Source organism: Priestia iocasae, assembly GCF_016909075.1.
Classification (GTDB): Bacteria; Bacillota; Bacilli; order Bacillales; family Bacillaceae_H; genus Priestia; species Priestia iocasae.
Map to the genome: position 1 here is coordinate 748355 of NZ_JAFBFC010000001.1, position 115343 is coordinate 863697.

Below are 115343 nucleotides of genomic sequence, written 5' to 3' on the forward strand. Positions count from 1 at the left end.
GCAATGGAAGAGCGTGGGGTTGTTGGACCTTATGAAGGTAGTAAACCACGTGCTGTACTTGTTTCACAGCATAATGAAGATGTAGGATCTTAGTATCTTTTGATAACTCTTTAAATAAAAAGGATGACACATTTAAATGTGTCATCCTTTTTATTTAAATGTTCGTTTGTATAGTCATAAAAAGAAATGAATATTCTTTAATTGCGAAATTTAAGTTTAAAATCCGAACAATAAAAAGATATAAATTTTAAATGTTTGTTATAAAAAATGTATCCAACACTTTATAATACTACAAAAATAGACAGAAAAGGATGAATCTATTAAAAAAATAATATTTTCATTAAAATATTAAACTTTTGTAAATAAAATTAATATAACCTATTTATTTATTTGTCGAAAAGTGATATATTATTTTCGGAAAACGTAGTCAAACATCAGAGGTCTGATGACCAAGAACGATTGTGGGGGAAGCTGTATGTCTATCAAGACAGATAGTCGACACTTGTACTTGCAAGTAATTGACGAAATCAAACAAAACATTAATCAAGGAATATACAAAGAAAAAGAAAAGCTTCCATCAGAATTCGACTTATCTAAGCAGTTAGGTGTCAGTCGAGCGACATTGCGTGAAGCATTACGTATTTTAGAGGAAGAAAGCATCGTCATACGTCGTCACGGAGTAGGTACATTTGTAAATAGCAAGCCAACTTTTATGTCTGGAATTGAGCAATTAAGCAGTATAACAGATATGATTAAACGTGGTGGTATGAAACCTGGAACGATATTCCTTTCATCTCAAATTCAAGGCGCTACAGATGAAGATGCAAGACGATTTCACTGTGAAGTAAATGAAGACATTTTACTCGTTGAGCGTGTTCGTACTGCAAATAGTAATCCTGTTGTGTACTGTGTAGATAAAGTGCCTCAAAAATATTTACCAAAGAATTTTGAATACAAGCAAGAATCACTTTTTGAAATTTTAGAATCACAAGCAGGAAAGCATATTTCCTATGCCGTGACACATATTGAACCTGTTGGTTATCACGAAAAAGTTTCACCTATTCTGCAATGTGAACCAGAAACGGCACTTCTTGTATTAAAACAAATGCATTATGACTTAGATGATGAACCCATTCTTTATTCTTTAAATTATTTTAAGGCAGATCAATTTAGCTTTCACGTATTAAGAAAGAGAGTCTAATTTTTTTATAAATAAATATCTGAATATTTATAATTGGATTTGTAAGCACTTTTAAGGAGGTGTATGCCAAAACAAAGAGTTAATAGATTCACAAAATACTTATATACTTTAACCAATTCTAGGGGGTCATACTAATGAAAAAGGGTAAAGCAGGATTAGCATTATCACTTGTATTAGCAGCAGGAACTTTATTAAGCGCATGTGGTTCTAGCGAATCAACAACATCAGATGGTGGAAACAGCGAAGGTAAAAAGGTTGATTTCAAAGTAGGGATGGTTACAGATACAGGTGGTGTAGACGATAAATCGTTCAATCAATCTGCTTGGGAAGGTTTAACAAAGTTTGGTCAGGAGAACGGCTTAGAAGAGGGAAAAGGTTTTAAATACTTACAATCAGGTGAAGCATCTGAATATCAAAGTAACTTATCTACATTTGCAGAGTCAGGTTTTAATGTGACATATGGTATCGGATTTTTACTAAAAGAAGATGTAAAAGTTGTAGCGGGTCAAAATCCAGATATAAACTTTGGTCTAGTGGATGATTCATTGAAAGCTGAAGGATTAGATAACGTAGCAAGTATCTTATTTAAAGAAGAGCAGGGCTCATTCTTAGTAGGTGTTATTGCTGCGAAACATACAAAATCTAACAAAGTTGGATTTATCGGTGGAGTGGAATCTCCATTAATTAAAAAGTTTGAAAATGGTTTTAAAGCAGGTGTGAAATCTGTAAATCCGGATGCAGAAGTAGTCGTTCAATACGCGGAAGATTTCAACAACTCTGCAAAAGGAACAACGATTGCATCAGCAATGTATAGCCAAGGCGCGGATATTATTTATCACGCTGCTGGTGGTACAGGTGTAGGTGTATTCACAGAAGCGAAAAACCGTAAGAAAAAAGGCGAGGATGTATGGGTTATTGGGGTAGACCGTGACCAACATGAAGAAGGTTTACCAGAAAACGTAACGCTTACTTCAATGGTTAAGCGTGTAGACGTTGCGGTGTATGAAGTATCAAAACGTGCAATGGAAGGTGATTTCCCAGGAGGAGAAGAAGTAGTATTCGGTCTTGAGGAAGATGGCGTTAGCATTGCACCAACAACTGAAAATGTAAGTGAAGAAGCATTAAAAGTAGTAGAAGAATATGAACAAAAAATTCTAGGTGGCGACATTGAAGTTCCAGCTACTGATGAAGCATTTGAAACATTTCTTACAACATTAAAATAAGCAAAACCATTTATATGAAAAAGGCTAGTCTTAGGCTAGCCTTTTTCGTAACAAAGTAACAAATAGCATAGGTATAAAGTCATGATGCAAATAGGGAGTGAGCGTAGTGAGTTATGTAATTGAAATGCTTGGAATTCGCAAAGAATTTCCTGGTATTGTGGCAAATGATAATATTACACTCCAAGTAAAAAAGGGAGAAATTCATGCATTATTAGGGGAAAATGGTGCAGGAAAGTCAACACTAATGAACGTGTTGTTTGGACTTTATCAGCCTGAAAAAGGACAAATCAAAGTGCATGGTAAAGAAGTGAAGATTACAGATCCAAACGTGGCGAACAACCTTGGAATTGGAATGGTTCATCAGCACTTCATGCTTGTTCAAAACTTTACAGTAACGGAAAACATTATTTTAGGTAACGAGCCGACTAAAGCAGGAAAAATTAATATTAAAGAAGCAGCAAAAGCAATTGAAGATTTATCATTAAAGTATGGCTTAGCCGTAGATCCTTATGCCAAGATTGAAGATATTTCGGTTGGGATGCAACAGCGTGTTGAGATTTTAAAAACACTATATCGTGGAGCTGAAATTCTCATCTTTGATGAACCAACCGCTGCTTTAACACCACAAGAAATCACAGAATTAATAGAAATAATGAAGCGATTGATTCATGAGGGAAAATCGATTATTTTAATTACACATAAATTAAAAGAGATTATGGCTGTATGTGACCGCTGTACGATCATTAGAAAAGGTGTTGGGATTGGTACGGTTGAAGTATCGGAAACAAATCCAGATGAATTGGCTTCTTTAATGGTAGGTCGTGAAGTACATTTTAAAACAGATAAACAAGAGGCAAAGCCAACCGAAGAGGTATTGCAAATTAGCCATCTAGTTGTAGAGGATAGTCGAGGAGTTGCGGCTGTTAATGACTTAAACTTATCTGTTCGTGCAGGTGAAATTGTCGGTATTGCCGGTGTTGATGGAAATGGTCAAACAGAACTAATTGAAGCAATTACAGGTTTACGGAAAGTGAAATCTGGATCAATTCAATTGAATGAAAAAGAACTGATAGGTATGAAGACTCGTAGAATTACAGAGTCAGGAGTAGGACATATTCCTCAAGATCGTCATAAACATGGACTTGTTCTTGATTATACCATTGGTGAAAACATTGCGTTACAAACGTATCATCAACAACCATTGTCTAGAAAAGGCATTCTGAATTATAAAAACATTTATGAAAAAGCAAAATCACTAATAAAAGAATATGATGTTCGAACGCCAAGCGAGTACACACCTGCCCGTGCACTGTCAGGTGGAAATCAACAAAAAGCGATTATTGCGAGGGAAGTCGATCGTAGTCCGAATCTTTTAATTGCAGCGCAACCAACTCGTGGTCTGGATGTTGGAGCGATTGAATTTATTCATCGTAAATTAGTAGAAGAACGAGATAAAGGAAAAGCCGTATTACTTGTTTCTTTAGAGCTAGATGAGGTGATGAATTTAAGCGACCGAATTGCAGTTATTTACGAAGGGGAAATCGTGGATATCGTGGACCCAACACAAACAAGTGAACAAGAGCTAGGGCTATTAATGGCTGGTGGACAGAGAAAGAAAGTCGGTGAAACTTCATGAATAAATTCCTAAAAAGTGATCGTACTATCAATATGATCATTCCTGTATTTGCAGCCATATTAGGGTTGGTGGCAGGTGCAATCATTATGTTGTTAGGGGGCTATGACCCTGCTTATGGATACGAAGCGTTGTTTAATGGGATGATTGGTAGTCCTAAAGCAATTGGTGAAACAATCCGTGCGATGACACCGCTTATTTTAGCAGGAATTGCCGTAGCGTTTGCCTTTAAAACAGGTCTTTTTAACATTGGAGTAGAAGGTCAATTATTAGTTGGGTGGTTATCAGCGGTGTGGGTAGGCTACGCGTTTGAGTTACCAACAATGATTCACATTCCACTTGCGATACTAGCCGCTGCTGTAGCTGGTGGAATTTGGGGCTTTATTCCTGGATTATTAAAGGCACGTTTTAAAGTTCACGAAGTAATTGTGACAATTATGATGAATTATATCGCTCTTTATACGACAAGTGCAATTATTCGTGAATTTTTATATGCAGGAAACGAGAAGTCACATAACATTCATGAATCTGCATCGTTAGCTTCACCGATGTTAGCGTCATTAACAAACAATTCACGTCTACATTATGGAATTATTTTTGCTTTTATTGCGGCGATTGTGATGTGGTTCCTGTTAAATAAAACAACAAAAGGATTTGAATTAAAAGCAGTAGGATTTAATCAGCATGCTTCTCATTACGCAGGGATGAACGTTGAACGAAATATTATTTTATCAATGGCTATCTCTGGAGCCTTCGCAGGCGTGGCAGGTGCAATGGAAGGACTAGGAACATTTGGTTACATGAACACACTGTCAGCCTTTACTGGAACAGGATTTGATGGCATCGCTGTAGCATTGTTAGGGGCAAATAGTGCCTTTGGAATTATATTGGCTGCCTTTTTATTTGGGGGCTTAAAGACGGCTGCACCACAAATGAATTTTATGGCAGATGTACCTTCCGAGCTTGTTGAAATCGTCATTGCCTTAATCATTCTATTTGTTGCATCAAGTTATATTATTCGTTGGTTTGTGATGAGATTAAGCAAGGAGGGGAAATAAATGAGCTTTTTTGACATCCTAGTACTCATTATTCCAGCAGCTCTTTATACAGCAGCTCCTCTTATTTTTACAGCACTAGGTGGAGTGTTTAGTGAACGTTCTGGTGTTGTAAACATCGGATTAGAAGGATTAATGCTATTTGGAGCATTTACAGGAATCTTTACCACGTTAATGCTACAAGACTCATTCGGAGCGGCTTCTCCGTGGATTGGAATTGGAGTAGCAGCGATTGTATGTGCAATTTTCTCACTTATTCACGCAGTAGCAAGTATTACATTAAAAGCAGATCAAGTAGTAAGTGGTGTTGCATTAAATTTTCTAGCCGCTGGGTTATCCATCTTTTTAATTAAGAAAATTTTTGGAAAAGGTCAAACAGACTTCATTCAATTCCGTATTGATAAAATTGATGTACCGATTTTATCAGATATTCCATTCATAGGAGAATTATTATTTTCACGTGTGCCGGCTACATCTTACATTGCCATCTTATTAGCATTTGTTATTTGGTATGTTATTTATAAAACGCCATTTGGCCTTCGTCTCCGTTCTGTTGGAGAGCATCCGATGGCTGCAGATACGATGGGAATCAATGTAACAAGAATGCGCTATATAGGTGTTATGCTTTCTGGTGTATTTGCGGGTATTGGTGGGGCAGTCTACGCAACATCAATTGCTACAAATTTTGCAGGAGGCACAATTTCTGGACAAGGATTCTTAGCATTAGCAGCGATGATTTTTGGAAAGTGGCATCCAGTTGGTGCAATGGGGGCAGCGCTCTTTTTTGGATTAGCACAGTCGTTAAGTATTACCGGAGCTCAAATTCCTGTTATTCAAGATATACCAACCGTCATTTTGACAATTGCTCCATACGTGTTAACAATTTTAGCATTGGCTGGATTTGTGGGTCGTGCTGAAGCACCAAAAGCACTTGGAACTCCGTACGAAAAAGGAAAGCGTTAAAACAAAAGCTACTAGCACAACTACTCATTTAGTAGTTGTGCTAGTAGCTTTTTTGTTTTTTCATTCCATATACCCAATTGATTTAAACGAGTGAAACAGGATGGCAAGGCAATAGAGCAGTTTAACAAAGTCTTGATTTAATACGTATGCATGATAAAAATGAATTGCTTGAAAATTTTGGTTGTAATTGGATATAGTGAAGGTAAGACTAAAATTAAATAGATAGATGAAAAATAGGAACATCATTTATGTATGAGTAACATTTAGATTAACTGAGTCAAAAGGCATCTTTGGGTAGTAGAGAATGGTCTTTGTTTATCTAATATCTAATATAAATGAAGAAAACAAACACACTACTGATAGCTGTTTACGTAAAAAAGGAGGTTCATTCATGAAACTATTAACAGAGGAAAAACATGAATTGCAAGGCTTAACCGTTCATACGGTTCAAACGACTAAATACAAAACAAATACACTCATTTTAAAGTTAAATGCACCGTTGAATGAAGAAACTGTCACGAAAAGAGCGTTGCTTCCATATGTGTTGCAAAGTGCGACTGAAAAATTTCCAACTACGACAAAACTAAGAAGCTATTTAGATGATTTATATGGAGCTACATTACAAGTGGATTTAACGAAAAAAGGTGACAACCATGATATTACCATTCGAGTAGACATTGCTAATGAAAAATATTTAAAAGATCATACGCCGTTACTAAAGAAGGCTCTCGCACTAATAGGTGACATTTTATTGAATCCGGCTTTAGAAGAGACTGCTTTTTTAAGTGACATTGTTACGAAAGAAAAGCGAGCGTTACGTCAAAGAATTCAAGCTGTTTTCGACGATAAAATGCGCTATGCAAACCTTCGTCTTGTTGAAGAAATGTGTAAAGAAGAACCATACTCGTTACATGTGAATGGGCGTATTGATGATATTGAGCAAATTACACCAGAAAGCTTATACGATTATTACAAGCAGGTACTAAAAGAAGATGCTATTCACTTATATATCATTGGTGACATTCAAGCTGAAGAAGTGCTTCAAACAGTTAAGGAAACCATTACGCTACCTACGCGACAACTTAAAAAGCCGAGTCATACAGCGGCAACACATCAAGTGGAAAAGGTAAATGAAGTAGTCGAAAAGCAAAACATTAAACAAGGCAAGTTAAACATTGGCTATCGCACAAATATTGTATATGGAGATCGTCAATATTTTGCGTTACAAGTGTTTAATGGCATATTTGGCGCTTTTTCACATTCTAAGCTGTTTATGAATGTTCGAGAAAAAGCGAGCTTAGCGTACTACGTCGGATCAAGAGTTGAAAGTCATAAAGGCTTGTTAATGGTCATGTCTGGTATCGATGCAAAGAATTTTGATCAAGCGGTGACCATTATCAAGGATCAAATGGATGAAATGAGAAATGGCACATTTTCAGAGGAAGAAATTGCTCAAACAAAAGCGGTTATTCATAATCAACTATTAGAAACAATTGATACGCCAAGAGGGCTTGTTGAAGTGCTATATCATAACGAGTTAACAGGCGCAGAGATTACAATTGACGGATATTTAAAAGGTATTGATGCAGTTTCTACACAAGATATTGTAAAAGTAGCCGAGAATATTCAAATGGATACGATTTACTTTTTAACAGGGACGGACGGTGAATAAAATGGAGAAAATTGAATTTAGTCAGTTACGAGAAGAACTATATCATGAAAAAATGGATAATGGTTTAGAAGTATACATTTTACCAAAGAGCGAGTTTAATAAATCATTTGCCACATTTACGACAAAGTACGGATCGATTGACAATCAATTTGTGCCTTTAGATCAAGGTGAAATGATTCAAGTTCCAGATGGGATTGCTCACTTTTTAGAGCATAAATTATTTGAAAAAGAAGATGGAGACGTGTTTCAACAGTTTAGCAAACAAGGAGCATCTGCCAATGCCTTTACGTCTTTTACAAGAACGGCGTATTTGTTTAGTTGTACATCCAACTTTGAACAAAACCTTGAAACCTTGATGGATTTTGTTCAGGAACCGTATTTCTCAGAGAAAACGGTAGAGAAAGAAAAAGGAATTATTGGACAGGAAATTACGATGTATGATGATAATCCAGATTGGCGTTTATATTTTGGTGCCATCCAAAATATGTATCACCATCACCCTGTAAAAATTGATATTGCAGGTACGATTGACTCTATTTCTAAAATTACAAAGGACCTTTTATATACATGTTATGAAACGTTTTATCACCCGAGTAATATGCTTTTATTTGTTGTAGGACCAGTTGATGCAGATAAAGTGATGAATCAAATTCGTGAAAATCAGGGGAAGAAAGATTATAAAGAAGCCCCTGAAATTAAACGTCACTTTGAAGAAGAGCCAGAGCAAGTAGCTGAGAAAAAACAAGTACTTCCTATGACTGTACAATCATCTAAATGTCTAGTTGGAATTAAAGCAAAGCACCCTATGCGTTCAGGGGAAGACATGCTTAAGCATGAATTATCCATTAATGTCATGCTTGATTATCTATTTGGTAAAAGTTCAGCTTATTATGAAGAGCTATACAGCGAAGGATTAATTGATGAGACGTTTTCATATGATTACACTGAGGAACAAGGGTTTGGATTTGCAATTGTCGGTGGAGATACAGAAAAGCCTGATCAATTAGCAGAACGTTTGCAAAAAATGTTGCTTGAAATGAAAGAGGTGTCTCTGTCTGAAGAGGATTTAGACAGAGTACGCAAAAAGAAAATTGGTGCCTTTTTACGCTCCTTAAACTCACCAGAATTTATTGCAAATCAATTTACAAGATATGCATTTAATAATATGGATTTATTTAAAGTAGTTGAGACGCTTGAAGAACTAAAAATAGAAGACATTAAGAAAGTAGTAAGCGAGTTAGTAAGCGAAGAGAACTTTACAGTATGTCAAGTTGTTCCCAATCATAAAGAGTAATGATAGGATAAGAAAAGCGGACTGTTGAGGGAGAAGCCTTAAAGTCCGCTTTATTATGTTAGTAGGTTATAAAAGGAGAATCGATAAATGGAGAAGTTCGCACTCATTACAGGAGCTAGTGGAGGGATTGGTACAGCAATAGCTAGGCAACTTGCGAAAGATGGCTACTCATTGCTTTTACACTATAATCAAAACGAAGAAACAGTCATAGCGCTCAAAGAAGAGCTTAAAGGAACCGTTCAAACCATTTTACTTATTCGTGCAGATTTATCACAACAAAAAGGGATAGAGAGCTTCTTGAATCAAGTAAGCGTACCAATTGATGTGTTGATACATAATAGCGGAAATACATTGCCAGGCCTCATAACAGACCATCATAACGAAGACATCGATGACATGATTCATCTTCATGTGACAGCTCCTTATAAGATTACAAAAGCTTTATTACCAAGCATGATTCGTAAAAAAGAGGGGAATATTGTTGTGATTTCTTCCATATGGGGATTAACAGGAGCTTCTTACGAAGTATTATATTCAATGGTAAAAGGAGCACAAAACACATTTGTTAAAGCTTTAGCTAAAGAAGTAGCTTTGAGTGGTATTCGGGTAAATGCTGTTGCTCCTGGAGCTATTCAAACAAAGATGTTAAGCAATTACACGGAAGAAGATCTTGTTATGTTAACAGAAGAAATTCCAATGGGACGTCTTGGTTACCCAGAAGAAGTGGCGCAAGCTGTATCATTTTTAATATCAAATCGTTCGTCGTATGTGATTGGAGAAGTGCTTTCAGTAAATGGTGGATGGTATACGTAAAATGAGCGTATAAAAAAAAGCGCAGCGTACAAACTATGATATGAATAAACCTTAAGGAGGATCATTCATGTCAGTTTTAGATAATTGGGATTCGTGGAAAAATTTTTTAGGTGATCGCTTACATCACGCGCAAAACGAAGGAATGAATAACGAAGTCATTCAAGGCCTGGCTTACCAAATTGGTGGATATTTAGCAAACCAAGTAGATGCAAAAAATGAGCAAGAAAGAGTATTAGCAGACCTATGGAGTGTTGCTTCACCAGAAGAGCAACATGCAATTGCTAACATGATGGTTAAGCTTGTACAGAATAACGGTACATCAAACTGAGAGAGGGATTAACCTCTCTTTTTATTTTGATTAACATAAGATGGTCTAATTTTAAATAAAATAAGTATTTTATCATTTAAAACAGCTTATTTGGAAGTGTTTTCATAAAAACATTTAAGCTGTCTCTTCGTTTTAGGGTTTATAAATCAAAAGAAATCATTTATATTTAATATATAAATTTATGCCATTAGATGGGGAGAGGGTTTTGTGGCGAATATTGAGTGGTATTTAGAATATCAGATACAAAAAAATCGTCCAGGCTTATTAGGTGATATTTCTTCATTACTTGGAATGCTTTCAATTAATATCGTTACAATAAATGGTGTGGATGATCAAAGACGTGGGTTACTTGTTCGTTGCGATTCTCATGAGCAGATAGAGAGACTAGAGTCAATCTTAAAAACGATGGATAACATTGCAATTACAAAGTTTAGGCCTCCTAAATTACGTGATCGTTTAGCTGTCCGACATGGCCGGTATATTCAACGTGATGCAGATGACCGAAAGACATTTCGCTTCGCTCGAGATGAGCTAGGTCTTCTTGTTGATTTTATGGCTGAATTGTTTAAACAAGATGGACATAAGCTTATTGGTATTAGAGGAATGCCACGAGTAGGCAAAACAGAATCGATTGTGGCAGCAAGTGTATGTGCAAATAAGCGATGGTTATTTGTATCTTCAACGTTGTTAAAGCAAACCATTCGCAGTCAGCTAATTGAGGAAGAGTACAATACGGATAATATTTTTATTATTGATGGCATTGTTTCAACGCGTAGAGCGAATGAAAAGCATTGGCAATTAGTAAGAGAGATTATGCGAGTGCCAGCAACAAAAATTGTTGAACATCCAGATATATTTGTGCAAAATACAGAATACACGTTAGACGATTTTGAGTACATCATTGAATTGCGTAATGAACCTGATGAAGAAATTACATATGATAAAGTAGAAGGCTCGCAAATGTTCCCAGATGGCGGTTTTTCAATGTTTGATTTTTAGCATAATTGGTAGGTGTTATGATTGACGGAATTAGGAAATAGATTGAAAGTGGCTAGAGAAGAAAAAAACATATCTCTGGAAGACTTACAAAAGTTAACCAAAATTCAAAAGCGTTACTTAGTTGGAATTGAAGAAGGTAATTATGATTTAATGCCAGGTAAATTTTACGTTCGTGCGTTTATTAAGCAATATTGTGAAGCTGTAGGATTAAGTCCTGATGAAATATTTGAGCAATATAAATCGGATATCCCAGTCACTCAAACAGAAGATTTACCACAGCAATTATCAAGAGTACGTACTCGAAAAGAGATGCCAGAACAAGCTTCAAAGGCTCTTGATGCTCTTCCAATTATTTTAGTGGTTGCAGTTATTATCGGAATTGCTGTTGTTGTTTGGGTATTCGCGCAAAGTAAAGCAACAGATAATGCAGATGAAAATGTAAGCCCTCAAACAGAACAAAGTGAAATTGAAGAAGCAACAGATTCTCCATTATCAGAAGAAGTAGTAGAGGAAGAGGAAGCTCAAAAAGAAGAAGAACCAGTAGCTGAAGAAGAGCCAACAGAGGAAGAAGAACAACCAACTGCTACTCAACAGTATAAAGAAGTTCAAAAGAGTGGTCGAAATGCAACTTATGAGCTAACAGGAGCAAAAGAATTTAAACTTGAAATTTCAGCGAAAGATGCAGATACATGGTTAGATGTGAAAAATGGAAAGGGTGGCGTTTTTTATAACGCTGGCTTAAAAAGTGGCGAAACAAAAGAATTTGATTTGACACAAGAGTCTGAAGTACGCGTAAATATCGGATTTTCACCAGCGGTTCAGATGAAAATAAACGGACAAGACGTTCAATTACCGTTTAATCCAAGTGAGCGAGTGCGCCAAGTTATTACGATTCAATATAAAGGTGAAAACGCTCAATAATGAGATGTGTCAATAAAGTGTATAATAAGTAGAAAGACGTGCAAACACCATGTTTGCACGCTTTCAATTTGTTTTAGTCATTGGAGGAATACATAATGAATTTACCAAATAAAATTACGATTTCCAGGATTTTAATGATTCCTATTTTTTTAGTGTTAATGTTAGTTGAATTACCTTGGGGAGAACTAGTGGTAGGAGAAGTAACGGTCCCGGTTTCTCACCTAATTGGAGCTGCGGTGTTTATTATTGCATCTACAACAGATTGGGTAGATGGATATTATGCTCGGAAGTATAATTTAGTTACAAATTTAGGCAAGTTCTTAGATCCACTAGCTGATAAATTATTAGTTTCTGCAGCACTTATTGCATTAGTTGAATTAGGATCAGCATCTGCTTGGGCGGCCGTTATTATTATTAGTCGTGAATTTGCTGTTACAGGTTTAAGATTGGTTCTTGCGGGGGAAGGGGAAGTAGTAGCTGCAAATATGTTAGGGAAAATTAAAACATGGACCCAAATCATTGCTATTTCAGCTTTGCTATTATACAACCTCCCATTTGTATTTATTTCAATCCCATTTGCTGATATCGCTTTATGGATAGCCGTTATTTTTACAGTAATTTCAGGATGGGATTATTTTGCAAAGAACAAGCAAGCTTTTGTGAATTCAAAATAACTTGGGGATGATTACATGAACGCAGAAATTATAGGAGTTGGCTCTGAACTACTTCTAGGACAAATTGCTAACACAAACGCACAATATTTATCCAAACAACTTGCTGAGATAGGGATCAATGTCTACTATCACACGGTAGTAGGAGATAATGCCAACCGATTAAAAGACGCGATTCATACAGCTCAAAAACGTGCGAATTTAATTATCTTCACTGGTGGGCTTGGTCCAACAAAAGATGACTTAACAAAAGAAGCCATTTCTCAATTGTTAGGTAAACCACTTGTAACGGACGAAGAAGCTCTACAAAGTATCGAGTTATATTTTAAAAAAGTAAAAAGAGTTATGACACCTAACAATAAGAAACAAGCATTAGTGATGGAAGGCTCTACAATTTTACGCAATGATTATGGAATGGCACCCGGTATGGCTATAAAAGTAGAGGAAATTGAGTACATGTTATTTCCAGGGCCTCCAAAAGAGCTTTATCCAATGTATGAGAATTATGCTAAAGAGTATCTGTTAAACAAGCTTGAGGTGAAAGAGCGAATTGAATCTCGAGTGCTTCGTTTTTTTGGTATTGGTGAATCGCAATTAGAGACAGAGATTGAAGACCTATTAGAAAACCAAACCAATCCTACGATTGCACCGCTTGCTGGAGATGGAGAAGTCACATTAAGATTAACGGCAAAGCATGCTGATTCCAACATTGCTCAACAAATGATTGATGAAGTAGAGCAAGTAATACGGCAAAGGGTAGGACCTTACTTTTATGGATATAATCAAACATCTCTTCAAGAAGAGTTAATGTCCGCTTTAATTAGTAAGGGAAAAACCATTGCATCAGCTGAAAGCTTAACCGGTGGACTATTTAGTGAGCGACTAACCTCACTATCAGGAGCAGGAGCCGTCCTAAAAGGAAGTATTGTTTGTTATCATAATGAAATAAAACAACATACGCTAGGCGTCTCATCAGATACATTGCACAATTATGGAGCGGTCAGTACACAGTGTGCAAAAGAAATGGCTGAACAAATAAGAGTGAAATGTTCTTCAGACGTTGGAATAAGTTTTACGGGTGTGGCGGGACCTAAAGTGCAAGAAGGCAAAGAAGTCGGAACCGTCTTTGTTGGTATTTCTGTAGCAGGGAGAGAGACTACCGTTCATCATTTACAATTAACAGGTAGCCGCCAAGCAATCAGACAACGAACCGTTCGTTATGGCTGTCATTACTTGTTAAAAGCATTAAACGAAGAGAATTAAAAAATAGACCTCGTCATCTTAGTCCAGCAAAGGAGAGATAGACGAGGTTTTTTCATACTAGCAAAAACCTTTAAGTATCGACTCACGAGATTTTCAAGAAGTTAGAAGTAAAAAAATCGAACATTTATTCGTTTTTTGCTTGGCAAACGATCAAAAAACTAGTATAGTATTAGATAGAAAGTTGCTAATGAAATTTAATTTTTTGTCTTTAAATTTATATACATTTTTCTTTAATATAGAGGAGGAAATTAAGTGAACGATCGTCAAGCAGCCCTTGATATGGCTCTAAAACAAATCGAAAAACAATTTGGTAAAGGCTCTATTATGAAGCTTGGAGAGCAAACAGAACGAAAAATCTCAACAGTGCCTAGTGGGTCATTAGCTCTTGATATTGCATTAGGAGTAGGTGGGTATCCTCGTGGACGTATAATTGAAACATACGGACCAGAAAGCTCAGGTAAAACAACTGTTGCTCTTCATGCAATTGCAGAGGTACAAGCACAAGGTGGTCAAGCTGCATTTATTGATGCTGAACATGCATTAGATCCTGTTTATGCTCAAAAGCTAGGAGTAAACATTGATGAGTTACTTCTTTCTCAACCGGATACTGGAGAGCAAGCATTAGAGATTGCAGAAGCATTAGTTCGTAGTGGAGCAGTTGATATTTTAGTTATTGACTCTGTAGCAGCATTAGTTCCGAAAGCGGAAATTGAAGGTGAGATGGGTGACTCTCACGTAGGTTTACAAGCTCGTCTTATGTCACAAGCACTTCGTAAACTGTCAGGTGCAATTAATAAATCAAAAACAATCGCCATCTTTATTAACCAAATTCGTGAAAAAGTTGGAGTTATGTTTGGGAACCCTGAAACGACTCCTGGTGGGCGTGCATTAAAGTTCTATTCTTCTGTTCGTTTAGAAGTACGTCGTGCGGAACAGTTAAAGCAAGGCAATGATATCGTAGGTAATAAAACAAAAATTAAAGTAGTAAAAAACAAAGTAGCACCTCCATTCCGCGCTGCTGAAGTAGATATTATGTACGGAGAAGGTATCTCAAAAGAAGGAGAAATTCTAGACATTGCTTCTGAATTAGATATCGTTCAAAAAAGTGGTGCTTGGTATTCTTATAACGAAGAACGCCTAGGTCAAGGTCGTGAAAATGCAAAGCAATTTTTAAAAGAAAACACTGAAATTCGTCAAGAAATTGCAGAGCAAATTCGTCAGCATTATGGGTTAGATGACTTGGCAGCTGTAACAGAAGACCAAGACGAACTTTAATAAGTTTAACAAAAAACTTTGATGAAAAGTTCCTACTATTTACGTAGGAACTTTTTTTGTAAGACTCAAGTCATAGCAATTGTCAATTTAGTAAGCTGATAACAGGGAGATAGTCTAAAAAGAGGGTTCTACGTAAAGGTATAAAACGTCGACAAACACGTTGAATTTATTTGTGTAAGGGTGTACCATCAACAGAAATGGGCAAGACTGCTTAACAGAATGTTTGGCTAAAAAAGCTATAAAAAATGAAGATGTTAAAAAGATGAGGCTGCTTTTTTTATAGACAAGTGGATGAAACTAACATTTTTCATGCTTTGGCGTGTAGACAGGCTTGACAATAAAAAATACCACCTTTACAATTAGAATGTATATTTTCCCTTTTTCAAACATTTTTAACGCCTTTAAAAGCCTTTGTATGTATATTGAACTATTTAACACAATGTACATGCCGACATGAAAATTGATTACTTACAAACTTATAGCAAGGGGAGGTGAAATGATGAACACGATCTCAATCATCTCCGCTTTGCTTGGCCTAATCGTCGGTGCAGTTGTTGGCTTTTTTGTTCGTAAATCGATAGCAGAAGCTAAAATAGCAGGAGCTAAAACGGTTGCGGATCAGATTGTTGATGAAGCGAATCGTGAAGCGGATGCATTGAAAAAAGAAGCCTTATTAGAAGCGAAGGATGAAATTCATAAACTTCGTACAGAGGCTGAACAAGAAATTCGTGATCGTCGAGTGGAGTTACAAAAACAAGAAAACCGATTAATGCAAAAAGAAGAGAATCTTGATCGAAAAGACGAATCGTTAGATAAACGTGAATCGTTATTGGAGAAGAAAGAAGATTCGCTTACTTCTAGACAACAGCATATTGAAGAGATGGAAAGCAAAGTGGAAGAAATGGTACGAACTCAGCAAACAGAGCTAGAGCGTATTTCAGGTTTAACACGTGAAGATGCAAAAGCAATCATTCTTGACAAAATGGACAATGAACTTTCTCATGATGTCGCAGTAATGATTAAAGAGGCTGAATATCGTGCGAAAGAAGAGGCAGATAAAAAAGCGAAAGAAATCCTTTCACTTGCCATTCAACGTTGTGCTGCAGATCACGTAGCAGAAACTACAGTTTCTGTAGTGAATTTGCCAAATGACGAAATGAAAGGTCGTATTATCGGTCGTGAAGGTCGAAACATCCGTACATTAGAAACGTTAACAGGTATTGATTTAATTATTGATGATACTCCAGAAGCAGTAATCTTATCAGGCTTCGACCCTATCCGACGCGAAACGGCAAGAATTGCACTTGATAAGCTTGTGCAAGATGGACGTATTCATCCAGCTCGTATTGAAGAAATGGTTGAAAAGTCTCGTCGTGAAGTAGATGAGTATATTAGAGAAGTTGGTGAACAAACTACATTCGAAGTTGGTGTTCATGGTTTACATCCAGATCTTATGAAGATTTTAGGACGTTTAAAATTTAGAACAAGTTACGGACAGAATGTGTTGAAACACTCAATGGAAGTTGCTCATTTAGCAGGTTTAATGGCGGCTGAGTTAGGTGAAGATGAAACGTTAGCGAAACGTGCAGGGTTATTGCATGATATTGGTAAAGCAATCGATCATGAAGTAGAAGGAAGTCACGTTGAAATTGGAGTTGAATTAGCAACAAAATATAAAGAACATCCAGTTGTCATCAACGCAATTGCTTCTCACCATGGTGATACAGAACCAACATCCATTATTGCTGTTCTTGTTGCAGCTGCTGATGCATTATCAGCTGCAAGACCAGGCGCACGCAGTGAAACATTAGAAAACTATATTCGTCGTCTTGAAAAGCTTGAAGAGATTTCTGAGTCTTATGAAGGCGTAGAAAAATCATTTGCAATTCAAGCAGGTCGTGAGGTTCGTATAATGGTTAAACCAGATACGATTGACGATTTAGAAGCACATCGATTAGCTCGTGATATTCGAAAACGTATTGAAGAAGAACTGGATTATCCAGGGCATATTAAAGTAACGGTTATTCGTGAAACACGAGCAGTCGAGTACGCAAAATAAAGTGGTATAATACCACTTTATTTTTTTTATGGTAAGATAAGAGAGTTGTCATGATTTTTTTGAGTTATTACGGCAAATGATAATTATAAGAGGAATATACATAGAAGGGATTTTAGATTTTAATATGAGAATTTTATTTGTAGGAGATGTAGTAGGTGCTCCAGGACGAGATATGATTCACTCATACTTGCCACGTTTAAAACGAAAATACTCTCCAGCAATTACAATTGTAAATGGTGAGAATGCAGCATCAGGAAAAGGAATTAATGAAAAGATATACCGAAGTTTTTTAGAGTCAGGAGCCAATGTGGTCACTTTAGGAAACCACGCTTGGGATAAAAAAGATATTTTTGACTTTATTGATGATGCGAAGAATATGATTCGACCAGCCAACTTTCCGGAAGGGACACCTGGTAAAGGACTAACATTCTTTTCTTATAATGGGCAAGAGATTGCGGTTATTAACTTACAAGGTCGAACATTTTTACCTCCTATTGATTGTCCATTTAAAAAAGCCGATGAGTTAATTGAACTAGCAAAAAAGCGAACATCGGTAATCTTTGTAGATTTTCACGCAGAAGCAACAAGTGAGAAGCAAGCAATGGGTTGGTACTTAGATGGACGAGTATCTGCAGTTGTTGGAACTCACACTCACGTTCAAACTGCTGATAATCGCATTTTCCCAAAAGGTACAGCGTACATTTCCGATGTAGGAATGACAGGACCATACGATGGAATTTTAGGTGTTGAACGCGAGGTTGTTATTAAACGATTTTTAACATCGTTGCCTGTTCGATTTGATATTCCAACAGGTGGACGTACACAATTAAGCTCAGTCATCATTGATGTTGATGTCAAAACAGGGAAGGCTTCAAAGATTGAGCGACTGTTAATTAATGATGATCATCCTTTTTTTGAATAAAAAGCAAGAGCCTAACGTCACCAATAGTTGTGATGTTAGGTTTTTTTATTTGAAATTTTTTAAAACAGGGTATACGCTAAAAAGACTAATTTATTTAAATTTTTTGAAAAATTAGGTAAAACAAGCAGGAATACGTTTTAAGTATCGTGAATATAGTAACATTGAAATCATTTAAGTCATTGGTCTAATGATCTCTCAACATACATTGTAAAGAATAAGGAGGAGCTAGATATGGAAATATTAAAAGTTTCAGCAAAATCCAATCCAAATTCAGTTGCTGGTGCCCTTGCCGGAGTATTACGAGAAAGAGGAGCTGCCGAGATTCAAGCAATTGGAGCAGGTGCACTAAATCAAGCAGTGAAAGCAGTAGCGATCGCAAGGGGATTCGTTGCTCCAAGTGGTGTTGATTTAATCTGTATTCCAGCCTTTACTGACATTCAAATAGATGGAGAAGAACGTACAGCCATTAAGTTGATAGTAGAACCAAGATAAATAAATTGACCTGTTGTCACAAGGCAGCAGGTCATTTTTATATTCCAACATGAAGAGAGGAGCATCGACTGTTGATGATCTTTGATGCACATTGTGATGTATTGATGAAAATATGGTTAAATAAATACATTTCCTTTCAACAAGACCCTTCATTGCATGTTACATATAAAGAAATGGAGAGGGTAGGTGCAAAGATTCAGTTATTTGCGATCTATATTCCAGAAGGCGTTCCTGTTGAACAGCGATTTGATGTTGCTTTAGAAATGATTCAATTGTTTCATTTGTCTATCTTATCAATGCCAAACATGAAGTTTATACAATCAAGAAAAGATGTAAATCAGTTAAAAGAAAATGAAATAGGAGCCGTTTTAACACTAGAAGGGTGCGATGCAATCGGTCAAAGTATCGTACGTCTGCAAACGCTTATTCGTCTAGGTGTTCGATCTGTTGGTTTAACGTGGAACTATGCTAATAACGTGGCCGATGGAATATTAGAAGAAAGAGGAGCGGGTTTGTCTACATTCGGTAAAGAAGTAGTAAGTGAGAATAATAAAGCTAATATATGGACGGATGTTTCTCATGTGTCGGTTCGAGGCTTTTGGGATGTGATGGAGCGAGCTGAGTACGTGATTGCCTCTCATTCAAATGCTTACAATCTTTGTGCACACCCTCGTAATTTACAGGACGATCAAATTAGCGCATTAATTAAGAAAAATGGCGTCATAGGTATCACGTTTGTGCCAGAATTTTTGAGTTCTACCGCAGATGCAACAATTCAAGATGTATTAAATCATCTTGAATATGTGTGTTCTCTCGGTGGAGAACATCATGTTGGATTTGGATCAGACTTTGATGGAATTGATAAGACGGTAAAAGGATTACATTCTTATCGTAATTATGAACAACTAATCAATGAATTATATAAGCACTATTCATCTACTCAAGTACAAAACTTTCTCTACTATAATTTCGTGAAAAGACTTTGCTAACATACGAGAAAATGTTGCATTTTCAATATGATAAGACTAGAATGAAAGGCGAATTGTATGAATAGAAGTTGTGGCAGAGGAAAGTGTAAATAAGTGATGAGAAGGGATAATTCCATTTCAGTGAATAAAGATAAGTAAATTTTATTTCCGTTTTTCCGCGTTAAAAAGAATTCCTATACTTTTTATTGGATATATGTCTCTCATTCTAGTTATTTCGTTGAAAAAGTGCTACAATTTATAGTTATAAATATTATTTCAATACGATGTATTGTAAATTAAAGGGGTGTAATACATGACAAAACAACTTTCATGGAAAGTTGGTGGACAGCAAGGAGAAGGTATTGAAAGTACAGGTGAAATTTTCTCAACAGCTTTAAACCGTCTAGGCTATTATTTATATGGCTATCGCCACTTTTCATCTCGAATTAAAGGTGGACATACGAATAATAAAATTCGTGTAAGTACAACAGAAGTTCGTGCCGTTTCTGATGACTTGGATATTTTAGTAGCATTTGATCAAGAAACCATTGATCTTAATTTTCATGAGTTACGAGATGGTGGAGTTGTTATTGCGGATGCAAAATTCAATCCAACAATTCCAGAAAGTGATACAGTTACACTTTATTCTGTACCATTTACAGAAATTGCGACCGAGCTAGGTACATCATTAATGAAAAACATGGTAGCTGTAGGAGCATCAAGTGCAGTATTACATATGGATATTAGTGCTTTTCAAGAAGTGGTTCAAGAAATCTTTGGGCGAAAAGGACAGCAAGTTGTAGATAAAAACGTGGAAGCAATGAAGAAAGGCGCAGAGTATATTGCTGAACAGTTAGGTGAAGGGTTAGAAACGATGCACCTGGAACCAGCAGATGGAAAAAAACGTATGTTTATGATTGGAAATGATGCAATTGCGTTAGGAGCTCTTGCCGGAGGAGCGCGCTTTATGCCTGCTTATCCAATTACCCCTGCGTCTGAAATTATGGAATACTTAATTAAAAAACTCCCTGAATTTGGAGGGACCGTTATCCAAACAGAAGATGAAATTGCAGCTTGTACAATGGCAATTGGTGCCAACTATGCAGGTGTACGTTCATTAACGGCTTCTGCAGGGCCTGGTTTATCACTCATGATGGAGTCAATTGGGTTAGCAGGTATTACTGAGCAGCCAGTTGTAATTGTGGATACACAACGTGGTGGTCCAAGTACGGGATTACCAACGAAACAAGAACAATCAGACTTAATGGCAATGATTTATGGGACACATGGTGAGATTCCTAAAATTGTCATGGCACCAAGTACAGTAGAAGAAGCATTCTATGACACAATTGAGGCTTTTAATTTAGCAGAAGAGTATCAATGTCCAGTTATTTTACTAACAGATTTACAGCTATCACTTGGAAAACAAACGGTTGAACCACTAGATTATCATAAAGTCGATATTCGTCGCGGGAAGCTACAGGTAAATCCAGATTTACCAGAGTTAGAAAACAAAGCTTATTATAAGCGCTACGAAGTAACAGCTGATGGAGTGTCACCACGTGTGATTCCAGGTACTAAAAATGGTATTCATCATGTTACAGGAGTCGAGCATGATGAAACTGGTAAGCCATCAGAAGGTGCACAAAACCGTAATGACCAAATGGATAAGCGTCTACGTAAAATTGAAAACATTCAATTCCCTACACCAGTTTATAAAAATGCGAAACATGATGAGGCTGATCTTTTACTTGTTGGGTTTAATTCAACTCGAGGTGTGATTGATGAAGCGATGGCGCGCCTTGAAAAGGATGGATTAAAAGTAAACCATGCACATATTCGCCTGTTGCATCCGTTCCCAACAAATGAGTTATTGCCACTAGTAAAAGCAGCTAAAAAAGTAGTTGTTGTTGAAAATAATGCAACAGGGCAACTCGCAAATATTATGAAAATGAACGTAGGACATGCTGAAAAAATGACAAATGTACTTAAATATGATGGAAATCCATTCCTACCACATGAAGTTTATTCAAGAAGCAAGGAGTTGTTTTAAATGGCGACGTTCAAGGACTTTCGTAATAATGTAAAACCTAACTGGTGCCCAGGTTGTGGAGATTTCTCTGTTCAAGCGGCAATCCAGCGTGCAGCAGCTAACATTGGTTTAGAGCCACATAATTTAGCTGTTGTATCAGGAATTGGTTGTTCAGGTCGTATTTCAGGCTATATTAACTCTTACGGATTTCATGGTATTCATGGTCGAGCTCTTCCGATTGCTCAAGGTGTAAAAATGGCTAACCGCGATTTGACCGTTATTGCTTCTGGTGGAGATGGAGACGGATTCGCAATTGGAATGGGTCATACAGTTCATGCTATTCGTCGAAACATTGATGTGACGTATATTGTAATGGATAATCAAATTTACGGTTTAACAAAAGGGCAAACATCACCTCGAAGTGATGTAGGTTTTAAAACGAAAAGTACACCACAAGGTTCGATTGAGTCTGCTTTGTCTGTTATGGAACTAGCGTTGACAGCAGGAGCAACGTTTGTGGCACAAAGCTTCTCAACAGACTTAAAAGAACTAACTAGCTTAATTGAACAAGGGATTAATCATAAAGGTTTTTCATTAATTAATGTGTTTAGTCCTTGTGTCACATATAATAAAGTAAATACGTATGATTGGTTTAAAGAGAATTTAACGAAACTCAGCACGATTGAAGACTATGATCCACATAATCGTGTTCAAGCCATGCAAACACTAATGGAACATAAAGGTCTTGTATCAGGTTTAATTTATCAAAATAAAGATCAAAAATCTTATCAAGAGCTTGTTCATGGCTACGGAGAAGATTCATTAGCGCATGCGGATCTTAATATAGATGAAGAGAAATTTAAAAAACTCGTATCAGAATTTATGTAATGCTGAAATGAAAGCTTATGAGCTTTGTCAGAAGATGGGTAAAACCACTTTTGACAAAGCTTTTTTTATGGGATTTTATTGAAAATATCTCGTTGTTATCAGCATAAAATTAAAAATAAAATAAAAATTTGCATTTTTTTATGAACTGTAAACGTTTGTTCTTTTTGGGTGGACAGAGCTATTTACGATAAAGTAGTTAAATGCTAGTATAGTTTTATGTAAAGCGGTTTCAAAAAAAGGGGAGTGTTCGTTGTGGGTGGAATGATGAAGGCGATAGTTAAACATCACAGGGGATTTGGTGCGAAACTTGAAGAAGTTCCTATTCCAACAATTAAAGAAGATGAAGTTTTGATAAAAGTAAAAGCAACATCGATATGTGGAACGGATGTTCATATTTATACGTGGGATGACTGGGCGTCATCGCGTGTAAAACCTCCATATGTATTTGGACATGAATTTGCAGGAGAAGTGGTAGAAGTAGGAGAGAAAGTAACAAACCTTCAGCTTGGAGACTCTGTATCGGCAGAAACGCACCTAGTATGTGAAACTTGTCCTCAATGCTTAACGGGACAGTATCACATTTGCAAAAAAACACAAATTATAGGAGTAGATACACAAGGGTGTTTTGCTGAATATGTTGCGATGCCTGCTAAAAATGTATGGAAAAATCCAGCAACTATGCCATTCCACGTTGCTTCTATTCAAGAGCCGATGGGAAATGCTGTTCATACAGTATTATCAGGAGACATAGCAGGTAAATCTGTTGCCGTGATTGGTTGCGGTCCTATCGGCTTGATGGCAGTAGGGGTGGCCAAGGCAGTAGGTGCATCCACTGTTGTTGCAATTGATTTAAACGATTACCGTTTGAATATTGCTAAAAAAATGGGAGCTACTCATGTAATTCATGCAGGAAACGGTAATCCTGTAGAAGAGGTAATTTCACTGACAAAAGGTCATGGAATTGATGTAGTTTGTGAAATGTCCGGACATCCTGTAGCGATGAATCAAGGATTTAAAATGGTAACTAATGGAGGGAGAGTATCTATTCTTAGTTTACCTGTAAAGCCAGTGCAGCTAGATGTTACAAACGACATTGTATTTAAAGGAATTACCGTTCAAGGAATTACAGGTAGAAAAATGTTTCAAACATGGCAACAAGTATCGAATCTGTTAAACTCTCACCAAATTGATGTAACGCCACTTATCACACATCGCTTACCATTAGATGAATTTGAAGTAGGATTTGAGCTAATGTTGCAAGGGAAATGTGGGAAAGTTGTGCTACATCCATAAAGATTTCAAAATAGAGGAGGAGATGAACATATGAAAGGGTTTGAATATTTACAAGAAGAATTAGATCAGATGAAAGAAGAAGGCACATTTCGTACACTCGTATCAATTGAATCAGAACAAGGATCGAAAGTAGTAATTAATGGAAAAGAAGTGATTCAGTTATCATCCAACAACTATTTAGGACTTACAACACATCCAAGGCTGAAACAAGCAGCGTTACAAGCAGTAAACGAATATGGTGCAGGTACAGGCTCTGTTCGTACAATTGCTGGTACATTCTCAATGCATGATGAATTAGAAAAGAAGCTTGCGAAGTTTAAGCATACCGAAGCAGCACTTGTGTTTCAGTCCGGATTTACAACCAACCAAGGTGTTCTTTCTTCAATTTTAACGAATCAAGATGTTGTTATCTCAGATGCATTAAACCATGCTTCCATAATTGACGGAATTCGTTTAACTAAAGCAGCTCGTAAAGTATACAAACATGTTGATATGAATGATTTAGAAAAAGCTTTACAAGAAACGCAGCAATATCGAAAACGTATCATTGTAACAGATGGCGTGTTTTCAATGGATGGAAATATTGCTCCTTTGCCACAAATTGTAGAGCTTGCTGAGAAATATGATGCGCTTGTGATGGTTGATGATGCGCATGCTTCGGGTGTATTAGGAGAAAATGGACGTGGTACGGTTAATCATTTTAATTTAGATGGACGTGTTCATATTCAAGTAGGTACACTAAGCAAAGCCGTTGGTGTGTTAGGTGGCTATATTGCTAGTACACAAACGTTAATTGATTACTTAATTCATAAAGGTCGTCCATTTTTGTTTAGTACCTCACACCCACCAGCGGTAACAGCTGCTTGTATTGAAGCTGTTGACGTATTGCTTGAAGAGCCAGAATTAATTGAGAAGCTATGGGATAATACGGAGTTTTTTAAAGAAGGCTTGCAAAAACTCGGCTTTCAGACAGGAACAAGTGAAACGCCGATTACCCCGATTTTCGTAGGTGGAGAATCACTAGCACATCAATTCTCTGATAAACTTTTAGAATATGGTGTGTTTGCGCAAGGAATTGCCTTTCCAACCGTTGAAAGAGGCAAAGCGCGCGTACGAACAATTGTGACAGCTCAACATTCAAGAGACGAATTAGAAAAGGCGCTTGAAATCTTTGAAAAAGCGGGTAAGGAACTAGGGATTTTAAGGTAAGAGTAAAAAACAAGTTTTTTCATCTCTGTACCTTCTCTAGACAGGAAATTTACGTTCTTTTCTTACATGCTGAAGCAGCATAAATCGATATGAATCCTTTCACAGATGTTTCACTCTCTGAAGGATTCATATATTGTGTTCAATCATGTAAAGTTATATACTTAGATAATGTGATTGTTTTTATTCTGTAGCATGTGAAAGGAGATTCATAATGAACGAAAATCAACGTCTAGAGAGTACACAAGTAACTCCTTCGGACAAAAAATCCGAAAAGGATTACAGTAAATACTTCCAAACAGTTTATATGCCGCCTTCATTAAAGGATGCAAAAAAACGTGGAAAAGAAGACGTTAAATATCATAATGACTTTAAAATTGATGAAAAATTCAGAGGTATGGGCGATGGTCGTAAATTTTATATTCGCACGTATGGCTGTCAGATGAATGAGCACGATACAGAAGTAATGGCTGGAATTTTCTTAAGCCTTGGATATGAAATTACGGATACAGTGGATGATGCACATGTGATTCTATTAAATACATGTGCAATTCGTGAAAATGCTGAAAACAAAGTATTTGGTGAGCTTGGTCACTTAAAAGCGTTAAAACGTGAAAGACCAGACTTACTAATTGGTGTTTGTGGCTGTATGTCGCAAGAAGAATCAGTTGTTAATAAGATTCTTCAAAAGCATCAACATGTTGACATGATTTTTGGTACACATAATATTCATCGTCTTCCACACATTTTAAGTGAAGCTTACCTTTCGAAGGAAATGGTCATTGAAGTGTGGTCAAAAGAAGGAGACGTTATTGAAAACCTGCCAAAAGTACGTAAAGGTAATATTAAAGCATGGGTTAACATCATGTATGGCTGTGATAAATTCTGTACGTACTGCATTGTTCCTTACACACGTGGTAAAGAGCGTAGCCGTCGTCCAGAAGATATCATTCAAGAAGTACGTCATCTTGCAGCACAAGGTTACAAAGAGATTACATTATTAGGCCAAAACGTAAATGCATACGGAAAAGACTTCGAAGACATGAAGTACGGTTTAGGCGACTTGATGGATGAAATTCGTAAAATTGATGTAGCACGTATTCGATTCACAACGAGTCATCCTCGTGATTTCGATGATTACTTAATCGAAGTGCTTGCAAAAGGTGGAAACCTTGTCGATCATATTCACTTACCAGTACAGTCAGGAAGCTCTGAAGTATTGAAGATTATGGCTCGTAAGTATGATCGTGAGCGTTACATGGACTTAGTTCGAAAAATTAAAGAAGCCATTCCAAATGCATCTTTAACAACAGATATTATTGTTGGTTTCCCAAATGAGACAGAAGAGCAATTTGAAGAAACGATGTCATTATACCGTGAAGTAGAGTTTGATAGTGCATACACATTCATTTACTCTCCTCGTGAAGGAACACCAGCAGCGAAAATGCAAGATAACGTACCAATGGAAGTGAAAAAGGATCGTCTACAGCGCTTAAATGCACTTGTAAATGAAATTTCTGCAAAGAAATTAAAAGAGTATGAAGGAAAAGTTGTTGAAGTGCTAGTGGAAGGCGAAAGTAAAAACAACCCAGATGTTCTTGCTGGTTATACTCGTAAGAACAAGCTAGTTAACTTTAAAGCGTCAAAGTCTGTTATTGGACAGTTAGTAAAAGTGAAAGTTTTAGAAGCAAAAACATGGACATTAAATGGGGAAATGGTAGAAGAAGCGGCAGAGGTGAGATAAAAATGGAAAACTATACAAAAGAGCAAATTATTGCACAAGCAAGACAATTAGCGAAAATGATTGCAGAAACGGAAGAGGTAGATTTCTTTAAGCGTGCAGAAGCACAATTAAACGAAAACCAAAAAGTACGCGAGAAAATTGCGAGCATCAAAAGCTTACAAAAGCAGGCAGTAAACTTTCAACATTATGGAAAAGTTGAAGCATTAAAACAAGTAGAAGCGAAAATTGATGCGCTATCAGAAGAACTCGATGAACTGCCAATCATTCAACAGTTTAAAGAATCTCAAGCTGACGTGAATGGCTTACTTCAATTAGTGTCAACAACGATTTCAACGCATGTAACAGATGAAATCGTTACAGCTACTGATGGAGATCTTCTTCGTGGTGAGACGGGATCTTATGTGAAAAATAGTCCAGGATCAAGCTGTAACTAATAGGATATATACAAAACGCTATCGATGAATTCATTTAATTTATGAGATAGTTTGTGTGATGAGGTGTTTCAATTGGAGTGTAATGGCTCCTTTTGAACTGCCTCATTTTTTTATTTTTCTCTCAAAACTGTCACGTTTATGGGCATGTGTGCATACAATGAAACATAGCGCTTTTATGATTTTTTTTTCATCAAGTTTTTTAAATAATGTGCAAACAAGCGATACAACCTGCATAGGATTAAATGAAGATAGTTTGAGGAGGGTATGCTCACATGTCACAACAGTATAGAGAAATTATTACAAAAGCAATAGTAGGAAAAGGGCGTAAATTCACACAGTCATCTCACACAATTGCTCCGCCTAATAATCCTACAAGTATTTTAGGGTGCTGGGTTATTAATCACCAATATGATGCACAAAAGCAAGGCAATACAGTAGAAGTTGATGGCACTTATGACATTAACGTTTGGTATTCGCATAAAGATAATACAAAAACAGAAGTTTGCACTGAGACGGTGTCATACAAAGATGTGATTAAACTTCGCTATAAAGATGAAGATGCCATTGGTGATGATTTTGAAGTCATTGTACGTGTCCTTCAACAACCAAATTGCTTAGAAGCAACCATCTCACCTAATGGTAATAAGACCATTATTCAAGTAGAGAGAGAATTGTTAGCGGAAATCGTTGGAGAAACAAAGGTGTGTGTAGCCGTTAATCCAAACGGATGTGAAGAAGAAGATGAGTTTGATTTAGATGTGGATGATGATGAGTTTGAAGATCTAAACCCAGACTTCATTTTAGGAGATGACGAGTAAGAAACTAGGAAGCCTGTCTTCCTAGTTTTTTTGTGCTGTCATTTTCTGTGCATGAAGTTTAAAAACAACCTATGCTATAATAAATAAACAGTAGATAAAGAGTATGGAGGAGTAGTATGGCTACATATACACCAATGATACAGCAATATTTAACGATTAAGGCAGAGTATGAAGATGCCTTTTTATTTTTTCGTCTTGGGGACTTTTATGAGATGTTCTTTGAGGATGCAACGCGAGCATCTCAAGAATTAGAAATTACATTAACGAGTCGAGATGGTGGAGGAGCAGATCGTATCCCAATGTGCGGGGTTCCCTATCATTCGGCTCCAACATACATTGAACGTTTAGTTGAGAAAGGGTACAAAGTAGCTATTTGTGAGCAAGTTGAAGACCCTAAGCAAGCAAAAGGTGTCGTGAAACGAGAAGTTGTACAAGTGATTTCACCTGGTACGTTAATGGATGAAAAGGGCTTGCAGGAAAAAGAAAATAATTTTATCAGTTCTGTCACACAATTTGAAGATGACACGTATAGCCTTGCGTTTTCAGACTTATCAACAGGTGAAAATAGTGTCACGATGCTATCATCTTCTTGGGAAGACGTTGTAGCAGAAATCTATAGTCGTGAAGCAAAAGAAATTGTCGTTGATCCCGACTTTTCACCTGAGCGTTTACAGCAGTTAAAAGAACGTAAAGCAATTACGGTTTCGTATGAAAAGAATGCTACGCTAGATTTTGAATTTACACATTTAGTAGAGGGTATGCAACAGCAAAAGCTGATCACAGCATTTGCTCGTTTAATCAATTACTTAATTCGCACACAAAAGCGCTCATTAGAACACTTACAGCCTGTCCAATTTTATCAAATCAACCAATATATGAAGATTGATTTGTTTTCAAAGAGAAACCTTGAACTAACGGAAACCATTCGTTCTAAAGGCAAAAAAGGTTCTCTTTTATGGCTGTTAGATAAGACGGTGACAGCAATGGGAGGAAGATTATTAAAAACGTGGATTGATCGTCCGTTACTTCAACAGCAACAGATTGAAAATCGTTTGAACATGGTTGAAACGTTTATGAATCAATTCTTTGAACGAGAAGAGCTGCGAGAGTTATTAACAGAAGTATACGACCTAGAAAGGTTAGCAGGAAGAGTGGCCTTTGGAAATGTAAATGCTCGTGATCTCGTGCAACTAAAGAAGTCGTTGCAAAAAATTCCATTCATTCAACAAGTTGTTAAACGATTAAACCATTCCTATGCCACTGAATTAGTAGAGGGAATGGACCCGTGTGAGCGATTGGAAAGCTTGTTAGAACGAGGATTAAAAGATCATCCACCTTTATCAATAAAAGAGGGTGACATCATTAAGGATGGCTATCATGATCAACTTGACCAATATCGTGATGCTAGCCGAAATGGAAAGTCGTGGATTGCGGCTCTAGAGCAAAGAGAACGTGAAAAAACAGGCATTAAGTCGTTGAAAATCGGCTATAATCGTGTTTTTGGTTACTACATTGAAGTGACGAAAGCGAACCTTCATCTTCTTCCTGAAGGAATGTATGAACGAAAACAAACCTTAACGAATGCAGAGCGTTACATTACACCAGAGTTAAAAGAGAAAGAAACGTTAATTCTAGAAGCAGAAGACAAAATTGTTCAGTTAGAATATGAATTGTTTTTACAAATTCGTGATGAAGTAAAAACATATATTCCACGCTTGCAGGCTTTAGCAAAGGTAGTAAGCGAGTTGGATGTTCTACAATGCTTCGCAAAAATTAGTGAAGAGAGACACTATACAAAACCAGTGTTTTCACCTAGTGGAGATATTCGTATTGAAAATGGTCGACACCCTGTGGTAGAAAAAGTAATGAACGCTCAAGAATATGTGCCGAATGATTGCTTCATGTCTGAGGATAGCCAAGTACTATTAATTACAGGCCCGAATATGTCAGGGAAAAGTACGTATATGAGGCAAGTAGCGTTAACGGCTATTTTAGGACAAGTTGGTTGCTTTGTTCCTGCTGACCAAGCAGTGTTACCGATTTTTGATCAAGTGTTTACGCGTATTGGAGCAGCCGATGACTTAATCTCAGGTCAAAGTACATTTATGGTAGAGATGTTAGAGACGAAAAATGCTGTAGTGAACGCAACGCAATCAAGCCTCATTTTACTTGATGAAATTGGACGTGGTACGTCAACTTATGATGGAATGGCCCTTGCACAAGCAATTATTGAGCATATTCATGAACATATTGGTTGTAAAACACTCTTTTCCACGCACTATCATGAATTAACAGTACTTGAACAAGATCTGTCCATGTTAAAGAATGTCCATGTTAGCGCAATAGAAAAGAATGGAAAAGTGGTCTTTTTACACAAAATTAAAGACGGTGCAGCTGATAAAAGTTATGGTATTCATGTAGCGGAGCTAGCCGAACTTCCAGATCCTTTAATTGAGCGTGCGCGAGTGATTTTGCAGGACCTTGAGCAACCAAAAGAAGAAATCACGATTAATCAAGTAGTTAATAAGAAAGAAGAACATACAGTCAAAGAAGATAAAGTTGAAATAGATAGTTTAAAAGCAGATACAGATAGTCAGTTATCATTTTTTGAAGCAAGTCAAAAAGAAACCAAAAAAGCTTCATCGCTATCAAAATATGAAAAAGCTGTACTTGAAAAGCTTAAAGAATTAGACGTATTAGAGATGACGCCACTTCATGCAATGAATGCTTTGTATGAATTGCAAAAGTCATTAAAGAAAAAGTAACAAGGTGGTGAGGTCATGGGCAAAATTGTTCAATTGTCTGATGAACTTTCAAATAAAATTGCGGCAGGTGAAGTAGTAGAAAGGCCTGCTTCAGTTGTAAAAGAATTAGTTGAGAACGCAATTGATGCAAACAGTACGGTGATTGAAATTGACCTTGAGGAAGCTGGGTTATCAAAAATTCGTATTTTAGATAATGGAGATGGCATTGAGCAGGAAGATTGTTTAACGGCATTTAGACGACATGCAACAAGTAAAATTAAAACAGAAACAGATTTATTTCGCATTCGCACACTTGGTTTTAGAGGAGAAGCTCTTCCGAGTATCGCTTCTGTTTCTGAATTAGAGCTAAAAACAAGTACAGGTGACGAGGCGGGTACTCATTTAGTTTTACGTGGTGGAGAAATCATTAAGCATGAATTAACATCAAGTCGCAAAGGTACAGATATCATCGTGCAAGGGCTCTTCTTTAATACGCCTGCTCGCCTAAAGTACATGAAAACTGTTAACACAGAGTTAGGAAATGTCACGGATGTGGTCAATCGTTTAGCAATGGCCCATCCAAATGTATCATTTCGGTTAATGCATCAAGGAAGACAATTGCTGTATACAAATGGAAATGGTGATGTTCGCCAAGTGTTGGCTGCGATTTATGGAATTGGCGTAGCGAAAAAGATGGTTCCTATTTCTGTGCAATCTCTAGACTATGAAGTGGATGGGTATGTTGCCTTACCTGAAGTAACGAGAGCATCTCGCAACTATATGTCTACGATTATCAATGGTCGGTTTGTCAAAAATTATGGATTAGCTAAAGCAATTCAACAAGGTTATCATACACTGTTACCAATTGGCCGCTATCCCATTGTATTTTTAAACATTAAAATGGATCCATTATTAATTGATGTCAATGTGCATCCAGCAAAATTAGAAGTAAGATTGAGTAAAGAAGCAGAGCTATATGAGTTAATGGAACAAGCGGTGAAGGGAGCGTTTAAAAAGCAGAGGCTCATTCCAGATGCAGTTGTATCGAAACCTCATCGTCCTGTCAAACCTGAAGAGGAGCAGCAAACCTTTACGTTTACTCATCGTGTACCATCAGAAGAGGTGATGTCTACCGATCACACTTTAGCTGAGGATAAAGTAGATGGTTTGTCTTTCTTTAAATATGAAAAAGACAAGCCAACAGATGAAAAAGATGCACGTATTTTTGAAGAGAATACGTTCAAACAATTTCCTGACAAAAAGATTGAAGAACCAGTCGTTACGGATGATGAAGAAGTGCAACTGTTAGAGACGGCTGAGCAAAATCAAGAAGCAAAAGAATCGCGAGTGCCTACTATGTATCCAATCGGTCAAATGCATGGTACGTATATCCTCGCTCAAAATGAAAATGGTTTATATATTATTGATCAACATGCTGCGCAAGAGCGAATTAAATACGAATATTATCGTCAAAAATTAAGTGAAGTTGATATGGAAGTACAAGAGCTATTAATGCCGATTACTCTTGAATATTCAGCTAATGAAGCTCTTGTATTAGAAGAGCATAAAAATGAATTGGCGAATGTAGGAATTTTCCTTGAATACTTTGGACAAAATACGTACCTTGTGCGTGCGCATCCGCAATGGTTTCCAAAGGGTGAAGAAAAAGAAATCATTGAAGAGATGATTGAACAAGCATTAACGATGAGAAAAGTAAATATTGGTAAATTAAGAGAAGAAGCGGCCATTATGATGAGTTGCAAGGCATCCATTAAGGCTAATCATCACTTGAGAAACGATGAGATTTTCACGCTACTAGAAACATTGCGTCATACAACCGATCCCTTTACATGCCCTCATGGACGACCTATTATTATTCATCACTCTACGTATGAAATGGAAAAGATGTTTAAAAGGGTTATGTAAAAATGAGAGGGAGCATTAGCCCTCTCTCATTTTTTACCATTAAAATCTAATTAAAATATGTTCTAAATAATCATAATGAAGATATAGATGTAGTCTAAAGCAAGTCCATCGTTCAAAGATGAACCTTTGAATGATAAGGTTATATCCTATTTCATGCTTTTTAAAATGTATAGCGGCTGAATCGTTTGGTTGACTCTTCTTGATAGATTTTAGTGTATGACTAGATATGAAGTGAATCATCTATTATAATAAACTTACTCCATCTTCTTATGAATAATTTTCTTAAACATGGAAAAGATAAGATGATGTGGAACAGTAATGTACATAAATGAAAGTAGTGTTGTAATGTTGGGAGAGAAACAAAAAGTTATTGTACTTATCGGCCCTACCGCTGTTGGAAAAACAAAGCTAAGCATTGAAATTGCAAAGAAATGTAATGCTGAAGTTATTTCAGGTGATTCAATGCAGATTTATAGAGGAATGGACATTGGGACAGCTAAAATAACAGAAGAAGAGATGGAAGGGATTCCTCATCACTTAATTGATATTAAGAATCCTGACGAATCTTTTTCAGTTGCTGAGTTTCAAACACTTGTAAGAGAAAAAATCTCACAAATTCATGCTAGAGGGAAAGTGCCGATGATTGTTGGTGGGACAGGCTTATACATTCAGTCCGTCATTTATGATTATCAATTTGCTGAGGATAAAAAGGATTCTGCTGTGAAATGGGAGCTCGAGCAGCTAGCAAATATAAAAGGTATCGAATTTTTATATGAGAAACTTCAGAAGGTAGATCCTGAAAGTGCGAAAACTATTCATAAAAACAACGAGCGGCGTGTTATTCGTGCTTTAGAAGTTTATGAGGAAACGGGTAAGAAGTTTAGCGATTATATAAAAGAACAGTCAAATGAACTTATGTATGATGTGATTTTAATTGGTCTCACAATGGATAGAGAGCAGTTGTATAGTCGAATTAACTCACGAGTTGATTTGATGGTGAATGAAGGATTAATAGAAGAAGTTCAATCATTGTACAACCAAGGAATACGTGATGTACAATCAATTCAAGCGATTGGCTATAAGGAATTATATGCTTATTTAGAAGGAGAAGTTTCTCTTGAAGAAGCCATTGAACAGCTCAAGATAAATTCTAGACGTTATGCAAAAAGGCAGTTAACGTGGTTTCGAAATAAGATGCCTGTTCATTGGTTTGACGTGACAGGTGACAAATTTCACGAAACGTTCACTGAAATTTTTACATATATTGCAGGAAAGCTTAGATAAAAATCGAATAACTAAGAGTAGAGAAAAAGAGGAGGCCGAATAATGAAACAGACAATCAATATCCAAGATCAATTCCTAAATCAACTTCGTAAAGAAAACGTTTTTGTAACGGTATTTTTATTAAATGGTTTTCAATTAAGAGGACTAATCAAAGGCTTTGATAACTTTACGGTTTTACTAGAATCAGAAGGTAAACAACAATTGATTTATAAACACGCGATTTCTACTTTTGTTCCAAGTAAAAACATTACAGTAGAATTAGAATAGAGAGAATCCTGCACAAACGTGCAGGATTTTTCATTTGTTTTCTAACATTGTTTTCTAGGTTGAAACATACATCTATAGTAATGAGTAAAACAGTGAACGCTGCCATTTTTCGGGCAAGCGCAAAATGTGACAAAGAATGAAAGATAAAAAGTCGATCTATGCAAACATGTATGAAAAATGGGCGATTGTCACACATATTCACCTATGACGTATACTAGTATGAAATGAGAGGTGAACGCTCTTGGATCAGCCTATCACATTAAAAAATAACGGACAGATTAACATTATATTAAATAATGAAACAAAAAAAGGTAATATGTATTCAACCTCCATTCCACAACCTGTAAAGAAGAAAAAAATCATTGTGAACCATGAACCCTTAAAGGATATTGAAAAGGAAATGGAAAGCTTAATTGGAATGGAAGAGCTTAAAAAAATTGTAAAAGAAATTTATGCATGGCTATATATTAATAAGAAGCGTGAAGAAGCAGGGTTAAAAGCTGGAAAACAAGCCCTTCACATGATGTTTAAAGGAAATCCAGGTACTGGGAAAACAACAGTAGCAAGGTTGTTAGGGAAGTTATTTCTAAATATGAATGTCCTGACAAAAGGACATCTAATTGAAGCGGAAAGAGCTGACCTTGTAGGAGAGTATATCGGACACACGGCTCAGAAAACACGTGATTTAATTAAGAAAGCCATGGGTGGAATTTTATTTATTGACGAAGCTTATTCACTAGCTAGAGGTGGAGAAAAAGATTTCGGTAAAGAAGCAATTGATACACTTGTCAATCATATGGAAGCGCAGCGAGAAAACTTTATTTTGATTTTAGCTGGTTATCCGAAAGAAATGGATAACTTTTTATCGCTAAATCCCGGATTACGGTCAAGGTTTCCATTTGTTCTACATTTCCCTGACTATGAAGTGAAAGAGTTAATGGATATAGGTATGAATATGCTTGATGAAAGACAATATACATTAAGTACAGATGCATACAATCGACTAAAGGATCATTTTATGGATATTAAGTATGGTGGAAGTATGAAAGATTTTAGCAATGGAAGATATGTGCGAAATGTAATTGAACTCTCTATTCGTAAACAAGCGATGCGCTTATTAGAAGAAGATAGCTATACAAAAGATGATTTATTAACACTGAAAGCTGCAGATATTCAATTTAAATAGGAAAGGACGTCTCGCAAGGGGAAAAATCAATCCTTGTGAGGCATCCTTTCCTATTTTGATAGTCCAAGTGATTTTGTTGGTAAGTGCCATCGATACATATAAGAGCATACACGAAGTGCTACAAGCATAATAAATAAGGTATAAAGTTCTAATGGTGTTTTTGTAACGCCTAATCCAATTGCTACCCCCGCTATTATTGCCCACACAGCATAAATTTCTTCGCGAAGTACTGTTGGTTTTCTTCCTGCTAAAAGATCTCTAATAATTCCACCACCGCTTCCTGTTAAAACGGCAGCCACAATAATGGCACTCATAGGATGATTCATTTGAGATGCGTATAAAGCACCTTGAATGGCGAATGCGGCTAATCCGATTGCATCAAAAAAATTACCCCACTTACGCCAGTGTTTTAATAGATTAGTTGGAAATAAGAAGACCGCTGTAATGGATAATAAAGCAATATTGAAAAATAATTGTTGTTCCCATAAAGCTGAAACGGGTACTCCAATTAATAAATTTCGGATAGCTCCACCACCAAATGCTGTAACAATGCCAAGTATGTATACACCTAAAATGTCATACTCTTCCTCCATCGCAATAATGGCACCGCTGACTGCAAATGCAACTGTACCAATGATGCTCAATACATCCCATGTCATAAATGTAATCTCCTCTTCTAAGTTGTAAGCCATTTCAAATTTTATACAGGAATGAATAGAATAGCAATCTTTTTTTATAGACAAAAATCGTGCTACTTTTACTGCAAGGATAGGAGAGTGAAAAGAGTGGTGATATAGAGAAAAAGCTCTTTTTTTGATATGATAGGAGTAGGTTGTCATACTAGCTTAAAATGTTTAATGATCAACTATAACTGATAAGTGAAAGAAGGAGCGCTCAATTGGCAGTAGAGATTAAGAATGAAAAAGAAAAAGTCATCTTAGTAGGTTGTCAGTTACATGATGACGACGAGCGATTTGAATATTCACTGGATGAATTAGCGTCTTTAACAGAGACGGCAAACGGAATGGTCGTTATGCAAATGACGCAAAAACGTGAGCGTGTTCATCCAGCTACATATATCGGAAAAGGAAAAGTCGAAGAGCTTCTTCGTTTAGAAGAAGAGCTAGAGCCGGACATCATTATCTTTAATGACGAATTATCACCAAGTCAGATTCGTAACTTATCTAATCAATTGTCTGCGCGTATCATTGACCGTACTCAATTGATTTTAGATATTTTCGCACAGCGTGCTCAAACGCGAGAGGGAAAATTACAGGTAGAACTAGCTCAGCTTGACTACTTATTACCACGCCTTGTTGGGCAAGGGACTTCGCTATCTCGACTTGGTGGTGGAATTGGGACGAGAGGACCTGGTGAAACAAAGCTTGAAAGTGATCGCCGACATATTCGTCGACGAATTGATGAAATTAAAAAACAATTAAAGACGGTGGTTAGTCATCGTGAACGTTACCGTGAACGACGTAAGCGTAACAAAATCTTTCAAGTGGCGATCGTCGGCTATACGAATGCTGGAAAATCAACATTGTTCAATCGGCTAACAGAAGCGGGGATTCTTGAGGAAAACCAATTATTTGCGACGCTTGATCCGACAACGAGACAATATGTGATGCCTTCGGGATTTACAGTTCTTCTAACAGACACGGTCGGCTTTATACAAGACTTACCGACTACATTAGTCGCTGCGTTTCGATCGACTTTGGAAGAAGTGACAGAAGCGGATTTTATTTTGCACGTTGTGGATTCAGGGAATGCGGACTATGATAACCATGAAAAGACCGTGTATCAATTATTAGATGATTTAGATGTAACGAACATCCCCATTTTAACGGTTTACAATAAAAAAGATGTGAAGCATGAAAAGTTTGTACCGAGTACACCGAAATCTGTACTAATCAGCGCGTTTGATTCATCTGATCTACAGCAACTAGGAACTGTTTTACAAAATGATTTAAAAAAGGAAATGGAATCCTTCCATACACTTCTCTCTCCAACTGAAGGGAAAATGTTAGCTTCACTCAAAAGAGAAGCTATTCTTGAACAAGTAGAGTTTCGAGAAGACGTAGAAGCATATGAATGTAGTGGGTATATTCCAAGGGAGCATCCTTTTTATCAGCAACTATGTAATGACAAAGAAAATTGAGGAGTTTAACCTATGTTTGAGCAATTGAAAAATGAAACAATTATTCGTGAATTGGCTAGCGAAGTTGAAAAACAAATACAACCTGTTCATCAAGAAATTGATAAAACGATTGAAGTGAACCAATTCCGCGTGTTACAAAGCTTTAGAGAAAATAAAGTAAGTGATGTACATTTTATCCCTTCTACTGGATATGGATATGACGATATGGGAAGAGATACGTTAGAAAAAATATATGCAGATGTATTTGGAGCAGAAGCGTGTCTTGTGAGACCTCAAATTATTTCTGGAACTCATGCGATTGGAATTTCTTTATTTGGTGTATTACGTCCGGGTGATGAGCTTTTATATATAACTGGAAAGCCGTATGATACGTTAGAAGAGATTGTTGGAATTCGTGGGGACGGGCGAGGTTCATTAAAAGAGTTTAACATTAGCTACAAGGCAGTTGACTTACAAAATGGACAAGTTGACTATGAGGCTGTTAAAAACTCTATTCATGAACATACGAAAATGATTGGAATTCAGCGCTCTAAAGGGTATGGAACACGCCCTTCGTTCACTGTGACGGAAATCAAAGAGATGATTGATTTTGTCAAAAGTATAAAATCAGACGTCATTGTTTTTGTAGATAATTGTTATGGAGAGTTTGTAGAAACAATTGAGCCAACGCATATCGGTGCAGACTTAATGGCGGGTTCTCTCATTAAAAACCCTGGTGGTGGCTTAGCTAAAATTGGTGGCTACATTGCTGGGCGTAAAGAATTAGTAGAAGCTTGTTCCTACCGTATGACAACACCTGGAATTGGTTCAGAAGCGGGTGCGACTCTATATAGTCTTCACGAAATGTATCAAGGCTTCTTTCTAGCTCCTCACGTTGTTGGGCAAGCATTAAAAGGAGCTGTATTTTCATCAGCTATGTTAGAAGAGGTAGGGTTAAATACAAATCCAAAGTGGAATAGTAAACGTACAGACCTGATTCAGTCTGTTCAGTTTGAGGACCGAGATATGATGGTAGCTTTTTGCCAAGCTATACAGTACGCTTCACCTGTGAATTCTCACGTTACGCCTTATCCAGCTTATATGCCAGGATATGAAAATGATGTCATTATGGCAGCTGGCACATTCATTCAAGGAGCTAGTCTAGAACTGACAGCAGATGGTCCGATACGACCGCCTTATGTTGCTTATGTACAAGGTGGATTAACGTATGCGCATGTAAAAGTGGCAATCTGTATGGCTCTTGATCAATTGATAGAAAAAGAATTATTACATGTCAAATAAGGAGAGGTAATCCTCTCCTTATTTTCTTATATCCTTTCTAGTAAGAAAGATCATTTCAATCGGCTATTATTCTTTTGTAGTTGTTAAATGTTATATAATTGAAAAAAGTTTTTTATATCAAAATTTTTATGTTAGATTTCCTAACATTATATTGACAGATAAACTAACATGGCATACAATGTAATTAATCAATCAAAGGAGGAACTGAGATGAGTGACAACATTAGACGAAACACGCCACTTTTTCCAATAGGGATTGTGATGCAATTAACAGAGTTGTCTGCTCGCCAAATTCGTTATTACGAAGAACATGGATTAGTAACACCGGCAAGATCAGAAGGTAAAAGACGATTATTTTCGTTTAATGATGTTGATAAGTTGCTTGAAATAAGAGCGCTTATTGAACAGGGTGTAAACTTAGCAGGTGTAAAGCAACTATTCCATGTGAAAGAGACAGAAGGTACACATGCTCCAAATGAACAAGTAGCAGAAGTGAAAAAGCCTGAATTAACAGATGAACAGCTTCGAAAGTTACTTCGTACAGAGCTTATGCAAGCGGGGCGTTTTAGTCGAGCTGCATTAAATCAAGGAGATATGTCTCGGTTCTTTCATTAATACTTAACATAAGCATATTTGTATGTTTCATTAAACATACTCATATAAAACTTTTTACGAATTTTAGGGGAGGATTATAAAATGGCAAAGTACACGAAAGAAGATATTTTCCGCAAAGTTCAAGAAGAAAACGTGAAGTACATTCGTTTACAATTCACAGATATTTTAGGAACAATTAAAAACGTTGAGATTCCGGTAAGTCAATTAGAAAAAGCGTTAGACAACAAAATGATGTTTGATGGTTCTTCAATTGAAGGATTTGTACGCATTGAAGAGTCTGATATGTATCTGTATCCAGATATTGATACATTTGTTGTGTTCCCATGGACATCTGAGAAAGGTAAAGTAGCACGTTTCATTTGTGACATTTACAATCCAGATGGTACGCCATTTGATGGAGATCCGCGTAATAACCTAAAACGTATCTTAAAGGAAATGGAAGACCTTGGATTCTCTGATTTCAACCTTGGACCTGAGCCTGAGTTTTTCTTATTCAAATTAGACGAAAAAGGCGAGCCTACATTAGAGTTAAACGATAAAGGTGGTTATTTCGACTTAGCACCAACAGATCTTGGTGAAAACTGCCGTCGTGATATCGTATTAGAGCTTGAGGAAATGGGCTTTGAAATTGAAGCATCTCACCATGAGGTAGCTCCTGGACAGCATGAAATTGACTTTAAATATGCGGGTGCATTAAAAGCTTGTGATGACATCCAAACATTTAAGTTAGTTGTAAAAACGATTGCGCGTAAGCATGGTCTTCATGCAACATTCATGCCAAAACCATTATTTGGTGTGAACGGTTCTGGTATGCACTGTAACGTTTCTTTATTCAAAGATGGAGAGAATGCATTCTATGATACAAAAGGTCATTTAGAATTAAGTGAAACAGCACATCAATTTATTGCTGGTATCATCAAGCATGCTCCTAACTTTACAGCTGTAACAAACCCAACTGTAAACTCTTATAAGCGTTTAGTACCTGGTTACGAAGCTCCTTGTTACGTAGCGTGGTCTGCTCGTAACCGTAGTCCATTAATTCGTATTCCAGCTTCTCGTGGTATCGGTACACGTGTTGAAGTACGTAGTGTAGATCCAGCTGCTAACCCTTATTTAGCAATGGCTGTATTATTAAAAGCTGGTTTAGACGGAATCAAGAACAAGCTTGAAGCTCCAAAACCAGTAGATCGTAACATCTATGTAATGACAAAAGAAGAGCGCATCAAAGAAGGTATTGTTGACTTACCAGCAACATTAGCTCAAGCGCTAGACAACTTCAAATCAGACGAAGTTATCGTATCTGCACTAGGTGAACATTTAGCTGAACACTTTGTAGAAGCTAAAGAAATTGAGTGGGATATGTTCCGCACACAAGTTCACCCATGGGAACGCGATCAATATATGAGTATGTATTAATAAAAAAAACCCTTAACATACATGTTAAGGGTTTTTTTGAGTTTAAAAGATAGATAACTTGTTATTAAAAGTTCTTTAAAATATTTCTTACTTTTTAATAGGGCGTTCAAGAGTTAATATTTCATCTTCAAGGGAAGCAAATTGCTGTTCTACTACATGCCTGGCATCTGAGATTGCAGCATTATAAAAATGTGGAGCAAGTGACTCTTTGAAAAAGTCTAATACTCTTTCTGCGGCAAATTCTGATAGTTCTTCTTCTCTTTCTTGGGAAAAGAACAGTTGAATGTCAGTAATCATGGTTTGTTGTTGCTCTTTTGTCATTTTAATAAACATATTGAACATCCTCCATTAAAATAAGTTTGCTGTAACTATACAACGCAACTAGCTGAAATTGTAGTCTTTCATTTTATGAGATAATATGTACAAACTAAAAAAGAGTGTTTGGTGTTTTCGCTTTAAGTATAAAAGGTCTTATGTATTCTAAATAAAATATGTGCTAAATAATCAAACAAGAGAAATACAAAGCATTTAAGAGATTCATATCTATTCAATCATCTCGTGTATTTGTTAACAGTTACTTAATTAAAAAGTGAAAGTAAAACCCCTTTGAATAAAGAGGAAGGATCGTTATTTATTCAAAGGGGTTTGCTTTTTAATAATAACAACAAGATGATGTATCCTTATAACTTTGTAACAGTGAGTCTAATGTTTTTGCTAACTGAATGTATTCGCAACTTGCAGGTCCACTGCTAAAGAAGATCTCATTTAGCTTAATCCGCAAATTAAATAACTCCATCAGTCTAGTTGTTTGCTCTGTTAGTGTGTTTGTATGTAAAGGCTATCTTGCCATTTATGGTAGAAGTATATAATGATAGAAATTCCGTAAAGAACGAAAAAATATTGAAGTGGAGTAATGTTCTTGTATTCTGCAATTTTTAAACTGCCGAGCAACAATGGAAGAGCAATGAAGCACATAAAAGTATCCATTAAAATATTGACAATTGTATACAAAAGAAAGCGGTGCGACGTTAATCGAAAGATCCAAAATGTGCCGACAGCGAAAATACCATATGCGAAGCTAATATCAATCATATAGCCCCAAGGAATAATATATGTATGGATAATCCACCATTTATAATGATAAGCAATTTGAAAAACAATGGTCATTAGTAAACAAGTGAAAATAGTCACGGGCATATAACGCTTAATTGTCGTTTTTGAAGCAAAAAACAATGTGAGCCAAGGAAGAAAGAAAGTGATGAAAAGAGCAACTTTAGCAACCATAAAAGTAATTCTCCTATCCTTAAAATACTCATTACAGTTACTTAGTATTGCTCTCTTCATTTATGTTTATTCATTAAAAAACGAGCTGCTTTGAAGCAGCTCGTTTTTTAATGAATGTTTCGATATACACCAATTACTTTTCCAAGAATGGCTACATTGTGTAGAATAATCGGTTCCATTGTTGAGTTTTCAGGTTGTAAGCGAATGAAAGTCGATTCTTTAAAGAAACGTTTTACAGTTGCTTCATCTTCTTCCGTCATTGCCACAACGATGTCTCCATTGTTCGCTGTTTGTTGTTGGCGAACAATAACCATGTCACCGTCTAATATTCCAGCTTCAATCATACTATCACCCATGATTTCAAGCATAAATACTTGGTCATCTGGTGCTACGTACTTATCAGGAAGAGGAAAGTACTCTTCTACATTTTCAATAGCTGTAATCGGTAAGCCAGCCGTAACTTTACCAATCACTGGAACGTTTACGACACTACTTCTTGGAACAGTTGCACTTTCATCTAAATCCAAAATTTCAATTGCTCTTGGTTTTGTTGGATCGCGACGAATAAGACCTTTGCTTTCAAGTCTTGCAAGGTGACCATGTACAGTAGAACTAGAAGCAAGACCAACTGCTTCTCCAATTTCTCGTACAGAAGGAGGATAACCCTTACCTTTTACTTCTTGCTTTATGAAATTTAATATATCTTGTTGTCGTTTTGATAGCTTCATAATATAACACCCCATATTAGCTATTCGGTAATTTGATTATAACATGCTTATTTTAAAAACACAAACATAAGTTCGAAAAAGTCTTGACACAAAACAAACGTTCGCAATAAAATAAGAACATATATTCTTTCAGGGGGTTATGAATATGAAAAATTATCTAGAATCTATTAAACATTATGTTGGGTTTTTTATTATAATAGGGGCATTGACATTTGTGATGACACTCTTGTTGAGTGATAAACATGTTGACTTGAACCAATATACAATGGTAACAATTGCACAAGGTGATACGTTATGGGGGCTAGCGTTAGAATATGAGCAACATCACCAATTATCATCAAATGAGTTTATACAATGGGTAGAAAAAATGAATGAGTTAAATAAAGTGAAAATTGAAACACTCTCTCCAGGAGAGCAATTATATATACCTGTGTTAAAAGAGGAAATCAATTATGAGACAATATATGCAATAAAGGAAAAATAAAAGGTTGTGGTAAAATGAAGGCTCTTATTTATTGCCGAGTAAGCACGGAAAAAGAGGCGCAAGAGACATCGCTTGTGCGTCAAAAAGAAGAGTTAATGCAGTTAGCGGAAAAGTATTCTTTTACCGTTGAGAAGGTGATTGAAGAAAAAGCAAGCGGATATGAAGTAGATCGAGATGGAATGCTAGAAGTTCTGCAGCTTTTAAAAGAGGAAGATATAAATATTTTACTTGTACAAGATGAAACGAGATTAGGAAGAGGACATGCACGGATTGCTATACTACACTGTCTACAAAAAGAACAGGCTGCAATTTTTACAATTAGTCATCAAGGAGAGTTACAATTATCTGAATCAGATTCTATGGTACTTGAAATTATTAGTATTGTAGAGGAGTATCAACGTAAATTACATAATGCTAAAATTAAACGAGGCATGAAGCGAGCTGTTCAAAAAGGGTATCGACCTGAGAAAAATTTAAAAAACCAACATATCAATTCAGGGCGTGACCGAAAAGAGGCTCCTATCGAAGAGATTGTTCGATTAAGACATAATAAATTAACGTTTGCTGAAATTGCTGTAACGCTTAAAGGCTTTGGTTATAACGTGTCAAAAGCTACTGTTCATAGACGCTACCAAGAATATATGGAGATGAACGATAGTGAATAACTTGCCAAACAATTGTTCATTTAGTAAGATGGCTACATATTAAAATGGATATACCATCTATAAGTAAGGAGTTATGGCATCATGCTTTCACAAGATAAAATTGCACGAATTAATGCCCTTTCTAAAAAATCAAAGGCGGAAGGGTTAACAAAAGAAGAGAAAATCGAACAGCAAGAGCTTCGACAAGAATATTTAAAAACTTTCCGACAGTCTATGACTAACCATCTTCATACAATTAAAGTTGTGGACGAAAAAGGAAATGATGTAACACCGAAAAAATTAAAAGATAGTAAAAAGAATCGCTTGCATTAAAGTTTTTATTTTAAAAGCTATGGGGAAGATACAAAGAACCCATAGTTTTTTTGTATATTTTTGTTTTGTATCACGAAAAATGTAAAAGTGTTGAGAAATTTAAATCAACTATTGTACAAATGAATCAATCATTAGTATGATTACATATATACATAGTTTTGAAAGGAATGAAGAAAGATGACACAACGTATTGAAGACCTTTCAATTGCAACAATCCGTACATTATCAATTGATGCAATTGAGAAAGCGAATTCAGGACATCCAGGGATGCCTATGGGTGCTGCACCAATGACTTATTCTTTATGGACACAATTTATGAACCATAATCCAAAAAATCCAGAGTGGTTTAACAGAGATCGCTTTGTATTATCAGCAGGACACGGTTCCGCGTTATTATATAGCATGTTACATCTAGCTGGTTATGATGTCACAATGGATGATTTAAAAGGATTCCGTCAATGGGGAAGCAAAACACCTGGACATCCTGAATACGGTCATACACCGGGTGTTGAAGCAACAACAGGACCGCTAGGACAAGGTATTGCTATGGCAGTAGGAATGGCAATGGCAGAACGTCATTTGGCGGGAACCTATAACAAAGAGAATTTTGAAATTGTAGACCACTTTACGTATAGCATTTGTGGAGATGGTGACTTAATGGAAGGTGTATCAGCTGAAGCAGCATCATTAGCCGCTCACCTAAAATTAGGACGTTTAGTTGTGCTGTATGATTCAAATGATATCTCGTTAGATGGTGATTTGGATCGCTCTTTCTCTGAAAGTGTCGAAGACCGTTTTAAAGCATACGGTTGGCAAGTGATTCGAGTTGAAAACGGAAATGATTTAGAGGAAATTGGAAAAGCGCTTGAAGAAGCAAAGTCAGACGTAAGTCGTCCGACTTTAATTGAAGTGAAAACAGTTATTGGTTATGGTTCACCAAACCGTGCTGGTACATCTGATGTTCATGGTGCGCCACTTGGATCTGAAGAATTAAAACTAACAAAAGAAGCGTATGCATGGACATTTGAAGAAGACTTCCATGTGCCAGCAGAAGTATACGATCACTTTAACAAACTAATTGTAGAAGATGGCCAGAAGAAGGAAAAAGAATGGAACGAATTATTTGCACAGTATCAAGAAAAATACCCAGAGTTAGCGGCACAATTTGAATTAGCAACGGCTAACAAACTTCCAGAAGGATGGGAAGCATCATTACCAGCATATGAAGTAGGTAAGAGTCTAGCAAGCCGTGCATCTTCAGGTGAAGCACTTAATGCAGTAGCTCAAGCTGTTCCACAATTTTTTGGTGGATCTGCTGATTTAGCTGGATCAAACAAAACAATGATTAAAGGTTCTGGTGACTTTACAGCAGAAGATTACAGCGGCCGTAACATTTGGTTTGGTGTACGTGAATTCGCAATGGGTGCGGCATTAAATGGAATGGCTGTTCATGGTGGATTAAAGGTCTTTGGTGGTACGTTCTTCGTATTCTCGGATTACCTTCGTCCAGCTATTCGTTTAGCAGCATTAATGAAGCTACCTGTTACGTATGTATTCACACACGATAGTATTGCCGTAGGAGAAGATGGCCCAACGCATGAACCGATTGAGCAATTGCCATCTTTACGTGCGATGCCTGGCCTTTCTGTTATGCGTCCAGCCGATGCGAACGAAACAGCAGCAGCATGGCGTTTAGCAATTGAGTCAACAGATACACCAACCGCTCTTGTGCTTACAAGACAAAACTTGCCAACACTTGAAGGTACGAAAGAACATGCATACGAAGGTGTGTCTAAAGGTGCATATGTTGTATCAAAAGCCGATAAAGAAGAAGCGGATGCTTTAATTTTAGCAACAGGCTCTGAAGTAAGCCTAGCAGTTGAAGCGCAAAAAGCTCTTGCAACAGAAGGCATTCACGTATCAGTTGTAAGTATGCCAGCATGGGATCGTTTTGAAAAGCAATCAGCTGAGTATAAAAACAGTGTTATTCCGAAATCTGTGAAAAAGCGCTTAGCAATTGAAATGGCAAATCCATTAGGTTGGGAGCGTTACGTTGGAGATGAGGGTGCAATTTTAGCTATCGACGGTTTCGGTGCATCTGCTCCTGGTGAAGTAATCATGAAAGAATATGGATTTACAGTTGAAAATGTAGTAGCGAAAGTAAAAGCATTAATGAACTAATAAAAAAGGTCAAGCAGGGAAAAACACTCTGTTTGACACCTTCTATAAAATCCCTTGCCCGTAATATCCGTTAAAATGAATGGATTAATAGGTAAGGGATTTTACTTTTACTATTTGAAAATCTTTTTAGCTAGTATGAGCAAGGTGTAAGTTTTTCACAATCGGTTGAAGAACGAAGCAGCTGCAGTGGAGTTAGTTGAAAAACTTCGCGCGATGATTAGATGAAAAAGAGGTAGAGCGTATAAAAAACGGCTGTTTTAAAAAGAATTCGACAAAAAAAGTGAATGATTTTTACGTAAATAGACAAGGATTTTGATGTAAACAAGCTATAATGAACGTAGGAAGATATATAAAGCGGAAGTGGATTGGGAAAGGAGAGAGTATGTGAGAACATTTTATGTGTTTCTAATGCAAGAAGAAGTTGCAATGCATTATTTCAGAAGAGAATCGTTTCTTTATGATTTGTTTCGCGCTTATAAAACAAATCAGTCGAATGAGCATGAATATATACAGAAACAGGTAAAATATATCACAAGACCGATTCCTTTTAAGGCCATTAAAACAGCTCTTGAACAGACATTTTCAGAAAAAGTTCATTTTCATAGTAGCCATAATAAGTATAGTTTACTGTTACCTAACAAAAAAAGTCGTGCAACACTGCTTGCAAAAGAACAAGCGATTATCATAAAAGCAGACGGATCAATTGATGCTGATACCGCATTTTTTGAGGTATTAAGAAAGTTTGATAAGTATTTTTTAGCAATTGATTTTAATGCTGAACAATATGGATGGTTGAGACCAATTAAAAAAAGGAATTTTGTATAAATATTTAAAGAAATTGAAAAGGAAATATTGTATAATAACGATTGGTTTAGTACACTGTAATGTAGACAACATGAAGGAGGAAGTAGTAATATGTGGCAGCTTATTCTAGTCGGTGTTCTAGCATTGCTTGCTGGAGTCGCACTAGGATTTTTCATTGCTCGTAGATATATGATGAGCTATCTAAAGAAAAATCCACCTATCAATGAACAAATGTTAAAAATGATGATGATGCAAATGGGTATGAAACCATCGCAGAAGAAAATCAATCAAATGATGAAAGCGATGAACAGTCAAATTAAATAACCGTTCATTGGACAGGCACTCTTACTAGTAGGGTGTCTTTCGTTATATTTTGAGATGTCAGAAAAAACAAAAAACGGAGGGCGTATGAGTGTATTTAACGATTTGTGGTGGTTTTTTAAACAAGAAAAACGATCCTATATAATAGGTGTTCTATTGCTAGCATTGGTTGCGTTGTTAGGATTGATTCCTCCTAAAGTCATAGGTTATGTAGTAGACAACATACAAAATGATACGATGACGTCTGAATTTTTATTGAAAATTTCGGTGCTATTGGTTGTTGTCGTTGCGACGACTTATATTGCACGATATATATGGCGAATAATGATTTTTGGCACATCGGTGAAATTGGCGAGACAATTGCGAAATACACTGTATGAGCATTTTACCAAAATGCCTCAATCATTTTATCAGAGAAAGCGTACAGGGGATTTAATGGCTCATGCTACAAATGACTTGCAAGCGATTCAACAAACAGCAGGAGTAGGTGTACTAACGTTAGTAGATTCCGTGATGACAGGTAGCTTTGTTCTTCTTACAATGGCTTTTACAATTAGTTGGAAGCTAACGCTTATTAGTTTACTACCAATGCCTTTTATGGCGTTATCAACCAGCTACTATGGAAGGCTGTTACATAAACGATTTCATAAAGCACAAGAAGCATTCTCTTCCCTCAATGACAAGGTGCAAGAAAGTGTGAGTGGAATAAAAGTTATCAAAACATTCGGAGAAGAAGAACAAGAGATTGCAGAATTCGAAAGGCAATCAAAAGATGTTGTGAAGAAGAATATTGCTGTGGCGAAAGTGGATTCATTATTTGATCCTACAATTTCATTAATTGTTAGCTTTTCCTTCTTGTTAGCAATTGGATTTGGCTCACAAATGGTCATTCAAAATAATTTATCATTAGGAGAATTAGTAACATTCACCACTTATCTAGGGTTATTAATTTGGCCGATGCTTGCATTTGGGTGGCTATTTAATATTGTTGAAAGAGGTCGCGCATCTTATGATCGTGTAATTGCTTTGTTGAATGAAAAAGAAGAGATTATCGACCAAGAAAATGCCATACATACACCACCTATTGGAAACCTTGATGTTCACATTCATTCTTTCTCTTATCCAGGGAACAAAGATTTTGCACTGACAAATGTATCGTTTACATTAGAAAAAGGCCAAACACTCGGCATAGTAGGGAGAACGGGTGCTGGTAAAACCACATTGCTAAAGCTTCTTATTCGTGAATTTGATTTACAGGACGGCTATATCCAATTTGGATTGCATTACATTAATCACTATTCCTTAGAAGCATTGCGATTAAGTGTTGGATATGTGCCACAAGATCATTTTTTATTTTCCACGACTGTAGCAGATAATATCGCATTTGCAAAGCCAGGTGCAAAGTTGAGTGATATTTATGATGCTGCTAAAGTTGCGAACGTGCACCAAGATATTGTTGAATTTTCAGATGGATATGAAACAATTGTGGGGGAAAAAGGGGTATCTTTGTCAGGAGGACAAAAGCAACGTATTTCGATTGCGCGTGCTGTGTTACTAAATCCAGAGCTACTTATACTAGATGATTCATTATCTGCTGTTGATGCAAAAACAGAAGAGCTTATTTTGCAATCATTAAAGGATAATCGAGAAAATCGTACGACTATTATTACATCACATCGTTTAAGCTCCATTCAACACGCAGATTTAATTGTGGTGCTAGATAATGGCCAAATCATACAGCAAGGTACCCATAGTCATTTAATTGAACAAGATGGTTGGTATAAAGAGATGTATATCCGACAGCAGCTTGAAACAATGGTAGAGCACGGGGGTTAAAAGAATGAATGAACATTTATCCAATCAAGAACAAAATCGAGTACTAAAGCGACTTTTGAGTTATATGAAACCTCATAAAAAAGCGTTTGTTGTAGCATTTTCATTGCTTATTTTAACAACTATAGCTGATATTGTTGGTCCTATTTTAATTAAGATTTTTATTGATGATTATTTAACTCCAAGAAATTTAGATGTTCAACCATTGACAATACTAGTCAGTATTTATTTGCTCGTAAATGTTTCAAAGGTCATGATTCAGTATCTTCAATCTTTAAAATTTCAAGAGATTGCACTGACAATTATTCAAGAGATGCGAGTGGATTTATTTTCAAAAGTTCAGCACCTAGGAATGAAATACTTCGATCAAACACCAACGGGCAGTATCATTTCTAGAGTAACAAATGACACAGAGGCAATTAAAGACATGTTTGTTGAAGTTGTTTCAACTTTTCTGCAAAATGGTGTACTTCTAATTGGTATTTTTGTAGCCATGTTTATTTTAGATGTGAAATTAGCGTTGTTTTGCCTCATTTTGTTGCCATGTTTGTTTGCTTTAATGAAAACGTATCGTCATTTTAGTTCAATTTATTATAAAAGAATGAGAGAAAGATTAAGTCAACTAAATGCGAAGCTAAACGAATCACTTCAAGGTATGGCCATTATTCAAGTTTTTCGTCAAGAAAGAAGGCTACGTAAAGAATTTCAAGAAATTAATGATCAACACTATGAAGCTGGTATTAAAAACATTAAATTAGATGGCTTATTACTTCGTCCTGCCGTGGATGTTTTATATGTATTGTCTATCATTATGGTGTTAAACTATTTTGGGATTTCTGCAATGGATAGCCCAATTGAGATTGGTGTTCTATATGCGTTTGTTAGTTATTTAGATCGTTTCTTTGAGCCTGTTAATCAAATGATGATGCGCTTGTCTATTTATCAACAAGCAATTATTGCTGCATCTCGTGTTTTTCAAGTATTAGATGAAAGAGAAATGGCCCCAGCTGGGAAAGTAGATAGCGAAGATAAGATCAATGTGGGAGAAGTGGAATTTCAAAATGTTACATTTTCATATGATGGAGAAAGAGATGTTTTGAAAAACATTACCTTTAAGGTAAAGAAAGGAGAAACGGTCGCGTTAGTTGGCCATACAGGTAGTGGAAAAAGTTCTATTATTAATTTGCTGCTACGTTTTTATGATACGAAAAAAGGTAGAATACTGATTGATGGTAAATCTATTGAAACATATTCTAATCATGAATTAAGAAAGCACATTGGACTTGTTTTACAAGATCCATTTCTATTTGCAAATTCTGTACATCGTAATATTGCATTACATGATGAACAAATGAGTCGAGCAGAAGTAGAGAGAGCAGCTCAGTTTGTTCAAGCGAACTCATTTATCAAAACGCTCCCTGATCAATATGATGAGGTGTTAGTTGAAAGAGGCTCAACCTTATCAAGTGGACAACGACAATTGGTTGCATTTGCACGGACGATTGCGAGAGACCCTAAAATTCTTGTTTTAGATGAAGCGACTGCCCATATTGATACTGAAACAGAAGAATCCATTCAAGAAGCGCTCGATAAAATGAGGAAAGGAAGAACAACGATTGCAATTGCTCATCGATTATCAACGATTCAAAATGCTGATAACATTCTCGTTTTATATAAAGGAGAAATTGTGGAGCAAGGAAATCATCACATGCTTATTAAACAAAAAGGGTTATATTATAAGATGTATTTGCTTCAAAATGGGCTAGACAAAGAGCTTGGAGAAATTGCGGAAAGTTAAGTGATAAACGTACGGCATTCGAAAAAGTATGTTAAAATAGAAAAAACAACCTCTATCAGTTAGAGGTTGTTTGCCTTGTGTGAAGGAGCTTGATTGTAGATATTTAGCAAGTGGTCTAGCTCTTGGCTATGCTTAATAGCTGGAGGAGAATTTAAGCCTTTTCGGCTAACAATATAGATAAGTTCTTCGCGTTTTTTTTCAATTTGTAATAGCAAATCTTGTTTCAACACAGCTTGTATCCCTTCTTCGCCTATCTTTTTCCTAATTATACAAGATAATGGAACTTTTTGAAAGCGTATTAGCAGAAAATAAGGTTATATGACAATTAAATAAAGGAGATGAATTTTTATGGGGGACATTAACTTATTTTTAGCATTTGGCGCAGGATTTTTATCATTCATTTCACCTTGCTGTTTACCGCTCTATCCAGCGTTTTTGTCCTATATTACGGGTGTATCAGTCAGTGATTTAAAAGAAGAAAATGGCATGCTTGAACGAAAAAGTTTATTACATACAACGTTTTTTTTACTTGGATTTTCAAGTATTTTTATTGCAATTGGCTTTGGTACTTCGCTGATTGGGAGTTGGTTCATTGATTACCAAGATCTTATTCGACAAGTAGGCGCCATCCTCATCATTTTCTTTGGTCTTGTGGTCATTGGAATCTTTAAACCTCGCTTTTTAATGACAGATCGTAAGCTTACTTTTTCAAACAAGCCATCTGGTTTAATTGGATCATCTTTAATTGGGATGGCTTTTGCTGCTGGATGGACACCTTGTACAGGTCCTATTCTCGTATCTGTTATTGCGTTGGCTGCGACAAACCCTGGCTCTGGTATGTTATATATGATTGCGTACTCACTAGGGTTCTCAATTCCATTTTTCATCATGTCATTCTTTATTGGAAAAATGAAGTGGATTAAAAAGCATAATCTGAAAATCGTAAAGATTGGTGGATATGCGATGATTGCAATGGGAATTGTTTTATACTTTGACTGGATGACAAAGATTATAATCTATACTAGTAATCTCTTTGGTGGTTTTACAGGCTTTTAATAGACTCACTCGATTCTTGTCGGAATGTTTTTCTTGAAAAACATTTTAATCATTGATAAAGTAAAAAATAGAAAAATAAGAAAAAAGTCCTATTTTATCGTTGTGTTCAGGATTAAATATAGGCGGAGGGCTAAAAGGTGGCAAGAATACTAATTGTAGATGATGCAAAATTTATGAGAATGACATTAACAAGTATTTTACAAAATGCTAATCATGTAGTCATTGGTGAAGCTGAAAACGGTAACGAAGCCATTGAATTATATCAGTCTTTAAAACCGGACCTCGTAACAATGGATATAACGATGCCAGAAATGAGTGGGATTGAGGCGGTTAAGCACATTAAAAAAGAGGATCCGTCTGCAAAAATTGTTATGTGTTCTGCCATGGGCCAACAAAAAATGGTGGTAGAAGCAATTGAAGCAGGTGCAAAGGACTTTATTATCAAGCCATTTGATGAAATTCGAGTACTTGATGCAATAAATCGAGTTTTAAGGTAAACCATTTAAGAAAATCATCTTAGATGGTTTTTTGTTTGTAAAAAATCACTATTTCTTTGGAAGATTGGGAGTGATACAATGTAACCGTTATGCTTTAAATTTTATAAAAGAGGTGTCATCCTTGAAAGAAATTCTACTCATTTTAATTTTACAACTTATTTACGTACCTATCTTAACGTTAAGAACCATTTTTCTCGTCAAAGGAATGAGCATGTATGCATCTGTTTTTGGTTTTGTTGAAGCGTTAATATATGTATTTGGTTTATCTTTAGTTTTCTCAGGTGATCAAAGTACATGGGCCATGATTGTGTATGCAGTTGGATTTGGTATCGGTATTATTTTAGGTAGCTACATTGAATCTAGACTTGCTATTGGTTACACAACATTTTTAGTGAACTTGATGACGAAAAATGAAGAGTTGATTAATCGTTTGCGACAAGAAGGGTTTGGAGTCACCGTTTATTATGGTGAAGGTCGAGATAGTGCGCGCTATCGATTGGATATTTTAACAAAAAGAAGTCGAGAAGAAGAGTTATTATCATTTATTGAAGAATATGAGCCGAGAGCATTTATTATTTCTTATGAACCGCGTAAATTTAAGGGTGGCTTCTTGTTAAAATCGCTGAAAAAACAAAAGCCGAAAAAACAAATAAAAGAACAAGGACCAAGTTCAAAGTAAGAAACATTTTCTTTTTGTTGCCTTTAAACTATAATAAAAATAGGTTCCTTTTATGAAGTGTCAGCTTATAAAAGGCTCCTATTTTTATTAGTACATAAAGCGGCTTCATTTATTACTACGATGAAAAGGAAGGATTTCATTGGCTATTGCATCAACTATTATGGCAATTTTTATGGCTTCACTGATGCTCTTCATTCGCATGAAAGCTGCAAAGAAGCCTGTTAACGCTAAAAAGATTATTTTACCACCTATTTTTATGAGTACGGGAGCGCTCATGTTTATTCACCCACTGTTTCGATTAACAGCTGCCGAATTTTTGGAAGCGCTTCTTGTTGGAATGATATTTTCGTTATTTTTAATTAAAACATCGAAGTTCGAAGTAAGGGAAAACGACATATACTTAAAACGCTCCAAAGCATTTGTATTTATTTTAATTGGGCTATTAGTGATAAGAATTGTAGCGAAATTATACTTAAGCGCAACGATTGATGTGGGACAGCTTGGCGGGATGTTCTGGGTGTTAGCATTTGGGATGATTGTACCATGGCGAGTTTCTATGTATTATTCTTATAGAAAGCTTGAGCGTGACATTCACTCAAAGCCAGTGGATCAACTTATTTAAAAAAGGAACCATCAACATGACTCTTTGTAAGTAAAGAATCGTGTTGATGGTTCCTTTTTAGTTGTAAATATTAGAATAAATGATGGTAAGGCGTTACATCAATTTGTTTTTCATTTAACGTTTTTAACAAAAATTTATGATCACGCTTAGGTGTAGCCAAAATGTATCCACGCACAACTAAGTCTTGTGTGATTTTTTTTGCTTTTTCATCTATTGCTAGTTGTCCAATTCTTCCTGCGATTTTCTGACGTGCTACATCTCGAAATAGCTCAGGTACAGGCTGAACTAACTCTTCTAAAAGTTGTTTTTGATCTTTTGGCCACAAGTGTCTTGTTTTTTTAAGATAGTAATCTTGCCAGTCTAATTCAGACATTCCATCTTCTTTTGGTAAGCGTTTTAAAAATTTGCGAAACATAAAGAACCCACCGATTGCAAACATCCCAACTAAAAATACAACCCAGAATAAAATAAACCATAAAAACCAACCGCTTAACATATGTTCACCTCTATGTACTTGTCAATCTCTAAAACTATTCTATCTTATCGTTTTATGGAATGAAAGAACAATTGACATAAATTCTTATGATTTCATTGAGATAAGTCTCTTTTGATTTAAGCTCTTTTCTGAAAGATTGTCGTTATTAGATTAGTTTCTTGGAATTTAGCTACACCGCACTACTTGTTAAATCGCAACAACTGTACAAAAATAGCCCTAACTTAAAGGGTCATGACGAATGAAGAGGAAGTAGAAAGAATCAAAAAGAATTTCTAAAGCTGGTTACCTACTTTCTAGGTAGAAGAGTACGTAAACGTCATGTATATTTTACTAGGATGATAATAAAAATGGACTTACCGATGAAACGGTAAGTCCATTTGGTTTTTAACTAGCTAGAGAATCTGATTTTTTATATAAGCCTGGTTCATCATAATCTACTTGTAAGCCTTCTGTTATATTGCTTCTTGCTTTTTTGAAGAAAAGAAGAAGGAATACAATTGTAACGAAAGTTGCAACGGCATATGAGATTTGTAATGAGAGGCCAAATCCAATTGGCGCATTTATAATATAGGTTGTTGTAGCCATTGTCATAAACATAGCTGGAATCGTTGAAATCCAATGATTTTTTCCTTTCACAATTAAATACATGGATGCAATCCAAAGTGCAATAACCGCAGTCGATTGATTTGCCCAAGAGAAGTATCTCCATAATAGTGTGAAGTCAATCTTTGTAAGTGCAAATGCAATAACAAACAATGGTGCAGCAATCATCATACGGTTTACAAATTTCTTCTGAGAGAAATGAATATAATCTGCAATAATCATACGTGCTGATCGGAACGCTGTGTCACCTGACGTAATTGGTAATACGATAACACCGATAATTGCAAGTGTACCACCAATGGCACCCAACATCGTAGTAGATACTTCAGTAACAACAGCAGCTGGTCCTCCAGAATTAATCATAGCACTTAGATCTTGTCCATTAAATAAGCTCATAGCTGCGGCAGCCCAAATCATGGCAATCATTGCTTCAGCAATCATCATGCCATAGAACACTTTACGACCAGAACGCTCATCTTGTAATGTACGTGAAATAATAGGAGATTGTGTAGCATGAAATCCCGAAAGCGCCCCACAAGAAATAGTTAAGAATAGAAGTGGGAAAATCGGTACGTTATCAGGGTGCATATTAGTAAAAGATAGTTCAGGGATAGGTGCTCCTTTAATAATGAGCATACTACCAATTCCAACCGCACTAATGATAAGGAATGCACCTAAGATTGGGTAAACACGACCAATGATTTTATCAATTGGTAAAATAGTTGATAAAATATAATAAACAAAAATAGCTAAAATAATGATAGACATTGGAATTGCTTCATTCGTTAAGCCGTTAATTAAAGCGGCTGGAGAAGTAATAAATACAGTTCCTACTAATACTAGTAATAAAATAGAAAAACCGTTTACGACATGTTTTAATGTATTACCTAAAAATTTTCCAGCTAGCTCTGGGATGTGAGCACCACGATTACGAATGGAAATCATACCTGTTAAATAATCGTGAACAGCCCCTGCAAAGATTGCTCCGATTACAATCCATACGAAGGCAACAGGACCATAAAGTGCACCCATAATTGGACCGAATATTGGCCCCACACCTGCGATGTTTAATAACTGAATTAATGAATTCTTTTTATTATTCATTGGTACATAATCAATACCGTCTTTCATTGAATAAGCAGGTGTTTGTCTTGCTTGTTTAATCCCAAACGTTCGTTCAACAACCTTTCCATATACAATATAGCCGATAATTAATAGAACGAAAGATGATAAAAATGTAATCAATGTTCTATCCCTCCAATTTAGTGAAAACGTTTTCTATTCACCTACTATTATACTAATTGGAGAATAAAAGAAAAGATTATTCTGACAAAATTTGATAAAACGATAGAAAATTGTCGAAGTGATTTAGAAAAACACATGTTTATCCTTTTTAACTTTAGGGCTAACCAAATGGAGTAAAATATATAGGAAGATGAGGAAGAAGGAGAATGTTTTATAAGTAACTATTTTGCTCCTTAAATTCTCCTTCAAAGGTCATCCGTTTAGGTTTACGATTTTTAGGAATAGATGAGACGGTTAGTTGCTGTAGTGATGAGCAAAAGGTAATTGAGCATAGATGTGTTTAAAGGATAAGAATAAAAAGTGAAATTCCTGAAACGTTAACGCTTCAATGGTATAGGTATCTAAAAAGTCTTCTAACAGTTCTGTTGAGATAGAATCAAATAAACCAAACACTTCAAATCGATAACGAAACTGGTTATAAATAGGACTTAGTCCATAAAAATCAAAGATATCTTCAACTTGTTGGGCGTTCATTATCATCCCTCCTTACCTTTAGTATTGAAGATAAATCTTATTTTTAAACATTTTGCGATGCTTCAATTAAGTCAATATGATAAAGTGTAAGGAATGAATAAAGTTGGAGGTTAAAGATGTTTACGTATGTTACATTGTTAGGTTTTTTGGCATTTTTAGTATATGCCAGCACGTTTAGTTACTCTGTTTTTAAACGAGACGGGAAAGTAAAGAAAAATGGGATTCGTGTATTCGTTAGTTTTTTAATTATGATTATTGGCTTTATAGGATTGGCTCTTCAATAAAGTAAAAAAGTTCTGTGTTGTGATAAAGAAACGAATATGCTTTTGACAATTTTGCTATTGTATTTTATAGTGTAATTCTGAACGAACATATGTGTGTATTTATTAGAAAGAAGGTGGCATGTGTGAAGTATCGTACGCATATTGTTACATCAGTTGCTGCTGGCGCAGGGGTTGTAACAACAACCGATATTTCATTTACATTCCCATATGTAATTGGAATTGCATTAGGAGCTCTTATCCCTGATATCGATGAGCCAAATTCATTTATAGGAAGACGCTCTTTTGGACTAGCGAGGTTAATTAAAACAGCCTTTGGTCACCGCGGGATTACGCATTCTTTATTAGCGTGTTTTTTATTTGTTCTTCTTTATCAGAAATATCCTAGTGATTTTACTTTAGGAATTGCAATAGGGTATGCGTTTCATATTGTTGGAGATTTCTTTTCTAAGAGAGGGGTACCGCTATTTTCACCTTTATTTAAAAAGAAAATGAAATCACCATTAACCTATGAAACAGGGGGATCACAAGAAACAGTCCTTTTTTACATAGCTTTATTTACGCTTATCTATTTTTTATATGAGCACAAGTTGTACTTACAGCTATTATCGTAAAATTGAATAGTCTTTACATTCATTAGTAAATGTCTAAGACAATGTAACACACTCATCGTATCATGAAATGTGTTACATCCATCACAGTGAACCATTTCTATAAAAAGAAATGGTTCATATATTTTATAAACTCGCTCACACTAATGATGAACGAGGTGAAGAAATTGGAAATAGTCTTAGATTCATTAAAGGTAATAGGAAGGATTGTGACAATCTTGCCTTTGCTTTTATTTGTGACATTATTAATGGGAAAGCGATCTGTTGGAGAACTCCCTGTGTTTGACTTTTTAGTAGTGATGACAATTGGAGCAGTAGTAGGAGCAGATATTGCTGATCCTAATATTGAGCATATTCATACAGGTGTAGCTATTATAGCAATTGCATTGTTACAAACAAGTGTAGCAAAATTGAAAATTAAAAATCGAACAATCGGAAATAAAATAACATTTGAACCGACTGTTATCATTTATAAAGGACAATTTATTGTGGAACAGATGAATAAAATTGAATATTCAGTCGATAATCTACTGCAAATGTTGCGCTCACATGAAGTATACTTTTTAGAAGAGGTAGAACTAGCAATCATTGAAGGCAATGGGGAGATGTCAATTAAAAAGAAACCTGTATTAAACCCTGATACATTACGTTTAAAAGGAAGCTTTGAATTACCGGCTATCATTGATGGAAAAGTAAATAAAGATGTTCTCAATTACTTTCATGTAACAGAAGGTTGGCTATTGAGAGAGTTAGAACGTTTACATATTCAACAAGTAGAAGCTGTTTTTTATTGTGGAATGGATGAGACCAAACATCTTCATATTAGTTTAAAGCAGGTAAAAGCAATGATGATCCCTCCATTCAATCATTAAACCATACATATAAAAGAAAGGTTACGTTTTTTGACTGGCTTTTAGTTCATGGTATCGTTCGAGTGCTCTTGCTCTTGCTGCTTTATGTTCAACAATGGGAAATGGATAAGTCTCTCCTAACTGAATTCCTGCTTCATTTAAAACGTTTTGAGGAGTTTCCCATGGTTTGTGAATGTAAGTATTGGGTAGATTTCGTAATTCTGGTACCCACATTTTAATGTATTCAGCATCATGATCAAATTTCTCAGATTGAGTGATTGGATTAAAGATGCGAAAGTAAGGGGCTGCATCTGCTCCAGATCCAGCAATCCATTGCCAGCCAAGTGTATTATTCGCTAAATCTGCATCAACGAGTGTATCCCAAAACCATTGAGCACCTTCTTTCCAATGAATAAGCAAGTGCTTTACAAGGAACGAGCTTGTCACCATTCGAACTCGGTTGTGCATAAAGCCTGTTTGCCATAGCTGCCTCATTCCTGCGTCCACAAGAGGATAACCCGTCTGTCCTTTTTTCCATGCGTTAAAATGTTTTTCATGCTTTTCCCATTTAAAATTTGTAAACAGCGGATTTAATGAACTCACTGTGGTGTCTGGGAAATGATAAAGCAAGTGATAAGCAAAGTCCCGCCATACAAGCTGCCGAAGAAATTGTTCAGATTGACGTTGAAAAGAAGCTGAATGCATGGTTTGTGCCTTTTTTAAAAGATAATGGTAAAGTACACGTGGTGACAATTGTCCAAATGCAAAATAGGGTGAAAGAGATGAATGAATGGACTTTGCAGGAAAATCTCGTCCTGATTCATAGCTCATCATCTTTTGTTTTAAAAATTGCTTGAAGAGCGAAATTCCCCCATTTTCAGTGGCGTTCCATGTTTTTTCTATTGTATGGGTCCAATTAATGGTAGGAAGCAATTTTAAGTCCGAAACAGATTCTGTATACACGTCTCGTTCAATCTTAGAAAATTGGGTGATTTTTGGAACAGGATTAGAAACGAGCTGTTTTTGAGTTGCTTTGTAATATGCAGTGAACACCTTATAAGGATTTCCATTTTTTTGTGCGATCTCCCATGGTTCATGTAAAAGGTGAGCATTAAAGGTTTTTACATCTAGCTTTTTAGAGGAGGTCATCCGTTCAATTTGTTGATCTTTTTCTACTATATGAGGCTCGTATCGCCTGTTCCAATAAATAGCTTTTGGCTTGATTTCATGAATGAGCTCATGAAGTTGTGACCATGTATCTCCGTAGCGAATAATAAGCTTCCCACCTAACTTGTGAATGGAGCTTTCGAAATCAGATAAAGCTTGATGAAGCCACCACTTGCTAGCGCCGCCTAGTGACCATTCTCTCTCGTAGTCCTCGTCATAAATATAAACAGGAACCGCAATTCCGTCTTTTAAAGCATGAAATAATGCTGGGTTATCAACAAGGCGTAGGTCTTTTCTTATCCATACAAGAATAGGCTCCCCCATTATCTAATTCTCCTTTCTGTGACACGTTTTATCATATTGCCTGATTATAAAAAAGACTTCTCTTTTAAACAACTTTTAATAGGTTCATACGCTTATATAGCCTATTTTATCTCGGACGAATTCCTAATCAAAAGCCCAATGAATATCGTAAATTGTATGAATAAATGGGAGGAGCTCTAAAATGAATAGACATGTTCAACAAATGAATCAATCGGAACAACGATGTCCGAGTTGTGGAGGTCAAATGCCAATGATGGGCGGACCAGGGATGATGCCAGGTCAAATGCCAATGATGGGTGGACCAGGGATGATGCCAGGTCAAATACCAATGATGGGTGGACCAGGGATGATGCCAGGTCAAATGACGATGATGGGTGGACCAGGGATGATGCCAGGTCAAATGCCAATGATGGGTGGACCAGGAATGATGCCAGGTCAAATGCCGATGATGAACGGTCAAGAGATGATGCAGGGTCAAATGCCAATGATGAACGGTCAAGAGATGATGCAGAATCAAATGCCAATGATGAACGGTCAAGAGATGATGCAGAATCAAATGCCGATGATGAACGGTCAAGAAATGATGCAGAATCAAATGCCGATGATGAACGGTCAAGAAATGATGCAGAATCAAATGCCAATGATGAACGGTCAAGAGATGATGCAGAATCAAATGCCGATGATGACGCCAAATGAATGGATGAATAGTCAAATGCAAGCAACAAACGGCAAAAAAAATCGAAAATCGCGTCTATTTAAATAATATACATTAAGAATCATCTTATTTTAGGAAGGATTTCTCATGGTTTTCTAGTTTCTAGAGGATGAGAAGTCCTTTTTGGCTTGGTAAATATGCGCATGGAATTTTGGCGTTTTATCGCTATAATGATGAAAAAAGAAATCAGTAACTATGCGTATAAAAGATGAAAGGATGTTTTTATGATAGTAGAAATCATGGCCACTACATTAGAAGATGCCCAAATTGCGAAAGAAAGCGGAGCAGATCGTATTCGACTTGTAGTAGGAATTGAATCAGGTGGCTTAACACCAAGTTATGGATTAATTGAACAAGTAAAAAAGAAGGTAAATATTCCGCTACATGTTATGATTCGACCTCATAATCAATCGTTTCAATATAATGAATGCGATGTCCAAACTATGATAAGAGATATAGAAGTTGTAAAAGATATAGGGGTAGATGGCATTGTGATAGGGTGCTTAAACAAAGATAAAGAGATTGATGAACGTGTTCTACAGCTGTTGTTACATAAAGCTAAAGGATTAGACATTACGTTTAATGAAGCATTTGATCAATTGAAAGATCAAGAAAAAGGGCTTGAGACATTAGTGAAATATAATCAAATTACAAGGGTGTGTACGTCTGGTGCTGATAAAAGCGCATTAAATGGGATTCCACAAATTAAAAAAATGAAGAGGAGATTGAAAGGGACCACTCTTCAAATTTTAGGGATAAAAGGGCTAAAGCCAGAAAATTTACACGCCTTCTTATCTGTGACAAATGTAAATGAAGTGAGCATTGGCGCAGGTGTGCGTGTAAACTGCCAATATACACAACCTTTAAATTCAAAAAGTGTGGAGGAAGCTAAAAAGATAGTAAGTAAATTTAAGTAAAATGAAGTGGACCTTGTCAAAAGTGAGCTTTATTTTCTCTTCGTGTTTATGGAGATTGAGGGGTGGAATTTCCTTTTTTCGGACAACCTTATATAAAAGAAAAGTTCGTGATATGTTGGAAGAAAGGGTGGTGTAGTTAGTATGTCATATATGATTGGTGTGGATATTGGAACAACCAGTACGAAGGCAGTACTATTTACATTTGATGGGAAAGTAAAGGCTATGCATCACGTAGAATATCCGCTGTATACACCAGACGCATTCACAGCAGAGCAAAATCCAGATGAAATCTTCGCAGCTGTATTATCTACAATTAAGCAAGTAGTGGAAACGAGCAAATTAAAAAAAGAAGAAGTAAGATTTATATCGTTCAGTTCAGCTATGCATAGTTTACTTGTAGTTGATAAGCATGGTAAACCGCTTACAAATTGTATGACGTGGGCTGATAAACGAGCAGCCCGGTATGCTGAGGTCTTAAACGAAAAGGGACTTGCAACTCCTATCTATCGCCGCACTGGAACACCTGTGCATGCGATGTCACCTCTCATAAAATTAATGTGGCTGAACGAAGAGAAAAAACAGCTAGTAAATCGTGCTCATAAGTTTATTTCCATTAAGGAGTATGTGTTCTATAAGCTATTTGGTCAATACATTGTTGACTACTCAATCGCTTCAGCAACAGGAATGTTGAATATAAAAACATTAAATTGGGACGAAGAGGCTTTGGAGGTTGCAGGAGTTCAAATTCATCAATTATCCACAATCGTTCCTACGACGCATTATGTAACAGGAATTGATGAATCCATTGCTAAGATGTTAGGCGTGTTACAAGATATCCCTTTTATAATAGGCGCAAGTGATGGTGTTCTTTCTAACCTTGGATTGGATGCCATTAAAAAAGGTGTTGTGGCAGTTACAATTGGAACAAGTGGTGCCATTCGAACAGTGACTGACCAACCAGTGATTGATGAAAAGGGGCGAACCTTTTGTTATGTATTAACGGATCAATACTGGGTGGTGGGCGGATCTGTTAATAATGGTGGAATGATCTTACAATGGGTGAAAGAAGAATTTGGGCATAGTGAAAAAGAGGTGGCTAAAAGGTTAGGTGTTAGTGTGTATGATTTCATGACACAAATAGCAAACACCGTAAAACCAGGGTCAGAAGGGTTGTTTTTTCATCCTTATTTGTCAGGTGAACGTGCCCCTTTATGGAACGCAGATGCAAGAGGCTCATTTATCGGATTATCACTACATCATAAAAAAGAACATATGATTCGAGCGGTATTAGAAGGAATCATGTACAATCTTTATACGGTTTTACAACCGATAGAAGAGATTATTGGAACACCGATAGAAGTAAAAGCTTCTGGAGGATTTGCTCGCTCAGACATTTGGCGGCAAATGATGGCGGACATTTTTAATGTAAAAGTAACCATCCCAGAAAGTGTTGAAAGTTCTTGTCTTGGAGCAGCGGTTCTAGGTTTGTATGGATTAAAGATGGTTGATTCATTAGAAGCTGTAAGTGAAATGGTTGGGAACATAAATGAACATACTCCCATATCGGAACATGTAGAGGTCTATGAAAAGATGTTACCTGTATATATGAATTTAATGGAAGCTTTGCAACCTCATTATCGACAAATTGCTTCTTTAACCCTGAGCAAATAAAGGGCATAAATAAGAAAAGTTAATTATAATGGATACAATCATATAAATGGAGGGTTATCACATGAAACAAATTACATCAGAAGAACAGTTTTATGAGCAAATTAAATCAGATGAAGTGAGCATCGGGATTTTTACGACAACATGGTGTCCAGATTGCAAACGTCTAGATATGTTTATTAATGAAATTATTGAAGAAAACAATGATAAAAAATGGTTCAAAGTAGATCGTGACGAGCTAGAAAAAATCTCAGACGAAAACAATGTCATGGGTATCCCCTCATTGCTTGTTTATAAAAATGGAGAAAAACTAGCACATCTTCATAGCGCAAATGCAAAAACACCAGAAGCCGTGCGCGAGTTTTTAAATGATTTTCAAAAGTAAAAACTAAAAGTCAAACATCTCTTGCCTTTCAATCGTCATTATAAATAGATAGGCAGGAGATGTTTGATGAAACCATCTTCTTTTCATTGTCTGTTACCTTGCTTTTTTACGACAAAAAAAGCTCGGTATCATACCAAGCCCTCTATACATTCACCCCTACTTGTATCATATGCTGACTTACAGCTATATGATGCTGTTACTATACCACTGAAATGTTGTAAAAAACACCTCTTTGTTAGAACACCTCTCATTGAATATTGTTTTTAAGACATTATCAGCTTTGTTTGTCTAAAAAAGGTCATGTAGATTTATTTTGAGCAGTCATGTATACTTATTACGATTATAACTAAATAGTAATGCAATAAGGTCCCAAAGAGCATTATTGGGTGAAAAGGGAAGTTTGGTGAAAGTCCAACACGGTCCCGCCACTGTAAAGCGTGAGATTAGCTACAAAACCACTGTCATATAGATGGGAAGGGATAGCTTAATCGTTTGAAGCGTAAGTCAGGAGACCTGCCTTATTGTTGGTTGTTCCACCTTCGCGGAGAGGTGAAGCATATAGCGAGAAGTCGTTTCATTGTTGTTAAATGAAGACTTAATACAATGGTTGTACTATACATAAGAGGTAACGACTTAATCTATAGAGGTTGTCTACTTTGTAACAGACCATCACTTTGTAAACATCGCATGCTTCCCGTTTTCATTCGGATGTAAGATGTTTACGACTAAAAGGATGCCTGTTATAACGTGAGACAGCCTCTTTTTGTATATCACCCCCGCTGACCGTGGAATAGCCATCTCATTACTCACTTATGAAGGGGGAACAGAACATGAAAAAATGGCTACTGTCTTTGATTGCTGCGTTATTACTCTTTTCGCTAGCCGCTTGTGGTAATCAAGATCAGACAAATGAAAGTAACAAAAAGGAAGAAGGACAGGAAGAATTAGTACAAGATGGTTTTCCGTTAACATTAAAAGATGCAAGAGACAAAGAAGTTACTCTTGAAAAAGAACCAAAACAAATTATTTCACTCATGCCGAGTAATACGGAAATTTTGTTTGAATTAGGATTGAATGAAGAGATAGCGGGCGTTACAAACTTTGATAATTATCCAGAAGAAGCAACAAAGAAAGAAAAAGTGGGCGACATGAATGTTAACACAGAAAAGGTTATTTCGTTAAATCCAGATTTAGTGTTAGCACATGCGTCGAGCATGGGAGCATCGCCAGAAGCCTTCCAACAAATTGAAAATGCAGGCATTCCTTTGTTTGTCGTAAAAGATGCGACTAATTTTGAAAGTGTCTATGAGACTATTTCCAATATCGGTACGTTAACAGGTCAAATAGAGGAAGCTGATCAATTAATTAAAGCAATGAAAGACGAAGTGGAAGCGATTTCAGTGAAAGGTCAAGCGATTGCGAAAGAAGATCAAAAGTCTGTATGGGTTGAAGTATCGCCAGCACCTGACATTTATACAACAGGTAAAGGAACTTTCATGGATGAAATGCTCTCGCTTATTGGTGCGAAAAATGTAGCTGATAGTGAAGATGGATGGGTACAAATTTCAGAAGAAAAAGCGGTACAATTTAATCCAGATGTGATTATTACAACCTATGGCTATTATACAGAAAATGCAACTGAACAAGTGATGAATCGACCAGCGTGGAAAGACGTAACAGCCGTTAAAGAAAAGGCAGTTGTTGACGTTAACTCAGATACAGTGACACGATCAGGTCCACGCTTAGTAGAAGGTTTACAAGAATTAGCAAAAGCTGTTTATCCGGAGGTGTACAAATAAGAAGATGAAGGACCATATTCCGGTAAAGATTAAAAAAGGAATAGGTCCTTTTTTAAATCTTTTATTAGTTGAACAAGATCATTTGCTCATGATGAAAACGAGTGAGCCGTTTGCTTGCTATAGTTCAGGTCTTCTTGGCGCAGGTGTTTGTAGAACAAATACGTTTTATAATCGGTTTGTTCACAAAGATTACGCTTGCAATCATCCCATTGAGGAGTATCGTCATTACTTGAAAAGTCGTGAGTTAGTATTTGAAGGTGTCGTTGGTTTAATGACCGCGGTGCCGTTAAAAAATCGCATTTTGTATACATATGAATATGACAATCTAACTATCATTTCTGTGATCACGGCAGGAGTAGGAAATGCGGTTGATATTACATCAGATGAGCTTACGCCATTCTCCGTAAATCCAGGAACCATTAATATGTTTTTCTTTATCGATGGCTGGCTAAGCGAAGCTGCTTTTTTGCAAGTGTTTATTGCCGCTACGGAAGCTAAAACGAAAACGCTAGGAGCTCTCAACGTACGAGACCCAAATACCAATAGTATCGCAACAGGCACATCAACGGATAGTATTTGTGTAGCAGCTCGTCAAAAAGGGCACAGGTATGAATATGCAGGCTCTATGACGGCTTTAGGTCAAGGGATTGCTAAGTTAGTGAAAATAAGCTTAGACGATGCACTACGTGAAAGGGTGAAAAAATAATGGAAATCACAATGTTTATCACCGTCCATCTCATTGCAGTGATTTTAGCACTCATACTTGATTTCTTTATTGGGGACCCTGAAAATTGGCCGCATCCTGTTCGTTGGTTTGGGTCATGGATTGCGTTTTTAGACAAGCATGTGAATAAAGGGAAATTAAAAAAAGAAAAAGGATTGATCGTTGTCTTATCAATGGGCGTGTGGACACTTATTTTCGTCGGTTTACTAGTGTACGTTTGTTATCAGTTTCATATTTTAATTGGTATAGTAGTAGAAGCAATCATCATTTCTACAACAATTGCTTCCAATTCATTGGCACAGGCAGCGGTTAAAGTAGGAAGTCCTTTAAAAGAAAGAGACATAGAAGCAGCTCGTTATGAAGTGAGTATGATTGTTGGAAGAGACACGGAACGACTGCCTGAAAGTGAAATTGTACGAGCCACTGTCGAAACAGTAGCAGAGAATACAAGCGATGGCATTACAGCTCCTTTATTTTACGCGTTTATTGGAGGAGCTCCGTTTGCTTTATTTTATCGAGCCATTAATACATGTGATTCAATGGTAGGTTATAAAAATGAACGTTATGAAAAGTTCGGTTACTTCAGTGCCAAAGTAGATGATGTGTTAAATTATATTCCAAGTCGAATTACAGCTGTCATGATGATTTTGGCCAATCTTCAAAACAGTCATTATACGTACTCACATATTTGGCATATTGTGAAGCGAGATGCGAGAAAACATCCTAGCCCAAACAGTGGGTTTGGTGAAAGTGCAGTAGCAGCATTGTTAGGTGTTCAGCTTGGCGGACTTAATACGTATAAAGGTGTTGTATCAAACCGTGCTAAGATGGGTGATCCGTTACGAGAGTTAACGGTTTTGGATATAGAAGAAGTAGTGCTCATTATGAGAAGAACGATTTTTGCATTTACCATGCTATTTATGATGATTGGAGGTATGTGTATTGCGTTTACCATCACATGGGGCTAATCCTCAAAAACTATTGCGGGCGCTACATACACCACAACAAGCGAACCTGCTAGATTTTAGTGTCAATACGAATCCACTAGGTATGCCAAGTTCTTTTGAGTATTGGTGGAAGGATGTAAAAAAGGATGCGTTTATGTATCCAGATCCAGAAGTAACAGAGCTAACCGAAAAGATTGCGTTCCATTTAAATGTTCCTTTACAAGAAGTTCTCGTTACAAATGGGGCAGCCGAAGCATTTTTTCTTATTGCATCTTTATTTTCTCACAAGAAGGTAGGAATCATCGAACCAACATTTGTTGAATATGAGCAAGCTTCTTATGCCTATGAATGCGAAGTAACAAAAATTCAGTTAGATGAGACGAACGGTTGGCAATGGAGCATTCAACAAGTATTACCCTTCATTGAAAACGTTGATTTACTTTGGATCTGCCACCCTAATAATCCAACGGGAGTCATGTACAGTCAATCTGAATGGGAACAAGTCTTAAAGAAAGCTAAAGACCACAACACAGTTATTGTGATAGACGAAGCGTTTATTGATTTTGTTGAGCAAGCCGTTTCATTTGTACCGTTTATTAAAAAAGGATATCCAGTTATCATCGTTCGTTCAATGACAAAAATGTATAGCATTGCAGGTATTCGATTAGGCTATACTCTTGCTTCAAAGACACTTATTCAGAAATTAAAAGAAAAGCAGCCACATTGGAGTGTTAATGGTATTGCTCAACAAATTGGCATAGCTTGCTTAGATGAGGAAGCTTTTGTGAAAGAAACAATTTCTGTGGTTTCAAAGGAGCGTAATTGGGTGTTCGCTCAACTAGATACGTTACACCTTACATACTCACCATCAGTTACAAATTATTACTTATGTAAAATTCCTGATGGATGGAAAGGGCGAGAGTGGTTAATGTATTTAGCATCAGAAGGTATTGTAGCACGACATACAGAGAACTTTAATGGGCTAGATGGTCGGTACATACGTTTAGCAATTAAAACTCGTTCGGAGAATGAAAAGTTAATAGACGTGATAAAGAAAGGACTTCAGATAAAATGTTAATTTTTATTAGTGGAGGGGTAAGGAGTGGTAAATCTAGCGTAGCGGAGCAGTTGACGGTAGCGGGGAATGTTCAGGCTGATCGTTGTCTTTATATTGCGACAAGTCGAATTACGGATAATGAGATGAAAGAACGAATAAGGAATCATCAAGTAGCAAGGGAGACAGCGGCACTTAGCTGGATTACCTATGAGCGACCAACCGATGTCGGTAGTCTCATACATAAATGCGAACGAGATGATGTTGTTTTACTAGATTGTTTAACTAATTGGTTAGCGAATGAATTATTTTCTGAAGGAATGAACTGGGAAAGTAAGCGAGAGCAGAATCAATTAGTAGAAGAGATGATAGATAGTGTCCTACGGCTACGTGATCATGTAACGAAACTTGTGATTGTTTCAAATGATTTGTTTGAAGCAGGTGTGACAGATGGTGCAACGTATATTTATATGAAACTACTTGGTACGCTTCATCAACGGATTGTAGCGAAGTCAGACATTGCTTTATCTGTAGAAGCAGGTGTTGTTTCTTATAAAAAAGGAAAGGGCCTTTTCACATGAAAGAAGTATTTATGATTACAAGAATGGCCATTCAATTTTTTACAGTTCTTCCTGTTGCTAAAACGATTGAGTGGACAGAGAGACGAACGGCTAAAACAATTTTTTACCTACCGTTACTAGGAATAGTTATTGCATGTATGTTCTTTTACACAATGAATGTGTTCGCAAATTTGCAAATGAGCACTAGTGTCGTTAGTTTACTACTAATTTTAGTTCCTATCGTATTTACGGGTGGATTGCATGTAGATGGGTATATGGATGTGAGTGATGCTTACTTTTCGAGGCAATCAAAAGAAGCGAAATTACATATATTAAGTGACCCTCATGTGGGATCTTTTGCAATTCTATCACTCCTTTTTTTACTAGGGCTACGTTGGATGAGTATCCATGAGCTTCTTACTTATTCGGAAATCACGATGTGGAACGTGATTCTTATTTTTTCACTACCTAGGTTAGTTGGCGGCTGGCTATTAATCATAGAAAAGCCTGCCAAAGAAACTGGATTAGCAGCTTATTTTCAACGTGGTGTAACAAAGCACATCATTCGCTTATATGTATGTATGAGCATATTATTACTTGCAGCTCTTTTCTTTATGATTGACAATAAACTTGTTTTCCTTGCGTATGGTTTATTCACTGTCGGATTTATTCGTTTTATTCGAGTGAACTTTGGAGGCATAACCGGTGATGTAATTGGAACCTCTATTGAAGGGGGTGAGACTTTTTTATGGATCACTCTTTGGTTATTACATGTATTCGTCATGGGTTAACAGCAGCAAACCGAGAAAAGCGATACATTGGGTGGACCGATGTCTCATTGTGTCAAGATGGAATGGATTCACTTAAAAGCTCGCAATTGTTAATTGATAGACCTGACATCATTATAAGTAGTGATTTAATAAGGTGTGTTGAAACAACAAAGCTATTATTTCCTGGGATATCCTATAGCCCCTCATCTAGTTGGCGAGAAATAAATTTTGGTGCCTGGGAGCTTCGAACATATGAAGATTTAAAGGAAAAGCCTCATTATCAAAACTGGTTAAATGATCCATTTAATGTTTCTCCAATACAAGGAGAGTCATTTTATGAATTTTCCATTCGTATTTGGCAGGCTTGGGATGAATTGATTCATTTATTGATGAGTAGAAAGTATCGCCATGCTGTAATCGTTACACATGGAGGGCCTCTTCGTTTATTAGCTTCAACATTTGTACCAGATCGACCGCATTTTTGGGAGTGGTCGTTTCATTTTGGTGAAGGATGTACATTTTTTCATACAGAACAAACAGCAAGGGAGAGACGGTCATGCATTTCATATTCGGAGGTGCGTTTAACGGAAAAAGAAAATGGGTGAAAGAGCGTTATCATGATGCATTTTGGTGCTCGGCTTATCGTGGTGACAAGTTAGTTATGAATTCTCGCCATAATGTGATGGTGATAGAAGGAATTGAGCAATATATTAAGGAATCTATAGAAGAGGGAATGACGATTGAAGAAGTTCGTCGTGCATTTCAAACGATTGTAACAGATTGGTTGTTGTTAGAAGCTTCAGGGCATCAAGTTGTGATTATAGGTACCGAAATCGGGAAAGGAATTGTACCTATGAATCCACAAGACCGTGCTTGGCGAGATTCTTGTGGTTATGTGTATCAACATATCGTTAAAAACGCTCATATCGTTGATCATATTTGGTATGGAGTATCGAATCGATTAAAGGGGGAACAAGAATGAATATCTATACTAAAACAGGTGATAAAGGAAAAACGAGTTTAATTGGAGGGCGTGTACATAAAGATGATAGTCGTGTGGAAGCGTATGGTACGATTGATGAGTTAAATAGCTTTGTTGGTCAAGCTATTCATCAATTAGACAATCAGTTGTTCCAAGACTTGAAGCAAGAGCTTGTTACGATTCAGCATGAATTATTTGATTGTGGAAGTGACCTAGCGTTTGCACGTGAAGATCATCCTTACAAAGTAAATGGTGAGATGATTCAAGTGTTAGAAAATCGCGTTGATATTTATATGAAGGAAGCTCCACCAATTGAGCGCTTTATTTTACCTGGAGGAACACCAGCAGCGTCGACACTTCACATTTGCCGCACAATCACAAGGAGAGCGGAAAGATTAGTTGTAACGGTGATGCAACAGCATAAAATTAATGAATCGGTTCTTCAATATTTAAATCGATTATCAGACTATTTTTTTGCGGCAGCTCGTGTGGCGAATGCGCGTGAACAAATAAGTGATGTCGAATACATCCGTAGTGCCAAAGTTTTTCGTTCTGCTCAAAAGAAAAATGATGAGCAAGCGTGATGTACTGTTTACACCACTCACCGAGTGTGAGGAACTCGTTTTTGCCGTAGACAATGTTGGGGCAATTGGAGAGAAAGAGCAAGATGCTGTTTTGGTATCTTATGAAACAGTTGCTTATTACAGTTTACGAGTAGCGATGATGGAGGTTCTCAGTGTTGGAGCAATGCCAACATGTGTTGTTGTAGCCAACTTTAACGACACAAATGCATGGGAACAATATGAGAAAGCATTACACCGTATTTGCGGTGAACTTCATTTGACGACGATTCAGCTAGTAGGAAGTAGTGAGACAAATTTTAGTCTTCTTCAATCAGCAGCTAGTTTTACAGTCGTTGGGGTGGTAAAAAAGCGAAGCAAACGAATAGGCAAAACGCCGATGGGGGCAAAACTAGCAGTAGTCGGTTACCCATTAGTTGGAGAAGATGTACTATTGCGTCAAGAAGAGATGATTTCATTACAGCAATTTTATACGCTATTACACCATGAAAATGTGTATGAGATTGTTCCAGTTGGATCAAAAGGAATTCAGCATGAAATTGATTTACTGCACACATTAAATGGGTGGGAGCAGCAGTTGTATTCAGCCTCGCTCTCGCTTGAGCAATCAGCTGGACCTGCTACTTGTGTTCTTATTTCTTATGAGGAACCTTATGAGCAACAATTAAAGAGCTTATTTCATCACATCTTTTATCCATTGAAACAAGAAAAGGCATAGCAATAGCTATGCCTTTTGAAGTGTGTGAAACATAGAAATTTCGGCTTCTGAAATAAAAGGATTGTAAATACAAGGATAATCATCATATAATGAGAGTTGTTCAAATGAGATAGAGAGAAAAGAGGTCGGGTGTATGAAACAAGAATCAATGAATCAAGCGCAGCAAGCAGGAATTGTCTATACAGCCAGTGCCTATATGATGTGGGGCGTTTTTCCTTTATATTGGAAGCTATTAGATCAAGTACCTGCAGATGAGATCTTAGCCCACCGTGTCATTTGGTCATTTGCTTTTATGATGATCTTGCTATATACGAGTCGACAGTTGCATAATTTCAAAGAAACATTTAAAGAGCTGATGAAAAAACCAAAGCAAATCATGGCGTTGCTAGCGGCGTCTGTTTTAATTAGTCTTAACTGGTTTATTTATATTTGGGCTGTCAATAATGATCATATTATTGAAGCGAGTCTAGGGTATTATATTAATCCGCTTGTGAGTATCTTGCTTGGAATTGTTGTATTAAAAGAAAAATTAAATTTCTGGCAAGGGATCTCGGTGTTATTAGCTGCAGTTGGCGTGTTGTTTTTAACGATGCAGTACGGCCAATTTCCTTGGATATCTATTTTACTAGCGTTGAGCTTTGGGATTTATGGATTAGTGAAAAAATTAATGAATATGGATGCAAAAATTGGTTTAACATTTGAGACATTGATGGTTACACCAGTTGCGCTTATTTACTTCCTTTTATTAATGGCTAAAGGAACATCGAGTTTTGGAACGGCTTCAATACTTGATACATTGCTATTAATTGGTGGAGGAGTAGCTACAGCTATGCCGCTTTTATACTTTGCAAAGGGTGCAAAACTCATTCCGTTATCAATGGTTGGTTTTTTACAATATATTGCACCAACGATTACGTTATTTTTAGGAGTTTTTGTTTTTCATGAACATTTTACAAAGGTACATATGGTGGCGTTTTTGTTCATTTGGGGAGGTTCAATTGTTTTTGCGCTTTCTAAAACACGCTTCATGGTATCTCATCAACCTAAGTTACGAAAAAGTCGATCGGTTGGAATGTAAAAGATAAGCCTTCTCGTTATTCGAGAGGGCTTTTTTGATTTTTAAATTTTGCAACTTTTTGTTTGATTTCATGATCTAACTGCTTCAAGCTCTGTTTTCCAGATGTCATAGCATATAGAACAAATAAAAGAATGATAAATTGAAATAAATTGAACGAACCTGCTTCAATATAGTCGTAGATTCCTAGTCCTACTAAGAAAACCTCACCTGCTAAAAATAGAATAACCGGTACTATGCTTAGTTGATAAAGTTGAAACCAATAGCGTAATAGTAAAAATACAGCTGTACAAATAAAAAAGAAAAGTTCGCTTCCGATAAAAAAGAACCATTTATACTCTAAAATCATCTTCATTTGTATCCCCGCTTTCTTCACTTCTTCTATGTTACATGATTTTTATTCATTTACATAGAGAGTTTAGTAAGCAAATAGGAGGGATATTAATATTTCTTTTGGAAGTGTGCGTTTAACTGTCCTTTTAACATTTTGTTGCGGATATCTTTTGTTTTCTGAAGTTCATCTCTCTTCGCAAGTTCAGATCGAATTTCATGTGTTTGAACCCCTTCCTCAATTTGATCGGCAATATCCATTAAGCGTTCAACGTCTGAAAACGAATATTTGCGAATTCCTGTGTCTGTACGATCAGGAAAAAGAAGCTGGCGCTTTTCATAATAGCGAATTTGTCTTTCGGATAGGCCAGTTAGTTCTTTTACAATTCCAATGGACATTACTTTTTTGTCACGATATGAAGATTCATTCGTTGTCAAAATTCCTCACCCCTTGAGAAAAGTCATGTTCTATCTTTTATTATAAATGATAATTCTGAAAAATAATTACGTATGTAAAGTATTCTAACATATAATGTTAGAAAAGATAATATTTATGTGAGATTATATGACATAAAACATGAAAGAAAAGTGATGACTCTTTATAATAAAAGAAAAAGGTGAGTTGAAAGGAAGAATAAAGATGGGAATATCAAAAGTGGAACAACAGCAAGTAATTGAATTAGCCAAGCAAATCATTGAATTAGATTTAAAAAGAGATGAGAAATGGGAAGCATTAAGCCATATGGCTGGTAGGAATGCTCATGAAATCTTACGAAAAGTTCAAAATGGAATGTAAGTGATATACGAAAGCCCCTTTTCTACTAACATCCAGTACATGGATTCAGTCAGTAGAAAAGGGGCTTTGTTGACTATGGTTATAAATTTCGGCGCTGCTCGCTGTTTATAAAGTATGTGCTTACTCAGTAGAAACTGGTGTAAAACAAGCGCCTTTTAGAAAAGAGGGGTTGACTTAAAGATATATAAGGCAACCTTCTTAAGTTATGACTGCTCTTCTAATTGCTGTAGCTGTTTTTTCATTTCATCGTGCTGTAAGTTTTCTCCTATAAATACGAGCACACTTGGGAACTTCATGAGTTCTTTCATATAAAGAGGCATGCCGTATGAATATTGAAACAGGTATGTTTCTTTCGAGTGCGTGAAGCGCATATAGCCTTTAATGCGGTAAATCGTATCAGGCATGTTCCTAAGCCAATTTTCAAATTGATCAACATCGACTGGATTTTTAAACTCATGAACAAACGTTTTTAAATGCAAGTGATCATGAACATGAGTTTGTTCATGTTGTCCTTTTTTTCTTAATTGTGCATTTCTCAATAATTCCATGTTCACGCTAGCGTGAGTCGTTAATAAGCTAGTGGCCTCGTTATTAATAGATTGAACATCGAATAATAATGAAGCTTTTTCACTTTCTGATAGCTCATCTGTTTTGTTGAGTAAAATGATATCTGCATGACGAACTTGTTCTTGTAAAAGCTTTTGTAATTGAAGACTTAATGAATGACGGTCTTTCCATCTTTTTGCATCGATAAGGGTTACAATGGCTTTTACGCTAATTTCATTTGCAAAAAGAGGAGACATGCATGCATCTAATACTTCAATTGGGTGAGCGACACCTGTTGTTTCAATATAAATAGAATCTAATTCATGCTCTTGTAAAAGAGAGTGAAGGTGTGTTTCAAATTGGCCTTGAATTGTACAACATACACATCCATTTAATAACTCTTTTAAAGGAGTATCTTCTTGTACGGCATTCGAATCGACGGACACCTCTCCTAATTCGTTCATAATGACAGCAACTTTACGCTGTTCATCTCTTTCTTGCTGTAAAATATTTTTAAGTAATGTTGTTTTTCCACTACCTAAAAACCCGGATAAAATATATACTTCCGTCTTTTTCATATGTACACTCCGTTCAGTTTTCATCTAATAAGAATTGTTACGGCTTATCATACCATCACATGTTTTTTCAATCAACATATGTATTATAACAAGTTCAGTTGCCTGTTCCATAGAAACGAGCAATTATTGAAAAGATTGATATTGTATGTGGTAAAATAAAGAGAAATGATTTGTTAGGGGGAGAGGGCGTGCGTATTTTAGTATTAGGAGCGGGTGGTGTTGGTGGCTACTTCGGTGGACGCTTATTAGAAAAAGGGGAAGATGTAACATTTCTAGTAAGAAAAAAACGCCAGCAGCAACTTGCTGAGAATGGTTTAGTCATTAAAAGTATTCATGGAGATGTGAAACTAACACCAAAAACGATTACAACAGAGGATAAGGTAGAAACATTTGACCTTGTCATCTTCTCAACAAAAGCTTATCATCTAGAAGCTTCTATGAAAGATGTAAAAGCATTTGTTGGAGAAGATACAATTATTTTACCGTTGTTAAACGGGATGAATCACGTAAAAAAGATACAAGATTATTTTGGTGAAGAACGTGTTCTTGGTGGTCTATGCTTCATTGAAACAACACTAGGAGATAAGGGAGAAGTCGTTCAAACGAGTCCAATTCATGAAGTTGTGTTTGGTGAGTTTTCAAACGAGCATACAAATCGAATTCGACGAGTAAACGAAGTGCTTCAAGGAACAAAAGCATCTTTTCGCCTAAGTGACTTTATTTTAAGAGATATGTGGCATAAATATTTATTTATTACAGTCTTATCGGGCGTGACTACGTTAATGAGGTCACCGATTGGTCCTATTCGAGAAGTGGAAAATGGAGAAAGTATAATTAGACAAGTATTTAACGAAGTAGCTGAAGTTATGCATGCAGTGGGTGCACCGCTTTCAGAAGATATTGTCGATAAACATATGAACACGGTTAAGAAAATGACGTATACAATGAAATCATCCATGCAACGTGATATGGAAAAAGGTTTTTTCATTGAAGGTGAACATTTGCAAGGTTACTTAGTTCAAAAAGCGAAGAAACACGATATACATACGCCATTATTAAACTTAATTTATCAAAACTTAAAGGTATATGAAGAGAGACATAGTAAGAAGGAGCTTTCGTAAAAAAATCTAACAGTAGGGAAATGACGAATCGCCATAATTGATAGCTAGAGGATGTTGTGGGTGTGTCAAATCAAGCGTCTTTTGCTCATTTTGACACACTCCTTTTTATTGTAACTCATTAATGATTCGTGGAAGAATAATAATCGAAAGAGCGCATAATGAACTGACAATATGATGCATCTCAAAAATACCAATGATAAATAACATGATGGACATGTATAATTGCAGGCCTTTTAAAATCCATGTTTTTTTTTCGAAGAAGAAGTCGCTTAATACAAACAAAAGAAAGATTGTTGCGCTACTAACAATAATCGCTTTATTAGAGAGTACGTGGCTCTGCATCACGGTAAAAAGAAGAATGAAAAAAAGTACAATGGCAAAACATTTCATAACAATACATATAGTTTGTTTCTTCACTTTAACACCTGCGCTATTTAAAAGTCTTAGTTTTATTGCGTTATTGATAATAAGTTTATTTTATAGTATTATTTCGTATTCTTAAAGAAAAATGGGAGAGTGCTAACAAGAATTTAACATGTTTATAATAAGTTTACAAACTATATGGACATAAGTTTTAGGGGAAGGAGTTTCTTCTCCTATACAATAAGTCTGTATGTTCTGAAGTAGACGAGTTAGAACGAAATAGAAAGGATTTGAACGCTTGAAAGAAACATTACTGTTAATAGATGGTTTTAACTTACTAAGTAGGTGTTATTTTGCTACTTCTTATGGGAGAGAGGAAGTAGACCTTCCGAGGAATAGTCAAGGTTTGTATATTAATGCTTTAAAAGTAACGCTTCAAAAAATTTTACAATTAAGTCGACAGTATGCAACGACACATATAGTCGTAGCTTGGGATGTAAAACGAAATGAAACGAAGCGCAGAGACATTTATAGTGATTATAAAGGAACAAGAGGTGAGTTGCCTGATCCGCTTATTCAACAATATGAAACGTTGCGTGAATTTTTTGATTGTGTTGGTGTATCGCAAGTGTCGGTTGATTTTTACGAAGCAGATGATGTAATCGGCGTTTTTTCTGCAAGGTGGAGCGAGGAAAAAGAACAAGATTGTTTTATCTACAGTAATGATCGTGACTTATTACAATTATTAAATCAACATGTTTCTCAAATAATAGCGATGAAGCGTATTGGAGAAATCGTGTATACGGCTGATGATTTTCAACATGAATATGATATATCGCCAAAGCAGTGGATTGATGTAAAAGCCCTATTAGGTGATAAAAGCGATAATATTCCTGGTGTACCTGGTGTAGGAGAAAAAGCGGCTTTACCACTTATTCAACAATATGAATCCATTGAAAATCTTTACAAAAACCTCGTTCATTTAGACTCTACATTCAAACGGTATAAAAAGAAGTTGGAAGAAGGCGAAGAATTAGCTTATTTAAGTAAACAGCTCGTGGAGATTGAAACAAACCTGGATATACTAAATAAGATGAGTTGGGAAGAATTGCGTTTTGTTTATGACAGGCAGAGATGGATAGACGAAATTGAACGCTTAGAACTAAATATTATGCTTCCGGCATAATTTCTTGTAAAATAGTTAGCAATAAGAGTGGAAAGGGGCAAGACCTTTGCAACCGATTGAAAAAGAATCAGTTCAACGACAGTTACAAACATTTTTTAATAAAGAAGTATACGTTCATCTGGAGACAACAAATGGTGCCTATGCTTCTCATTTCAATGAGAAGGTAATGACAGTGGGCGCATTTATTCGTAATGCTAAAGTACATATTAAGCAAGGAAAGATTACGGGTGATCATCCATATCGAGTGGGCCTTGAAATGGAGATAGGTTGGGTATATGCAGAAGGATTAACGGATTGGGAATTGAATAATCAAGGTCAGTTATTATTAGCAGGCCATGACTTTGAAGGACGTCTAGCTGTTGCTTTGCAACTTAGCGAAACACCATTCGCATAATTGGAGGAGATTTTACAATGGAAGGACATGTGTTAGTAGTATTTCCGCATCCGGACGATGAAGCGTTCGGTGCCGCTGGTACGATTGCGTTAGCGCGAAAAAAAGGAACGAGTGTCACCTATGCTTGTGGTACATTAGGTGAGATGGGACGCAACATGGGCAGACCGTTATTTGCTAATCGTGAAACGTTACCTCAAATTCGTAAAAAAGAGTTACAAGATGTTTGTCAAGTGTTGGACATTGAAGATCTTCGCATGCTTGGATTACGAGACAAAACGTTAGAATTTCTTAATGTTGAAGAATTTGCAGATCAGATTGGTGCCATTATTGATGAAGTAAAACCAACATACATCATTACACACTACCCTGGCTTTGCTGTACACCCCGATCATAATGCAACAGGAGCAGCAACATTACGAGCAGTTGAGCGTATGCCTGTTGACAAACGACCTGTCGTTCTTTGTCATGCTTTTTCAAATGATCGACTTGAACATATTGGTGAGCCCGATGTAGTCATTGATATTCGTGAAGTAAGGGATATAAAGATTCAAGCCCTTAAAGCTCACCGTTCGCAAACGGAAGGAATGTTAGGCACAGTTGATTTAACAAAAATTGAAGGTAATCCATTTATGACGCGCCTTTTAGAGAAAGAAGAATTTTGGACATATAAGTGGGACGGACAATGATGAAGAAACAACGTGTATTATTGATCGGAGCCGGCCGCATGGCTCAAGCTGTGATTGCTGGCTTGGTTAAGATGAATTCTACGAGTCTAGAACAAATTATTGTTACAAACAACGGAAACAAACAACGTTTGCAATCAGTGACAGACAACTATCATGTAGTTGCTGCTAATAATTGGCGTGATGAAATAAAACAAGTAGATGTGATTGTATTAGCCATGCCTCCTCAAGCACACGATGAGCTATTGAGAGAGCTATCAAGCTATGTGAACGGACAGCTTATTATCACTGTAGCTGCTGGAATTGGTCCATCTTATATGGAGGAGCGGCTACCAGAAGGTACGCCTGTTGCTTGGATTATGCCAAATACAGCGGCAATGATTGGAGAATCGATGTCTCTTTACACAGTGGGAAAATGGGTTAACAGTCAACATCAACTAGTATTAGAACTAGTGTTAAAGGGAATTGGCCAATCACAATTGTGCACAGAAGAGGAAGTTCATCATTTAACAGCTATTACAGGAAGTGCCCCAGCTTTTTTATATTATTTTTCAGAGTCATTAATTGACAGCGCAAAGAAATATGGGGTGGAAGAAGATGTAGCCAAGCAGCTTGTTATTCAGATGATACATGGTTCATCTTTAATGTTAAAAAAAGAAGGAAATCCAACAAGCTTGCGAGAACAAGTAACAACTCCAGGTGGAGCTACAGCAGAAGGATTAAACGTAATGAACAACTATCATTTTTTAAAAATGATGGAAGAAGCAATTGACGCAACCAACAAAAAAGCGATGGGGAAATAGTCTCCATCTCATAAATGAAAATGCGATGTAAGCATTACAAATAGTGTTACCCCCTTGTCTAGTTTATTTAATCATTCTACTGAATGTAAAAAGGCAAGGGGGTTTAGTGTATTAGAAATCAATGTTTACTTTTGCTTCCATTGCACGCACGAGAAACACAGCAAATTGTGAGCGGGTTGTATGGTTATTTGGTCGATATGTTTTGTCAGCATAACCAGTTGTCACTTTTACGGAAGCTAGGGTATCAATATAATCTTTTGCCCAGAAAGTAGTTGGTACATCTGTGAATGATTGTGATTGTGTTGATTGTAGCTTAAACATTAGTGTCAAAATTTTTGCCATTTGAGCGCGTGTTAAAGATTGATCAGGATGAAAATACTCTCCTTTGTTAAATACGCCTAACTCTGTTAATTTTGCGATGGCATCATAAGCATCATGAGAAGGGGAAACATCTTTAAACCCAGGGTTTTGTGGGATTGCTTGTTTCAGTGTTGTTGCATGCAATAACGCTTTTGCTGCATCCGCACGTGTAATAGGAGTATCAGGATTAAAACGCTGAGAATCAGTTTCTGTCAAAATCTCTGTAGAAGTTAACATTTGAATTTCTTTATAGGCCCAATGAGAAGGTGGAACATCTATATAAGACACGGTTGAAGATTGTTCTAATTCGGCAATAATGGCTTTCGCAATAAGTGCATATCCATCATTATTAGGATGAGGGTCTTTAGGGTTTGGGAAATATTGTTTAGGGTTTTCCTTAAATACTTGATCAAGTGAAACAAACATTGATCCGTGCTCTGAAGCAATTTGTTGAAGAGTGCCATTTAGTAAGCTTAACGCTGTTCGAAGAATTGTTTCTTGCGTAGGAACATCGATATGAACATACGGGTAGTAATAGCCTAGAACAACAATTTTTGCGCTAGAATTTAATGTGCGGATTTCTTTTAGAATCTCTGAAACATTCGTTTTTACCTGAGTCATAATAGCGGATGTTTTTGTGTGGTCAAATTCAATGGTCTGGCTTTCAGCATTTACTTTCATTTCGGATAAAAAATCATTCGCACCAATATGTATGGTAATTAAGCTTGCTTGCTTAACGGTATCATGTAAAGAAGCGTTGTTTTTCACCTTGTTAGATTGTAAGTCTTTCAATAAATTACGGCTTTTATATCCTGACACGGCAAACTCTTTTGAAAAGCTCTGTAGCTTTTTTTGTTGTAATAAGTGTTCACTGATTATCTCAGCGTAGCTTTTACCAAACGATTTATCGTACAGAAGACCTTCAGCAAGAGAGTCTCCTAAAGCAACATAGTTTACTTTTTGATTCGTAGCAAAGGATGGTGAAGCAACGGAAAGCAATAAGAACATGGTAATCATACATACAGTTAACTTTTTAAACAAATGACATATCTCCTTTCAAATGGACGTCCAAGTTCATCGTATTCGCCATCAAGAAGATATATTCGTCGTCTTATTCCAGAAACCTTTTTTTATTCTCAGGATTTGGTAACAGACAAGATTCTGTTTTGCCAAACCATTTATAACGATTTTTAGCAATGAATGAATAAAATAAGTCTCGAATTGGTTTGGGAATGACGATTAAATAATATAGCCATTTCCAGCCACCATCTAAATGGTAGGCAATTTTTAATGCTGCCGTTGAAGAAGTATATACTTTTTTATCTGTTACATAGACCACACTTTGGATGTTATCGGGAGAAAGACCTCGCTCTTTTAATAACCGTTGGCCGATATCAGACTGCAAAGAAGCAAAAGAAAATAATGCCCTAGGATCATGTTTAATAATAAATTGGACACTATGCTCACATAAATTGCATACACCATCAAATAATATAATTTGCTTTGTCATGTTAGGCACACACCTTTTTAAAAAATGGCTGTGTTAAATTTTAATGTTGATTTTTATCATAATATTAGAGAAACCTCTATTTTAAAGGTTTCTCTAATATTAAATAAGTCCATTTTTTATTTGTTCAAGGAATTTTCTGGCAGGATTATATGTTTTATTTCTCCTAAGTATTTTTTCTAAAATCTCGATTGCTAATTCGTTATGTCCATCCATTATAAGTGATTGTGCGTACTGAACTGCAACTTTATCTTGGTTGGGGTTTTGAGAATATGCTGTTTCAATATATGGCTTTGCCTCGGACTCTTTACCTAATTTCATTAAACATTCATATATCCTTGCATATGTTCTTGAATGTTCAGACAACTGATTAGATTTGATAAAACAATCCAAAGCCTTTTGAAATTCACTTTTCTCGAATTCTAAGAGACCTTCTTGATAGAGAAGGTATGACTGTTTGTAATTATCCAACTTATTCAATCCTTTCAAGTGAGACTCAACACAGTCCGTAGTTTAAACACTGAATTTTGACAAACGTAAACTCTCATAAGTATCCGTCATTTCAAATACAAATGATGTAAGTAAGAACTCTTTAATGTTGTGTTTTGTGCTTTCGTTACTTCGACTATCGACAAATAAAAACCAAGCAAGGTAGTTGTCGAGGTATTTTGTAGACACACCTTTAAAACGGTGTATCCATTGTTTCATACGAGAATGGAGACCATTTACATTTTGGATGTGATACAAGCCCTTTATAACGTGTTTGCCATCGTTTGATTTAATTCTATAATGTTCTATTCCTTTTTCTTTTGCATACGTTTTGTAGGCTCTCCAAGCATCTGTAACAAGTACATTATTAGGTGTCAGTTTAGAACCAATCATAGTATCCACCTTAGTTTTCACAACACGCCCCATACAAACAACCTTTGAAACAGTTGCTTTTGTACGGTCTCTGGCAACAAGAACACAAACTTGTTCGTGGCTAATCCCTCTATGTTTAGACTTTCCACCACGCTTTCGAGGTTTGCGTTCAGTAATGCTACGTCTACCTTTTTCAGAGTATAGAAAATAGGTCTCGTCTACTTCAACGATACCTTCAAATTGTTCAAAATCCATTTGTTTTAATGCACTTAACAATTTGTGCCTCCAATAAAAAAGAGTAACCCAAGTAACCCCTACGATTTCAGCAGATTTTCGCAGGGAATAGCCTTTGAACATACAATCAACAAACGTAATCCATTCATCGCCTTTTCGAGTGCGATAAAGAACTGTGTTAGTTGTATCAGTAAAGGTCTTAATGCAACACTTACAACGATAACGTTGGCGACCATTGTATTTTCCGAACCTAACAACGTGTTCCGATGCACAATGAGGACATTCAAATCCTTCATTAAAACGAGTTTCTCTCATCTCGTTAATTAGACGACCACCGACGGAGGAAGAAGGTTCAACGTAGCGTTTCACCCATTGAAACACTCGCTCTTTTTCTGTATGTGGCAAATTGCCGATATGTTTTAATAGATTACTGAACGCTTTGCTCAACCTTATCACCTCCCGAATGTTTGTTCTTATGCTTATTATACTAAGATTTCGGGTAGGTTTCAAATATCAACATTTACCTTTAACAGAGCCTAAAAAATAAAAACGTTTATGACTGAAAAGAATTTCCTGCTAGTTAACAAGTAGTTTGAAAGGATACAGCTATTGTATTATATAGCCATCTAAAGAACAAAGAAAACGTAGCATCATACTTTGTGGTAAAAGGAGAAGAATTCTTTTTGTTTCACCTATTATATAATCAGCGAGTAGAAATGAATGGGAAAGTTGTACAAAAAGTATGGATGAAGAAGAGGTTTAGTCAAAAAGGGGAAAATAACCACTTCGACTAAACCTCTTTAAACATGTATCATGATTTTATTATTTAACGATGATTTCTCCGCCATATACATAGTCTTCTTTACCTGCTTTTTTAGCGAAAGCAAATAAGTTGTATTTACCAGCAGAAAGTGGCTGACCGAATAATTCACCGTTCCAAGTAAACGTTTGGAACTCGTTTTCTACATTTTTATAAGTAGCAGCGTTCCCAAGGTAGTTTAAATTTTCATCATATACCCAAAATACTAATTCTTCGGCGCCACCAGGTAAATAAACATCAAATGCGTACGTACCGTTCTCATTATCTGTTACGTCAAATAATGTAACGCGAGGATAGTCCGGTTCTTTTACGAAAAGAATCGTTGGTACTTCAATGACTTCTTTGTTATCTGTTAATGTGATTACACCTTCATAATAACCAGGTTCTAAATTACTTGCTTCAACTTTGATGTCTAACTTTACTTTTTCTTTTTTATTTGCTTTTACTTTTACATTCTTCATTGGCTTTACATCAATACCAGCTGGTGAATTTGTAAATGCTACACTTACATCATATGTCTTGTCCTTATTTGAAAGGTTCTGTACTTCAAACTTTTGTTTTGCTTTTTGTTTTCCCTTGTCTTTGTAGAATGTGCCAAAAGAATGACTACCTGGTGTGACAAGCGTTTTTGCTTCAATTGCTTCGACAACACGGATACTACCAGCACCTTGAGTGTTATGTGGATATACCTTACCAGTTGCATCTTGTAATTTATCTGCTGTATTCATTAGAGCAGCTTTGACATCTTCTACGCTCCAGCTAGGGTTTGCTTGCAACACAAGTGCCGCTGCTCCTGCTACGTGAGGAGATGCCATACTTGTTCCTTGTTTTGATCCATATCCATGAGGATTTGAAGCGTCATGAGTAGGAACGGTACTAACGATATCTACACCTGGAGCTGATACGTCTGGCTTAATCATCCATGTATCCAATACTGGTCCTCGAGATGAAAAGTCTGCCATGGTTTCACCAATATCTTGTGAAAACTTAGAATTGATTGAACCACTTTGATTTCCTGATTTTAAAGCGGCAGCTAGCTTGTCTCCATCCGCTTTTGTTAATTTTAATGTAGGCAAAGAAGTTCCTGGGATAACAGGGATCGGTCTTTCTGCATCATCAACGTTGTTGAAAATAACAACGGCTTTGGCCCCAGCTGCTTTTGCATTATCCACTTTTTCCACAAATGGTATTGCTCCACGTTGAATAACAGCGACTTTATCTTTCACATCTTTATTAACAAAATCTTCAGTCGTTCCTAAACCTGTAAACGTAAAATCTAAATTCTGCCCATTTAATGCGAGTAAATCTTCATCGCTAGGGAAGCCCATCACTGATGAAGATGCATAGCTTACATCACCGACTTGAAGGGTAGATTCATAGACTTTGTAAGGTAGTTGAGTAGCACCTACTGAAATTGCTTCGCGTGATGTTCCAGGAGAGCCGACTGTCCAGTTTTTAGGACCACTATTTCCGTTTGAGGTAACAGCAACAACACCGTCAGCCATTGCACGGTCAAGCGCTAAGCTTGTTGCCCAGTCAGGATTATTTAATGAATTTCCTAAAGACAAGTTCATAATATCTGCGCCATCTTCAACAGCACGGTCAATAGCGGCTACAACGTTTTCAGTTGATCCACTTCCACCTGGGCCTAATACTCGATAGGCAAGAAGAGTAGATTCGGGAGCGACACCTTTAATTTGCCCATTAGCTGCAACTGTTCCTGCTACGTGTGTACCGTGCGTGGTCTCAGCTCCACGTGGATCTCCTATTGGTGTTTCTTGAGGATCATTGTCGTTGTCTACAAAATCCCACCCTTTGTAGTCACCAAAAGCTTGATCAAGATCTGGATGAGTATAATCAACACCCGTATCAATGACAGCAACTTTTACACCTTTACCTGTATAACCAGACTGCCAGGCTTTGTGAGAACCGATATAAGGAGAGCTTTTATCCATTTGTGGGCTAAATTCTTCTTGGGTTAATTCTCTGGATTTTACTTCTGTTGTTCTGTATGCAACATCAGGATAAACAGCTCGAACACCTGAAATTGATGCTAGTTTACTAATTTCGTTTGCTGGTAGTTCCGCAGAGAATCCAGCAAAAACGTGATCATATTCTTTTTTTACTTTTGCCTCTTTAGATGAAGAAGCTAATTTTACTTTTACTTCATCACGTGCTTTTTTAATGTTCCCTTTGGATTGCTTTTTCCCTTTTTTCTTTGCTTCGACAATCGACTCTTCTGTTAATTCGACAATGACTTTTACATTTTGAGATGAAGTTAAGTTGAAATTACCATGAATTTTTGCAACAGAAGGCTGTGCAGGTGGGTGATTAGTAGTAGCAGATGCTCCTCCAACCGCAAATGTTGATAAAGCGAATGTGAATGCGACTGTACTTAACACAGAACGTACATGAATTTTTTTCATCTATTTCTAGACACTCCATTTCTATTTGTAATTGGTGAAAAGCGCGAGAATATGTATGCAATCACCTCCTAGGTCAGCGCGCAATTCTTTCCCCTTTTATTGAGGTGAACTTTTTTATAATAGTAAGAATATTCTACAAAAAATCACAAAAACCTTGATTCGATAGATGTGTTTTTGTGTCGAACCAAAATAGGTAATTAAACTCAAAAAAGAATCATTTTATGTATTTTTATGTAAAATAAAAACGAAAAAAGTCCCTATTTTTATGAAAATAGAGACTTTTTATGTGATGTTTAGGTAATTAGGATTAGTATGAAAGTTGAGTTAAATGAAAAATAATGCAGATAAAGCGACACCTGTAATAAAACCTAAAGCGACTCCGTAAGCTGGACCATATCCATACCCATAACCATATCGATAACCAAAATAGCCAAATCCTCTAGGACCGCGTCCCCGTGTTAATGGCTGGATGTAAACGTGACTTCTAGAAACATTCGCAATACGCCCAACATGAACGCGTCCTCCGCGATCTGTGATACGAACAACTCGCCCTCTGTAACGGTTACATAGTTGATGATAGTTTGCCATCTTGTTTCATCCCCCTTCGTTTCCCTTATTACACTATGAGAAAAGGGATGGACATGTCTGGACGAGTATCTAGATTTTTACGTTTTGCAACAAAATATGCGATAGCCCAGTGAGCGAGAAAATTGCATTGTATAGTGTTCATGCTGATCAAAAATATCATATAGTTCCTCTGGGACATCGCTAGATAGATGAAATTCAGTTCCTTCTTCAACTTCATGCTCTTCGATTTGCAAGTGGGGAGGGGAAAGAACAGTAACATGTTGAAAGCCAGCTTCGTTTAATTTTTTAACCCATTCTTTTTCTGTGAGCAATTGGGGAAATCCATAGAAAGATTTTATGGTGTCACAATCTTTGCTACTCATTAATTCGTCCTTTGCCATTTCGATTGCTAAAAAGGTGCCAGTTGGCTTTAACACACGTGCATATTCTTTTAGTGAAAGATCTAAGTTGGAAAAAATGGAAACAGATTCTGATAGAACAAAATCAAAAGAATGTTGAGGGAAGGATAAGGATTCCGCATTTTCTTTTAAAGCTTTCAAAGGAAGAGAAAGAGTAGCAAAGCGTTCATTTGCTTTTTGAATCATAAGAGGGTGTTGATCACATGGAGTGACCTTGCAATTGAATTCGGTAGCTATATAGCTAGATGTTTGTCCTGTTCCGCAGCCAATATCTAAAATAGAAGTGTCGTTCTTTATTTGTTGTTCTTCTAATAACCATTTTGTTACATATAAGCCTCCAGGATGTGCACCACCTATCCCGAATACAGCAAGAAAATCTGTATAAGTAAATGCCATTTATTCATTCCTCCTACATGTCATGAGAGTTACAATATCACGACAATTTATTTCTACCTTTAATTTATGAATAGAGTGTAAAAGATGTTAAATAAAGCGTTATGTAAAAAGTTTCGAAACTCGAGATTTTTCTGTTGCGTAAACAATGTGCTAACCCGTATAGTTATGAAGGATATAAGGAAGCAACATCGTTCATGTAGCAAAGAAAAGAAGCTATTTATAGTGCTTACATTAAGATGTGATAAATCTTCAATTAAAAGATTGAGATAAAGGAGGATTATATGTGAAAGACATTCAAAATAAGACAGGACCGCTCATTTTATTAATGATTAATATGTTTATTGTCATGACAGGAATCGGTCTCATTATTCCAATTATGCCTGCTTATATTGAAGAGTTTGGAGCAAGTGGACAAACATTAGGTTTACTTGTGGCCGCGTTTGGATTAACGCAGTTTTTATTCTCACCAATTGCAGGTGAGCTTTCGGATAAATACGGTCGAAGACTCATTATTATTGGAGGAATTGCTGGTTTTTCGTTCTCACAAATTATTTTTGCCTTTGGAACGGAAATGTGGCATTTATATGTATCTCGCTTAATAGGAGGAGCATCGGCTGCGTTTATTATTCCGCCAATGATGGCTTATGTAGCTGATATTACAACAGAAGAAAAGCGTGGTAAAGGGATGGGATTATTAGGTGCGGCGATGTCGTTAGGCTTTGTTATCGGTCCAGGAATCGGTGGCTTTTTAGCTGAATTTGGCACGAGAGCGCCATTTTATATGTCTTCAGCTGTTGCTGCATTCTCAACAATTATGTCCATTTTATTCATTCCAGAAACATTGAGTAAAGAGCAACAAGAGACAGCTCGCCAATCCACTAAAAAAAGAGAGTCCATTACCAAACAAATTATTCGCTCAACGAAAGCGCCTTATGCTGTACTACTGTACCTTGTGTTTGCTATGAGTTTTGGGCTGGCGAACTTTGAAGCGATCTTCGGTTTGTATGTTGATCTTAAGCATAATTTCACTGCGAAAGATATTGCAATTGTGATTACCGCGACAAGTTTAATCGGTGTGTTTATTCAAGGTATTGCAGTTAATATGTTGATTAAAAAGTTTGGAGAGAAAATGGTTGTTTACGTGACACTTTTAGGTTCTTCTTTAGGATTTGTATTAGCAATTCTAGCTGGAAGCTACATGGGTGTGTTTGTCACAACTGTTTTATTTTTTATCATGACGTCGTTACTGCGACCGGCTGTTAATACACTTCTGTCAAAAATGGCAGGAAATGAACAAGGGTTTGTAGCGGGAATGAACAATGCTTATATGAGTCTTGGGAACATTGTAGGTCCCGCACTTGCTGGACTGTTATTTGATGTTAATATTGAATTTCCGTATATGTTAGGGGCGTTTGTTCTGTTACTAAGCTTTGGCCTTGCTTATAGCTGGGGGCGAAAAGGTGAAGAAATAAAAGTAAAAACAACGTAAAAAAGAGCAAGGAAAGCTAGTAATCAGCTTTCCTTGCTCTTTTTATTTAGCAACAGGCGTATCATTGGTTGTTTCTACTGACTGTTTTCGTTTTCCCCACCATGTTGCAAGAAGCGGACCTGATATATTATGCCACACGCTAAAGATTGCACTTGGTACAGCAGCAAGGGGAGAAAAGTGTGCAACGGCTAGTGCAGCGCCTAACCCAGAATTTTGCATACCCACTTCAATGGAAATTGCTTTTTGATCTCGATAATCTAACTTTAGTAGTTTTGCTAGTAGATAGCCTAATAGCAATCCAACACAATTATGTAACACCACAATAGTGAAGATAGTCAATCCTGTTTCCGCTATTCTTTCTGCATTGAGTGCTACAACTGCTGAGGCAACTGCAACAATTCCAACTACTGAAACAAGTGGGAGCGCGTTCACGCTCTTTTGTACTTGCTTGTTGAATAATGATTGTACAATGATTCCTAATACAATAGGGAGTACAATCATTTTTAAAATCGAAACGACTAAAGAGCTCGCTGACACAGGAAGCCATTGACTGGCAAATAATAAAATAAGGGCAGGGGTTAAAATTGGTGCTAATAGTGTTGAAACAGATGTAATGGCTACAGATAAAGCTGTATTTCCCTTTGCTAAATACGTCATGACATTTGAAGCAGTACCCCCAGGGCAACAACCAACTAAAATAACACCAACCGCGATTTCAGGTGGTAGTTGAAAAAGAGTTGCCAAACCAAAAGCGAGAAGAGGCATGATTGTAAATTGTGCTAAAACTCCAATGAACACAGCTTTTGGCATCTTTAAAATAGATTTAAAATCATCTAAAGATAATGTTAATCCCATTCCAAACATAATAATTCCAAGTAGAAGAGGAATATGTGGACCAATCCATGTAAAGCCTTCAGGAAATAAAAAGCTAATAACTCCAAATAGAATCACCCATAATGCAAACGTATTTCCTGCGAAGGAACTGATTCTCTCTAATGTTTTCATATGTATGTCCCCCTAAAAAAGATATACTTGTCATTATAAACATAATTCTGAATTTTTCAATATTATTTTAAGGGAAATAAAAAAGGAAGCTAACCATACGAATTAGCTTCCTTTCTTTTTAGAATAAAATATGTGCCACAATCACGACAATCGGTAACGTAATTAATGTACGCTCGATAAAAATAATAACTAAATCAGTGAATGTAACAGGAATCTTAGAACCTAGTAAAAGTCCCCCAACTTCTGACATGTAGATTAATTGAGTAACAGATACACATGCAATGACAAAGCGTGTTAATTCACTTTCAATTCCACTTCCGATAACCGCAGGTAAGAACATATCAGCAAATCCTACTACCATCGTTTGAGCAGCTTCTGCAGCCTCTGGAACCTGTAAAACTGATAAAAGTGGAACAAAAGGTGCGCCTAACCATGAGAAAATTGGTGTGTATTCAGCAATGACTAAAGCCAAGGTTCCTAGTGCCATAACAATTGGTACAACACCCATCCACATATCTAAAATGTTCTTTACCCCGTCGTGTAAAAATTCTTTTACACCTTTAGTAGTTTTTGCACGGTTCACCGCTTGATTAAATCCCCAAGAAAAAGTTGTATGTCCTTGTGGAATTGTTTCATCTCCGACATTTGTTGCAGCGTGTTCAAAATACGTATCTGCTTTTCTTGATAACGGAGGAATGCGTGGCATTATAATCGCTGCTACAAATCCAGCTAATAGAATCGTTAAATAGTAAGGAATGATGTAAGCTTCTAGATTCATATAGCTTAAAATAACGATACTAAAGGTAATGGATACAACAGAGAAAGTTGTTCCAATTACAGCAGCTTCACGCTTTGTATAATAGCCTTCTTCGTATTGTTTACTTGTAAGGAGTACCCCGATGGTTCCATCTCCAAGCCAAGAAGCTAGGCAATCGATGGATGATCGACCAGGCAAAGTAAAAACAGGTCTCATAAACTTTGTAAATAAAGCACCACATAATTCAAGTAATCCGTAATTTAACAATAAAGGTAATAGGAGTCCAGCAAATAAAAACACAGAAAATAGGACTGGAATTAAGTCGTATAACAATAAACCGCCTGTATTCTCAGACCAAATGGCCTCAGGTCCTACTTTGAAAAGAGTCATTATAATGAAAATGGTTCCTAACACACGAGCTACAATCCAAATAGGGCTCACAAGTAATAGAGAAGATAAAAAAGAACTTTTGCTAACAAAAGCTGGTTTAATTAAGGTTGCTAGTAAAGTTAAAAGTGCTGTAATAGCTACAATAATAGACATAATCATAGGTAACTGACTTTCTAATGCACCCTGAACGCTTTTTGCTAATATAGCCACTGGTATCGTTAGTTCGCCTTTATAAGAAAAGGGGATGATAAACAAGAAAATACCAATTAATGAAGGGATGATGAATGTTAAGACATTCTCTAATGAGTACGATGTTTGCTTTGTTTGTTTCAAGATGTTCACCTCAACTAGTACTATGAATTTTTTTACATATTTAAACGTTGTTTTTTGTCATACGTAATAAGCTTTATTTCTATGGATAATGTATATTTGTATAATTTATGCATATTATTCATGGTGTTTTATATCTTTTTCACGAAAAGAGATGTATGTTTAAAAAAGCAACGTTATAAAAATAACATATTTTAATGTCGAATAAAAATAAAAAGTTAAATTTTAATTTTTATAATAGTGAAATAATTTTGTCTCTTATATATTTATACACCAATTTGCCAATGTGTTCAATGGTAAAACGCTTACATTTTGTTGTGGAGAGCGATCATTTTACCGAAAAGTAAAAAGCCCTTGCCGATTAGCTAAGGGCAAAGGAACGATAAAAAGTGTGCTTTATTAATTTTCTTCGTCAAATTCAATGGAAATTGTTTGATCTTGGATATCTTTTTGAAGGCGTATTTCTAGTAATCCATTTTTATATTTAGCTGATATTTGATCATCAATATAAGGAAATGGAATACGAATGGTGCGTTGAAAGGAACCCGTATGTCTTTCTTTCATCGTTAGTTGTTGCTTTGTAATAGGATAGGAGTAAGGGATTTGACCGTCAATGGTTAACATACTAGATTCAAGTTTAATTCGAATGTCTTGACTAGACTGTAAGCCTGGAATTTCAATGACGACAATTCCTTCTGTATCTGTTTGATAGAGATCGATATTGGGAAAACGTTTTGGAAGCATACTTTGCAAATCGTTTAAAAAATGGACCCCTAACATGTCTTCTACTTTGTCATGAATGGAACTCCAATCTATATCTGGTTGTTTTTTACTCATCTACGCTCACCTCACTTTTTCATCATCATTTCACTATATGAAGGAATTTGCCTATTCTGAACTGAATGAGAGCTTCAATTAGGTATATTTTCGTGAAAGATGAAGGATAAAGCGAAAAAAGACTGATTTTCAAGCGTGAAAGAAGGAGTATTGTGTGTAAATCAAGTATAATTAGAACAAAGAACATTTTGAAAATATAAGAAAGGATGAAGAATATGACTGAGAAACGAACGTCTAGTGGTTTTTTATTAAAGCAAAGAGCATTTTTAAAATTATATATGATTACCATGACGGAACAAGAACGTTTGTATGGACTTCGCCTTCTAGATGTATTACGTGATGAATTTCGTCCGTTTGGGTATAAGCCTAATCATTCTGAGGTGTATAAAGCATTACATGATCTCATTGAGGATGGAGTATTAAAGCAAGTAAAGAAGAAAAAAGAAGGAATGAAGCTACAGGAAGTGGTTTATTATAAGTTTACTGATGGTGGAGAAGAAAAAGCGAAAGTATATAAAAAACAGTTAAAAGTTGAGCTAGAAAGATGTGAGTCCATGATTCAAAAAGCAATTCGAGACAACTTTGGACAAGTATAAAACGCCAATTCATGAAAGATGAATGGCGTTTTTATGCTACTTTACGGTATGAATGCGAATAGGTACGCGATGTTTTAAAGATGTATGAAGACGCGGAAGGATTAGGGCTGAGAAAATAACAATGACTACATCTAAAGGAATATATAGCAACATCCATGACCATGCCATCACATAGCTAAACGACTCTGGTGCTTCAGCCCAAAAGCGTAAGGCCATGTACATATAATTAGTTCCAATTAAATAGTTTAAGAGTAGACCAGAAAAGCTTGCCAATAAAAAGGTTAATCTTGTTGGTGTATGTGAATGTTCAATGATTTTTCCACTTATGTAAGCAACAAGGATAAACGATAAGATGAAGCCAAATGTAGGGCTTAATAATGAACCGAATCCAGCCTTAAACTGAGCAAACACGGGCGCTCCAATTAGTCCAATCATCATGTATCCAATCATGGAAATAGCGCCCAAACGACTTCCAAGAATCCCTCCAGCTAATAGCGCAAATAACAATTGTAATGTGATTGGCACACCTCCAATCGTTAAATAAGGGGAGACATTCGCTCCTACTGCCATGAAACCAATAAACATTGAACAAATAACTAACTCATAGGTTTTTCCTCTCATTCATCATACTCCTTTCCTTTATTGTTAACTTTTTTAATTGTTTAGTTAACATTCATATTTTTACATTTATTAACTGTTTTGTAAATACAGATTGTACGTTGTCAGGACCATAAAGAGCGATTGGGACATAATCGAATGGTTGAGAGTAGTAAAATCCCTCTAAGTGTAAAAAGGTGACCTTTTTTTCTGTCGTCTTACATGTTCTAAATTGATAGATAGATCAGTCAATGTAAAAAGAAAGCAGGAACAATTGTTACTATATTGGTAAACACAAGGATGAAAGTATGATTTTTTGTCTCAGAAATGTAAAAAAACTCGAGAAAAAAACATGAAGAGTAGAGCAAATTAATCATCATTCTTTTGATGATTATGAACTATTTATTACATAAACAATGATTGATATGATACATCATGAGATAAATATTGGTTAAAAGGCTTTTTATCACTAAAGGAGTGTTAACGTGAAATCGACAGGTATTGTGAGAAGGATTGATGAATTAGGTCGTGTCGTAATTCCTAAAGAATTAAGAACGATGCTAAGTTTCGATAAAGGTGATCCCATCGAAATTTATGTAGACGGTGAGGAAATTATCTTAAAGAAGTACACACCATACGGAGCTTGTGTGTTAACAGGTGAGGTTTCTCATGATAATTTTTCTTTAGGAAACGGCAATGTTGTATTAAGTAAAGAAGGAGCAGAAATACTTTTAAAAGAATTACAAGAAGTATTACAAAAGAATTAATCTGCTTCACTAGCTGGTCTTAAAAGGCGAGAAAACCTCTTATATAAAGCAAACAGCAAAATGCCTTGCCCACTCAATTCATTGAAACAAATGGAGAGAGAGGCAAGGCATTTTTTTGCTAAAAATCTTTTTGTCTAGCTTTACAAGAGAATTTACTCTATTTCAGAAAATGATGTAACATTTCGTTTTTGAACAAGGATAAGACGATAGGAAAGTCCAATTGCCCCTAAGGCTAACCCAACAATTAACCCAATCCAATATCCAAAGGCTGCTAGTGAAGTGAAGTTTGCTAACATGTAACCTAAAGGTAAGCCGATTACCCAATATGAAACGAGCGCCATAATAAATGTCGTATTGACGTCTTTATATCCACGAAGAGCACCTTGAATAGGAGCTTGTAGAGCATCAGATAGCTGAAAGAAAATCGCATATAACAGAAATTGCGTAGTAAGGCGAAGCACTTTCTCGTCATTTGTATACATCATGGCTACCTCTGTACGGAAGAAATATAGCCAAGCTGCACATAAAAACGAAACACCAATTGCCATTGTAATGCCAATATAGCTATATTCACGTGCATCTTTAAATCGCTTAGCCCCTGCTTCAAAGCCCACTACAATTGTTAAAGCAATTGAAATGCTAAGCGGAATCATATAAAGAAAGGAAGCAAAATTAATTGCAACCTGATGAGCTGCAATTGTTACGGTGTTGTAAGCACTCATTAGCAGCGTAACGGCAGCAAAGATACTTGTCTCAAAAAAGATAGCCAGTCCAATTGGAACGCCAATGATTAAAATTTCTTTCCATGCTGTAAAGGAAAAAGCATAAAGTTTTTTAAAGATACGATAGGATTGAAAAGGTTCGCGGCGCACGACAATCCCTAATGTAATGAGCATTAAGCACCAATAAGTGATGGCAGTAGCATAACCAGCCCCAACTCCCCCAAATTCAGGCACGCCTAATTTTCCAAAAATGAATAGATAATTAAACGAAACGTTAATCGGAAGTGAAAGTAATGTGATGAACATAGTTGTTCGAGTTTGACCTAAAGCATCAATAAAATTACGTAAAACGGTATAAATAAAAAGTGGTATAATTCCCATCGACAGTGCGATTAAATAGTCTTTTGCAATGCGAGCCACTTCATCATCTAAGCTCATATTGTTTAGGATTGGCTGTAATACAAACGAACCAATTACTAAAATAATCAATGACATAAAAATGGCCACATAGAGCCCCTGAACAACAGAAAATGGAACGTCCTTCTTCTTGTTTGCACCAATTAACTGAGCAACAATTGGTGTAATTCCCATAAGAATTCCGCTCAATCCTGTAAACACAGGCATCCATAAGCTTGAGCCAATTGCAACTCCTGCTAAATCATTTGCACTTACTCGACTTGACATCATTGTGTCAAAAAAGTTCATCGAGAACATACCGAGTTGCGTGATTAAGATTGGTACTAAAATAATTAAAAATTGCTTTATCTTCTCTTGTTTTGTGAATGCTTGCTTCATCTGTAATCCCTCTATTTCAAATCTTTTTACAATAACTAGCATTATATAGGAAGTAAAAGCATTTGTCGTGTATCATCGCCCATTTTGCGTGAAGAAAAAATATTGTAAGATAAATATGAAAGGTGGCGTATTTTATGGATTTACAGTTAAAAGGAAAAAATGTATTAATTACTGGTGGATCAAAAGGAATCGGAAAAGGAATTGCAGAGCTTTTTTTAACAGAAGGAGCAAATGTGGCAGTTGCAGCTCGAGGGAAAGAGGCGTTACATGATTTTCAGAAACAATATCAAAATCTTACAATCTACGAGGTTGATGTTACCAATGTGCAGAAGCGGGAAGCGTTAATGGAAGCATTTCTAAAAGATTTTGGTCATATTGATGTACTCGTTAATAATGCAGGTGGAAGTAATGGAAGCACAGCGTTAGAAACAGACATGGCGACTTTTTATGAAGCAATGGAATTAAACTACATGTCAGCTGTTCATTTAAGTAAACTAGCGGGAGAAGAAATGAAAAGGCAAGGATACGGAAGTATTGTTAACGTGACCTCTATTTTTGGTCGTGAAAGTGGAGGGAAAGTGACATATAACAATGCCAAAGCAGCACTGATTAGTTTTACAAAATCATTTGCAGATGAAATGATCAAGTTTGGAGTGCGAGTGAATAGTGTCGCGCCAGGTAGTATCTTACATCCAACGGGGAACTGGCAGAAGAGAATCGAGGATAACCCTGAAAAAATGAAAGAATTTGTTAAGGGAAATATTCCAGCTGGTCGCTTTGGTACTGTCGAAGAAGTTGCCAATACAGTTGTATTTATTGCATCTGAAAAAGCATCATGGGTTGTAGGAGCAAGTTTAAATGTAGATGGTGGTCAGTCTCGAATGAATTTTTAATACATATACAAAAGAGAATGAGACATAAATCGGTAAAGATTATGGAAGAACGTTTACATGCAAGATCCCTTGCCTATCTATTCGTTCATATGAATAGACTTAGACGGCAAGGGATGTTGTGAATTGGGTCGAATAGAGAAGTGTTCGTTGGCTCTTTTGGCCCAACCTCTTTTCCTCATAACCTTATGAAACGATGTTGATAGACTTCTCGTTTTGTTTTTGAATGACCATTTTGTATTTCTTATGCCATTGCTTAAGGGATAAGTGAACAAGAATACTAGTAAAAATAATCAGTGCTCCTATCCAGTAGCCAAACGCAGGAGAGACAACCCCATTTTGATACGCAACACCAATCGGAGAAAAAACAATGTAAGTAAGGGCAACTAATGCTAAAAGAATAATCGCTGTTGGAAGTGTATATTTCCAAGGTGTCATATTGACAGTTGCTTTGGCTTTAAAGCGATACGGTGTAGACCTAGGTTTGATTTTTCCGATAATAAGCATCATAGCAACTTCAATAAAGAATAAAATCGCATAAATATGAATGAAGTGAATGTCGACTGTTACATTAAATAAATGATTTGTTCCCCAGACAAGCAGATAGTACGCGATGACGTGGAAAAAAATGACGACTTTGGCTGCAAGAGACGGTACATATTTTGAAAAGACGCCTACAAGCAAGATTGCGATAATAGGAATGTTAAAGAATCCAGTGAATTTACGAATTAAATCCCATAATCCATCCGGTGCTTGCATTAAAAATGGTGAAATAAACAATGTGATGAGAGCAACAATAGAGCCAAAGTACTTGCTTACTAAAATTAATCGTTTATCTGAAGCATGTGGGTTTACTTGTGTTTTGTAAATATCAAGAGCAAACATTGTGGCTGCACTATTTAATAAGGAGTTAAAGGAGCTAAAGACGGCTCCTAACAAAACAGCTAAGAAAAATCCAGATAAGTAAGTCGGTAATACATTTGCAATTAAGGTTGGATATGCTAAATCAACGGTACGCAATGAATCTCCATAAAGATGAAAAGCAATGACGCCAGGAAGCATCATAAAGACAGGCACTAATAGTTTATAAAAGCCTGAAATTAATACTCCTTTTTGTCCCTCTGCTAAACTTTTTGCTCCTAGTGTACGTTGGATCACGTATTGATTGGATGCCCAATAAAATAAGTTTGCAAAAATCATACCTGTAAAAATGGTACCAATTGGAACAGAATCTTGATTTGTTCCAATGCCATTTAGTTTTTCAGGATTTTTGGTGGCAATTGTTTTCATGCCGTCGAATAAGTTACCATCTCCTAACGCAACGAAGCCTAAAACAGGAACTAAAATTCCAATAATGAGTAAGCCTATTCCGTTAATCGTATCAGAGACGGCAACGGCTTTTAAACCACCGAAGATTGCGTAAATAGCTCCAATAATTCCAATAATCCAAATCACGAGCCAAACAGATTGTACATAACTAATCCCTAGCAAGTTTGGAATATCAAAAAGTTGTAAAACAGCAAGTGCTCCTGAATAGAGCATAGACGGTATTGTCACAAAAATGTATCCAAACATAAATAAAATAACGGTATAGCGTCGGACTCCTTCATCAAATCGTGTGCTTAAAAATTCTGGTAATGTAGTGAAGCTTCCACCTAAATATTTTGGTAGCAAGTAAATGGCCATAATAACAATAGCAAATGCTGCTGTTACTTCCCAAGCCATATTTGATAAATTTGTTCGATAAGCTTGTCCATTAAGTCCGATTAGCTGCTCAGCAGACAAGTTTGTTAATAAAAGTGATCCGGCAATGAATCCTCCTGTCAATCCTCGACCAGCAAGAAAGTAACCTGTAGAGTCATTTACCTCTCCTTTTGTTTTTTGGTAAGAAACCCATCCAACAAGCCCCATGAAAAAAGCACAAGATAATAATGTAAACCAAATGCTGCCTAAGTGCATGTTTTTTCCTCACTTTCTGTTTTTCTTTGTTAAATTGTTTGTTAATTCAGAAAAATTAGATTGTATGTGATAATAGGGCGCTCTAGACGTTACATGATAGATAGAAAACGTTTAATGTCATGACTGCTTTCTGTCAATTTAGTACCCGTCTGTTTTTGAAGTAAACATTTTACAAAAAAAACAAGAGAAAATCGTTCGTTAGGACTAAGTAAAGATATCCTTTCATGACTGCTTGTATGAAAAATGTAAAAATTCTAATAAATACCTTTACAAAATATAAGATTTTTATTATATTTGTAAAATATTCTGAAAGTGAAGGAGGGGCGGTTGAAACATCAAAGAGAAAGGGGACGTGAATGATTGTGTCAACATCGGAGGTAGAAGTAAATAATAAAAAAAGAAGGAACAGTGTATTTCAGTACTTTTTAGATTTTATTGAGAAAACGGGAAACAAACTGCCAGATGTTATCACGCTTTTCTTTATCCTAACAGTGCTTATTTTGATCAGTTCTTTTATTGCAGGAAAGCTTGGGGTGTCAGCAATAAATCCCGCAACAAAAGAAAAGATTGAAGCCGTGAATTTGTTAAGTCGAGAGGGACTTATCAAGATTTTATCGGAAATGGTTAATAACTTTATGTCATTTCCACCACTTGGTCTCGTGCTTGTTGTAATGCTAGGGGTAGGTCTTGCTGAATCAACAGGGCTTGTGTCTGCGTTATTAAAAAAAATGGTGTCGATCGCACCTAAAAAGTTAATTTTACCTGCTATCGTTCTAATTGGCGTAGTGGGGAACTCAGCGGCTGATGCAGCCATGATTGTCTTGCCTCCAATTGCAGCACTCGTGTTTTTATCAATTGGAAAACACCCAATTGTTGGATTGGCAATGACTTATGCAGCAGTAGCAGGTGGATTTAGTGCAAATTTAATTTTAGCCATGCTTGATGTGATGATTGCTGGATTTACAGAATCAAGTGCACAGTTCATTGACAAGTCCTATAAAGCAAATCCAGCAATGAACTATTACTTTTTAGTTGCTTCTACCTTTGTTTTAATTCCTGTCACCGTTTTTGTTACAAAGAAAATTGTAGAGCCAAGATTTGGCATCTATAACGGTCCCGCTGATACAGAAGGGGAAACAACAAAGTTAACACTTGAAGAAGCAAAAGGGTTAAAATGGGCTGGATTATCTTTTTTTGTATACCTCGTCTTGTTGCTTTTTGCAACGTTGCCAAAGAATGCACTATTGCGTCATCCTGAAAATGGAGGCTTATTAGATTCCCCATTTATGGATGGACTTGTTCCAATTATGTTTGTTGCTTTTTTTATTCCAGCTCTTGCCTATGGAATGGGAGCAAAGGTTTTAAAATCAGATAAAGATGTATCACAGCATTTAACAAAAGCAATGTCTGGTATGGGGTATTACATTGTTTTAGCCTTTATTTCTGCTCAGATGATTACCTACTTTGAATGGAGTAATCTAGGTTCAATCATTGCAATTAAAGGTGCGGAGCTTCTACAAATAATCGGCTTAACGGGTTTACCTTTACTTTTAGGGTTTATTATTCTTTGTGGTTTTATCAACTTATTAATTGCGAGCGCATCAGCAAAATGGGCGATTTTAAGTCCTATTTTCGTTCCGATGTTTATGCTAATCGGATATAGTCCCGCATTTACGCAAATGGCTTATCGAATTGGTGACTCTATTACCAATCCAATTACACCAATGCTTGCTTATTTCGGAATTGTTCTTACCTTTGCAAAAAAATATGATCGAACGTTAGGTGTAGGAACACTAATCTCAGCGTTGTTACCTTACTCCATTGCTTACTTTATTTTCTGGACAATCTTATTCTCCGTATGGTATTTCCTTGGCTTACCGTTAGGTCCAGGCCATTATATTCGCTTATGAAAAAAGAGGTGGTTCCTAGTGAACCACCTCTTTTTTTTATGAAGGATTATCCAATTTCTCGATTGATACGAGGCATTTTTAAATCTTCATTAATCGCATCTGCTGTTAATTGTCCAGAAAGAGTGACCATCGGTACACCACCACCTGGATGTGTAGATCCACCGACGAAGTAGAGGTTAGAGAGCAGGTGGCTTCTGCTTGGAATTTTAAATCCACCGTTTTTCTTTCGATCCGTTACGACACCATAAATAGAGCCACCATTTGCTCCATATAGCTCTTGTAAATTATTTGGTGTAAACGTGTACTCGAACTCAATGCTCTTTCTTAAATCCTCCATCCCCATTCTTTCTAATTTCGTTAAGATCATTTCTCGATAGTGAGCTTGAATATCTGTCCAGTCTTGTCCGTCCTTTAATGGTGGGACATGAGTAAGCACGAACAAATTCTCTTTTCCTTCGGGTGCTTGAGTAGAATCAGATTTTGAAGAAATGCCAACGTAAATTGTTGGATCATCTGCTATTTCTTTCTTATTAAAAATGGTATCAAATTCAACTCGTTGATCTTTTGAGAAAAAGAAATTATGATGAGCTAACTTTTCATATTTACGATTAACTCCTAGCAGTAAAACAAGTCCTGATACAGTTGGCTCATATTTAGAAAGATGCTCGACCTCACGCTTTGCTTGTGGATGCTCTTTCAATAACGTTTTATATGTAGGGATTACTTCTAAGTTTGAGACAACAAGATCAGCAGGAATCATTTCACCTGTTTGAAGTAACAGACCTGATGCACGATGTCCGTTTGTCACAATTTCTTTAACAGCTGTGTTTAATCGAATTTCTACACCTAGTTCATTTAGTACTTTCCCCAGTGCTTCGGCAATTTTATACATGCCACCTTGTACATAGTAAATGCCCAGTCCTAGCTGTACATGAGTGAGCTGAGATAAAATAGCAGGTGTGTTATATGGAGAAGAACCGATATACATCACTAAGAAGTTAAACAATTGGCGTAAGTGTTCATCTTTTATATATTTTCTTGTAGACGCATCCATTGACTTCATGGGGTCCATGCTCAATAGCTCTTTTACACTGTGCAGTGAACGTAAGTCGTGAAGTCCTGTTAAGCTTTTCTTATAAAAGCTCTTCATGCTGTATTCGTACATCTTACTGCAATAGTGTAAGTATTCGAAGAAACCGTCAGCGTCTTCAGGTGAGACTTTCTTCATTTCTTCTAGCATGGCTGGAATATCACTCGTTAAGTCAATTGTTTTTCCATCTTCAAAGAACGTTCGCCATTGGGGTTCAATGCGTTCAATCTTTACATAATCATGCAAATCTCGGTTTGCACTAGCGAATAGCTGTTCAAGCACCCATGGCATTGTTAAAATGGATGGTCCAGTGTCGAATGTAAACCCTTTTCCGCTACGGATGTTTAATTTTCCACCAATACGTTCTCCTTTTTCAATCACAGTGACATCATATCCGTCTGAAGCAAGGCGAATGGCAGCAGATAAGCCTCCTAAGCCTGCTCCGACAACTAAAACTTTCTTTTTCAATTTATGTTACCTCCTTATAAAAAGCTGAAGAGTTGTCAACAATAGCAATGTTCGTACCTTATATTTCCAAAATGTTCTTTTCAGCTTTCCATTTTACCCAATTTATACGATTTCATACGTAGGAGGAATTTTTGTGTCATTTCTTATCATTACAATTGCGATTACTGCATTTTTATTTACGTACATTCCGACATTTCAGTTTGTTGTGCCAAGTAAGCGACTAAATGGGTTACGCCATGTTTCTATCATTATTCCAGCGAGGAATGAAGAAAAAAATCTAGTGAATGTCTTATCTTCAATTAAAGAACAAGTCCATGAAGTGCTTGTTATTGATGATCATTCAACGGATAATACAGCAACAGTAGCTAAAAGGTTTGGAGCGATTGTCATTAAGCCAGGTCATTTGCCAAACGGATGGCTTGGAAAATCATGGGCTTGCTGGAATGGAGCGAAGCACGCAACGGGTGATGTGCTCGTTTTTCTAGATGCTGACACTGTCATTGAAAAAAATGGGCTGTGTAAAATGATTGAAAGGTTTGAAAAAAGCGGGGGCTTTGTTTTTATTCATCCATTTCATAAAGTGAAAAAGATGTATGAGCAGCTATCTGTGATGTTTCATTTCGTGACGTTTGCATCAATGGGTGCATTTCATTTATTTCAACAATGGACAACACCAAAGGGTGGATTTGGTCAATGCTTTATCTGTAGTAAAAGAGATTATTTTACATTTGGAGGTCATGAGGCGGTTCAAAGTGAAGTAGTTGAAAATATGGCTTTTGCACAGCACGTTTTAGCAAACGATGGAAGAGTTACATGTATAGGCGGAAAGGGCGCTATATCTATGAGAATGTATCCAGAAGGATTGATTTCTCTTATAAATGGTTGGACAAAAAGCTTTGCTTCTGGTGCAGCAGCTACTCAACCACTTTATTTATTCATTATTAGTGTATGGATTACAGGGATGATGACGTTTGTTTTTCAACTGCCTACTTTTATACAAAAGTCTCCTTTACCAGTAGTAACAGGCTATTTACTGATTGCAATCTTACTTTATCGTGTGTTTCATACGGTTGGTTCGTTTGGGTTTCTAGCGGCTTTGTTGTTTCCTATTCATATTCTTTTCTTTGTTTCTATTTTCACTTGGTCTTTTATCCAAACTAACTTTAAGAAAAGTGTTGCGTGGAAAGGTCGTCAAATTGAAGTGGATACACGTAAAAGGAAGATGTTTAAATGATTGAATTCACTCCGATTGTAGTGACAATTATTAACATCTTTTCCTGGCTCGTTATTCATCTAGGTATATCCTATTTATGTGTTCTTATCCCAATTGACTTTTTCAAACAAGAATCGTGGATATATAAAGAGAAAAAGTGGGAAGAAAGAGGAAGGTTATACGAGAGGTTACAGGTGAAAAAGTGGAAAGACAAACTGCCAGAGGGTGGAGGAATCTATAAAAGAGGATTTGAGAAGAGAACATTGAAAAGGTATGCTAATGCTTATTTATCTACGTTTTTATTCGAAACAAAAAGAGCAGAATTAACGCACTGGTTATCCATCCCTCCTTCTCTTTTTTTCTTTTTATGGAATCCACCTGTTGTAGGAATCATTATGATTGTGTATGCAGTTACCTTCAATCTCCCATTCATTATGGTACAACGTTATAACAGAATTCGATTGACCAAATTAATACAAAAAAAGGGAAGTATCGATGACACAGCTATTTCGTCTACATACATAGAGTTGGATCAGTGATCCAACTCTTTTTTCTTTTTCTTTTCGTTCAAGATCGCAATAAGGATATCAATTTCTTCTTTATTTAACTCATCTATCCTTTTTATTTGAGATGTTAAATAAGAAGTGGTTTCATCTGGGTTGTTTTCTTCTGACAAAAAATAGCTTGTAATGGAACCGGTAATCATCCCAATCAATCCTATTCCAAATAACATGAGTAGAATGGCAATAAAGCGACCAACAAGGGTTTCAGGGGAGATATCTCCATACCCGACAGTCGTAGCTGTCACGATTGACCACCAGATTGCATCAGAATAGTTAGTGATGCTTGGTTCAAAATGCACAATTGGAATGGAGGTTAAAAAAATAAGAATCGTGACAGCGCTTAAGGCTTTACTTAATCCATATTTATTTAACGCTTGAGCAACTGGTAATGCATACCTCCTTATAATAATTAAAAGGCGAAGTGCACGAATTAGACGTACGACGCGAGATAGCTGAAAAACATTATCTAATGGAATGACGGCAATGATATCGAGGGGATTCCGCTTAATGTACTCCCACTTTCGAGGAGCTGAAAAGAAGCGCACGCTAATATCAATGACAAACGTGATCCACACAAATGTGTCTAAAAGGTGGTATCGACCTTCTTCACTCCATGTTAAGACAAAAGAAATAAGTGCTAATACAAAGAGAATAAACTCATAAATAAAGACAAACTTTTTTATACCCTCGATTTTCATATGTAAACTCCTTTTTATAAGTTTACTAACAGTGTAACAAGAATTTTTTTTAGGAAGCTACAAAAAATAATAAAAGTCTGTTCATAACAGAAGTAACGTTTTTGAAGAAAGGTGTGCAAACATGAAGAAGGATAAAAAAGAAACGAATGAACCTACTATAGCTCCAGGTATGAGTGATAAACAAGAATTAAATCAAGATGCAACAAAAGAGGAAATTGAACATCATGATTTTACAGAAGTGACAACGTTATCGTTAGATGAAGTAAATCCGTCTTAGAAAAAAGGTTTGTCAAGCGAAGCAACAACAGCTTCATTTGACAAACCTACTTCTTTTTCTTGTTGTATTTTAATAACGACTTAGTTCATTTTTAAATGATATGCTCATGATGTATCGAACATCCTTCTTTTACAAATGACGACTTCTTCGATTATGAGATGGAGTTGCTGAATTTTTTTTCTTTGTTTTCGAAGATAATCCTCTTTTTATAAGTAAGAAAAGTAATCCTATGACTGCATAAATGAAGAAAAAGACAACAAAGCCCCATAACCCTATAACTGCATCACTAAAATCCATGTGACCACGATTCGTTATACCTTGCTGAATTTCAATGGCAAAGACCAGAATGATCATCATTGTAAACGTATAAATAAAGGAAATAGTGGCGATGCTAAATTTCCATTTCGACAACATTTTAAAGGTTATATATACAAAGATAAAGGTAACGATACCAATTAAACCAATAATCCAAAAATGAAGCTCTTTATCCGTTAATTGAAAACCTAATGATTGAAATAAATCAATTAAAAGGTCATGAATGGCATTAACGATATCGGTAATAAAAAGAATGCTTTCTCTCAAATGGTTACCTCCTGTTTTTCATTTACATGTATCAGTGTATCACGTAGGATTATATTTGGCGTTAGAAATTGATTCTAAGGAGAAAACATTAACAATCCTTATCACGTATTTTGCCATAGTTGGAAGGATAAAATGAATAGAAAGATAACAAATATGGACGCCGTATCGTTTGCTTTATTTTTTAGATAAAGTGTTGACAATTTATTTTATAGCGTTAAAATGTGTTAAGAGCAACCGAGGTCACATTACATTTTTTGTAAACGTGACTTTCTTTATATGTACCATGAGCTTAGATAGAGATATAGAGGTGATAGAGATGATAGAGATGAACAAGCTCATTAAACAAACAAAAACAATTGCCATTACACAACTTGGTTTTTTCTCTTTAGTCGTTTTATTCTTTTGGATTAAAACGTATGCTGTGTATCAAATAGAGTTTAATCTAGGGATTGAAAACTTTATTCAACAATTTTTATTATTCATTAACCCAGTAGGCTCGGCGATTTTCTTCTTTGCTTTTGCCTTACTGTTTAAAGGTCGTCGTAAAATAAAAGCATTACTAGGGATTAATTTTTTCTTATCATTTATCTTGTATGCAAACGTCGTTTATTATCGTTTCTTTAACGATTTTATTACGGTTCCCGTGCTGACACAGTCTGATAACTTCGGTCAACTTGGTGGCAGTGCGATGGCGCTCATTCAGCCATATGATTTGCTTTACTTTTTAGATTTCTTTGTTGCATTAGCAATTGTATTATGGAAGAAAGTAGAACTTCCTACTATGACACGTCGTTCTGTAACAGGTGTATTTTTAGCGGGTATCCTTGTTTTTACTGCAAACTTGGCATTAGCAGAGATGGACCGCCCTCAATTGTTAACACGAACGTTCGATCGAAATTATTTAGTGAAATATTTAGGTGCATATAACTATACAGTGTATGATATTATTCAAAGCTCAAAATCATCGGCGCAACGTGCTTTAGCAGACAGCAATGATGTGGCAGAAATTGAGAACTACGCAAAATCAACGTATGCCAAGCCAAATGATCAATATTTTGGTAAAGCAAAAGGAATGAATGTGATCTACATTTCATTAGAATCACTTCAAACATTTGCGCTTGATTATAAGTTGCACGGTGAAGAAGTAACACCGTTTTTAAATTCATTAACAAAAGATAAAGATACAATGTATTTTGATAATGTGTTTCATCAAACAGCACAAGGTAAAACATCAGATGCAGAATTTATGCTAGAAAATTCGTTGTTCCCATTGCCTCAAGGGTCGGTGTTTACAACGAAGGCAAACAACACGTATCAAGCTAACTCAGCCATTTTAGGTCAAGAGGGCTATACGAACGCTGTGTTCCATGGAAACGGCAAATCGTTCTGGAACCGTGACGAGATGTATAAATCACTTGGTGTTGATAAGTTTTATGACTCAGCTTACTATAATATGTCTGAAGAACAAACGTTAAACTACGGTTTGAAAGATAAGCCGTTCTTTAAAGAGTCAATGCCGTATTTACAAGAATTAAAGCAGCCATTTACAGCGAAGTTTTTAACATTGTCTAACCATTTCCCATACCCATTAGATGAGGAAGATCAAACGATTAAACCTCATACAACAGGGGATAAATCAGTCGATGGTTATTTCCAAACAGCACGTTACATGGATGAATCACTTAAACAATTTTTCAAGGATTTAAAAGCATCCGGTTTATATGACAATACGATGATTGTTATGTATGGTGACCACTATGGTATTTCACCAAACCATAACAAAGCAATGTCAAAAGTGTTAGGAAAAGAAATTAACTCATTTGAAAATGCTCAATTACAGCGTGTTCCTTTATTCATTCATATGCCAAATATGGAAGAAAAAACAGGAGCAAAAGGTGGAGTAAACCACACGTATGGTGGTCAGGTTGATATTCGCCCAACCGTTATGCATTTACTTGGTATGGATACGAAAGAGTATTTAGATTTTGGTACAGATTTATTATCTGAAGATCACCAAGAGCTTGTGCCATTCCGTAATGGTGATTTTGTCACACCTGAAATCACACAAGTAGATGGAAAAGTGTACAATAATGAAACGAGAGAGCAATTAGATGAAGAAGCTGCTAAAAAATACGAAAAGTATGATGAAGCAGTAAAAACAAAACTAGAGCTTTCAGATAAGCTTGTATACGGTGATTTATTACGTTTTCATAAACCAGAGGGATTCGAGCCAGTTGATCGCTCAAAATATGATTATAATAAAAGAGAAGAGTAAAACAAAAAGCGCTACTTAAATACAAGTAGCGCTTTTTGTATAGAAAATAATCAATCGCACAATCTAAATGATAATTACTTTTCACGGGAGTGTTCAAGCTGACTATGAATGAACAGACTTCTTTTGAGCAAATACCAGACTTCGTGAAGGAGGAAGAAGCTTTCTATCCATTCCAAGTCTATTACTATCGGACATTGATTGATCAAGACAGGTTACAACGTGATATTTTGAAATCGTTGGTTGAACATCGTGCAAACACCATTGAAGATGTAGAGAAGTCTCTTCCGGTCGGAATGATGGTGAAAGGACATCGAAAAAAAGAAATTCATGAGAAGCTGTTGCAAGGATATGTATGTATTCAGCATGTTGATGCTCATTCGGCTTTACTAGTCCAAGCTATCAGTGAACAAAATAGAGCCATTTCTATTCCAGAGGTGGAGTTTAGTGTTTTAGGGCCAAAACAAAGCTTTATTGAGGCGCTAGATACAAACTTATCGTTAATCAGAAAAAGATTACCCATTCCACAATTGCAAATAGAAGAGGTTATTGTAGGTAAATTAACAAAATCGACTGTTAATGTATTATCGATTAAAGGCATTACAGATGAAGAAAATGTTCAAACGGTCGTTCAAAGGCTGAAAGATGTGGATTATGACCATGTAATGGATAGTTCGTATTTGATACAGTTTCTCGAAGATAACAGTAAATCAGTTTTCCCTCAGCTTATTGACACAGAAAGACCAGATCGAGCGGTTGCGGCTTTAGTAGAAGGGAAAGTAGTATTTTTAATGGATGGCTCCCCACAAGCGGTTATTGGTCCAATTACGCTAATTGAATTTTTCTCGGCTTTCGAAGACTATTATTTGTCATGGCAGATTGCTTCTGCTTTACGTCTTATTCGAATTTTTGCCGTTTTGTTTTCTATTTTTGCTACCCCTTTATATGTAGCGGTTTTAACTTATCATCCAGAGTTAATTCCAAACGACTTATTAGGGACATTAGTCTCTTCAAGGAGCGGAATTCCGTTTCCGCCTATTTTAGAAGCGATATTTTTAGAAATCACAATTGAGTTGCTTAGAGAGGCAGGAGCACGTTTACCAACAAAAGTAGGACAAACAATTGGTATCGTAGGAGGAATTGTGATTGGAACTGCATCGGTTGAAGCCGGCTTAACGAGTAACGTCTTACTCATTATTGTAGCCTTATCTGCATTAGCTTCCTTTACAACGCCAGTTTATCGAATGGGCAATACGATCCGTCTTATCCGCTTTCCTCTTTTGATAGCTTCTAATATATGGGGGATGCTCAGTTTAATGTTAGGGTTAACTTTTTTTATTGTGCACTTGATTAATTTGAAATCGCTTGGTAGACCTTATATGGAACCGCTTTATCCACTACGATTAGCAGATTGGAAAGATGCAATCATTCGACTTCCTTTTTCGATGCAGAAGAAGCGTCCAATTCAAGAGCGTACAAAGAAGAGTAATCGATTTAAAACAAGGATGAATGATATTGATGAAAGATAATCGTCATAACCGCATTGACCCACAGTTTTTAATTACAGCATATATGGTTTTTTATATTGTTGTTTCGGGGCAAATAGGGGTAGGTATTTTAGGGTTTGTCCGTTACATTGCTAAGGTAGTGGAACAAGATAATTGGATTGTTGTCATTTTATCGGGTGCAACGATTCATGTCATTATTTATATGATGTATTACATATTGAATACACATAATAATGACATTGTACATATTCAACAGAAATTATTTGGGAAATGGCTTGGAAATATAGTAAGTATACTGTTGTCTTTTTATTTTCTGTTAGGAGGAATGACGGTATTACGAACGTATATTGAAGTGGTACAAACATGGATGTTTCCTAACTTGCAAGTGTGGTCCCTTTCCCTTTTATATATTTTATTATCTTATTATGTCATCTCATTTGGGTTTCGTTCAGTTGTTGGAATGTGTGTATTGTCTTTTTTATTCTCGTTTGGCTTATCATTACTCATTACTTCCCGATAAGAGATGGAGAATTGACAAATTTACTACCCATCGCTAACCATTCTTGGAAAGAATATCTAACAGGTACAAAAAGCATGACGTTAAGCCTTTTAGGATTTGAATACTTATTGATCTATTACCCATTTATAAAAAAAGCAAAGGAATCTCAAAAGTGGGCTCATTTTGGCAACATGTCCACCGTCTTGATTTATTTAATTACTGCTTTTTCGACGACGGTATTTTTTAGCTCAAAGCAACTTCAAACGGTTGTTTGGCCGACATTAAGTGAATGGAAAATTGTAAAGTTTCCTTTTGTTGAACGATTTGAATACATCGGTATTACATTTTTTGGCTTAATTATTGTTCCGAATCTAGCCTTGGCATTTTGGGGATTTAGCCGTGTTATAAAGAGAACATGTCACATTAAGCAAACGTACATGCTATGGGTTGGTCTAATCACAGCTTTTGTTGCAACATTATTCTTTGAGACTCGAGAAGAGGTTGATAAATTAAATACGTTTGTTTCTGAAGTAGGTTTTTATTTGATTTATGGATATATCCCTTTCTTATTTTTTATAGTCTTCATTCGTAAAAAGGTGTGGGAAAAATGAAAAAATCTTCTAGTTTAATGTTTCTCTGCTGTTTTTTACTGCTAACAACAAGTTGTGTAAAAGATAAAAAGATTATTGACGAAATACAGATTACGCAAGGAATTGCGGTGGATAAAAGTGATGAGAAAAACTATCGTTTTACTTCATTTTATCCTATTCATAATGAAGGAGATAAAACAGAATACAAAACGGTTTCTGTTTTAGGGGATTCAACAAAAGAAGCTCGCATTCAATTAAATGAAGCTACACAAAAGCCTATATTTAGTGGGAAATTATCAACCTTATTATTTAGTTATAAAGTGGCGGAAAATGGTATTAATGAGATGATTGATACATTGCAGCGAGATCCTACTATCGGAAGAGATGTAATTGTAGCCGTAACGAAAGGAAAATCTGGTCCATACCTTATTAATGATTTAGGATTTAACCAGGGAAACGCACGGTATATTTACGATTTAATTAAAAATAATCAAGAGGCAGGTAATTTACCTACAACTGATTTGCACCAATTTTTATTTATGTATTTTTCTGAGGGAAAAGAACCTATTCTTCCATATGTTATTTTAACAGAAGGAAACATTCGACTTGCGGGTCTGGCCCTATTTAAAAAAGATAAGGTGAAAAGCATTGTTTCTAGAGATGACTTGTTTCTATTTCGTGCTATGTATGAGGACTTTAAAACCGGATCGTATCAAGTGAAATTTAAAGATGAAAAATTGATGCTACAAAATGTAGCGTCTAAAGTAAACTACGACATTGGTAAAGGTCAAGTACCTTCAGTTAAAATTAATATTCGCATTAAAGGTTATATTTCTGAAGAAGTGAATGGCGATTTGCCAATCTCAGACCAAATCAAGCAATATAAAAAAGAAATGGAAAAGCAAATAGAACATGACTGTCAGGAATTACTTGCAAAGCTACAAGAAGAAAATCTTGATTCTTTAGGAATTGGTGAACAAGTAAGAATGAGAAGAAGAGACTGGAAAAATAAAGAGTGGAAGGAAATGTACAAAGATGTTTCAATACAAGTAAATTGTGATGTGGAAATCCTACATTCTGGCATTGTCAGTTAACGTTCTTAAACAATAGATTAAGCAAAAAACGTGGCTTATCGCCTAATGGATAAGCCGCGTTTTTTATATAGAAGGAAATGGATGAAACTTAACGCTTGTTTTCTTCGTATAATCAGATAAGGTATCTATTTGAGACATGTTGTCATGGTGCTATAATAAAAGAAATGAAAAAGATAGGAGTGAATGGGCGTGAAAGTATTGCGAGTACTGAAATGGCTAGCCCTTTCCTGGACAGCAGGTGCGATATCCGTTCCCATATTTTACTTTGGATTTGACTTGAATTTTTTTGTATCAATGATGATAGGTTTTGCCGTTGCAGGAGTAAGCTTTGCCATTCCTATTTTAAAGTCGTTACGACTACGCCTTCAGAATCCGTATCGAGAAGAGATTGCCTATTCTAAGCATCAAGTACGTGAAGCAAAAAAGAAATTAGCGATAATAAGTAGGTATCGTTTTAAAGTAAGGTCTATCCACATGTGGGCACAGCTGTCGCGACTTTATAAAGTCTCTAAAGCCATCATTGAAATGGTCGAAAAAGAACCAATGCGCTATAAAGATGTGCAACCGTTCTTTGTTAACTACTTGCCAGCAACCGTTACGTTAGTAGAACGATATTTCTTTTTGCTGTCAAAACCAGGAAAAAGTATTGAAATGACAGAAAGCTTAAAAGAAGCAGAAGTAATGATAGATGAAATGGCATTAAAATATGATCGTCTTTTAAATCAAGCATTATCGAATGATGTATTAACATTAGATGTCGAAATGAAAGTCTTAAAGCAAACCTTTCAAAACGATAAACAATGGATTCCTACGTCATTAGACCGTCGGAAGTAGGGAGTAGGAGGAAACGGATATGAAAGAAGTAGAAAAAGAGGATATGTTAGATGATTTGTTAAATAACCCTTTTGCAGCTCCTGTTGCAAAAGAGGAAGTAGAATCCATAGAAGCGAAGACTCAGCGTACGTTTGATTATTTAACACCAGAACATCAAGAGCGAGCGAAAAAAATTGCTCAGCAAATTGATTTTAAAAATCAACAAGCGATTTTGCAATATGGAGTAGCTGCTCAAACAGAGCTTTCTCAATTCTCACAATCGGTTCTACAACACGTTCAAACAAAAGATTCTGGTCCCGTTGGAGATGTCATTGCAGAGTTAATGAGCAAAATCAACCAAGTGAATCCTGATGACTTCACTCAAAAGAAAAAAGGGGTATTTAAAAAGTTATTTTCAGGCCTTTCTAAGCCTCTTCAGCAATTGTTGTCGAAATATCAAAGTATAAATGTAGAAATTGATAAAATTGCAGATAAACTAGAAGGCTCAAAGCAGATGCTTTATCGTGATATTCTGATGTTAGATAACCTGTATGATAAGAATCGCCAATTTTATGAAGCATTAAATGTCTATATTGGTGCAGCGGAATATAAGTTAGAAACTCTTCGTCAAGAAACATTGCCTGCTCTTCAACAAAAAGCATCATCAACGAATGATTATTTAATGGTGCAAGAGGTTAATGATTTACATCAGTTTATTAATCGCCTTGAAAAGCGTACACATGATCTTAAGTTGAGTCGCCAAATTGCTTTGCAAAGCGCACCACAAATTCGTATGATTCAAGAAGTTAATCAAACATTAGTAGAGAAAATTCAAAGCTCCATCTTAACAGCCATTCCTCTTTGGAAAAATCAAGTAGTCATAGCTACAACTTTGCTACGTCAAAAGAAGGCAATGGAAGCACAAAAGCAAGTATCAAAGACGACGAATGAATTGCTAACGAAAAACTCTGAAATGCTGAAACAAAATACAATAGAAGTAGCAAGAGAAAATGAAGCAGGAATTGTTGATATTGGAACATTAAAGAAAACACAAAGTAATTTAATCTCAACATTAGAAGATGTTTTAAAGATTCAACAAGAAGGTCGAGTGAAACGAACAGAAGCAGAGAAAGAGCTATATCAAATGGAGCAAGATTTAAAAAATAAGCTGATGAATTTAAAATAAAACAGGTCGTGTGTCAAAAGAGCTGTGACAGCCTCATCCGACACGCGACTTTTTGGTACAACTTTCTCTTTATTCCTAGTAAATCAATCGATATAATAGAGGAAATGAATTCACCAAAGAGGGGAGTTTCAACATGAGTATACCAAAACCACTTGTTCAATTAAATCAATGGTTTATTGTCGTGACAACAGTGTTAGGGTTAGTCGGCTCCTTTTACGTACTAATTCTTCCAATTGTTATAGGTGTTGTAACAGTCACAACAAAAAAGAATCCAATTATGTTAGTAGGGAAGACGTTTTTACGACGTCCACTTCAATCCTATCTTCAGGAAGATAGAGATCAACAATTGTTTAACCAGTGGATTGCAACGAGCTTGTTAAGTGTTGCATTTATTTGCTTTGTAATGGGATGGACAATTGTAGGAACAATTTTTAGTGTAATGGTTATAACAGCTGCTGGTGTTGCGTTAATGGGATATTGCATCGGATGTACGGTGAGATATCGTTATACAATGTGGAAGTATAAAAAAACACAAAAGCAAAACGCAGCTTAATAAAAAAGAGCCGTAGTCGATCAAAAGTAAAACTCCCTTGTCTTTCTAACCTCAGACGATTAGTAGACAAGGGAGTTCGTTATAATAGTCAACTGATCAAACTTCGTATCTCTTCACGATAGGTCTTTATTTCTGAATAGTTTTAGCCATTTCCATAAATGGAGTATAGCTTTCTGCTTCTGCAGGAGCGAAAATGGTTAGGCGTAAAGGAGGATGATGATCATTACCCTCTACAACATAAGCAGCTCCTTTTTCATTTTGCAATTGACCTTCAAAGGCAGCGACAACGTTAAAGTCTTTTCCTGTTGGACCCTCTACTTTATTTGCTTCTTCAAAGCCTGCCTCCATCATTGCTTTTGTCTCTTCTTCTACTTGACTGAGGTCACTCGTTTCTTCTAGTAATTCAACACGCATCCACATTTCTTTGTTATTGTTATATGAAATTACATCTTTTCCGGGCTCTTCTTCTGTCATCGTATAGTTTTCCATAACATATAAACTGTAGTCTTGATTATTGCTTTGCTTTAAAAATCCTGTTTGTTCTTCTTTCATTCCTTCTACTTCATATGTCATGAGTTGTTCAGGAAGACGAATCAGTTGGTTGTCATCTGAACTAACAGGCTCATCTCCATTTGTTTCTTCCGAATCTTCCGGTTGCGTAGCTTCGTTCTCTTGAGGTTCTTCAATAGCAGGTGTTTGTCCATTTGTTTCATCACTTGTATTGTTAGTTGTACCGCAAGCGGTCATTGTTAAACCACATGCTAGAAAAATAAAAAGCCATTTCTTCATTTTAAAAACCTCCTAAAAAGTTGTTCATCCATTAGACTGAAAAAAATAGGAAAGGTTACAAAAAAATGAAAGAAAGTTTATTTGAGAACAAAATCTACTCTATAAACATGTTTTTTTGCTAAGAGGCTATTTCTTTTCTATGGTTTCAATCATTTTCAGTAAGAGTGGAATCTTATTTAGTTCTTTTGGTGCAACAATTGTCACTCGAAGTGGTGGGCGAGAATCATTTCCTTTGATTAAATAAGCTTTCCCTACCTCTTTCTCATTTTCAGTTTCATACACTTTTACAATATCTTTTATGAGTGCTTCTGGAGAAGAAGGAGGTGTACCTTCGGTAGAATGTCCAAATCCAGCTTCAAAAAATGTTTTCATATCAGAAGCAGCATCGTCTAAGTTT

At 36.3% G+C, this 115343-nt stretch carries 118 protein-coding genes and 1 riboswitch (2 of these 119 running past the window's edge); of the genes, 87 read left to right on the forward strand and 31 right to left on the reverse strand.

Annotated elements, in window-relative coordinates; translation table 11 throughout:
• The 31 genes from JOC83_RS03785 to spoVK all read left to right on the forward strand — a co-directional run.
• A protein-coding gene (locus tag JOC83_RS03785; RefSeq protein WP_205183949.1) for a DNA translocase FtsK crosses the window boundary here: on the forward strand, window positions 1-93 show its final stretch. Its footprint begins 2271 nt before the window's first position; the window shows 93 of its 2364 coding nt (coding positions 2272-2364); the start codon falls outside the window, past its left edge; it ends in the stop codon at window positions 91-93.
• Window positions 94-475: 382 nt separating this feature from the next.
• Window positions 476-1201, forward strand: a complete 726-nt coding sequence (locus tag JOC83_RS03790; RefSeq protein WP_205183952.1) for a GntR family transcriptional regulator — start codon at window positions 476-478, stop codon at window positions 1199-1201.
• A 134-nt stretch (window positions 1202-1335) separates the two neighbouring features.
• The gene (locus tag JOC83_RS03795) at window positions 1336-2424 is read left to right on the forward strand and encodes a BMP family lipoprotein (RefSeq protein ID WP_205183955.1); all 1089 of its coding nucleotides are present in this window, start codon (window positions 1336-1338) and stop codon (window positions 2422-2424) included.
• Between the two features lie 106 nt (window positions 2425-2530).
• Window positions 2531-4060 carry an ATP-binding cassette domain-containing protein gene (locus JOC83_RS03800; protein WP_205183958.1) on the forward strand — a complete coding sequence of 510 codons (1530 nt, stop codon included), beginning with the start codon at window positions 2531-2533 and terminating at the stop codon, window positions 4058-4060.
• Complete coding sequence (locus JOC83_RS03805) at window positions 4057-5115, forward strand: ABC transporter permease (protein ID WP_239583284.1); 1059 nt, start codon at window positions 4057-4059, stop codon at window positions 5113-5115. Before JOC83_RS03800 ends, JOC83_RS03805 begins: the two co-directional genes overlap by 4 nt.
• On the forward strand, window positions 5116-6075 hold the full coding sequence (locus tag JOC83_RS03810; RefSeq protein ID WP_205183961.1) for an ABC transporter permease: 960 nt from the start codon (window positions 5116-5118) through the stop codon (window positions 6073-6075).
• A gap of 391 nt (window positions 6076-6466) precedes the next feature.
• A complete protein-coding gene (gene yfmF / locus JOC83_RS03815; RefSeq protein WP_205183964.1) occupies window positions 6467-7747 on the forward strand; it encodes an EF-P 5-aminopentanol modification-associated protein YfmF in 1281 nt (426 codons plus the stop codon).
• Window position 7748: 1 nt separating this feature from the next.
• Complete coding sequence (gene yfmH / locus JOC83_RS03820; RefSeq protein ID WP_205183968.1) at window positions 7749-9041, forward strand: EF-P 5-aminopentanol modification-associated protein YfmH; 1293 nt, start codon at window positions 7749-7751, stop codon at window positions 9039-9041.
• An 87-nt stretch (window positions 9042-9128) separates the two neighbouring features.
• On the forward strand, window positions 9129-9854 hold the full coding sequence (gene ymfI / locus JOC83_RS03825) for an elongation factor P 5-aminopentanone reductase (RefSeq protein WP_205183971.1): 726 nt from the start codon (window positions 9129-9131) through the stop codon (window positions 9852-9854).
• Between the two features lie 67 nt (window positions 9855-9921).
• Window positions 9922-10182, forward strand: a complete 261-nt coding sequence (locus JOC83_RS03830) for a DUF3243 domain-containing protein (RefSeq protein ID WP_205183974.1) — start codon at window positions 9922-9924, stop codon at window positions 10180-10182.
• A 207-nt stretch (window positions 10183-10389) separates the two neighbouring features.
• Window positions 10390-11181 carry a DUF3388 domain-containing protein gene (locus JOC83_RS03835; protein WP_205183976.1) on the forward strand — a complete coding sequence of 264 codons (792 nt, stop codon included), beginning with the start codon at window positions 10390-10392 and terminating at the stop codon, window positions 11179-11181.
• Between the two features lie 21 nt (window positions 11182-11202).
• Window positions 11203-12102 carry a helix-turn-helix domain-containing protein gene (locus JOC83_RS03840; RefSeq protein WP_205183978.1) on the forward strand — a complete coding sequence of 300 codons (900 nt, stop codon included), beginning with the start codon at window positions 11203-11205 and terminating at the stop codon, window positions 12100-12102.
• Window positions 12103-12197: 95 nt separating this feature from the next.
• Window positions 12198-12776: a CDP-diacylglycerol--glycerol-3-phosphate 3-phosphatidyltransferase gene (gene pgsA / locus JOC83_RS03845; RefSeq protein WP_205183980.1), complete on the forward strand. Its 579-nt coding sequence runs from the start codon at window positions 12198-12200 to the stop codon at window positions 12774-12776.
• A gap of 15 nt (window positions 12777-12791) precedes the next feature.
• Window positions 12792-14036, forward strand: a complete 1245-nt coding sequence (locus tag JOC83_RS03850; RefSeq protein WP_205183982.1) for a competence/damage-inducible protein A — start codon at window positions 12792-12794, stop codon at window positions 14034-14036.
• A 252-nt stretch (window positions 14037-14288) separates the two neighbouring features.
• Complete coding sequence (gene recA, locus JOC83_RS03855; protein WP_205183984.1) at window positions 14289-15311, forward strand: recombinase RecA; 1023 nt, start codon at window positions 14289-14291, stop codon at window positions 15309-15311.
• A 499-nt stretch (window positions 15312-15810) separates the two neighbouring features.
• Window positions 15811-17370 carry a ribonuclease Y gene (rny, locus tag JOC83_RS03860; RefSeq protein ID WP_239583285.1) on the forward strand — a complete coding sequence of 520 codons (1560 nt, stop codon included), beginning with the start codon at window positions 15811-15813 and terminating at the stop codon, window positions 17368-17370.
• 124 nt (window positions 17371-17494) lie between these two features.
• The gene (locus JOC83_RS03865; RefSeq protein ID WP_205183988.1) at window positions 17495-18292 is read left to right on the forward strand and encodes a TIGR00282 family metallophosphoesterase; all 798 of its coding nucleotides are present in this window, start codon (window positions 17495-17497) and stop codon (window positions 18290-18292) included.
• Window positions 18293-18523: 231 nt separating this feature from the next.
• Window positions 18524-18784 (forward strand): stage V sporulation protein SpoVS, encoded by a 261-nt coding sequence (gene spoVS / locus JOC83_RS03870; RefSeq protein WP_003181955.1) that lies wholly within the window; start codon window positions 18524-18526, stop codon window positions 18782-18784.
• A gap of 74 nt (window positions 18785-18858) precedes the next feature.
• Window positions 18859-19773 carry a dipeptidase gene (locus JOC83_RS03875; protein ID WP_205184812.1) on the forward strand — a complete coding sequence of 305 codons (915 nt, stop codon included), beginning with the start codon at window positions 18859-18861 and terminating at the stop codon, window positions 19771-19773.
• A 292-nt stretch (window positions 19774-20065) separates the two neighbouring features.
• Window positions 20066-21805, forward strand: a complete 1740-nt coding sequence (locus JOC83_RS03880; RefSeq protein WP_205183991.1) for a 2-oxoacid:acceptor oxidoreductase subunit alpha — start codon at window positions 20066-20068, stop codon at window positions 21803-21805.
• Window positions 21806-22672 (forward strand): 2-oxoacid:ferredoxin oxidoreductase subunit beta, encoded by an 867-nt coding sequence (locus tag JOC83_RS03885; protein WP_205183994.1) that lies wholly within the window; start codon window positions 21806-21808, stop codon window positions 22670-22672.
• Window positions 22673-22936: 264 nt separating this feature from the next.
• A complete protein-coding gene (gene tdh, locus JOC83_RS03890; protein WP_205183997.1) occupies window positions 22937-23965 on the forward strand; it encodes an L-threonine 3-dehydrogenase in 1029 nt (342 codons plus the stop codon).
• Window positions 23966-23995: 30 nt separating this feature from the next.
• The gene (locus JOC83_RS03895; protein ID WP_205184000.1) at window positions 23996-25174 is read left to right on the forward strand and encodes a glycine C-acetyltransferase; all 1179 of its coding nucleotides are present in this window, start codon (window positions 23996-23998) and stop codon (window positions 25172-25174) included.
• 211 nt (window positions 25175-25385) lie between these two features.
• Window positions 25386-26915: a tRNA (N6-isopentenyl adenosine(37)-C2)-methylthiotransferase MiaB gene (gene miaB, locus JOC83_RS03900; protein ID WP_205184003.1), complete on the forward strand. Its 1530-nt coding sequence runs from the start codon at window positions 25386-25388 to the stop codon at window positions 26913-26915.
• 2 nt (window positions 26916-26917) lie between these two features.
• Window positions 26918-27349 carry a YlbF/YmcA family competence regulator gene (locus JOC83_RS03905; protein ID WP_205184006.1) on the forward strand — a complete coding sequence of 144 codons (432 nt, stop codon included), beginning with the start codon at window positions 26918-26920 and terminating at the stop codon, window positions 27347-27349.
• A 272-nt stretch (window positions 27350-27621) separates the two neighbouring features.
• Complete coding sequence (locus JOC83_RS03910; RefSeq protein ID WP_205184009.1) at window positions 27622-28167, forward strand: outer spore coat protein CotE; 546 nt, start codon at window positions 27622-27624, stop codon at window positions 28165-28167.
• Window positions 28168-28283: 116 nt separating this feature from the next.
• A complete protein-coding gene (gene mutS / locus JOC83_RS03915; RefSeq protein WP_205184012.1) occupies window positions 28284-30932 on the forward strand; it encodes a DNA mismatch repair protein MutS in 2649 nt (882 codons plus the stop codon).
• 15 nt (window positions 30933-30947) lie between these two features.
• Window positions 30948-32837: a DNA mismatch repair endonuclease MutL gene (gene mutL, locus JOC83_RS03920; RefSeq protein WP_205184014.1), complete on the forward strand. Its 1890-nt coding sequence runs from the start codon at window positions 30948-30950 to the stop codon at window positions 32835-32837.
• Window positions 32838-33185: 348 nt separating this feature from the next.
• Complete coding sequence (miaA, locus tag JOC83_RS03925; protein ID WP_205184816.1) at window positions 33186-34121, forward strand: tRNA (adenosine(37)-N6)-dimethylallyltransferase MiaA; 936 nt, start codon at window positions 33186-33188, stop codon at window positions 34119-34121.
• A gap of 42 nt (window positions 34122-34163) precedes the next feature.
• Window positions 34164-34388 (forward strand): RNA chaperone Hfq, encoded by a 225-nt coding sequence (hfq, locus tag JOC83_RS03930; protein WP_110112749.1) that lies wholly within the window; start codon window positions 34164-34166, stop codon window positions 34386-34388.
• 241 nt (window positions 34389-34629) lie between these two features.
• Window positions 34630-35574, forward strand: coding sequence for a stage V sporulation protein K (gene spoVK / locus JOC83_RS03935; RefSeq protein ID WP_205184016.1), 945 nt, complete (start codon window positions 34630-34632; stop codon window positions 35572-35574).
• A 50-nt stretch (window positions 35575-35624) separates the two neighbouring features.
• On the opposite strand, the gene JOC83_RS03940 is transcribed toward spoVK, so the two are convergent.
• The gene (locus JOC83_RS03940; protein WP_205184018.1) at window positions 35625-36233 is read right to left on the reverse strand and encodes a trimeric intracellular cation channel family protein; all 609 of its coding nucleotides are present in this window, start codon (window positions 36231-36233) and stop codon (window positions 35625-35627) included.
• Between the two features lie 239 nt (window positions 36234-36472).
• Between JOC83_RS03940 and hflX the strand changes: the two genes are divergently transcribed.
• The 4 genes from hflX to glnA all read left to right on the forward strand — a co-directional run bounded on the left by hflX (window position 36473) and on the right by glnA (window position 41046).
• Complete coding sequence (gene hflX / locus JOC83_RS03945) at window positions 36473-37735, forward strand: GTPase HflX (RefSeq protein ID WP_239583286.1); 1263 nt, start codon at window positions 36473-36475, stop codon at window positions 37733-37735.
• Between the two features lie 12 nt (window positions 37736-37747).
• Window positions 37748-39016 carry a methionine gamma-lyase family protein gene (locus JOC83_RS03950; protein WP_205184020.1) on the forward strand — a complete coding sequence of 423 codons (1269 nt, stop codon included), beginning with the start codon at window positions 37748-37750 and terminating at the stop codon, window positions 39014-39016.
• Window positions 39017-39225: 209 nt separating this feature from the next.
• Window positions 39226-39630, forward strand: a complete 405-nt coding sequence (locus JOC83_RS03955) for a MerR family transcriptional regulator (protein ID WP_205184022.1) — start codon at window positions 39226-39228, stop codon at window positions 39628-39630.
• An 81-nt stretch (window positions 39631-39711) separates the two neighbouring features.
• The gene (gene glnA, locus JOC83_RS03960; protein ID WP_205184024.1) at window positions 39712-41046 is read left to right on the forward strand and encodes a type I glutamate--ammonia ligase; all 1335 of its coding nucleotides are present in this window, start codon (window positions 39712-39714) and stop codon (window positions 41044-41046) included.
• Between the two features lie 87 nt (window positions 41047-41133).
• On the opposite strand, the gene JOC83_RS03965 is transcribed toward glnA, so the two are convergent.
• From JOC83_RS03965 to lexA, 3 genes are all read right to left on the reverse strand, one after another.
• Window positions 41134-41379 (reverse strand): DUF2164 domain-containing protein, encoded by a 246-nt coding sequence (locus JOC83_RS03965; RefSeq protein ID WP_205184026.1) that lies wholly within the window; start codon window positions 41377-41379, stop codon window positions 41134-41136.
• A 483-nt stretch (window positions 41380-41862) separates the two neighbouring features.
• Complete coding sequence (locus JOC83_RS03970; RefSeq protein WP_205184029.1) at window positions 41863-42330, reverse strand: hypothetical protein; 468 nt, start codon at window positions 42328-42330, stop codon at window positions 41863-41865.
• A gap of 107 nt (window positions 42331-42437) precedes the next feature.
• Window positions 42438-43061 (reverse strand): transcriptional repressor LexA, encoded by a 624-nt coding sequence (lexA, locus tag JOC83_RS03975; RefSeq protein WP_205184820.1) that lies wholly within the window; start codon window positions 43059-43061, stop codon window positions 42438-42440.
• Between the two features lie 142 nt (window positions 43062-43203).
• Between lexA and yneA the strand changes: the two genes are divergently transcribed.
• The 8 genes from yneA to JOC83_RS04015 all read left to right on the forward strand — a co-directional run bounded on the left by yneA (window position 43204) and on the right by JOC83_RS04015 (window position 51456).
• Window positions 43204-43542 (forward strand): cell division suppressor protein YneA, encoded by a 339-nt coding sequence (gene yneA, locus JOC83_RS03980; protein WP_205184032.1) that lies wholly within the window; start codon window positions 43204-43206, stop codon window positions 43540-43542.
• A gap of 14 nt (window positions 43543-43556) precedes the next feature.
• The gene (locus JOC83_RS03985; RefSeq protein ID WP_205184036.1) at window positions 43557-44207 is read left to right on the forward strand and encodes a YneB family resolvase-like protein; all 651 of its coding nucleotides are present in this window, start codon (window positions 43557-43559) and stop codon (window positions 44205-44207) included.
• Between the two features lie 81 nt (window positions 44208-44288).
• A complete protein-coding gene (locus JOC83_RS03990; protein ID WP_205184039.1) occupies window positions 44289-44519 on the forward strand; it encodes a DUF896 domain-containing protein in 231 nt (76 codons plus the stop codon).
• A gap of 177 nt (window positions 44520-44696) precedes the next feature.
• A complete protein-coding gene (gene tkt, locus JOC83_RS03995) occupies window positions 44697-46700 on the forward strand; it encodes a transketolase (protein WP_205184042.1) in 2004 nt (667 codons plus the stop codon).
• A 384-nt stretch (window positions 46701-47084) separates the two neighbouring features.
• On the forward strand, window positions 47085-47525 hold the full coding sequence (gene sirA, locus JOC83_RS04000; RefSeq protein ID WP_205184046.1) for a sporulation inhibitor of replication protein SirA: 441 nt from the start codon (window positions 47085-47087) through the stop codon (window positions 47523-47525).
• A 90-nt stretch (window positions 47526-47615) separates the two neighbouring features.
• Window positions 47616-47828: a YneF family protein gene (locus JOC83_RS04005; protein WP_205184049.1), complete on the forward strand. Its 213-nt coding sequence runs from the start codon at window positions 47616-47618 to the stop codon at window positions 47826-47828.
• 84 nt (window positions 47829-47912) lie between these two features.
• Window positions 47913-49661, forward strand: coding sequence for an ABC transporter transmembrane domain-containing protein (locus tag JOC83_RS04010; protein WP_205184068.1), 1749 nt, complete (start codon window positions 47913-47915; stop codon window positions 49659-49661).
• A gap of 4 nt (window positions 49662-49665) precedes the next feature.
• Window positions 49666-51456: an ABC transporter ATP-binding protein gene (locus tag JOC83_RS04015; RefSeq protein ID WP_205184084.1), complete on the forward strand. Its 1791-nt coding sequence runs from the start codon at window positions 49666-49668 to the stop codon at window positions 51454-51456.
• Window positions 51457-51515: 59 nt separating this feature from the next.
• On the opposite strand, the gene JOC83_RS04020 is transcribed toward JOC83_RS04015, so the two are convergent.
• Window positions 51516-51686 (reverse strand): Spo0E family sporulation regulatory protein-aspartic acid phosphatase, encoded by a 171-nt coding sequence (locus JOC83_RS04020; RefSeq protein WP_205184086.1) that lies wholly within the window; start codon window positions 51684-51686, stop codon window positions 51516-51518.
• Window positions 51687-51804: 118 nt separating this feature from the next.
• Between JOC83_RS04020 and JOC83_RS04025 the strand changes: the two genes are divergently transcribed.
• From JOC83_RS04025 to JOC83_RS04040, 4 genes are all read left to right on the forward strand, one after another.
• On the forward strand, window positions 51805-52512 hold the full coding sequence (locus JOC83_RS04025; RefSeq protein ID WP_205184088.1) for a cytochrome c biogenesis CcdA family protein: 708 nt from the start codon (window positions 51805-51807) through the stop codon (window positions 52510-52512).
• 137 nt (window positions 52513-52649) lie between these two features.
• Complete coding sequence (locus JOC83_RS04030) at window positions 52650-53009, forward strand: response regulator (RefSeq protein ID WP_205184091.1); 360 nt, start codon at window positions 52650-52652, stop codon at window positions 53007-53009.
• Between the two features lie 121 nt (window positions 53010-53130).
• On the forward strand, window positions 53131-53688 hold the full coding sequence (locus JOC83_RS04035; RefSeq protein WP_205184094.1) for a DUF2179 domain-containing protein: 558 nt from the start codon (window positions 53131-53133) through the stop codon (window positions 53686-53688).
• 139 nt (window positions 53689-53827) lie between these two features.
• Entirely contained in the window at window positions 53828-54310 is a 483-nt protein-coding gene (locus tag JOC83_RS04040; protein ID WP_205184097.1) for a CcdC family protein, read from the forward strand.
• Between the two features lie 70 nt (window positions 54311-54380).
• Here the strand turns inward: JOC83_RS04040 and JOC83_RS04045 are convergent, their stop codons facing one another.
• From JOC83_RS04045 to JOC83_RS04055, 3 genes are all read right to left on the reverse strand, one after another.
• Window positions 54381-54806, reverse strand: a complete 426-nt coding sequence (locus JOC83_RS04045) for a DUF2621 domain-containing protein (protein ID WP_205184100.1) — start codon at window positions 54804-54806, stop codon at window positions 54381-54383.
• 384 nt (window positions 54807-55190) lie between these two features.
• Window positions 55191-56654: a carbon starvation CstA family protein gene (locus JOC83_RS04050; protein WP_205184104.1), complete on the reverse strand. Its 1464-nt coding sequence runs from the start codon at window positions 56652-56654 to the stop codon at window positions 55191-55193.
• A gap of 294 nt (window positions 56655-56948) precedes the next feature.
• Window positions 56949-57188: a hypothetical protein gene (locus tag JOC83_RS04055; protein ID WP_205184107.1), complete on the reverse strand. Its 240-nt coding sequence runs from the start codon at window positions 57186-57188 to the stop codon at window positions 56949-56951.
• A gap of 116 nt (window positions 57189-57304) precedes the next feature.
• Between JOC83_RS04055 and JOC83_RS04060 the strand changes: the two genes are divergently transcribed.
• The 3 genes from JOC83_RS04060 to JOC83_RS04070 all read left to right on the forward strand — a co-directional run bounded on the left by JOC83_RS04060 (window position 57305) and on the right by JOC83_RS04070 (window position 58952).
• Window positions 57305-57472: a hypothetical protein gene (locus JOC83_RS04060; RefSeq protein ID WP_205184110.1), complete on the forward strand. Its 168-nt coding sequence runs from the start codon at window positions 57305-57307 to the stop codon at window positions 57470-57472.
• Between the two features lie 122 nt (window positions 57473-57594).
• Complete coding sequence (locus JOC83_RS04065; protein WP_205184113.1) at window positions 57595-58083, forward strand: metal-dependent hydrolase; 489 nt, start codon at window positions 57595-57597, stop codon at window positions 58081-58083.
• Window positions 58084-58238: 155 nt separating this feature from the next.
• Complete coding sequence (locus JOC83_RS04070) at window positions 58239-58952, forward strand: DUF421 domain-containing protein (RefSeq protein ID WP_378912482.1); 714 nt, start codon at window positions 58239-58241, stop codon at window positions 58950-58952.
• Window positions 58953-58973: 21 nt separating this feature from the next.
• On the opposite strand, the gene JOC83_RS04075 is transcribed toward JOC83_RS04070, so the two are convergent.
• Window positions 58974-60422, reverse strand: coding sequence for a cryptochrome/photolyase family protein (locus JOC83_RS04075; protein ID WP_205184120.1), 1449 nt, complete (start codon window positions 60420-60422; stop codon window positions 58974-58976).
• 181 nt (window positions 60423-60603) lie between these two features.
• On the opposite strand from JOC83_RS04075, the gene JOC83_RS04080 reads away from it, so the two are divergent.
• The 15 genes from JOC83_RS04080 (at window position 60604) to rarD (ending at window position 73320) form a co-directional block, all read left to right on the forward strand.
• Complete coding sequence (locus tag JOC83_RS04080; protein WP_205184123.1) at window positions 60604-61185, forward strand: hypothetical protein; 582 nt, start codon at window positions 60604-60606, stop codon at window positions 61183-61185.
• 176 nt (window positions 61186-61361) lie between these two features.
• Window positions 61362-62054 (forward strand): copper homeostasis protein CutC, encoded by a 693-nt coding sequence (locus JOC83_RS04085; RefSeq protein ID WP_205184126.1) that lies wholly within the window; start codon window positions 61362-61364, stop codon window positions 62052-62054.
• Between the two features lie 141 nt (window positions 62055-62195).
• A complete protein-coding gene (gene gntK, locus JOC83_RS04090) occupies window positions 62196-63725 on the forward strand; it encodes a gluconokinase (protein WP_378912487.1) in 1530 nt (509 codons plus the stop codon).
• A gap of 61 nt (window positions 63726-63786) precedes the next feature.
• The gene (locus JOC83_RS04095; protein WP_205184129.1) at window positions 63787-64107 is read left to right on the forward strand and encodes a thioredoxin family protein; all 321 of its coding nucleotides are present in this window, start codon (window positions 63787-63789) and stop codon (window positions 64105-64107) included.
• A gap of 347 nt (window positions 64108-64454) precedes the next feature.
• Window positions 64455-64642: riboswitch (cobalamin riboswitch) on the forward strand.
• A 295-nt stretch (window positions 64643-64937) separates the two neighbouring features.
• Window positions 64938-65906 (forward strand): ABC transporter substrate-binding protein, encoded by a 969-nt coding sequence (locus tag JOC83_RS04100; protein ID WP_205184132.1) that lies wholly within the window; start codon window positions 64938-64940, stop codon window positions 65904-65906.
• 4 nt (window positions 65907-65910) lie between these two features.
• Window positions 65911-66612 (forward strand): adenosylcobinamide amidohydrolase, encoded by a 702-nt coding sequence (locus tag JOC83_RS04105; RefSeq protein ID WP_239583289.1) that lies wholly within the window; start codon window positions 65911-65913, stop codon window positions 66610-66612.
• A complete protein-coding gene (cbiB, locus tag JOC83_RS04110; protein WP_205184135.1) occupies window positions 66612-67598 on the forward strand; it encodes an adenosylcobinamide-phosphate synthase CbiB in 987 nt (328 codons plus the stop codon). Before JOC83_RS04105 ends, cbiB begins: the two co-directional genes overlap by 1 nt.
• Window positions 67573-68655, forward strand: a complete 1083-nt coding sequence (gene cobD, locus JOC83_RS04115) for a threonine-phosphate decarboxylase CobD (RefSeq protein ID WP_205184139.1) — start codon at window positions 67573-67575, stop codon at window positions 68653-68655. Before cbiB ends, cobD begins: the two co-directional genes overlap by 26 nt.
• Entirely contained in the window at window positions 68649-69212 is a 564-nt protein-coding gene (locus JOC83_RS04120) for a bifunctional adenosylcobinamide kinase/adenosylcobinamide-phosphate guanylyltransferase (protein ID WP_205184142.1), read from the forward strand. The genes cobD and JOC83_RS04120 overlap by 7 nt, the downstream gene beginning before the upstream one ends.
• Entirely contained in the window at window positions 69209-69982 is a 774-nt protein-coding gene (locus JOC83_RS04125) for an adenosylcobinamide-GDP ribazoletransferase (protein WP_205184145.1), read from the forward strand. Before JOC83_RS04120 ends, JOC83_RS04125 begins: the two co-directional genes overlap by 4 nt.
• Window positions 69940-70566 carry a histidine phosphatase family protein gene (locus JOC83_RS04130; protein WP_205184148.1) on the forward strand — a complete coding sequence of 209 codons (627 nt, stop codon included), beginning with the start codon at window positions 69940-69942 and terminating at the stop codon, window positions 70564-70566. The genes JOC83_RS04125 and JOC83_RS04130 overlap by 43 nt, the downstream gene beginning before the upstream one ends.
• Window positions 70518-70943 (forward strand): bifunctional adenosylcobinamide kinase/adenosylcobinamide-phosphate guanylyltransferase, encoded by a 426-nt coding sequence (locus JOC83_RS04135; protein ID WP_205184151.1) that lies wholly within the window; start codon window positions 70518-70520, stop codon window positions 70941-70943. The genes JOC83_RS04130 and JOC83_RS04135 overlap by 49 nt, the downstream gene beginning before the upstream one ends.
• The gene (locus JOC83_RS04140) at window positions 70940-71527 is read left to right on the forward strand and encodes a cob(I)yrinic acid a,c-diamide adenosyltransferase (protein ID WP_205184153.1); all 588 of its coding nucleotides are present in this window, start codon (window positions 70940-70942) and stop codon (window positions 71525-71527) included. The genes JOC83_RS04135 and JOC83_RS04140 overlap by 4 nt, the downstream gene beginning before the upstream one ends.
• A complete protein-coding gene (locus JOC83_RS04145) occupies window positions 71514-72242 on the forward strand; it encodes an ATPase (protein ID WP_205184155.1) in 729 nt (242 codons plus the stop codon). Before JOC83_RS04140 ends, JOC83_RS04145 begins: the two co-directional genes overlap by 14 nt.
• 148 nt (window positions 72243-72390) lie before the next feature.
• Window positions 72391-73320, forward strand: coding sequence for an EamA family transporter RarD (rarD, locus tag JOC83_RS04150; RefSeq protein WP_205184824.1), 930 nt, complete (start codon window positions 72391-72393; stop codon window positions 73318-73320).
• A gap of 16 nt (window positions 73321-73336) precedes the next feature.
• Here the strand turns inward: rarD and JOC83_RS04155 are convergent, their stop codons facing one another.
• Both JOC83_RS04155 and JOC83_RS04160 read right to left on the reverse strand, forming a co-directional pair.
• A complete protein-coding gene (locus JOC83_RS04155) occupies window positions 73337-73672 on the reverse strand; it encodes a hypothetical protein (RefSeq protein ID WP_205184157.1) in 336 nt (111 codons plus the stop codon).
• 86 nt (window positions 73673-73758) lie between these two features.
• Entirely contained in the window at window positions 73759-74085 is a 327-nt protein-coding gene (locus JOC83_RS04160; RefSeq protein WP_205184159.1) for a MerR family transcriptional regulator, read from the reverse strand.
• Between the two features lie 217 nt (window positions 74086-74302).
• Here JOC83_RS04160 and JOC83_RS04165 point away from each other — a divergent pair, with 217 nt between their 5' ends.
• The gene (locus tag JOC83_RS04165) at window positions 74303-74443 is read left to right on the forward strand and encodes a hypothetical protein (RefSeq protein ID WP_338038871.1); all 141 of its coding nucleotides are present in this window, start codon (window positions 74303-74305) and stop codon (window positions 74441-74443) included.
• A 203-nt stretch (window positions 74444-74646) separates the two neighbouring features.
• Here the strand turns inward: JOC83_RS04165 and JOC83_RS04170 are convergent, their stop codons facing one another.
• Window positions 74647-75567, reverse strand: coding sequence for a CobW family GTP-binding protein (locus JOC83_RS04170; protein ID WP_205184164.1), 921 nt, complete (start codon window positions 75565-75567; stop codon window positions 74647-74649).
• A 188-nt stretch (window positions 75568-75755) separates the two neighbouring features.
• On the opposite strand from JOC83_RS04170, the gene panE reads away from it, so the two are divergent.
• Window positions 75756-76688, forward strand: a complete 933-nt coding sequence (gene panE, locus JOC83_RS04175; protein WP_205184167.1) for a 2-dehydropantoate 2-reductase — start codon at window positions 75756-75758, stop codon at window positions 76686-76688.
• Between the two features lie 105 nt (window positions 76689-76793).
• Here the strand turns inward: panE and JOC83_RS04180 are convergent, their stop codons facing one another.
• Window positions 76794-77105 carry a hypothetical protein gene (locus JOC83_RS04180; RefSeq protein WP_338038863.1) on the reverse strand — a complete coding sequence of 104 codons (312 nt, stop codon included), beginning with the start codon at window positions 77103-77105 and terminating at the stop codon, window positions 76794-76796.
• Window positions 77106-77349: 244 nt separating this feature from the next.
• On the opposite strand from JOC83_RS04180, the gene JOC83_RS04185 reads away from it, so the two are divergent.
• From JOC83_RS04185 to proC, 4 genes are read left to right on the forward strand one after another with little or no spacing between them, the layout of a single operon-like run.
• Window positions 77350-78237, forward strand: a complete 888-nt coding sequence (locus tag JOC83_RS04185; RefSeq protein WP_205184170.1) for a 5'-3' exonuclease — start codon at window positions 77350-77352, stop codon at window positions 78235-78237.
• 46 nt (window positions 78238-78283) lie between these two features.
• A complete protein-coding gene (locus JOC83_RS04190) occupies window positions 78284-78631 on the forward strand; it encodes a YojF family protein (protein ID WP_205184173.1) in 348 nt (115 codons plus the stop codon).
• 17 nt (window positions 78632-78648) lie between these two features.
• The gene (bshB2, locus tag JOC83_RS04195) at window positions 78649-79317 is read left to right on the forward strand and encodes a bacillithiol biosynthesis deacetylase BshB2 (protein ID WP_205184175.1); all 669 of its coding nucleotides are present in this window, start codon (window positions 78649-78651) and stop codon (window positions 79315-79317) included.
• The gene (proC, locus tag JOC83_RS04200) at window positions 79314-80117 is read left to right on the forward strand and encodes a pyrroline-5-carboxylate reductase (RefSeq protein WP_205184177.1); all 804 of its coding nucleotides are present in this window, start codon (window positions 79314-79316) and stop codon (window positions 80115-80117) included. Before bshB2 ends, proC begins: the two co-directional genes overlap by 4 nt.
• Window positions 80118-80228: 111 nt before the next feature.
• Here the strand turns inward: proC and JOC83_RS04205 are convergent, their stop codons facing one another.
• From JOC83_RS04205 to JOC83_RS04235, 7 genes are all read right to left on the reverse strand, one after another.
• Complete coding sequence (locus tag JOC83_RS04205) at window positions 80229-81518, reverse strand: S-layer homology domain-containing protein (protein ID WP_205184179.1); 1290 nt, start codon at window positions 81516-81518, stop codon at window positions 80229-80231.
• A gap of 70 nt (window positions 81519-81588) precedes the next feature.
• A complete protein-coding gene (locus JOC83_RS04210; RefSeq protein WP_205184181.1) occupies window positions 81589-81987 on the reverse strand; it encodes a thiol-disulfide oxidoreductase DCC family protein in 399 nt (132 codons plus the stop codon).
• Window positions 81988-82086: 99 nt separating this feature from the next.
• The gene (locus tag JOC83_RS04215; protein ID WP_205184183.1) at window positions 82087-82455 is read right to left on the reverse strand and encodes a tetratricopeptide repeat protein; all 369 of its coding nucleotides are present in this window, start codon (window positions 82453-82455) and stop codon (window positions 82087-82089) included.
• 42 nt (window positions 82456-82497) lie between these two features.
• A complete protein-coding gene (locus tag JOC83_RS04220) occupies window positions 82498-83526 on the reverse strand; it encodes an IS1595 family transposase (protein WP_205184185.1) in 1029 nt (342 codons plus the stop codon).
• Window positions 83527-83901: 375 nt separating this feature from the next.
• Complete coding sequence (locus JOC83_RS04225; protein WP_205184188.1) at window positions 83902-86325, reverse strand: S8 family serine peptidase; 2424 nt, start codon at window positions 86323-86325, stop codon at window positions 83902-83904.
• A gap of 324 nt (window positions 86326-86649) precedes the next feature.
• Window positions 86650-86913, reverse strand: coding sequence for a hypothetical protein (locus JOC83_RS04230; RefSeq protein WP_205184191.1), 264 nt, complete (start codon window positions 86911-86913; stop codon window positions 86650-86652).
• Window positions 86914-86990: 77 nt separating this feature from the next.
• On the reverse strand, window positions 86991-87707 hold the full coding sequence (locus tag JOC83_RS04235; protein WP_205184194.1) for a class I SAM-dependent methyltransferase: 717 nt from the start codon (window positions 87705-87707) through the stop codon (window positions 86991-86993).
• A 325-nt stretch (window positions 87708-88032) separates the two neighbouring features.
• On the opposite strand from JOC83_RS04235, the gene JOC83_RS04240 reads away from it, so the two are divergent.
• Window positions 88033-89196: an MFS transporter gene (locus JOC83_RS04240; RefSeq protein ID WP_205184827.1), complete on the forward strand. Its 1164-nt coding sequence runs from the start codon at window positions 88033-88035 to the stop codon at window positions 89194-89196.
• A gap of 42 nt (window positions 89197-89238) precedes the next feature.
• Here the strand turns inward: JOC83_RS04240 and JOC83_RS04245 are convergent, their stop codons facing one another.
• From JOC83_RS04245 to JOC83_RS04255, 3 genes are all read right to left on the reverse strand, one after another.
• Window positions 89239-90201 carry a bile acid:sodium symporter family protein gene (locus JOC83_RS04245; protein ID WP_205184196.1) on the reverse strand — a complete coding sequence of 321 codons (963 nt, stop codon included), beginning with the start codon at window positions 90199-90201 and terminating at the stop codon, window positions 89239-89241.
• Window positions 90202-90319: 118 nt separating this feature from the next.
• On the reverse strand, window positions 90320-91690 hold the full coding sequence (locus tag JOC83_RS04250; protein ID WP_205184198.1) for a YjiH family protein: 1371 nt from the start codon (window positions 91688-91690) through the stop codon (window positions 90320-90322).
• A gap of 387 nt (window positions 91691-92077) precedes the next feature.
• Window positions 92078-92515, reverse strand: a complete 438-nt coding sequence (locus JOC83_RS04255) for an Hsp20/alpha crystallin family protein (protein ID WP_205184201.1) — start codon at window positions 92513-92515, stop codon at window positions 92078-92080.
• A gap of 215 nt (window positions 92516-92730) precedes the next feature.
• Between JOC83_RS04255 and JOC83_RS04260 the strand changes: the two genes are divergently transcribed.
• Entirely contained in the window at window positions 92731-93111 is a 381-nt protein-coding gene (locus JOC83_RS04260) for a replication termination protein (RefSeq protein ID WP_205184203.1), read from the forward strand.
• A 36-nt stretch (window positions 93112-93147) separates the two neighbouring features.
• Here JOC83_RS04260 and JOC83_RS04265 read toward each other — a convergent pair whose 3' ends face one another.
• Window positions 93148-93732: a biotin transporter BioY gene (locus JOC83_RS04265; RefSeq protein WP_205184205.1), complete on the reverse strand. Its 585-nt coding sequence runs from the start codon at window positions 93730-93732 to the stop codon at window positions 93148-93150.
• 461 nt (window positions 93733-94193) lie between these two features.
• Here JOC83_RS04265 and JOC83_RS04270 point away from each other — a divergent pair, with 461 nt between their 5' ends.
• Window positions 94194-94475, forward strand: a complete 282-nt coding sequence (locus JOC83_RS04270; RefSeq protein WP_205184208.1) for an AbrB/MazE/SpoVT family DNA-binding domain-containing protein — start codon at window positions 94194-94196, stop codon at window positions 94473-94475.
• Between the two features lie 152 nt (window positions 94476-94627).
• Here JOC83_RS04270 and JOC83_RS04275 read toward each other — a convergent pair whose 3' ends face one another.
• The gene (locus JOC83_RS04275; protein WP_239583292.1) at window positions 94628-95992 is read right to left on the reverse strand and encodes an MATE family efflux transporter; all 1365 of its coding nucleotides are present in this window, start codon (window positions 95990-95992) and stop codon (window positions 94628-94630) included.
• Between the two features lie 134 nt (window positions 95993-96126).
• Here JOC83_RS04275 and JOC83_RS04280 point away from each other — a divergent pair, with 134 nt between their 5' ends.
• The gene (locus JOC83_RS04280) at window positions 96127-96885 is read left to right on the forward strand and encodes an SDR family NAD(P)-dependent oxidoreductase (RefSeq protein WP_205184212.1); all 759 of its coding nucleotides are present in this window, start codon (window positions 96127-96129) and stop codon (window positions 96883-96885) included.
• A gap of 183 nt (window positions 96886-97068) precedes the next feature.
• Here the strand turns inward: JOC83_RS04280 and JOC83_RS04285 are convergent, their stop codons facing one another.
• Window positions 97069-98841, reverse strand: a complete 1773-nt coding sequence (locus JOC83_RS04285) for a solute:sodium symporter family transporter (RefSeq protein ID WP_205184214.1) — start codon at window positions 98839-98841, stop codon at window positions 97069-97071.
• 356 nt (window positions 98842-99197) lie between these two features.
• Between JOC83_RS04285 and JOC83_RS04290 the strand changes: the two genes are divergently transcribed.
• Window positions 99198-100751: an AbgT family transporter gene (locus tag JOC83_RS04290; RefSeq protein ID WP_205184216.1), complete on the forward strand. Its 1554-nt coding sequence runs from the start codon at window positions 99198-99200 to the stop codon at window positions 100749-100751.
• Between the two features lie 46 nt (window positions 100752-100797).
• Here the strand turns inward: JOC83_RS04290 and JOC83_RS04295 are convergent, their stop codons facing one another.
• Window positions 100798-102309 carry a phytoene desaturase family protein gene (locus tag JOC83_RS04295; RefSeq protein WP_205184218.1) on the reverse strand — a complete coding sequence of 504 codons (1512 nt, stop codon included), beginning with the start codon at window positions 102307-102309 and terminating at the stop codon, window positions 100798-100800.
• Between the two features lie 133 nt (window positions 102310-102442).
• On the opposite strand from JOC83_RS04295, the gene JOC83_RS04300 reads away from it, so the two are divergent.
• Together JOC83_RS04300 and JOC83_RS04305 are read left to right on the forward strand one after the other, a co-directional pair.
• Window positions 102443-103543: a glycosyltransferase gene (locus JOC83_RS04300; RefSeq protein ID WP_205184221.1), complete on the forward strand. Its 1101-nt coding sequence runs from the start codon at window positions 102443-102445 to the stop codon at window positions 103541-103543.
• Entirely contained in the window at window positions 103540-104061 is a 522-nt protein-coding gene (locus JOC83_RS04305) for a glycosyl-4,4'-diaponeurosporenoate acyltransferase CrtO family protein (RefSeq protein WP_205184224.1), read from the forward strand. Before JOC83_RS04300 ends, JOC83_RS04305 begins: the two co-directional genes overlap by 4 nt.
• On the opposite strand, the gene JOC83_RS04310 is transcribed toward JOC83_RS04305, so the two are convergent.
• Window positions 104055-104783, reverse strand: coding sequence for a potassium channel family protein (locus JOC83_RS04310; protein WP_205184227.1), 729 nt, complete (start codon window positions 104781-104783; stop codon window positions 104055-104057). The genes JOC83_RS04305 and JOC83_RS04310 overlap by 7 nt on opposite strands.
• 121 nt (window positions 104784-104904) lie before the next feature.
• Here JOC83_RS04310 and JOC83_RS04315 point away from each other — a divergent pair, with 121 nt between their 5' ends.
• Window positions 104905-105060 (forward strand): hypothetical protein, encoded by a 156-nt coding sequence (locus JOC83_RS04315; protein ID WP_205184230.1) that lies wholly within the window; start codon window positions 104905-104907, stop codon window positions 105058-105060.
• Window positions 105061-105189: 129 nt separating this feature from the next.
• Here the strand turns inward: JOC83_RS04315 and JOC83_RS04320 are convergent, their stop codons facing one another.
• Entirely contained in the window at window positions 105190-105642 is a 453-nt protein-coding gene (locus JOC83_RS04320) for a hypothetical protein (RefSeq protein ID WP_205184233.1), read from the reverse strand.
• A gap of 325 nt (window positions 105643-105967) precedes the next feature.
• Between JOC83_RS04320 and ltaS the strand changes: the two genes are divergently transcribed.
• From ltaS to JOC83_RS04360, 8 genes are all read left to right on the forward strand, one after another.
• Window positions 105968-107917, forward strand: a complete 1950-nt coding sequence (ltaS, locus tag JOC83_RS04325; protein ID WP_239583365.1) for a lipoteichoic acid synthase — start codon at window positions 105968-105970, stop codon at window positions 107915-107917.
• A gap of 104 nt (window positions 107918-108021) precedes the next feature.
• Entirely contained in the window at window positions 108022-109443 is a 1422-nt protein-coding gene (locus tag JOC83_RS04330; RefSeq protein ID WP_205184239.1) for a spore germination protein, read from the forward strand.
• The gene (locus JOC83_RS20125) at window positions 109433-109942 is read left to right on the forward strand and encodes a GerAB/ArcD/ProY family transporter (protein ID WP_205184241.1); all 510 of its coding nucleotides are present in this window, start codon (window positions 109433-109435) and stop codon (window positions 109940-109942) included. The genes JOC83_RS04330 and JOC83_RS20125 overlap by 11 nt, the downstream gene beginning before the upstream one ends.
• Window positions 109885-110532 carry a GerAB/ArcD/ProY family transporter gene (locus tag JOC83_RS20130; RefSeq protein WP_205184243.1) on the forward strand — a complete coding sequence of 216 codons (648 nt, stop codon included), beginning with the start codon at window positions 109885-109887 and terminating at the stop codon, window positions 110530-110532. The genes JOC83_RS20125 and JOC83_RS20130 overlap by 58 nt, the downstream gene beginning before the upstream one ends.
• Window positions 110529-111605 carry a Ger(x)C family spore germination protein gene (locus JOC83_RS04345; protein ID WP_205184245.1) on the forward strand — a complete coding sequence of 359 codons (1077 nt, stop codon included), beginning with the start codon at window positions 110529-110531 and terminating at the stop codon, window positions 111603-111605. The genes JOC83_RS20130 and JOC83_RS04345 overlap by 4 nt, the downstream gene beginning before the upstream one ends.
• A gap of 183 nt (window positions 111606-111788) precedes the next feature.
• Window positions 111789-112439 carry a 5-bromo-4-chloroindolyl phosphate hydrolysis family protein gene (locus JOC83_RS04350; protein WP_239583293.1) on the forward strand — a complete coding sequence of 217 codons (651 nt, stop codon included), beginning with the start codon at window positions 111789-111791 and terminating at the stop codon, window positions 112437-112439.
• A 19-nt stretch (window positions 112440-112458) separates the two neighbouring features.
• The gene (locus tag JOC83_RS04355) at window positions 112459-113604 is read left to right on the forward strand and encodes a toxic anion resistance protein (protein ID WP_205184251.1); all 1146 of its coding nucleotides are present in this window, start codon (window positions 112459-112461) and stop codon (window positions 113602-113604) included.
• A gap of 133 nt (window positions 113605-113737) precedes the next feature.
• Complete coding sequence (locus JOC83_RS04360) at window positions 113738-114157, forward strand: DUF4395 domain-containing protein (protein WP_205184254.1); 420 nt, start codon at window positions 113738-113740, stop codon at window positions 114155-114157.
• A gap of 126 nt (window positions 114158-114283) precedes the next feature.
• On the opposite strand, the gene JOC83_RS04365 is transcribed toward JOC83_RS04360, so the two are convergent.
• Together JOC83_RS04365 and JOC83_RS04370 are read right to left on the reverse strand one after the other, a co-directional pair.
• A complete protein-coding gene (locus JOC83_RS04365) occupies window positions 114284-114946 on the reverse strand; it encodes a hypothetical protein (protein WP_205184256.1) in 663 nt (220 codons plus the stop codon).
• Window positions 114947-115072: 126 nt separating this feature from the next.
• Window positions 115073-115343 carry the final stretch of a hypothetical protein gene (locus tag JOC83_RS04370; RefSeq protein ID WP_205184258.1) on the reverse strand. Its footprint extends 338 nt past the window's final position, so only the last 271 of its 609 coding nucleotides appear in the window; the start codon falls outside the window, past its right edge; it ends in the stop codon at window positions 115073-115075.

Excerpts from the sequence above, each read along its gene's own strand:
- JOC83_RS03790 (WP_205183952.1), top strand. The coding sequence starts at position 476 with ATGTCTATCAAGACAGATAGTCGACACTTGTACTTGCAAGTAATTGAC.
- JOC83_RS03795 (WP_205183955.1), top strand. The coding sequence starts at position 1,336 with ATGAAAAAGGGTAAAGCAGGATTAGCATTATCACTTGTATTAGCAGCA.
- JOC83_RS03805 (WP_239583284.1), top strand. The coding sequence starts at position 4,057 with ATGAATAAATTCCTAAAAAGTGATCGTACTATCAATATGATCATTCCT.
- JOC83_RS03810 (WP_205183961.1), top strand. The coding sequence starts at position 5,116 with ATGAGCTTTTTTGACATCCTAGTACTCATTATTCCAGCAGCTCTTTAT.
- yfmF (WP_205183964.1), top strand. The coding sequence starts at position 6,467 with ATGAAACTATTAACAGAGGAAAAACATGAATTGCAAGGCTTAACCGTT.
- yfmH (WP_205183968.1), top strand. The coding sequence starts at position 7,749 with ATGGAGAAAATTGAATTTAGTCAGTTACGAGAAGAACTATATCATGAA.
- ymfI (WP_205183971.1), top strand. The coding sequence starts at position 9,129 with ATGGAGAAGTTCGCACTCATTACAGGAGCTAGTGGAGGGATTGGTACA.
- JOC83_RS03830 (WP_205183974.1), top strand. The coding sequence starts at position 9,922 with ATGTCAGTTTTAGATAATTGGGATTCGTGGAAAAATTTTTTAGGTGAT.
- pgsA (WP_205183980.1), top strand. The coding sequence starts at position 12,198 with ATGAATTTACCAAATAAAATTACGATTTCCAGGATTTTAATGATTCCT.
- JOC83_RS03850 (WP_205183982.1), top strand. The coding sequence starts at position 12,792 with ATGAACGCAGAAATTATAGGAGTTGGCTCTGAACTACTTCTAGGACAA.
- rny (WP_239583285.1), top strand. The coding sequence starts at position 15,811 with ATGAACACGATCTCAATCATCTCCGCTTTGCTTGGCCTAATCGTCGGT.
- JOC83_RS03865 (WP_205183988.1), top strand. The coding sequence starts at position 17,495 with ATGAGAATTTTATTTGTAGGAGATGTAGTAGGTGCTCCAGGACGAGAT.
- spoVS (WP_003181955.1), top strand. The coding sequence starts at position 18,524 with ATGGAAATATTAAAAGTTTCAGCAAAATCCAATCCAAATTCAGTTGCT.
- JOC83_RS03875 (WP_205184812.1), top strand. The coding sequence starts at position 18,859 with ATGATCTTTGATGCACATTGTGATGTATTGATGAAAATATGGTTAAAT.
- JOC83_RS03880 (WP_205183991.1), top strand. The coding sequence starts at position 20,066 with ATGACAAAACAACTTTCATGGAAAGTTGGTGGACAGCAAGGAGAAGGT.
- JOC83_RS03885 (WP_205183994.1), top strand. The coding sequence starts at position 21,806 with ATGGCGACGTTCAAGGACTTTCGTAATAATGTAAAACCTAACTGGTGC.
- tdh (WP_205183997.1), top strand. The coding sequence starts at position 22,937 with ATGAAGGCGATAGTTAAACATCACAGGGGATTTGGTGCGAAACTTGAA.
- JOC83_RS03895 (WP_205184000.1), top strand. The coding sequence starts at position 23,996 with ATGAAAGGGTTTGAATATTTACAAGAAGAATTAGATCAGATGAAAGAA.
- miaB (WP_205184003.1), top strand. The coding sequence starts at position 25,386 with ATGAACGAAAATCAACGTCTAGAGAGTACACAAGTAACTCCTTCGGAC.
- JOC83_RS03905 (WP_205184006.1), top strand. The coding sequence starts at position 26,918 with ATGGAAAACTATACAAAAGAGCAAATTATTGCACAAGCAAGACAATTA.
- JOC83_RS03910 (WP_205184009.1), top strand. The coding sequence starts at position 27,622 with ATGTCACAACAGTATAGAGAAATTATTACAAAAGCAATAGTAGGAAAA.
- mutS (WP_205184012.1), top strand. The coding sequence starts at position 28,284 with ATGGCTACATATACACCAATGATACAGCAATATTTAACGATTAAGGCA.
- mutL (WP_205184014.1), top strand. The coding sequence starts at position 30,948 with ATGGGCAAAATTGTTCAATTGTCTGATGAACTTTCAAATAAAATTGCG.
- hfq (WP_110112749.1), top strand. The coding sequence starts at position 34,164 with ATGAAACAGACAATCAATATCCAAGATCAATTCCTAAATCAACTTCGT.
- JOC83_RS03940 (WP_205184018.1), bottom strand. The coding sequence starts at position 36,233 with ATGACATGGGATGTATTGAGCATCATTGGTACAGTTGCATTTGCAGTC.
- JOC83_RS03950 (WP_205184020.1), top strand. The coding sequence starts at position 37,748 with ATGTTTGAGCAATTGAAAAATGAAACAATTATTCGTGAATTGGCTAGC.
- JOC83_RS03955 (WP_205184022.1), top strand. The coding sequence starts at position 39,226 with ATGAGTGACAACATTAGACGAAACACGCCACTTTTTCCAATAGGGATT.
- glnA (WP_205184024.1), top strand. The coding sequence starts at position 39,712 with ATGGCAAAGTACACGAAAGAAGATATTTTCCGCAAAGTTCAAGAAGAA.
- JOC83_RS03965 (WP_205184026.1), bottom strand. The coding sequence starts at position 41,379 with ATGTTTATTAAAATGACAAAAGAGCAACAACAAACCATGATTACTGAC.
- JOC83_RS03970 (WP_205184029.1), bottom strand. The coding sequence starts at position 42,330 with ATGGTTGCTAAAGTTGCTCTTTTCATCACTTTCTTTCTTCCTTGGCTC.
- yneA (WP_205184032.1), top strand. The coding sequence starts at position 43,204 with ATGAAAAATTATCTAGAATCTATTAAACATTATGTTGGGTTTTTTATT.
- JOC83_RS03985 (WP_205184036.1), top strand. The coding sequence starts at position 43,557 with ATGAAGGCTCTTATTTATTGCCGAGTAAGCACGGAAAAAGAGGCGCAA.
- JOC83_RS03990 (WP_205184039.1), top strand. The coding sequence starts at position 44,289 with ATGCTTTCACAAGATAAAATTGCACGAATTAATGCCCTTTCTAAAAAA.
- tkt (WP_205184042.1), top strand. The coding sequence starts at position 44,697 with ATGACACAACGTATTGAAGACCTTTCAATTGCAACAATCCGTACATTA.
- JOC83_RS04005 (WP_205184049.1), top strand. The coding sequence starts at position 47,616 with ATGTGGCAGCTTATTCTAGTCGGTGTTCTAGCATTGCTTGCTGGAGTC.
- JOC83_RS04010 (WP_205184068.1), top strand. The coding sequence starts at position 47,913 with ATGAGTGTATTTAACGATTTGTGGTGGTTTTTTAAACAAGAAAAACGA.
- JOC83_RS04015 (WP_205184084.1), top strand. The coding sequence starts at position 49,666 with ATGAATGAACATTTATCCAATCAAGAACAAAATCGAGTACTAAAGCGA.
- JOC83_RS04025 (WP_205184088.1), top strand. The coding sequence starts at position 51,805 with ATGGGGGACATTAACTTATTTTTAGCATTTGGCGCAGGATTTTTATCA.
- JOC83_RS04045 (WP_205184100.1), bottom strand. The coding sequence starts at position 54,806 with ATGTTAAGCGGTTGGTTTTTATGGTTTATTTTATTCTGGGTTGTATTT.
- JOC83_RS04055 (WP_205184107.1), bottom strand. The coding sequence starts at position 57,188 with ATGAACGCCCAACAAGTTGAAGATATCTTTGATTTTTATGGACTAAGT.
- JOC83_RS04060 (WP_205184110.1), top strand. The coding sequence starts at position 57,305 with ATGTTTACGTATGTTACATTGTTAGGTTTTTTGGCATTTTTAGTATAT.
- JOC83_RS04075 (WP_205184120.1), bottom strand. The coding sequence starts at position 60,422 with ATGGGGGAGCCTATTCTTGTATGGATAAGAAAAGACCTACGCCTTGTT.
- JOC83_RS04080 (WP_205184123.1), top strand. The coding sequence starts at position 60,604 with ATGAATAGACATGTTCAACAAATGAATCAATCGGAACAACGATGTCCG.
- JOC83_RS04085 (WP_205184126.1), top strand. The coding sequence starts at position 61,362 with ATGATAGTAGAAATCATGGCCACTACATTAGAAGATGCCCAAATTGCG.
- gntK (WP_378912487.1), top strand. The coding sequence starts at position 62,196 with ATGTCATATATGATTGGTGTGGATATTGGAACAACCAGTACGAAGGCA.
- JOC83_RS04095 (WP_205184129.1), top strand. The coding sequence starts at position 63,787 with ATGAAACAAATTACATCAGAAGAACAGTTTTATGAGCAAATTAAATCA.
- JOC83_RS04100 (WP_205184132.1), top strand. The coding sequence starts at position 64,938 with ATGAAAAAATGGCTACTGTCTTTGATTGCTGCGTTATTACTCTTTTCG.
- JOC83_RS04105 (WP_239583289.1), top strand. The coding sequence starts at position 65,911 with ATGAAGGACCATATTCCGGTAAAGATTAAAAAAGGAATAGGTCCTTTT.
- cbiB (WP_205184135.1), top strand. The coding sequence starts at position 66,612 with ATGGAAATCACAATGTTTATCACCGTCCATCTCATTGCAGTGATTTTA.
- JOC83_RS04120 (WP_205184142.1), top strand. The coding sequence starts at position 68,649 with ATGTTAATTTTTATTAGTGGAGGGGTAAGGAGTGGTAAATCTAGCGTA.
- JOC83_RS04125 (WP_205184145.1), top strand. The coding sequence starts at position 69,209 with ATGAAAGAAGTATTTATGATTACAAGAATGGCCATTCAATTTTTTACA.
- JOC83_RS04130 (WP_205184148.1), top strand. The coding sequence starts at position 69,940 with ATGGATCACTCTTTGGTTATTACATGTATTCGTCATGGGTTAACAGCA.
- JOC83_RS04135 (WP_205184151.1), top strand. The coding sequence starts at position 70,518 with ATGCATTTCATATTCGGAGGTGCGTTTAACGGAAAAAGAAAATGGGTG.
- JOC83_RS04140 (WP_205184153.1), top strand. The coding sequence starts at position 70,940 with ATGAATATCTATACTAAAACAGGTGATAAAGGAAAAACGAGTTTAATT.
- JOC83_RS04145 (WP_205184155.1), top strand. The coding sequence starts at position 71,514 with ATGAGCAAGCGTGATGTACTGTTTACACCACTCACCGAGTGTGAGGAA.
- rarD (WP_205184824.1), top strand. The coding sequence starts at position 72,391 with ATGAATCAAGCGCAGCAAGCAGGAATTGTCTATACAGCCAGTGCCTAT.
- JOC83_RS04155 (WP_205184157.1), bottom strand. The coding sequence starts at position 73,672 with ATGAAGATGATTTTAGAGTATAAATGGTTCTTTTTTATCGGAAGCGAA.
- JOC83_RS04170 (WP_205184164.1), bottom strand. The coding sequence starts at position 75,567 with ATGAAAAAGACGGAAGTATATATTTTATCCGGGTTTTTAGGTAGTGGA.
- bshB2 (WP_205184175.1), top strand. The coding sequence starts at position 78,649 with ATGGAAGGACATGTGTTAGTAGTATTTCCGCATCCGGACGATGAAGCG.
- proC (WP_205184177.1), top strand. The coding sequence starts at position 79,314 with ATGATGAAGAAACAACGTGTATTATTGATCGGAGCCGGCCGCATGGCT.
- JOC83_RS04210 (WP_205184181.1), bottom strand. The coding sequence starts at position 81,987 with ATGACAAAGCAAATTATATTATTTGATGGTGTATGCAATTTATGTGAG.
- JOC83_RS04225 (WP_205184188.1), bottom strand. The coding sequence starts at position 86,325 with ATGAAAAAAATTCATGTACGTTCTGTGTTAAGTACAGTCGCATTCACA.
- JOC83_RS04230 (WP_205184191.1), bottom strand. The coding sequence starts at position 86,913 with ATGGCAAACTATCATCAACTATGTAACCGTTACAGAGGGCGAGTTGTT.
- JOC83_RS04235 (WP_205184194.1), bottom strand. The coding sequence starts at position 87,707 with ATGGCATTTACTTATACAGATTTTCTTGCTGTATTCGGGATAGGTGGT.
- JOC83_RS04240 (WP_205184827.1), top strand. The coding sequence starts at position 88,033 with ATGATTAATATGTTTATTGTCATGACAGGAATCGGTCTCATTATTCCA.
- JOC83_RS04245 (WP_205184196.1), bottom strand. The coding sequence starts at position 90,201 with ATGAAAACATTAGAGAGAATCAGTTCCTTCGCAGGAAATACGTTTGCA.
- JOC83_RS04255 (WP_205184201.1), bottom strand. The coding sequence starts at position 92,515 with ATGAGTAAAAAACAACCAGATATAGATTGGAGTTCCATTCATGACAAA.
- JOC83_RS04260 (WP_205184203.1), top strand. The coding sequence starts at position 92,731 with ATGACTGAGAAACGAACGTCTAGTGGTTTTTTATTAAAGCAAAGAGCA.
- JOC83_RS04265 (WP_205184205.1), bottom strand. The coding sequence starts at position 93,732 with ATGAGAGGAAAAACCTATGAGTTAGTTATTTGTTCAATGTTTATTGGT.
- JOC83_RS04275 (WP_239583292.1), bottom strand. The coding sequence starts at position 95,992 with ATGAAGCAAGCATTCACAAAACAAGAGAAGATAAAGCAATTTTTAATT.
- JOC83_RS04280 (WP_205184212.1), top strand. The coding sequence starts at position 96,127 with ATGGATTTACAGTTAAAAGGAAAAAATGTATTAATTACTGGTGGATCA.
- JOC83_RS04285 (WP_205184214.1), bottom strand. The coding sequence starts at position 98,841 with ATGCACTTAGGCAGCATTTGGTTTACATTATTATCTTGTGCTTTTTTC.
- JOC83_RS04290 (WP_205184216.1), top strand. The coding sequence starts at position 99,198 with ATGATTGTGTCAACATCGGAGGTAGAAGTAAATAATAAAAAAAGAAGG.
- JOC83_RS04305 (WP_205184224.1), top strand. The coding sequence starts at position 103,540 with ATGATTGAATTCACTCCGATTGTAGTGACAATTATTAACATCTTTTCC.
- JOC83_RS04310 (WP_205184227.1), bottom strand. The coding sequence starts at position 104,783 with ATGAAAATCGAGGGTATAAAAAAGTTTGTCTTTATTTATGAGTTTATT.
- JOC83_RS04315 (WP_205184230.1), top strand. The coding sequence starts at position 104,905 with ATGAAGAAGGATAAAAAAGAAACGAATGAACCTACTATAGCTCCAGGT.
- ltaS (WP_239583365.1), top strand. The coding sequence starts at position 105,968 with ATGAACAAGCTCATTAAACAAACAAAAACAATTGCCATTACACAACTT.
- JOC83_RS04330 (WP_205184239.1), top strand. The coding sequence starts at position 108,022 with ATGAATGAACAGACTTCTTTTGAGCAAATACCAGACTTCGTGAAGGAG.
- JOC83_RS20125 (WP_205184241.1), top strand. The coding sequence starts at position 109,433 with ATGAAAGATAATCGTCATAACCGCATTGACCCACAGTTTTTAATTACA.
- JOC83_RS04345 (WP_205184245.1), top strand. The coding sequence starts at position 110,529 with ATGAAAAAATCTTCTAGTTTAATGTTTCTCTGCTGTTTTTTACTGCTA.
- JOC83_RS04350 (WP_239583293.1), top strand. The coding sequence starts at position 111,789 with ATGGGCGTGAAAGTATTGCGAGTACTGAAATGGCTAGCCCTTTCCTGG.
- JOC83_RS04355 (WP_205184251.1), top strand. The coding sequence starts at position 112,459 with ATGAAAGAAGTAGAAAAAGAGGATATGTTAGATGATTTGTTAAATAAC.
- JOC83_RS04360 (WP_205184254.1), top strand. The coding sequence starts at position 113,738 with ATGAGTATACCAAAACCACTTGTTCAATTAAATCAATGGTTTATTGTC.
- JOC83_RS04365 (WP_205184256.1), bottom strand. The coding sequence starts at position 114,946 with ATGAAGAAATGGCTTTTTATTTTTCTAGCATGTGGTTTAACAATGACC.